Below are 115,343 nucleotides of genomic sequence, written 5' to 3' on the forward strand. Positions count from 1 at the left end.
AGGGAGGGGAGGCGTGCTTGTTACGGATGCCGGCGAGTACGGTTGCGATACCGGTCCTTGCGGTCGAGCTGTTGACCGCGTTGCGTATAGTTCCAGGTCAGCGACGACAGGCGTCGCTTGATGGTCGACACCGACTTGTTGTCCCTTGCCGATCCGAGGCCTGGCCGTGATGTAGAGGCCGACGATTTGTGGGGTCTGGCGGCTGCGGATCAATCGACTGACGCCGGCAGCCAGGCGCAAAAAGCTTCCAGTCGGCGGCATATACGTGAGGTTTCGTCAGAACCTGCTACCGCGCACACGATCCGCGTTGGGCATTCAAGCCGACCTCCGGTGAGGGAGCGGCGATCAGAGGCGCGCGATTCAATACCAAAGGTGTGCCGGCGCTCTATCTGGCGCTGACCCTTATGACGGCGATCAAGGAAGCCAACCAGGGCTTCGCGCAGCGGATCGATCCGTGCGTGCTGTGTTCTATGAGGTCGACTGCGACGACATCGCCGATCTCACAACGCAAGAGGCGAGGGAAGAGTTTTCTGTCGCGCTGGAAGACATGGCCTGCGCCTGGGCGACGGCGCCTAGCGACGGAGAGCGCCCGGCGTCCTGGTCCATCTATGACCGGCTGCGATCTCGGAATATTGCCGGCATTGTGGTCCCGAGCTTCGCGCCGGGGTCGGGATGGAGGATCGCAACCTGGTCCTTTGGGACTGGGGTCCGGCCTCCCGCACAAGGTAACTGTATTCGATCCGAGCGGTCGGCTGCCCAAGGACCAGCTCTCGTGGCAATAAGGGCTCTTGGGGTCCGAAGCGGCAGGGAGGGGTCTTTTCGCCCTACAGGCCTGATGCTTTGGTGAGATTGACACGGAAACGATCGCGCCGCCGCTGATAGCGGCGCGTCATTTCAGCCGAGGCATGGCCGAGCTGCTTTTGCACGTAGCGCTCATCAACCTCGGCCGAGGAAGCAAGGCCAGCGCGCAACGAATGGCCCGAGAATTTTGTCGCGCGATCGCCTTCGGACAGGTCGCCGCGGACACCAGCGGCGAGAGCGGTGCGCTTGACCAGCCGCGCCACTTCCTGGTCGTTGAGGCGCTCGGCGCCCACTTGCTTGCCTTGCCCTGCCACCCTGCGAAAGAGGGGGCCATGGCCGATCCTGGAAAATTTGAGCCAGGTCTGCAGCGCGACAACCGGGCAGGTGGCATCGGACGAGCCGCGGCCGATTTCGACCTCGCGCCAGCCGGTTTTGCCCCGCAGCGTCACCAGCAACCCCTCTTCCAGGATCTCGATCCAGCCCGAAGAATCCTCGGTCTGGTCACGGCCGCAGTCGAGACCGACGATTTCGGAGCGGCGCAGGCCGCCGGCGAAACCCAAGAGCAGCATGGCGCGGTCGCGCAGGCCACGCAGCGTCCCGCGGTCGAGCGTTTCCAGCATGGCGATCAGGTCCTCCGGCAGAATGGCTTCTTCTGCCGAGGAGGGGCGGCGTGGCTGTTGCGAATGCCGGCAAGCACAGTGGCGATATGCCGGTCCTTTCTGTCCAGCGGCTGGCCACGCTGAGAAAAATTCCAGGTCAGCGACGACAGACGGCGCTCGATTGTCGAGACGGCGTTCGGTCTCTTGTCCCCTGTTACCTTTCCGGATGCGCAGGCGGTGATATAGAGGCCGACGATCTGCGGATCGGGCGGCAACACATCGAGATGCTGGCGGCGCGCCCAGGCGCAAAAATGCTTCCAGTCGGCGGCGTAGGCGCGCCGGGTGTTGGCCGAGCTTGCTGCCTCGACGTAATCGCGGGCGCGCTCGGCCAGCCCTTCCAAATCAGCCGGAAGGCCAGAAATTGGCCGTGCGGTCGGTACCGCGTTCTCCCCCGGAAGATCGTCCGCCTGCTGTCCCATGGCGAGCACGACATCAACGATATCGGGGAGATCGTCGGCGACCGCCTCTGCTGGGGAATGATCGACGACGGCGGCCGTGCTGTGGGACGGTCCGGAGGTCGGGTCGACTTGTTTTTCGGGCTTCTGCTCGACGAAAATGGCCATTTCTCATATAGATCGCAAAACGACCGATAATGCAACATTATCATTCGTTTTAATATGCCGACACGCTGTGCGTTTTGCTGCGAAATTCATAGCATAAAGCGCACGAGCGCTTTACCCTCCAAAATCATGATTCGCCTTGATCCCGCGACCGCCAGCTCCTCCGCGCCGCCCTCCGTTCCAGTCTGGGCGATCACAAGCGCCAGCGCGCCGAGCGACGGCGACGCTGCCTTCCGGGCCGGCGCCGCCCTGGGTGTCCTCGACACACTCGCCCGCGCGCAGCCTGCCTGGGCCGGCGTTTGGCGGCAGCGATTGGCGCTCAATTGCGCCGCCGCCGGCATGCTGCTCGCCGGCCGCGCCGAGGACGCGGCCGCCTTGCGCGACGCCTGGTATCTGCGTCCAGCCGGGGCCGAACCCGGACCCGCCGGCACCATCTTTGGCGCCTGGCGGCAGTTGGCCGGACAGCCGCCCGTCGCTACCCCTGACCGGCTCGAAAAGATACTCGACCAGCTTGGCCTCCATTGGGATGTCGAGGCGCTGGCCGCGCTTTGTGAACACGTCAACGACCTGGCGCGCTCGGGGCGGCCAGCGCCGTTCGCCGCCGCGGCGATCGCCGCTCACGTCGTCGCCATCCGTCCCGATGCGGAGCTTTTGGCCTGGTGGCTCGCCGACCTGGTATTGGCGCAAAGCCTGCGCTGGCCGCGACCGCTGCCGCTGCTGATGGCGCAAGCGTTTGGCCCGTCCTTCCGGGCAGAGGCCGGCGGCGGCAAGCGCATCCGACCTGCGGACGGAGATTTTGAGCGCGCGGTCTGCGTGGCGTCTGTTCAAGCGGCGGCGCACGCCTGCCGGCTGGCTGACGAGTTGTTGCGCCGCGCCGCAAAACTCCTGGCGGTGGCGCCGAAATTGCGCTCCAAGGGTGCCGGCGAGGTGCTCTTCCTGCTGCTCAACGAAGACGCCGTCTCTGGATCGCTGACGACGAAGAATCTGTCGCGCTTTGCATCCCGGCGGCTGTTCGAGCGGCTGCAGCAACTGGAGGCCGTGCGCGAGCTCTCCGGCCGTCCCACCTTCCGGCTGTTTGGACTCTAGCGATGAGCGAAGCCTCAGCCCGGCACAAGACGAAGGATAAGCCGGCGCTGCTTGACACCGAGCTCGATCACCTGCCGCCAGAACTGCGTTGGCGTGAGTGGATGGGCCGGGTGGAGGCGGTGATCTTTGCGGCAAATGAACCGGTTACGCGCGAGGTGCTGGCGCGCGTCGTCAGCAAAAACTGCAATCTCGACCTGGTCATCGACGACATCCGTGCCGAGCTCGCAGGCCGCCCCTACGAGCTGGTGTCTGTTGCCGGCGGCTGGCAGCATCGGACAAAAAAGGCCTTTGGAGACATCATCCACGCCGCCTTTGGCACCGCCGGGAAAGAGACAAAAGAACTGTCGCAGTCGGAGGCGCTCGTGCTGATGTGCATTGCCTATTTCCAGCCGATCACGCGTGGCGAGCTGTCTGCCTTCTTCGGCAACGAGGTGTCGCGCGATCTGATCGGCGTGCTACGGGGACAGGAGCTTATCGCCTCGGGGCCGCGTAGCCCGAAGCCGGGGGCCCCTACACCTATGTGACGACGAAAACTTTCTTGTCGCAGTTCGGGCTCGACACGCTGCGCCAGCTGCCGGATTTCGAGGCGCTCGAGGACGCTGGGCTGCTGTCGAAAGAAAAGCTGCTGGGCGGCGGTATTCCAGCCGGACTTGCTTGCGGGGAGGACGAGGGCGATGTCGGTTGAGGAGCGGGTGCCGTGAGAGGAGCGTTGTCGCGTTGCGGAAAGCCAAGCTAAGATTGGACTCGACGATGTCGTGCAAACGCGCGGCCGTCGGTTCTTGATCGTGAACCTTGAGGCCGTTGCCGTGATACTCGCCCGCATTTTCGGTCCGGCGGCGATGAAAGGTCCGCAAGAATGCTCCTTCAGGCGTGTCGGCCAACTCTCCCTCACAAGCCTCGAAATTGCTATTCAATGCGCCGGACAAGATGTCCCGCATTCCAGATCATCCCAGCATAGGTCGAGGACTGGTTTGAGCATTCCAAGCGCGCCCCTTTCCCAGCCGACGCCGGAGCCATTGAGCCAGCCGCGGCTGCCAAGTCTCGCGCCGTTTCCATGCAAAGTGATGGCTGCCCCAAAAGAGAGGGCGGGGTTGCTAATCGCACCGGAACCTCGTTGCTTGCACCAAAGCCCTATCGCTGGATCTCCTGGAGGAAACATACCAGCATCCCGCCGTCTCGATATATTGAAGCTTGCTTTGTTCGTGAGTTGTTCCCAAATTAGAGGACAAGGGGACTCATCCAAGATGGCGCCTATGAAAGTCGAGTTTCGTGACGGCAGCGGCCGGAAGGTCAGCGTCGACAAGCTCTTCGACAACATTCGCGACAAGGCGGTCGAGCTTGCGATGACCCACCTTGAACAAAAGGCGCGCAACGCCGCGAGTGCGCTCATCGACCCGGAAACTGGAAAGCATGCTGTTGTGTTCGTGCGGCCGAAAAACGAGACCCAGATCGTCATGAGTACGCGAGGCTCGCCAGCCTTCGCGCGTGAACTGGAAAGGCGCCTCGGGGTGGAAAAGGGGGCAGTGCGGTCACTGATGGATGAACCGAAAGCTAAGGCGCCGATTGTCTACCTGGCCCACGGATCGCCGGATCACAAAACCCTCGCGCGCCCATTTGCCGAGCGCTTGATGCAGGGCGGGGTCGATGTATGGCTTGATGCCTGGGAGATCGGTTCGGGTGACAGCATCCGCCGCAAGATGGATGAAGGCCTTGGCGATTGTACCCATTTTATCGTTTTGCTGACGCCGAACTCGATCGGCCGCCCGTGGGTCGAAACCGAGATCGATGCCGGCTTTGTGCGCGCCGTCGAGGGGCATTCAAAATTCATCGGCCTGCGGACCGGTGTCAGCGTAAGCGAGCTTTCTCCTTTCTTGCAGTCGCGGCGCTGCCCGGAATTGGACCTCAACGACGCGGCTACCGTCGATGAGCTGATCGCCGAACTTCACGGAGTCTCCCGTAGGCCTGCCCTAGGCCCAGTTCCGCGCTACGTGAAATCCGTGCCCCCCGGACTGCAGTTCTGGGCGCCCGGAGCTATCGCCGTGGCCGAGCATCTGGTGCGCGCAAGCGAGCATGGCACCAAGTTCGATCCGCAAGTCCGCATGGACCAGGTGGCTGAAACGCTCGGAATGCCCGAAGCGGATGTCCGTCTCGCGGTCCTCGACCTCGCGGAAGCTGGGTTGGTGGAAAGGTCGGCCGAGCAGCGGTCGCAAGCTTTCTGGCCGACGCCGGGCCTCTTCGTTGAGTTCGACCGCTACTTTCTCGATTTTGATAACGAGCAAGATGCCATTGCCATCGCCAATTGGGCCGTCAGCAATGACATAAAGAGGATTGCGATCGATCACCTGTCAACGAGCTTTGCCGACTGGCCCCCGAGGCGATTGAACAGCGCGCTGAGCTTTCTCGAGGAGGGAACGCTGATCGACGCGCAGCATGTCATCGATCAGAAGCCCTGGGGGATGCGCTCCTTTGCCGTGACGGACCGCACTCGCCGCTTCGTCCGGGACCACGGCTAGTAGTCAGGCCCGCTGATTTCGCCAGTTCGGCGGGCGACCTTGCAAGACGCGCGCGACAAAGGTCAAAGGCTGAGAGCTGCCGATGGAGCTGAGCTTCATGGAAGGGCATTTTTCTTTTCGCGCGAAGCCGAATCTTTCGGGCGATTTAGTTGAAGGCACCTGCAGTTCCACCGATCGTATTCGTTGGGCTCGTGCTACCTAACGTTCATGACTGCGGGCTGATAATGCCGATCCATTGTGCAATCGCCGATGGTACCGACTGGTCCGTCTGTCTCAGATCATACAGGCACTGTTCGCCAACTTGCACACGGCAGACCGTAAAGGCTAGCCGCTCCTCGCGACTGTTGTCCACGAATACCGATGCATCGGCAATCATCGACGCTGCTCTGATGGCTCGCTGGGTTTTCGGGAACCGGCGGACCAGCCGCTCCGTCTCAACGTCATGCCCATTTTCCGCGACACGCGTTTGAACGCGTAGGATAGAGAGCTCGACATTAGCGAGCCCGACGAAAAGCAGCAGAACAAAATACCCTGCAGCTTGCATGTCGCGAATGAGATCCAGCTTGGAATGGACGGTGCCATCGGGCAATTCCTCCCAGTAGGAAAAGACGGTCTCCATTGCAAATGGAACTTTGGACTGCATCGCATGGCCAACGAAAGCCTGAACACCGTCCTGCGCCACTTTCATCCAACTTTGATCGGTATCCCTGAGAGATTGCGCCCATGGAACAAGAGCTCCATCACCCCCCGCCTCAGGCAGGATAGAGAGCATCATTCGGTCGGCGTTGATAAGTGGAATCTGTAGACGGTCCGACAGGACCTTCCGCCACATCGTGGACTTTCCCGAACCGTTATGTCCTGCGAGCACGATCGCGAGCGGCTTTTTTGTTTTCCTCTGGGCCTGAAGGATCTGATCGATTGCTTCGCTCAGGCGCCTCAATCAATGACCTCGAAAACGCCATTGACCAAACGACCACGCTCGGTGCGACCGTCCAAGCGGCGGATGAACACTCCAGTTTCGTTCTCCGAAACTGAAAAGCGGGGGACGCCCTTCTTAGGGCGAAGTGAGACCCCTGGCTTGGCCAGCTTGGCCGTTACCCGCTCGAGGGCTTCAGTGCTTCGTTCGACGTTAGCCTGCACAAGTTTGGCGTTAGGTCTCGCACCGCTAATAACGACGCTGCCAAACTTCACCTTGCCAGGACGCGAGCTCCTGGTGGTGTAAATTGTGACTTTCGATGAGGACGCGATGGCGCGGCCCTTGGTCGTCTTCTTTGCCATACAGGGGAAGATAGCGATTCTTTGGCCGCATCGCCACCCTGGAATCTGGGGGAGTTTCTCGCCTCACGTCATCGTACCGACACGACTGACAGTCATATCCCGTAGTTCGGAGACTAAGTCCAATGCGTCCTCTTTCCAGCGACCAAAGTCAGCTCTCGTTCGATCACTCTTCTCGTAGGCTTCGTTGGCCCTGGCAAGTCTGAGTAGTACTCGCACGAAATTTGCTAAATCCAGCTCACCCTGCTCGTCGATCACTCCAAGGTACGCACCCAGGCGCTTTAGCCCTTCGATAGGGACCGGCAGTCCATCGGCGTTGTATTCTTTCGTTGCCGCTTCGAGATCGGTTAGCGTGCGGAACCAGCCACGAACTGCATCGCGTTGTCGACCCTCCCGAACATTGCAATGTGCAAGGGAATTGCCGAGCAGATAGATCCGTTCCGGTGACTGATCCAGCCAGCGATCAATGATTGGCATCGCGACCTGTGTGGGCGACCGCGAATGGGTGCGAGCGTCGCCCGCGATTGTTGTAATTCGGCCAGGCAGGAAGCCAAGGGAACTGCATATCTCTTGTTGGAGAAGTCGCATCTCCGCAACGTTGATAGGCCACCACCGGGCGAATTCCTGTGCTCGATAGAAAGCGATGCCATCGATAAATCGCTGAGAACTGCTTACGTCACGTCGTTTGAATTCCACGAGGCAGAACGAGGCGAATTCTTCGTTCTGGCCATCTTCCGTAAAGTCGCGAAAAGGATCCACGAGAACCGCCAGCGCGCGTGTGCTTGGCTTCTCCTTCAGCAGCTTGATGATCCGATCGATTTGATTGATCTTGCCGCCATAGCGTCGCAGGCGGCTTCCATGGACGAAGGGCATCCGATGTTCGAGCCCTGATCGCTCCAACTGCCACCACGCCACCAGCTCATTGAGCCATATTCGCCGGTCGGCATCTTCCATCGGCTCGGGCAAAGGGTAGGAACTCGGCAAAGGCAGGTCCTCGCCGGGTAGATTCGGCAAGTCAAGGTGAACGATAAGTATGCCGTTCGCCGCCTCGGCGCCTGCGGCCTCGCACGCCCTCTCATAAACTTCGTCAATATCTGTGCCTTGAATGAGGATTGGGCTGCCGGGCATTGACGAGCCAGACCACAGGCGACGAATAATCGGTGCACACTCTTTGGCTTCCACCCCGCCCCTGGTGACCGAAAGCGGCTCGATCGCAACCGAAGGACTGCTCGGCAAACCGGCGACTGCGATAAGACGCAGCGAGTCCGTCTCCTTACCGGGCTCGAATGTGGATCCTGAAATGACCAGCGTGCGATGGTCACCGTGGCCATTCTGATCATAGATGTGATCAAATTGAACGGCATGCTCATGCTTGTGCCCATGGAGTGCGATTGTAATCTGGCGGTCGCGCAGGAAGGAGCGCAACTGCTCGAGATTGGAGACATCCGCGAACGGTTTCACTTCTTCGCGCAAGCTAGGCGCTCTGAGATGATGATGAAGGACCGCAATCCGAAGTGGCATGCCCCCAACCGGTCGCGGCGATGTCTCGATTAAGCTACGCAAAGCCTCCAGCTGCTGACTTGACACTCTTGCCATGTCGTAGCGGGCCAACTCGTTTAGCTGGTGGCGAAGCCGCGCCTCTTCTCGGTATCCCCGAAAGCCATTGCTCCCGGGATCTTATCCCATACGCTCTGAAGAGGCTCGGGCAGGGTAGCGTTGACCTGTGACCAGTTGCTTGTGTTGATCGGGTAGACAGCCCATTTCCCGTCGGGCGCCACCAACCGATGTTCGCCTCCATCCGAGAGACTGCGGTCTACCCCGTCGAGCCAAGGGGTCACGCAGCCTGCCTTGCGCCACGCGGCGAGAAAATCGGCATAGCGTTCGGGCGAGCCCGGCTGGCTTCCGCGCAGGACGTCGTGATTGCCCGGCACTGCGACAATGTTGGCCGCGGTTGCGCCAACGTTGGCGAGAGTTTCGAGCAACATATCCAGAAGCAGCTGATGCCCACCCGGCTGGCCCTTGTCTTGCGCGTCCCCTGAAAACAGAATGCCGCTCAGCAGACGCCCTTCTTTCGCTAGCCGTTCTGACAGCCGCTGCAGCATCAGACGCAACGCGCCTTCGCGCGTGTCCTGTTGAATGCCGGCAATTTGGACCTTGTGATCGTCTCGCTCAAAAGGCGTGCCGGCGGAAGTCAGGTGTGCGTCCGTTACGTGCAGAAACAGAGCCGAGTTCGGCATGGTGATTTCCTGAGAATGACCGCAAAAAGTGGATGCTAATTGCATGCTTTCATGAAAACATGATAGAATGTTTTCATGAAACATCCAGCCCCGACGGGCGATCCGGACGAACATCTCCAAGTGCAGGTGCCTTCCCTAACGAAGCGCCACCTCGACGTTCGCGCGGCGGAAACCCGGGAACCCATTCGGGTGATAGTTTTGAAGGCACTCGAAGCCTACGGCATCCCCGTTCCAGAAGGAGCGATCTCCGATCGACGAAGGAACCGGATACGATGAGCGATTCTTTTTCCCCTCTCTCGATAGAGGCCTACGCGACTGAGGCGTTGAAGTCGGACCGTCGCGCTGGCGACGGAACGATGACGTTTCCCTTGCTGGGGCTATTCGGTGAAACGGGAAGTCTGCTGAGTGAGGTCAAGAAAAAGCAGCGAGACCGGGTCTCATTTGTCGGATATGCAGCGGCTGTCGTTGAGGAATTCGGCGACGTGCTGTGGTACCTGACAGCCGTCGCCTCAAGGTCCGGAATCGCCCTTGATGACATCGTCCCAACCGGTGGGATTGCAAAAGCCATCGGGCCCACTTTCTTGTCGTCGCTTCAGCCCGAAATCATGCCTCAGCGAGGAGAGCCGACGGCTGCGTTCGAGCGAACGCTGCTGAAGCTCGCCGGCTCCATCGGAATTTTGGTCGCTGACTTCGAAGAGGGACGTTTCAATAAGGATAAGGCAGCGTTGCAGCAGCGCTTAGCAACCATCATGGCGGGCCTTATTCAAGCGGCGAATGAGGCCGGGGTCACGCTGGAGGCCGCGGCGGTAAAGAACCTGGCCAAGATCAGGGATCGATGGCCTTCGACGCCAGCCTATCCTGAGTTGTTTGACGTCGGAGCGTTGCCAGAAGAGCAGCTCCCGCGAGACCTTCGTGTCGAGATTTTTGAGCGCCAGGTAGGCGGCCGCACCTACGTCTTCCAACGATGCAATGGTCTCAACATTGGCGACCGACTCACCGACAACGCCATGACCGCCGACGACTATCGCTTCCACGACGTTTTTCATTACGCCTATGTAGCTGTGCTGGGATGGTCGCCGGTGATCCGCGCCTTATTTCGCTTGAAGCGAAAGAGCGCGGCGAAAGTCGACGAAGCGCAGGACGGCGCCCGCGCGATCCTGATCGAAGAGGGGATAACGACCTGGCTATTTGGCCAGGCCGTGAACCTCGACCTTTTTGCCGCTATGAAAAGAGGCGACTTGCCGTTCGATCTGTTGAAGCACATACGTCAATTCGTCGCCGGTTACGAACCAGAGCAGGCTCCGCTGTGGCTCTGGGAGGAAGCCATTCTTCAGGGGTATGAGGCGTTCCGCTACCTCCGCAAGCACCGCCGGGGGATCCTTCACATCGACGCCGCTCAGCGGCGGCTCAGCATCGAGGCACTTCCTTGAAAACACCGCGCGAATTCGTTGCTGCCCTGGCGGAACTAGATTTGCCAGATGTGTTCAATCCATATCGTGACTGTTGCCCTGTCCATGATCGTTTCGATGCATCGCGCCTCAGGCAGTCGAATTTCGTCCAATGCCTCGACGCCGCATTGGAGGCGCGCGTTGACACGATCTGGATCGCCCGCGACCTTGGTTACAGGGGGGGGCGCCGCACGGGCGTGCCGCTAACCGACGAGGTCCATCTGAGAGATGCCGGGGAGTTGCTCGGGGGAGTTTCGCTGCGGAGGGCCACGCGCGGGCCTGTCGTTGCCGAAAGAACAGCGGCCATCGTCTGGCGTATGCTGACGCGGATTTCCGAACCGGTCGTCTTGTGGAACGTGTTCCCACTCCACCCGCATGAGTGTGGCGATCCGTTTTCGAACCGTTGTCATACTCGCAAGGAGCGCGAGATCGCTTGGCCGTTCCTTATCGCGCTCATTGAAATGATCCGCCCGCGCCGCGTGGTTGCCATAGGCCGTGACGCCGGCACTGCCCTGGCGGATTTTGACATACCAGTCATGACCGTCCGTCATCCGAGCTACGGCGGCCAGGCAGAATTTGTCTTAGGTTTGCAGGCAATCTATGGGCTTAGTGGAAGCGCCAACGAAGACCGCACCCTTGAGTTGCCATTTTGACGGCGTCCAGTTTTACGCCTGATCGAAGTTGGCGAGCAGATAGTCGATGTCCGACCGTTTGCTTTGCCCCGGTTGGTCGATTTCAGCGTGCGTGGATATGACAGTTAGGTTTCCGACGGTGACCCCGGTCTCGCGCGCAACGAAGTTCATCAATCGGCCGAGGCCAACGAGGTTTCCGAGCAGCTTCTCGATATAGAAGTGGTTCCGGTACATCACGGTAAGCGACAACACTTTTGGCGTCGAGGGCATGAGCTTGAAACTCAAGAAGCTCAGGCATTGACCGCCATATGGCGATGCATCGACGTCCCGAAGCGGATCAAAGATCGCGAGTTCGAACTTGTTCAGCGCCTTGACGTTCGGATCGCGGATCCTCTGCACCACATCCCACAAGGGATTTGGAAGGTTATCGCTTGCTCCCGGCAGTTGGATCATTCGCTCGAAGTAGTAGCCGGACCAGCGTTCGTTGCGCCGGACTTTCCCAAGTACCTTATCTTTGAAAACATCGAAGAATTCCGGTGCGCCGTACCGGAAGTAGAGGCTCTGGGGGAAAATTGTGTTGGCGACCGTTTCCACAGATTTGCCGATGTTGGACAAAAAGCTCTCTATAACCGCAATTTTGGGATTCTGCCGGTCGGCTCCGACCACCGGATTGGCGATATCAATCACCACATTGTAGGCGCTGTGGCCTGGTCGTGCATCGACTGCCCGCACGGCTTCCCGCCAGGCACTAGCGCAATCAGGCTGTTGCTGGATCGCCAAGTACATGCACATCCTCCAAGAGTTCCGCTGACCCGAAAAGCCGGGGTGCAAGATACGCCTCGGTCAGCCATGCGTGTCCATCCAATCCCCACCGCGATCCCCAGCTGTTGCGGATGAGGATCGCACGCTGGTTGCCTATCGACCCGTGCCCGACCGCGATCACGGCATGGCGCCTACGGTGATCAGGCTGCTCACCTTGTCCAGGGTTTACCAAGCCATTGGGGGAAGGTCGGTAGAATGCCGCCGACAGCATCATCACCATGAGAGCAGGACGGCCCTCATCGAGTAGCCGGATGATCTCGTCGACAGCAGGTTGGAAAGACTTTCCATTGCGAGCGAACAGAAACCCGATATCGGCCGGTGCTGACCACTCGGGCCCGGGCATGGCTTTCAGGTACGGCCATTCAGCTTCCTCTGGCTGGCCAGGATCGCGAAGCGCATCCAGCACCGCCGATAACAACGCACCGCTTTCGGACGGTAGATTTGACCGTTTCTGTGCGTGATAAAGAGGTACTCGCAAGAAAGCGGCTTCCACGCCCCGCGGACCGCGGCGTGGGCGTCGCTCGCTGCGAAGGCCAGACACGTTGGTCTGGCACCCTGGTCGCGTGCCGGGCCGAACACGGCGCGCAAATCCTTGAGGGGAATAACGACCGTCATGCCGCCTCAAGCAGAATCCGTCGTTCGGCTCGCGAAAGACCTTCTTCCTCAGGCCCCGTGAGATCGAACTCGACCTCCAAACTGCTAAGAGGAGCTTCGTCCGGCTCCCATGGACGCCGATGGTTCAGCGCCATCTGACCGCGATAGGATTTGTATGGCTGCGCCGTGACCCGCCGGATGACAGGACCGCCGACAGTGGCCTCGTCCATGGCCTCGACCTCATCGCGCACGACCGCGAATCCGCTGGCCTTCAGCTCGTCGACGTCCCACAGATAGCCGCCACCGCTATGTTCCTTCAGCCGCAGGACAAACAGATCATTGCGGCTACCATCGATACGCGTACCGGCATCGTGTTCGGTAAGCAGCCACACGTCACCACGGTAGTTTTCCGGTCGATATGTCGTAAGGAGCGCGGCCTTCAACTCACGCGGTTGGCTCAGAAGAAGCTCACGCGCCTGCCTGGGGTCTATCAACTGATTGCCAGCGAGCGTCCAGCATGTTGCCTCGTAGCTTGCCCCAATGCGCAGTGCGAGCTGATAGACGGAACTTGGTCTTCGAAAGCTGTCGACGGTCCAGCCCTGCCGGGAAGCGTGCCAACCAATTAGCCAACGGGGGAGCATGAACGCGCTCGCGAACGCATCCGCCTCGACTTCCTGCAGGTCTCCGGCAGGCGCCGATGATGCCGGCATGCGCCTAAGGATGCTTTCATCGTCAAGGCTCGGCTCGTGGCGCAGAACGAAATGGCCCAATTCGTGAGCCGCGGTAAACCGTTGAATGCTCATCGGGCGTTGGGTGGTGACGAGCACGCCCGGCGTCGGCTGGTTAAGGTATGCGCCGAGGAGCCCTTGCAGTGGCCTTAGCAGCAGGGGCAGGTCAATCGCCTGGATTGCTGCGAAAACGTCAACGTTTCCGCCGCGCGCCTCGACGGCTTCGCGAAAATGGAGGTCGCGGTGCAGGCGTGCCGCGGCCATCGTACCCGCCCGCACGGCATTGGCAAAAGGCGTCGCCATCGATCAGCCTCGACCGGCTTTGGAGCGAGCACGCAGATATTCGGCGAACCGGCCAAGTTCGACCCGGTCCTGCTCGGACAAATCTGCGGCACGTCGCGCCAGGTGCGCAACGTCCACGGGGAGCTCAGCTATGGTCTGATCCTCTCCGGTGAAATATCCAGTCGGCTGCCGATAGAGCTTTGCCAGGCGCGTGAGCTCGATCGCCTCCACCTTGCGCTGGCCGTTCTCGATGTCTGTCAGAGCGGTGCGCGGAATGCCAAGATACTGGGCCACCTCGTCTTGCTTCAATCCGAGATATTTGCGGGATTCCCGAAGTCGCTCACCGAGGCGCCGCCGCTCTTCATCACCGGAGTCGTGCTTGTTGGCCGAGTTGCTCATGGGCTTACCCCGTTCTTCTTTTTCCACTTGGCTTCAATGCGAGGAACAAGGTCCGCGAGAGCCGCGTCCACCGAAGCGTATCCGCCAGTTCGCACGACGCTGTCGGGCAACGTAAAGCCGATGATTGCCTCCACGACCGTCAATATGCTCACCGCCACAAGCGAGTCTATCGGCACCGGCGCTTTGCAGATTCCAGGCTCGTCAGGCGGCAAGGCAATGCCCTTCATCGCCGCTTCTGTTTTGACGGTTTCGATCAATTCCTCCCGCAGCGCCGCTTCGACCTGCATCACCGGAAAGGTCGCTACGCCAGCCGGTGGTATCAGGACATTTGTGCTCACCGAAAAGCCTCTGCGCTGTTTGGGGACATACCAGTAACATAATGTCTGAAAATCAGACTTTCAAGATAGCTGGGTGAAAAGCAGTGTCGGCCGGGCACCGACGACAGGATTCAGCTTTGTTCGGCATCGCTTGCCGGGTCGATCGGCAGGTAGGAAATATTCAGCGCCGGCAGGGGAGCGCCGATTGCGTCCGCGTATTCCTGGTCAGGGAAATGAACGAGAAATGGCGCTGCATCAGTGGCGTTGATCGGGAAGCCGGGCTTTAGATTAGGAATTGTGAATGCCGGCGTACCGACTTGCCCGTCACGCACGACCACGGCGCCAAATCCCGTAAAATATGTGGCGTTGACGTGCGCGGCCCCATAATGATCGAACAAGGCATAGGATAGGATAGCGGCTCTTCGGCGTACATGCGGAAGCATCAGGTCAGCCGCTTCGATACCATGGTCCTGGATGGCAATGAATGCCGGTCGTTGCGCCGAGAATTGATCCGCAGCCTTGCGCATCGCTTCCAGCATTGGCTTGGATGTATCGTCCTCGCGCTCGCTTCGCATCACAACTAGGCAGCCGCCGTCCTTGGTAAGAGCTCCCGATACGTGAATGTTTGGGCCGAACTCCGCGCAGCACGCGGCATATAGCGCTTTCTGATCATTGAATGGAGCGCTGCCCAGAAATTCGGCGGAGGGCCGGCGTTGCAGCCTGAAATCGGAACCCACGACGATTGAAGGAGACTTGTCTTGTAGGATGGACGCGGTTGCTTGGAGAAGCTCTGCCTGTTGGGTTATATTCGAAGGCAATCGCGACGCCAGCGAAATGATCAGCACCTCCGGCCGCTTCAAATCCGCATGCTTGGTCAGTACCGGCGCGATATTGCCCATGAAGCGGTAGAAATCTTTGCGATGAATCTGCCTACCGGCATCGGCCGAAAGACTCTTGCATTCAACTTCGGCGACAAAGGCCCCGCGGCTGAAGATGAGGTCGAACCGGGCTTGCCCTTCTAAGTCCGGAAATTGGACGTCGTAACCGTGGTCCATCAGACGCTGGGCGAGGTCAAGTTCAAGATAAAGCGACGCGAAGCCAGTCTCTGCCTTGATGGCGTCACGCAGGCGCCCGTCCAGAACCAGTTTGCCGGCAGGGGTGAGTCGCGAGTGGACTTCTACTGCGACGGCAGCGAAATTGAGAGCGGCCAGGATGAGTCGGTCCGTAAGTTCCGGCAGCAAACGGCCTTCCTTTTCAAGAACATCGGCCTGAAATCCGATCGCCATTTCTAGCCAATGGTAGTCAGCTACGATCTTCCAGCTAAAAAAGGACCTTCGCTGATCAGCGTCGAGTTGATCGAGGCGTTTGAACCAACGGTCGCGGCCAACCAAGTCAATGAACCGGTTGAGATAACCACTGAGGTCATTCAGCGTGGATGGCAATTTCACGAGCATGGCGAAGCACTCCGGGCATGAAAGACTTTCCTATTCGACGATCTTGTCCATGCGTTTGGAGTACCGCGAGCTGCTCTTCATAAACTGATATGGATCGCCAATAACCGTGTTGTGCCGTCCCTTGTATTGGTCCTGTATCCAGTCGAGCAATGGCCTGGCCTCGGCCTCGCTAAATTTTCGATGTCCCCGCCCATTGTTGTATTGCAGCTGATCGAGAATACCTTGCGGGACCGATGGCGCGGCATCACCGAAATAGAAAAAGTTGCGCGAGATCAAGACCCGGTCTGTCTGCGTGTCGTTCTTGATGTTGGACGGCTCCGGGCTGCCGTCGACCTGGCTGTGATGCGAATCTTCCTGAACCCACGCGGTCGTCCCCGCCGGCCGGTGATAGATATTGTCGCCCATGATTGTCAGGCGACTGCCGTTCCGAACCGGCCGTTTGCAGCGATAGTCTGGATGATTCCAGTATGCATCAAAGGTGAGCGTCTCGGTCACCTGCATGAGATAGATACAGCGCCCGACCGCTTTCAGTTTCGCCCCGCCCATACCCACGATCCAGTCGCCGACATTGGCTTTGCGGCGGATCGTCGGCTTGCACGTGGCCAAGGTACACACGCTGTGGAACGGGTTCGGAGCGAAGCCAAAATCTCTTGCGACCACATACACATAGACGTTAGACATGGAGCTGTCAGCACCGCGACGGTGGCGCAGCGTGGACCGGGTCACGCGGGTTGCTGCTGCCGGGATCCTCGAACGGATCGTCACTACCTTCGATGGCGTCGATGATGCCGTCCGAGTTCCAATTCTTGAGTTGGCCGCCGTATTTTTCGAAGGCAGGCGGGATGTCTGCCTTGGTCCCTCCATGCGTATAAACGCCGACAATCCGCTTTCCCAATTCCTTTGCTGTGCGAATTTCCCAATCGACCCAAGGGCGCTTGTGAGTCTCCTTGCCGATCAGGACAACCACCACGCCCGCCCATGACATCTTCATCCGCAGCAGCCTTTTCAGCGTGCGTTCTGGGATTTTTCCCGCGTCGAGGCGCGCCTGGTTCGATGGCTTGGCTCGGATCGAACTGTTACGGATCTCGAAACCGTTGCGGCCGAGCAATTCGGTCAACTTGGTGACGTGGTCATCGTCGGCATGGTGATGGCTGATAAAAACGTGCCTGCGCTTCGACATTTTCAACGGTCCCGCAGAGCTCAGCGAGCTCGGTTAAATTGTGTCACATTGTCCGATGAGTCGGGTAAAAGGCTAGCAATCGGTCGGGCAACAACAGACGCCCTGATACCGACGAATAGATGGGATCGACAGCTTTGGCAGGCAAGAGCGCACAAACATGGGAAAAGAAAATCCGCCCGTTGCTTTCCCCGGGCGGTGCGTTCGATGAGAGGTTCTTTGAAGACCACGGTGAACGTCCATGGGCGCCGAGCGAGCTGGACCGGCGCGCCGCCCTGGCGCTGCATATCGAACTTGTCTCCACGGTCGCCACACAACGTCTCGACTACAGCCATGGGGTTGAGGAAAGTGCGCTGAAGAGCATTTTCGGGCTGTTTGCCAAGACCAGGGGTTTTTGTTCGGAGAACCTCGGCTGCGACACCTTCGAAATATTTGCCTGGCATGCGCTGAACGCAAGCGTCCGCCCCTTTACCGCCCGCTGGCACCCCATCAGCCAGGCAGGCGGGCTGCGCGCGCTCGACACCAGCGATGAATTTCGCTCGGAATTAGAACTCGTGCAGCAAGCCCTGCTCGATTTGGATACGGCATTGCAGCTCATTGCCGACTACAAGGGCTACGCCGCCACGCAAGCGTCAAATTCTTCGCACGCAGCCATCGACGAGGAGATGCTGTCATTTCCTGCCTGGCGCCCGATGGGAATTCGTGATGGCACCGACAAGCTGGCGGCGCGCGAGCGAGATCTGGTACTTGTTCGACGACGGCACTATCAAGTCGACGCCGAGCGCGGTTGGGCGTCGGGGGTGGCGCTTTCTGGCGGCGGCATCAGAAGCGCAACATTTGCAATCGGCGTGCTCGCGGCCTTGGCCCGCAGGAATCTTCTGTGGCAGTTCGACTACATCTCTAGCGTCTCCGGCGGCGGATACGCCGCCGGATTCTTGACGCAGCTGCTATCAGGAAAAGACGTCGACCCGGACTTCGGATTGGAAGCGAACAAGCAGCCCTTTGTGCGCGATGAGGGCGAGTCCCGCATCCTCAGAAAGGTGCGCAATGGGGCCAGCTACTTGGCGGGCTCATTTGTCGAGCGCGCGGCGCTCGCGGCGATCCAGGCGCACGGCATGTTTATGAACCTGCTTGTCGTCACCCTGTTGACGGCAGTATTTGCCTACCTTGAATTCGCCGCCCGCTACGCCACGCCGTGGACCATGACGGATGCCTTCTCATTGTTTCTGCCCATCGTTGCGATCGGCGGCATCGTGATTACGCGGCTGGCACGGAAAACATTTTACCACGACGACAAGCCGTCCTATCTGATGACGTTTTTTGGCGGTCTTTTTCTTGTGCTCCCTGCCATGTTCGTCCTTCATTTTTTTCACGTCGGCGTGCGGTCGCTCGCGGACCTTGTGCTTGGCGTGAAGACGAGCCCTGCCACTCCAATCACCTTGATTGCCATTCTGGCATGGCTTGCATTGACCATTTCTGGTTTCGTCGCCGCCGGCGCGATCGTGTCGCAGTTCAATCGCTTGCGCCCGGCCTTGCTGACGACGATATCGGCGGTCTTTCTGCTCGTGGCGCAGTCGCTGTTCTATAATTTCTTCGCAGATGTCGGTCCAACGGCCTCGACGGCGTGGGCAACGGCGGCGACCTTCACACTTTTTATCCTGTGGCTGGTTGTCGATATCAACGTCGCCTCACTGCATCACTACTATCGTTTCAAGCTATCGAAGGCATTCTTGCTTAAGCCATCCTGCGATCCGGCAGAGCCCATGAACTTGAGCACGTTCGACGCCCGCCGGGGTTTGTTTCCCATTATCAACTGCGCGCTAAATGTACCGAACTCCAGCGATCCGGTGATGCGCGGAAGGCTCTCGGACGTTTTCGCGATCACGCCTGTGGCGGCCGGCGCGCGCGTTCTCGGCTATTTTGAAACCGACAGCTGGGAGCGATCCAACACCAACCTTGATCTAGGATCCACCATCGCTTTGTCGGGCGCCGCCGTCTCGCCGCAGATGGGCTTGCGAACAAAGCGCTACGCAAGCTTCTGGTTGACCGTCCTCAATCTTCGGCTGGGCATCTGGTTGCGAAGGCCTGGCAAATCTCCGGCTGCGCCAGGCTTGTGGTACCTGCTAAAGGAAATGACTGCCACGGCTGACGAGCGTGGATCATTCCTCAACATCTCCGACGGAGGTCATATCGAGAACCTCGGAGTCTATGAGCTTATGAAACGGCGCTGTCGTTTCATCGTGGCTATCGACGGTGAAAACGATCCATCGATGACGTTCCACGCGCTGACAAACCTTCAGCGGCTCGCCTACATCGATTTCGGCATTACTCTTGATGTCAATCTCGATGATCTGCGAGTTGGAAAGGCTGGTTACAGTCGGTCGCACTTTCAGCTCTGCCGCATCCTTTATCCGCAAGGGTCAGACGATTCGCCGAGCAAGGTCGGCTATCTTCTATACATGAAGCTCTCACTGACCGGTAATGAGGGTGAATATCTGAGGCGCTTCAAGCTCGACGAACCTGCCTTTCCCCACCATTCGACTGCCGATCAATTTTTCTCCGAGACCCAATTTGAGGCGTACCGCTCTCTTGGAGAACACATAGGGGAAAAGATGTTTCTGCCCGCCATCACAGGTCCGCTAGACCAAACCGATGTTCAATTGGAGGAGTGGTTCCGTTGCCTAGGTCACAGCATGTTGCGGCCAGACTTTACTAACGTAACGTGGCCAACAGACGGGGAAATAGTAAACTGATAGAGCGTCGGAATCGCGTTAGCTATGAACTCAGGCGCCTTGCGGGCGCGTCAAATGCACCGCGCAAGTGTTCGTTGCCGAGACCGAGTTGGCTATCACCTGAGGATTGGGAAGCGCACGCGTTGGTGCTTCACGAGCCACGCAGCCATTTCCCAAGTTGGGTCGCGGTGTTTGTGGCCTGGTTCCACACCATCCACACTGGATCGTCATAGCCCTCAAGCCTTCCCCATACGATCCGCCGGTAAAGCCCCAGATATTCCCAAGAGGCCCATTCCATGTCTGTCGCGTCATCAGCCGATGGAAAGATCGCGATCTCGTTCATCCCCTTGTAGCCGTCTGCGACGCCAAGCTCCCATGGCACCCACCGGCTCTCCTTGCTGTTCTTACTGGTCAAAAGCACGAAACGATAAGTTTGCCGAATGCGCGACTTGAGCAATTTGGCCGTCTCGTTCGAAGTGTACGGTGGCATCTCCGGATCAACCTTGTCGGTGTAGACTCTGCCACCGTGGTTTTCGAGCACTATCGTGGCGCCAACTACCAAATCATCATCTTTGCTCGAATGGGACAGGAACGTCGATCCTTCCAGTGGGCGTGTCGACGCGGTCTTGCGAACCGCTGCCTGCTCGGTCAAGGTCTTCTTTGCAGCGAAGCTACGCAACTCGGCGCGGGTTATAAACGTCGGCATCCTAGTCCTGTCTCAGCGAACCGCCTACCGTCACCAGGTGTTACCCCGAACAGAACCGTTACTTCGGGGAAGCCTTTGTGTCACGAAACATGGACGACTCGACTGTGGATCGTATCCAAGACGCGACTGCCGGATGACATGGTAGGACTTATGTTCACGATCTGTGCTTCGAAAGTCGCATAAATGGCAGTGAGGTGTGACGTTGTGACGTCCGGAATTATTTGGCATTTCACGGGGTTTACCAGTCCGGAATTATGGGTCGCTTGTGGGTGGCCTATGCGATTGAAAACAGGAGTGTTTTCTGGCTGAGGGTAGGGGTTTCCGATCCAAAGATCGAGTTTACCAATGGCCTCAATGACAGTTAATTCTGGATTGGCATTAAGTGATTGGATTTACGTAGAATATAGCCGCCCTTATTGGTGTGACGTCCGGAATTATTTGGCATTTCACGGGGTTTACCAGTCCGGAATTATGGGTCGCTTGTGGGTGGCCTATGCGATTGAAAACAGGAGTGTTTTCTGGCTGAGGGTAGGGGTTTCCGATCCAAAGATCGAGTTTACCAATGGCCTCAATGACAGTTAATTCTGGATTGGCATTAAGTGATTGGATTTACGTAGAATATAGCCGCCCTTATTGGTAAACCCGCTCACGGTCGCCAACGGATTGGTCAACCCAAGACGACCGGATTGGTAAACCGGAGCAGCCCTTTCGACCAAGGTCCAGCTGTGCGCCTTCAGTCGCGCCTTCGCAGGCTGCGTGGCGATGCAAGGTGTGATTGTCACGACAGATATAACTCCAGCTGTTACTCGGTGGTTCTGTTCTGCCGCTAGGGACTAGCGCACGATGTCGAGGAAAGAGTTCGTGCCACTCAACCTGCTCGCCAAGTTGGCAGGAATCTCTCGGCAGGCAATTTGGAAGGCCTGCCTGCGTGGCAACTGGCGAGGGCACTCCCTGGAGGTGCGCGTCATTCAGGGTAAGGGCGGCAACGCGGGCAACCAGTATCTTGTTAGTTTGACTTCCCTCCCACCGGAGTTGCAACTCCGGTTAAGGCCCATTCAAACGCCGGTCCAAAACCCTTCGAAGCAGATCGCAAGCCGAGGCCGGCACGGCCGAGCGGACAAAGGCAAGAAACGTGTTGTCATCAGTCGGCAGTGGGATGCTCTGGTACCGTTCGACGTTCTCACCAAGGCCAAGATTGCAGAGGATCTAAAACAGGAAATCCGAGGCCTTCTTGCGGCCGGCGCAGCTTGGGGACACGTCAAGGTCTTGGCCCGCAACTTCCTGGTAGAGACCTCCAGGTCATGGGGATTCCGCCCCAGCGATCCAGCGAGTTTTGAGCAAGCCTGTTCGATCCCGTGGACGCTCGTTTCGGAAGAGCTTCATTATCGGAAGGTCCACCAGTTTCGAGCGAACCGCAAAGCCTACGAGGACAGCCGCCCGCGAGGGCGGCGCTCCATCGAAGGAATGCGCCCGATGGAATTGGTCGTGGGAGACGTGCACCCGGTAGACATCCACCTGACGCGGGCGGACGGCTCGATTTGTACTGCGAAGCTGATCGGGTTCCTTGATTGGGCAACTGGCCGCGTCTGGTGTGACTTGATCGCATTCGACACGCGCGGCGGCGTCAACAACCGCGATGTGATCGAAGTATTTGCGGCCATGGTAGAGCACCCCGCCTTTGGCCTGCCTGAGGCCCTCTACATCGATAACGGCAAGGAATATGGGTTCGCGACGTACCTGGACGACAACACTCTTACGGTGCCCGGGTTCCATGGGCCGGGTCGCTCGATGCGAGTTATAAACGCCTTGCCCTACAACGCCCCAGCAAAGCCAATCGAACGCTGGTTCGGCGACTTCGAGTCTCGCTATCTGAGCACGCTGCCGGGCTGGATTGCCGGTAATCGTATGAACAAGCGCCAGGGGGCGATCGGCCGCACGGTTGCGCCATACGGCACCTTCGACGATTTCGTTCCGGCGTTCTTCGGTCTTTTGAAGGCCTATCACAGCGTACCTATGGGAAAGCAGAGCGGCCTCAAGGGGCTTTCGCCCAATACCACTTTTCAAAAGCACGTGGCTGGCGGTTGGTCTGCGATCACCATGAGCCGGGACGAGGTCCGGGCGGCTGTAGCACGCCGTGTCGAGCGCACCGTGATCCAAGGCGCGATCAAACTCCGTGGACGTCGCTGGACCTGCGAAGAGCTGTGGCAGTACGCGCATGAAAAGGTGCTGGTCTGCGAGCCTGTCTATCATACGCCGGCCGAGCTGCTGTTGCTGGACATGAAGGGCAAAAGGCTCGGGATCGCAACCCCCGATGTCGCACTTCATCCACTTGATCATCGTGGCACCCAAAGCACGGCAGCACGAGCAAAGGCGCATCGCGATGCGATCGTAGACATGGCTCGCTCGGTCCCGAAAATCGACGTTGCAGCTCGCCTGATAACGCTTGGTCGGGATCAACCTGTCGTCATCCCCAACCAGCCGACGGGCAAAATGTTGCTCGACCCGTCTGAGCGGGGTCGGAACAAGAGCAGTGCGAAATCGTACGCGGCCTTTATCAACCAAAGACAGCTACGGCTGATTTGATGACGATGCCGCCATGCGGGCTTCGGCGCATCTGACGACCCGTGGCGGTGCGAAAAACATTCGTCAATTGCAGCGCAGGCGGCACGCGCGACCACAAGGTTCGCACGCTCTCCCGGCCATGCCGGGTTTTGCGAATGACGTTTCCTGTGACGACGCGCTGCGACCATCGGAAGCCGATCTCGTGGAAATACAGGTCGGCATGCTGCGGGCTGATATGATGAAAGACGCCGGCGATGGTGCGGCGGACGCGGGAGTTGAAGCCCTCCACCGAATTGACGTGGACGGCGTCGCGAACATACTCACCGCTGGAATGCTTCACGGTCTCGTGCTTGGCAAAGCTCTCACCAATGGCCATGAATGCCTTCCACTCGTCGCTCATCAAATGAGCTCCCGATTCGATCTGCGCTTCAATGACGCGTTCGCTTGCTCGCGCCGAGAGACTGGTCACGACCGCGGCACGCGCGTCACCGGACGGAGCGCCGGGCGTGACGTCGGTCGGCCGCTGCACCATGGCCATGACCGGCGCCTTCTCCGTATTCGCCTGACCTTTCCGGCCCCGTCCCGGAGGTGGGTCATCCGGCCGCTTTCTGGGCCTTCCACCGAGATGGAAATGGTCGATCTCCACCGTGCCGGCGAGCATGTTCTCCCGCGCCACCATGAGACGCAGCGCATGTCCCATCCGCCAGGCCGTTGGCTGGCTCACCCCGAGCGCCTCGGCCAGGCGCACCGACGACAAGCCCTTGTCGGATTGCAGTAACAGCCACATGGCCTTCAGCCAAACACGCAAGGGAAGCTTCGTGGAGTGCAGAGGCGTGTGTGTCGTCACCGTGAACTGGAACCGGCAATCGCCGCTGGAACATTGATAAAGACCTGGTCGGGCGCGCCGCTTGCCGGTATCGCGGCCGGCAATCGCAATCGAACGTTTGTATCCGCAGGCGGGGCAGATCCGGCCATCCGGCCACACCATGCTTTCCAGCAACCGACGGCAATGCTGCTCATCCCGGAAGGCCGCGATCATTTCTTCAACAGTCCGAATGTTGGAAAGCGCTGCAAGCATTTCAGGCATTCTCACCTCCTTCAGATAGCCCGAAGAATCGCATGAAAGGCCATAGGTCACAAGGATATTGCTGTCTTTGGTTGATAAAGGCCTCGTACGCTAAGGTCGAACGGAGCAGGAACGTTATGCGGCACGCCGTAGCCCAGCCGGGAGGCGAAGCGACCTGAAGCCTTCCGGGAGATGTTGCTCGCTGTCCCAGGTGTAGATGCCCGTCAGGTTGATGTGCTCCCAACTCAGCGGCGAGATATGCTTCAACAGCGTATCTGGGATGTTCCTTCCCGCCCGTTTGAGCTCTGTGACCGCGCGGTCGAGATAGACAGTGTTCCAGTGGACGATCGCGCTGACGACAAGATTGAGGCCCGATGCGCGGAATGCCTGACTTTCGAACGACCGGTCGCGGAGTTCGCCACGCTCATGAAAGAAGACTGCGCGTTTGAGTTTGTGCGCTGCCTCGCCCTTGTTGAGGCCGGCTTGGCAGCGCCGGCGCAGTGTCGAGCTCGAGTACCATTCGATCATGAAAAGCGACCGCTCGATGCGTCCGTTCGATCGTGTCGATTGCCGGCAGAAGAGATCCGCGTTCACGAAACATGGAGACAGTAGCACTCGCTATCGCGCCACCGTCGTCGGAGATCGCGGCCGCCTGAATTGCAGCCAACAGCGCAGCTCTACGGTCTTGCCCCGTCGCGCTCCGCGCGGCCAGATAAACCATCAAGCGAGCAATGTGATCGCGACGCGTTTCTTCACGGCGTGCATAGAGCGCAAACTTTCCAGCGTCGGCGCCAATCTGCTCAGCAACGTACTTTAGCATTGCGCGAGGCGGCGTTTCATCGGTCGCCAACACCCTGCCTGGATATCGCATCAAGCAGAGCTGAACGGCAAATCCGAGCTGATTGTGTTCTCGTCTGCGAAGTCCAATTTCAAGCCTGTCAGCCGACGACAACGAATAGTGTCGGATGAGGCCGTCCTCATCGGTTGGTATATCGAAAAGTCTCTGTCGATCCTGAACCTTGAGAAGCCTCCGTTTACCCATCGCCCAACTCCATCCACGACTAATCTGCCGGGAGCGTTGTCGAGTCGGAGGGGCGAAGAAATCAAAATTGGTGCCCTGCGATGGCAATCCACAGGGATCGGATGCTGCACAGCCGGACTACAGCAGAGTTCACGATCCGTTCGCCCTTAGCGTACGAGGCCTTTATCAACCAAAGACAGCTACGGCTGATTTGATGACGATGCCGCCATGCGGGCTTCGGCGCATCTGACGACCCGTGGCGGTGCGAAAAACATTCGTCAATTGCAGCGCAGGCGGCACGCGCGACCACAAGGTTCGCACGCTTTCCCGGCCATGCCGGGTTTTACGAATGACGTTTCCTGTGACGACGCGCTGCGACCATCGGAAGCCGATCTCGTGGAAATACAGGTCGGCATGCTGCGGGCTGATATGATGAAAGACGCCGGCGATGGTACGGCGGACGCGGGAGTTGAAGCCCTCCACCGAATTGACGTGGACGGCGTCCCGGACATACTCACCGCTGGAATGCTTCACGGTCTCGTGCTTGGCAAAGCTCTCACCAATGGCCATGAATGCCTTCCACTCGTCGCTCATCAAATGAGCTCCCGATTCGATCTGCGCTTCAATGACGCGTTCGCTTGCTCGCGCCGAGAGACTGGTCACGACCGCGGCACGCGCGTCACCGGACGGAGCGCCGGGCGTGACGTCGGTCGGCCGCTGCACCATGGCCATGACCGGCGCCTTCTCCGTATTCGCCTGACCTTTCCGGCCCCGTCCCGGAGGTGGGTCATCCGGCCGCTTTCTGGGCCTTCCACCGAGATGGAAATGGTCGATCTCCACCGTGCCGGCGAGCATGTTCTCCCGCGCCACCATGAGACGCAGCGCATGTCCCATCCGCCAGGCCGTTGGCTGGCTCACCCCGAGCGCCTCGGCCAGGCGCACCGACGACAAGCCCTTGTCGGATTGCAGTAACAGCCACATGGCCTTCAGCCAAACACGCAAGGGAAGCTTCGTGGAGTGCAGAGGCGTGTGTGTCGTCACCGTGAACTGGAACCGGCAATCGCCGCTGGAACATTGATAAAGACCTGGTCGGGCGCGCCGCTTGCCGGTATCGCGGCCGGCAATCGCAATCGAACGTTTGTATCCGCAGGCGGGGCAGATCCGGCCATCCGGCCACACCATGCTTTCCAGCAACCGACGGCAATGCTGCTCATCCCGGAAGGCCGCGATCATTTCTTCAACAGTCCGAATGTTGGAAAGCGCTGCAAGCATTTCAGGCATTCTCACCTCCTTCAGATAGCCCGAAGAATCGCATGAAAGGCCATAGGTCACAAGGATATTGCTGTCTTTGGTTGATAAAGGCCGCGTACGATTTCGCACTGCTCTTGTTCCGACCCCAACTTCAGACCAGACGCCGTCAGCTAACCGCTTACAAGCAAAGTGGGAGCGCATCGTCAATCCAATTGGTCGCTTTGATCTCTCGAGTGACCAGCGGCAGGCCTGCCGGGCCGCGCCCTCGCGCCTGCTTTCTATGCACCGCTACCCGATGCCCCCACCTTTATCACAAAACGAGTTGTATATCGTCGATATCCATGCACATATACCAACGATATATCAAATGGGAGGTGCATAGTGCTGGTTGGGAGTGATATCGGCGGAACGTTTACGGACGTGATCGGTCTTGCCGATGATGGTCGCGTATCAATCGACAAGGTGCCGTCGACACCGGAGGATTTTTCGGAAGCACTGCTTGAGGGGACGATGCAGGTCGCTCGCAACCTCGACCGCGAACCTGGTGCCATTGCCCACATGCGCCATGCATGCACGGTCGCTACCAATGCGATCCTGGAGGGGCGTGGCGCGAAAGTTGCGCTCATCACGACCAAGGGCTTTCGTGACGTTCTCGATCTGAGGCGTATTCGCATGCCGCGTCTTTACGATCCCCTGTATCACAAGCCGGCACCCTTGGTGCCGCGCCGCCGCCGTTTCGAAATAGACGAGCGGGTCGCCCACAATGGGGAGGTGCTGCAGCCGCTTCGCGATGCGGAGATCGACCGAGTTATCGATCTCATTGGCGAGGCCGGTGCGGAGGCGATTGCCGTCTGCTTGCTGCATTCCTACGCCAACGAGGCGCATGAGCGTCGTCTAGGAACTGCGATTGCGAGGCGATTTCCGGAAGTCTACTGCTCGCTTTCCGTCGACGTACTACCGGAAATGCGCGAATACGAGCGCACCAGCACGACCGTCGTGAATTCGTATGTCGGCCCGGTGGTCGCCGACTATCTCGACAGTACCGTTCGCAGATTTGCATCGGTCGGCGTAGCTGCAGGCTTCGAGCTGATGCAGTCCAGCGGGGGTACGGCCCCGCTTTCGGAAGTCAGGCGACTGCCCGCGCAGATCATTGAATGCGGCCCGGCTGCAGGCGTGGTGGGGGTCCAGAAACTCGGCGATGCAATCGGCGAGAAGAACATCATCGTCTTCGACATGGGCGGCACAACGGCGAAAGCCTCACTGATCGAGGATGGCCGCTTTTTCGTATCCGAGACTTTCGAGGTCGGCAGCGAACTCTCCGCAGCCAGCGCCATGGGAGGAGGCGCCGGGTATTCGGTCAAGCTTCCTGTCATCGATATTGCGGAAGTGGGCGCAGGCGGCGGCAGCCTGGTCTCGATCGATGCGGCCGGAGGCGTCGTTGTCGGACCGCGCAGCGCGGGCGCGGATCCCGGACCGGCGTGCTATGGGCGCGGCAACGAACAGGCGACGGTCACGGATGCCAATGTCGCGCTCGGCTATATCGATCCGTCCAACTTCGCCGGCGGCAGCATTGCGATCGATCCCGAGCTCGCAGTCCGCGCGATCCGCGACACGCTTGCCATCCGCACGGGATCGACGATGGAGGAGGCGGCTTTCGGGATACGCAGCATTGCGAATGCCCATATGGCCCGGGCGATTAAGGCGGTAAGTACCTACAAGGGCCGCGATCCGCGGGACTTCATCATGGTCGCTTGCGGCGGCAATGGCGGAATACACGGTCCCGACCTCGCCGCTTCTCTGGGGGTCGGCACGGTGCTTGTGCCACCGGCGGCCGGGGTCTTCAGCGCGCTCGGCCTTTTGTGCGCCAATGTCGAGGTGATGGCGTCAGTCCCCCTGAATATCATGCTGGACACTGCCGACTGGCTGGATGTGACAGGCCGCCTCAATGATGCGAGAGGCCTGCATGGGGCTCGATTGGGCTCCACGAGCGTCAACAGTGCCGAGCTCTCGTTTCTCATGCGCTATTCGGGCCAAGCTTTCGAGCTGGAGGTGCCGATCGAGCCTGCGATGCTTATTGCCAACGATGTCTCGGCGCTGGTTCGTCGGGTCTTCGAGGCGGTATATCGGCAAACCTATGGCTACTGCGCTGCCGAAACGCAGCACGTCGAGCTCGTTTCCGCTCGCCTACGGCTGAGCGCTCTTGCGTCACGCTCGATGAGCGAACTCCTGAAAGGACTGCCACGCGGCGAAGAGCACAGATCCAGTCGCAAATGCTATTTCGGTGCCCGCCACGGTTTCCTGGACACGCTCGTCCTCAGCCGTGCTGCGGTGCCCATAGACGAGGCGATCACAGGGCCGGCAATCATTGCCGAGGCCGAAGGCACCACCGTCGTGCCACCGGGCGCAACTGTCCAACGCGACCGTCACAACATCCTTCGCGTCAGGCTTCCCTTGCGAGAGGTCCCATGAAGCGCTTCGACCCCTATCTTCAGGAGGTTCTTCGATCGGCATATGACGCGATCGCGGAAAACCTCGCTATCATTGTCATGCGTGCGGCCTATTCGGAGATCGTGCGGGAATCGCTCGACTATTCGACCGCGCTTTGCGACCGGAACGGCCTGACACTGGCGCAGGGCGTAACGACGCCCATGCATCTCGGCAGCTTCCACGACGCCATCAAGAACCTCATCGCAACGGTTGGCGAATCCGCTGCGGACGGCGACGTCTTCATCTTCAACGACCCGTTCCTGGCGGCCGGGCAGCACCTGCCGGACATCTACGTCGTCAAGCCGCTGTTCCACCAGGGACAGATCGAAGGCTGGGCGACCACATTGGCCCATCACTCCGATGTCGGGGGCATCGTTCCAGGCAGCAACGCGCTCGGAGCACGGGAGGTGTTTCAGGAGGGGCTTCGGCTTCCGGTTCTGCCATTGATGCGTCGTGGCGAGAGAGTTTCAGAGGTGTGGGCGATCATCGAAGCCAATGTGCGTACCCCGGAACTGGTGCGCGGCGACCTCGAAGCCCAGCTTGCCGCCTGCAACAATTGCGAGCGCGAATTTGCAGAGCTCGTCGAACGCTACGGCATCGAGACAATACGTGCGAGTTCGGACGAGCTTCACAACCATGCCGATCGTCTGACCAGGGCCGAGTTCGCCGCCCTTCCCGATGGCGTCTACACCTTCGAAGACCATCTCGACGGCCTGGGCGACGAGCCAAGCCCGATCCTGCTCACGGTCAAGCTGACCGTGGCGGGCGATGAAGTCACCGTTGACTGGACGGGTTCGTCCCCTCAAGTCGAAGGAGGCGTCAATACGACCTTCCCGTTCACCAAAGCCTGTTCCTATGCGGCGCTGCGCTCGATCCTGACGGTCGATGTGCCGAACTGCCAGGGCTTCACGCGTCCGATTAAGGTGATCGCACCGGCGGGAAGCGTCCTGAATGCGAACTTTCCCGCCCCGACCGGAGCGCGCGGGGTCACGGGCTACCGAATGATCGATTGCATCTTCGGCGCCTTGGCACAGGTCGTGCCTGATCGGGTCGCGGCGGATAGCAGCGGCGGGTCTTCGCTTCCAACCTTCTCGGGTTTCTACGACGGTTCGCATTTCGTGTTCTGCGAAACCTTGATGGGTACTTCCGGCGCTACGCTGGCGCATGACGGACAGGAAGGCGTCGCCCATATCGGCTCTAACCAGGCTAACGTGCCGATCGAGCTCGTCGAGGCGCGCTATCCGCTGAGAATAGAGGAATATTCGCTCGTGGCCGACAGCGGCGGTGCAGGCAAGACCCGCGGCGGTCTCGCACTGCGTCGAAGCTATCGGGTGCTGAAGCAGGGCATGTCCCTCAACATCCGTTCCGACAAGCGCACCTTTCCTCCGCACGGCCTTTTCGGCGGATCTGAAGGCGGCGCCTCCCACACAGTCATCCGTTCAGGTGAGCGGGAGATCGTCGTGCCGCAAATGCCGCTGTCGCCATTGCCGCTGGCTGAGGGCGATCTGGTCGTCCACACGATGGCCGGCGGCGGCGGCTGGGGGAACCCGTTCGAACGCGCGCCCGAGGAGGTACTCGAGGATGTTATCGACGCTCGCGTTAGCGTCGATGCCGCCAGACACGAATATGGGGTCGTCGTCGATTCCGATGTGCTCGACACTGCTGCCACTGAGGATCTGCGAAGGGCGCAGAAGAAGGGCAGCGCATGACACACGCCGCCTGGCTCGCAGACTTCGCAGTCGGTTTTTCCGGCGGCACGCTTCCGGCACAGCTTGCTTCGGCGGTAAACCGCTACGTACTCGACATTGCGAGGGCCGCGGCGGCCGGATCGACGACACGCACCGCGCGGCGGGCACGACTGGCCGCACCTACACTGTTCGGTCGGGCGAGATGCCGATGTGGTTCGACGGGGCGTCGGTAACCGCGAAGTCGGCGGTGTTCGCCAACGCAACCGCTGCCTCGATACTCGATCTCGACGACGGCCACCGCGCCGCGCTCGGTCATCCGGGGGCGGGGATCCTCCCGGCGGTTCTTGCCGAGGCGCCTGCCAACACAAGATGGAACGATGTGGTCAGTGCCATCGCGATTGGCTACGAGGTTGCGCTGCGAGTCGGGTCCGGCCGGCCGGCCATCCCGTTGACGGCCGTTTCGACCGGCCGGTGGGTCGGTGTCGGCGTCGCCGCCGCTGTGGCGCATCTACGCGGCCTCAGTGCGACTCAGACCGCACATGCCATCGCCATTGCCGCCACCACGGCGCCGGACCTCGTCGCCTTCGGCTACGTCCGCGAGACCGGCAATGCCGTGAAGGAAGATATCGGCTGGGCTTCCGCGACCGGCCTAGCCGCGGCGGACTTGGCGGAAGTGGATCACACCGGTCCGCGCGACATCTTCGACTACGCCTCATACTATGTAGGCGAACGAATGATCGCCGGCCTCGGCGACGATTGGATGGCCGAACGCGCTTGTCCGAAACGATATTCCTGCCGCTGGATTCGCTCACTGATTGACGGCATCTACGAACTCCGCGCTCAGCATGCGCGTCCGGTCGAGAATATCGCAGCAATCGAGGTCGAGAGCTTCCGGCATGCGTTGGGCCTCGCGAATGAGGTGGAACCGACAACCATCGAAGGCGCTCAGTACAGCATTCCCTACTGCACAGCGCTTGCATGCGCGTCGCAGCCAGAGGTCTTCCTGTCGCTGACCGAAGCGCACCTTCACGCCAAGCTCGTGACGATGACCGTCGCGGCCGACCTGCAGGAACTGTTTCCTGTCAGGGCTCCGGGTCGTATTCGCATCATCACCGGATCCACCACGTTTGAACGAACTGTTTTGCACCCCCTCAGCGATCCGGCAAACCCGCTGAGTGACGAGGCCGTCTTGGAAAAGTGCCGTCAGCTTTGTGCCTCTGCAGGACGTGCGCAACTCGCTGACACGATAAGCCGGAATCCTGCTGGAGCCCGTCGAGGACGCTCTGGCTCGAATCAACGCAGCCCTCGCGGAGATCCCCGCCATCCGGTGAAGGAGCACGTTTGATGGTCCACGTGGAAGATCACAAAGGATCGCGTATCGCCGGCGAAAGCATGGCCGACCTGGCAACGCGCCTGATACGCGACCGGATACTGGATCTTACCCTGAAGCCTGGCGCGCGAATCCAGGAACAGGAACTCATCGCGATGTTGGGCCTCGGCCGCACGCCGATCCGCGAGGCCATAAATCGGATATCCGCCGAAGGGCTTATCGATACCGAACTCAACCAGACCCCATCAGTCAGGCAGATGGACCTTGAGGAGGCGCTGAACCTTTTCGAAGCATATCGCGCGATCAGCCAGCTGACGGCGGCCTATATCGACTTTTCGGATGCCGGGTTGGCGCAGGACATCGTCGAAATGCAGAAGAAGCATCGGGAGGCTATCGGCGCCAAGTTGCCGCTGGACGTCAGCCACTGGAACTATTCCATCCATCTTCGCCTCATACGCTCTTCGCGCAATCAACATCTCATCACAGCCTGCCAGCGGATCCACAATCAGGCACGCCGACTCAACACCCTCGTCTACACGCTCGAGGTCCAGCAGACGGAACGCCCCTCCTATTCGCTCTCGATCGCCGAGCGCCAGCATGTGAGCTTCCTGTCCGCCCTGGAGAGCAAGAGCCGGTCTCAGGTGTCTGCGGTGCTCGACGACCAGGCGCTCACCTTTCGCGCGCGTTTTGTCCACGCTGTCGAGCGCGGCAGGGATGAGAGCGCGGACAGCCTGCGCCGCGCACTTGCCGGCCTGGCTCGATCCACATTGGTGGGGGGCGGTCAAAGCTACTCGACATAAGTCGGCGGGATAGATAGTGCAGAGCGTTTTTGGCTTGGCGTCGCCGTATCGACATTGAGGAGCGGACCCAGGTTGATAGAGCGTAATCGCCCGATTGTCACCGCCTGCCGGCTATCGTCGTGATGGCGTAAGACACGTGTTTAACGACGTCGTTTGCGACGTGTCTTAGGCGAGGTTTGCGATGCGTGTGGAAATTCTTGGCAGGAACGGCGGCGTCGATGGGGTGAGGAACAGAAACTCGACATTGTGATGTCGGTTGGGTCTGGAGCTACGGTAACGGAGGTGGCTCATCGGCACGTGACGCGGCAGCAGATTTACACCTGACGCAGTCAGCTGAAGAAGAAGGGACTTGTTGTCGCCGTCTGCGAGTGCGGTGTTTGTTCCCGTGGACATGAATGCCGTGCAGACCGAGCGCTGTGGAGACCGTCAGGACCCGTCTGGGATGGATCGAGTTGAGATTGACCTGCGGTCGCAGCCTGTTCTTCGACGGCGGCGTGAATGCCGCCACCCTGACGCGGCTAATCCGGGCGGTGGAGTCGGCATGATCGGACCGGGAACTGGCGTTCGAGTATACCTTGCCTGCGGGACAACGGCCACGCGAAATAATGTGGAGCGCCGGACTATGCGGTGTCCGCAGCATGCAGGCCGATTTACTCCATCTATTCTAGTCGGTTATAGTACTCAATCGGCTTTCTCGCTCCGCACATATTGCCTTAGGCGTCTTCGACCGCCTCGGCTCCTGGTTTGGTTGCGGCGCGGCAATCAGCCTGGGAACAGCGTCAGGATGGGAGCGTCGCCAGGGACGTCACGGAGGTTACCATTTCGTGGCTCAATCCCAGATTGCTGTGTACGCTTCGCCGTGCGCCTGGACGAGGCCCATCGGCTGCTCGAGGAAAGCATCGAGTCCATTGCCTCGATCGCGCTGCGCTGTGGCCTCGTCTCCGCCTCGCATCTTGGTAGCGCGTACCGCAAAGCCTTCGGCCGTAGCCCTGGTGAAGAACGGCGAAATCCAAGCTCCGTTAGTACAACGTAAGCGCTCATTTCCATGCGCGTTGACGCGGCCCGTTTGACGGGGTCGCTGTCAGACGGCTGCATCGGATCATGCAGCGGCGGTTTTGGCGAAGTTGAAGGGCAGCAGGTCGGTGATGTCGGCGTCTGTGGCGCGCTGCGGCAATTCGCTGAGGACGTGGCGCAAGTAGGCCAAGGGCTCGATGCCGCAAGCTCGGCATGTCAGCATGAGGCTGTAGACGACGGCACTGGCCCTGGCTCCGTCCACAGTGTCGCTGAACAGCCAACTTTTTCTTCCAGTGGCAAAAATCCTGATGTCGCGCTCAAGCAGGTTGTTGTCGATCGGCATCCTGCCGTCTTCGGTGTAGCGCGTCAGGTACTCCCACTGGTTCAGGGTGTAGGACACGGCGTCGCCGATCTTGCTGTCGGGCAGGACCTTCGGGGCTATGTCGTCGAGCCATGCCTTGAGAGCATTGAGGATGGGAACGCTGTGTTGCTGGCGGAAACGGCGGATGCATTGATGTCGCGTTTCGCCCTTGTCCGGCTTTTCGTTGCGCGTCTGGCTTTCAATCCGGTAGAGCTGTTCGAAGAACTTCAGCGCCTGCTCCGGCGGGCCGCCGCCTTTCTTTCTGGTCTTCAGTGCATCGACGAAGCGACGTCTGGCATGGGCCATGCACCCCAGATGGGTCGCTCCTGCCAGCGTGCGCCAGGCGGTATAGCCATCGCTCATCAGGATGCCGCGGTAATCACCGAGGAAGGCCTGCGGATAGATCTGGCCGCGGCCGGGCTGATAGTCGAGCAGCACGATCGGTTCGTCGCTGTCCTCTCCACTCCGATACGCCCACATGAAGGATGTGCTGGTGGCTTCCCTGTCCTTTTCCTTCAGGACCTGGACCGTCGTCTCGTCACCATGGATGAGCGGTTGTGACCGAAGCCGTAGCTTCAGGGCATCATAGATGCGGGAGAGATGCCTCTCGCTCGATCCGATCACCCAATGGCCCAGAGCGCCGCGGCTGACGGGAACGCCGGCACGCTCGAAGGCCTGGGCCAGACGGTAGAGCGGCGTGCCATCGACATATTTGTGGACGAGCGCAAAGGCCAGCGTCGAGGCCGTGGCGATGCTGCCCGGCAAGGGCTGCGCGGGCATCGGGGCAATGACAACAGGCGTATTGATGCCGGTCCGGTCGCAATGGCGGCATGCATACTTGAACCGCACATTCTGCAGGACCTTCGCCTTCACCTCGATATGGAGCTGCTCGGTGACGGCCTCACCCATGCGATGCATCTGGTGGCGGCAGCAAGGACAGGCCTTCTGACCGTCGGCAAGGTCATACTCGACGCGCTCGCGCGGCAGGTGTTCCGGCAGAGGCTTGCGGCCACGCTTCTTTCCCTCCGGCTTTTCGGTGGACGGAAAGCCGGTGTCCGGCAGGTCGACGACATTGCCATCTTCGCTGCCGGCGTCGTCTTCATCGGCAATCTGTTCGGCTTCATTGAAGAGGCGATCAACGTGCTTTTCGCTCTTCGGCGCAAAACGATGCAGCCGCGCTAGCGCCAACTCTTCCTCGAGCTTGGCCACGCGTTCTGCGAGCTGGCGGTTCTGCGCCTGCAGCGCAGCAATGCGCGCCATCAACTCCTCAACAGTCGGTTCACCAGGTCGATTCATCGTAGTTTTGAATCTGAACCGCACCGACGCGTCAACCGCACAATTCGGGAGCCGTCAGCCCGCAACCTGATATTGCCGCACCGGATGGCGCACCATTGCGTCGATGTCGATGCCGTCGAGAATCCAATGGAGCTGCTCGGTCGTCAGCGTAACCACCGCCGTCTCCCGGCGCGGCCACCGGAACTTGTCCTCGGTCAGCCGCTTTAGAACCAGCACGAAGCCGGACCGGTCAAAGAACAAGAGTTTCATCCGGTCGCGACGGCGATTGCAAAATGCAAAGACCGCAGGCGCAAATGGGTCAAGCTCCATCACCTCCTGAACCAGGACCGCAAGGCTGTTGATGCCGGCCCTAAAATCGATCGGCTCGCGGTGCAGGTAGACGTTGAGATCAGCGCCCAGTCTGAACATGGCCCAGAGCTCCAATGATCGCCGTCAACGCGTCTACATCACCGCATTCCAGCACCAGCTTCACGCCGTTCGGTAAAGACGCGCTCACCTTGGCTGCGAGTGGCGATGAGCCCATGCTTTCCTGCTTCGACAGCCGCTCTTCACCACGCGCAGCAGGCCTGTCCACCGAATTGCTCTGCATAGGCAGGCTGTGGTCCGCAGCGGTGACTTGAACTGGAATGAACACAGACGGTGCAGGTGGCGGCAAAGCACCGGCGTCTTTGGTCGTCTTTATCCATTTCCGAAGAAGGTTGGCATTGATCCCATGTTCAAGCGCAAGTCGCGATACCGACACGCCAGGCTCAAGGCAGGCCGCAACTAGCCGCTCTTTCGACGCCGGGTCGTACCGCCTGCGGCCGTTGCGCAAAATCCGCCTCACCAGCAGTTTCTGTTCATCGTCCTCAATCACTTGGTGTCCACCTCCGTTAAGTGGACACTTCATGCCAAAACACGCTCAATGGAAAAAGGTGCGGAGAAATTCGCGCTTACAGTACAACAAACAGGATAGCCCGTGACGAGAGGTTTCAGACGATGCAGAAGATCGACACAAAAATCGGTGATGTGGCTACGGACCCTGTTGCGTTCGCTTCCGTCGCATGGGGGCATTGTGCATTGTCTGGAGGCGGATGACTCGCGCGCGGCAGACAAAAAGGAATCCCGATCCGGACTCTTATGTCAGGCAGAAACCACTGGGGTGCTAGAGTGCGAATGCTGCATTGCTTCGCCTAAGCAGGGAGGGAGATGTGACGATAGCACGAGATTCCGTGTTTGATGTTGAGGAGAGACCCCAAGTCTTTGTCTTCCTTCTATTGCCCGGTCTATCTCTAATGAGCCTGGCCTCGGCAATTGAGCCGCTGCGCAGCCTTAACCGATTGATACAACGGCCCGCTTTCCTATGGAGATTCGCTAGCCCAACTGGCGCCGATATAGAGGCTTCTATGGGCATTCCGCTGCCGACGCTGGAGTACAACGCGGCGCTCCGCGGTGCAGACTACCTCTTCGTCTGCGCTGGTTTGCATACTGAGTTGAACGATGAAAGACGCTATCTCCAAATTCTTAGGGAGGCGGGGCGTCGTAGACTTACGATTGGATCGATATCAACAGGCACGCGACTGCTGGCTCGGGCTGGTCTGCTGTCAGAGTATCGCTGCACGATACACTGGGAGAGCCGTTCTGCTTTTCAAGAAGAGTTCCCCAATCTTGACTGTACGAACCGGCTTTACGAAATCGACCGCGACCGCTTGACCTGTTCGGGTGGGACTGCGGCGATGGACATGATGTTGCATCTGATTTCGCTACAGTTCGGCAGAGATCGTGCTCGGAGCGTTGCCGATCAATTCCACCATGAGCATATCCGAAATGAGAACGAGGATCAATTCGGTGGACGCCTCGAACATCTAGCGCATCTGCCAGAAAACATGCGATGCGCGATCGATCTAATGCAGCGTCATGTTGAGGAGCCGATACCAGTCCCACATATCGCCCAACGGGCAGGGCTGTCTGTGCGTCAGCTCGAGCGCCGATTCAAAATGCACGCCGGCGTAACGCCTCAGCGGTACTACATGCAACTCCGTGTACAGCGTGGGCGCGAGCTTCTCATCTACTCTAGCCTATCTGTCATCAACGTAGCTCTATCTTGCGGTTTCGATTCAGCTTCCCATTTTTCCGCATGGTACAAACGAATCTTCGGAAAGAGCCCATCTGAATCGCGGAGACAAGAACGGACGAAAAGCGGTCGGCTCTGAACGCTTGACACGAATTTGTTGCAGCAAGCCGAGCGGCCCGTTCGCTTGAAGCCGCGTAGCGGTCGAACTATTTTGGAGAGCCTTTCCAGGTGCGGTCTGCGCCGGGCAGGGAGCCGAAACGCTGGCGATAAGCGCGCGAAAAGTGGGATGTCGAGTTAAACCCGCAACGAATAGCGATTCCGAGGACCGACATTGAGGTATTGCGCAGCAGCCGTCGTCCTTCATCGAGGCGTATCCGAACATAATGCTGCGCCGGCGAGCATCGCAGGTGGCGCGCGAAAAGCCGCTCCAGCTGCCTGCAGGAAACGCCGGTACGGCTGGCGATTTTCGGAAGTCGAAGCGGCGTTTCTATGAATTGTTCCATCAACGCCACTGCGCCGATTACGGTCGGGTGGGCGACGTCCAGCCGGTGACGTAGCGCCATGCGTTGGTGATCTTCCGGCCGCCTGGTCGATCCGTAGATGAAATTCTCCGCAACCATGCTGGAAAAAGCGTTGCCTTGCCGGTACCGGATGATGTCCAGCATGGCATCCATCGCTGCCAGGCCTCCCGCGCAGGTGAAGATGCGTCCATCGACCACGTAAAGCTCATCGCTCACTTCAGCCCTAGAGCATGAGGCCCGCAGGGCATCGATATAGCCCCAATGCGTAGTGCAGTGCCTGCCGTCGAGAAGCCCTGCATCGGCCAGCACAAAACTGCCCGTACTGACGCTGCCAAGGCGAATTTTTCGTCGATCCATGCGACGCAGATATTCCCTCAGTTTTCTATTGCCATACGTCTCGTCGGAATGGCCGCCGCACACGACCACTATGTCGAATTCACCGCCGCCATCCAAGGGAATGGTGGGGACCGCGAGCCCGGTGCTCGATTGGATGGAACCGCCATCGACGCTGACATTCGTCCAGCGGTAACACTGCTCGCCGGCCATCCTGTTGGCGCCGCGCAGGGGCTCCGTGAGAGAGGAGAACGACATCAGCGAGAAGTCCGGTATCAGGATGACGCCGACGTGCAGCGGTTTTATCCCGTTAACAGATGCGTCCACCCGAGCCTCCTCTCTTTGGTCTCCGCATTGTCCCCTGAAAGACGTGCAGAATGCAATCAATAGTGTCGTATTGTTACGTAATCTCGTCGAAAAATGTGACCCCACGCCTAACGACCTAACTCATACTGGCCTTCCTTGGAGAGGCAAGCGGGCATGGCACCTTCATCTGCATACCAGTTCATTGCTGGCACCATTTACCAGGAGCTTCCTGCCGCTGTGCAGGACATGGTGAAACGGTGCCTTCTCGACCTGGTAGGCACGGCAATCGCTGGCACGCAGACCCCCCTGTCGCGAATAATCCGGAACCATGCAATTCGTGCCTTCGGGGCAGGTGCCGGCGCTCCTTCGGCACGATTGATGTTCGATGGCCGCAGGGCCAGCCCAGTTGGGGCGGCATTGGCCGGCGGCATGACGATTGACAGTTTCGATGCGCATGACGGTCATGTGCTTACCAAAGGCCACGCCGGCTGTGCCATCCTGCCGGCGTTGCTGGCCGTCGCCGAAACGAGGGACATGAGCGGTGCGGAGTTTCTCGCTTCGCTTGCCGCCGGCTACGAGATCGCCATCCGTGCTGGCATCTCCCAGCATGCTACCGCGCCGGATTATCACACCTCCGGGTCGTGGAATGCGCTGGGCGCGGCGGCCATAGCGGCGCACCTTTGGGGGCTCGACGAGACCCGGTTCCGGCATGCGATCGGCATTGCGGAGTTCCATGGCCCCCGCAGCCAGATGATGCGCTGCATCGACTTTCCCACGATGCTCAAGGACGGTTCGGGTTGGGGCGCCATGGCGGGCATCAGCGCGGCTTACCTGGCCGAAGACGGCTTTACAGGGGCGCCTGCGATTGTCGTGGAAGGCGATAATGTCAAATCCTTCTGGAACGATCTCGGCAAGGAATGGCGGTTCTTGGGAATGTATTTCAAGCCGTATCCTGTCTGCCGCTGGGCGCAGCCATCCGTCGAGGCCGCGCTTATACTTAGACGTAAGCACAATATCCTGCCTGAAACGATCGATCATGTTGAGATCGACACATTCGACGCAGGAGTCAGGCTCAATCAACGCAGGCCGGAAACCACCGAGGAAGCCCAGTATAGCCTGCCGTTCCCTGTTGCCGCGGCACTCGTGCGTGGGCAATTGCTTCCAACTGATATTGCCGGCGCATCGCTCGTCGACGCCGAGATATTGTCGATGAACGACCGCATCAAGCCGATCACCGTACCCGAAATCGACAAGCTGTTTCCTGCCGAAAGAATGGCGCGGGCGCGGATCTACCTCAAAGATGGTACCGTCTTCGAAAGCGAATTGACGACTGCGCGCGGCGACGCCGAAAGGCCGTTGTCGGATGCCGAAATTGCAGCGAAATATCACTCGGTCGCCGACGATATTATCGGGAGCGAAGGTGCGGCCGTGCTTCGCTCCTCGATCGAAACGCTGGATAGCGCACGTTCCGTGCGCGGACTGCTGGACCTCGTGCTTGCCCCGGCCGATGCACAGCGCAAAGCGGTGGCAGCTTGAGTGACGAATACACGCCCCAGGAATGGGCCGACGCGGTCGAAGTCTGGCTGTCCTCGCAGTATTGGTGCGACGGAAATGTCGGCATGATGGGCATCTCGCGGAACGGCTTCAACTCGCTGCAGCTCGCCTCGCTCGCTCCCCGGGCCCTGAAGGCGATCATTACGTTTCCTGCAGAACGATTTGCCCGCGCCATTCTGCGCATGCGATATGGTCGCGAATTCGAGCCCGCCGATCTTCCAGCTGTTGGTGATCCGTATAACCCTTTGTCTGATCAGGACATCAGCGAAAAGTTCACGGTCAATGCTGTGAAGCGGGGCACGGCGAGGCGAAAAACTTCGCACGTTGCTGGTTCGAGGCCTGACAGCGAATAGTGAGCTCGCCGTGCGCTCGAAAGGATTCGAGCGCGCGGCGAGGCTCTGCACATCCAACTATTGAATAAACAGGAGACATCATGGTTTATACTTCGAACGGTGAACGGGAAACAGCTCAAGCGGCCCGACAGGTGCTTGCCGACTCGTTCATTTGGGATATGCATCCGATGATGAACGGCCTCACGTTCAGCAAATGCTGACTGACTGTCTGACGCGAGCCCGCCCGGCTATGTCGCCCATCGTGAGACTGATCGTCCAGCGCATTGCGTTGGGCGTTCTGCTCCTCTTCCTTGTCTCGATCCTAATCTTCGCCGGCACGCAAATCCTGCCTGGTGACGTGGCGCAAGCGATTCTCGGCCAGCAAGCGACTCCAGAAGCGCTCGCCAATCTGCGCGCCGAGCTTGGCCTCAACGATCCAGCCTATTTCCGCTACTTCCGCTGGCTTGGCGGCGTTCTGACCGGCGATCTCGGGACCTCGCTTACCACGGGGCAGGAAGTCACCGCGACGCTGCTGCCCCGGCTGTGGAACACGCTGTTCCTCAGCTTCTGGGCGGCGATCGTGGCGGTGCCGCTCGCCATTGTCCTCGGCCTGATTTCGGCGCGCTACCGCAACGGTTGGGTCGACAAGCTCATATCCGGCTTCGCACTCACCTCGACTTCGCTTCCTGAATTCTTCGTCGGCTATCTCCTTATCTATTTGTGCGCCGTTAAGTTGCAGTGGTTTTCGAGCATCTCAACAGTCTATGACGGCATGCCGTTTCTCGACAGGATGAAGGCGATTGCCCTGCCAGCAACGGTGCTGACGCTAGTCGTGCTCGCGCATATGATGCGCATGACCCGCGCCGCGATCCTTAACGTGATGCAGTCGGCCTATATCGAAACGGCCGAGCTCAAGGGGCTGCGGCCGATCGAGATCATCCGCCGTCACGCCTTCCCGAACGCAATCGCGCCGATCATAAATGTCGTGATGCTGAACCTCGCCTACCTGATAGTCGGGGTCGTTGTGATCGAAGTGATCTTTGTCTATCCGGGCATGGGCCAGTACTTGGTCGACCACGTTTCCAAGCGCGATGTGCCCGTGGTGCAGGCAGTGGGGCTGATCTTCGCTGCCGTTTATATCGGCCTGAACATCGTCGCCGACATCGCGGCAATAGTCGCCAATCCGCGCCTGACGCATCCGAAATGAGTGTTTCGGCAGCCCCTCTCGTCAAAGCGCGGCGTCGCATACCGATCGGCGCCGCGATTGGTCTGTTCTTCACCGGATTGTTCCTCTCCACGGCGATCTTCGCGCCGCTGATCGCGCCGCACCCACTCGGCGAGATTGTCGGCGACGTCTGGATGCCGATGTCGGCGAAATTCCCGCTCGGCACCGACAATCTCGGCCGCGACCTTCTTTCGCGCATGATCTACGGCACCCGCACCACGATCTTCATCGCGGCGGTCGCGACTGCGCTTTCCTTCACGCTGGGGTCGATCCTTGGCTTCACCGCGGCCGTCGTCGGTGGCTGGTTCGACATGACGATGTCGCGTTGCGTGGACCTCTTGATGTCAATCCCGACGCTGATCTTCGCCCTAGTCGTGCTTTCGGTGCTGCCGTCCAACTTGGTGACGCTAATCCTGCTGATGGGGACACTGGACTCCACCCGCGTCTACCGGTTGTCACGCGCGGTCGCCGCGGACATCAACGCGATGGACTTCGTGGAGGCGGCCAAGCTGCGCGGCGAGGGCCGCGCTTGGATCATCTTCCGCGAGATATTGCCGAATGCTCTATCGCCGCTGGTCTCCGAACTCGGCCTTCGCTTCATCTTTGCCGTGCTCTTCCTGTCTGCCCTGTCGTTCCTTGGCCTTGGTGTGCAGCCGCCACAAGCCGACTGGGGCGGCATGGTGAAAGACAACAAGGACGGCATCGTCTTCGGCATTTCCGCTGCCCTGATGCCGGCAGCCGCGATCGGGGCGCTGGCGATCTCCGTCAATCTGGTCGCCGATTGGATCCTCAACCGGACCACCGACCTCAAGGGAGGGCGCGGCAATGGCTGATACCTTGCTCGATATCCGCAACCTCCGCATCGAGGCGACTGTCTATCCGCCCGGCGAGCCACCCCGCACGGCAACAATCGTCGATGATGTTTCGCTGACATTGGAAAAGGGCAGGGTGCTTGGCCTGATCGGCGAATCCGGCGCCGGCAAGTCCACGATCGGCCTGTCGCCGATGGGCTATGGCCGCGGCGGTGTGCGTATCACCGGCGGCGAGGTCATCCTCAACGGCCGCAACATTCTCCAGCAGAGCAAGAACGGCATCCGCAAGCTACGAGGCCGCGAGGTCTGCTATGTCGCGCAATCGGCCGCAGCCGCGTTCAATCCAGCGCAGCGGCTGATGGACCAGGTGGTGGAATCTTCGCTCAAGCACGGCGTTGCCAACCGCGCCGAGGCTGAGAAGCGGGCCATCGCTCTCTTCAAGAAACTAAGCCTGCCCGATCCCGAGAATATCGGCCGCCGCTATCCACACCAGGTCTCGGGCGGCCAGCTTCAGCGTGTCATGACCGTCATGGCGCTTTGCCCGGAACCCGACCTGATCATCTTCGACGAGCCGACGACGGCACTCGACGTGACAACCCAGATCGATGTCCTGGCGGCGATCAAGGACGCCATCCGGGACACCGGCGTCGCGGCCCTCTACATCACTCATGATCTCGCAGTCGTAACGCAGGTCGCCGACGACATCATGGTGCTGCGCCACGGCAAGATGGTCGAAAAAGGCACGACGTTCGAGATCATCAAGCAGCCGAAGCAGCCCTATACCCAAGCGCTGGTCTCGGTACACCATATCGAGCACGAAGAGAAGCAGCCGACACCGAAGCCGATCCTCTCGGTGAAGAAAGTCACCGCCGCCTATGGCAATGGTATCGTCAAGGTGCTTAAAGACGTCACCGTCGATGTCCATCCGAGTCAGACGCTTGCCGTTGTCGGCGAATCCGGTTCCGGCAAATCGACGCTCGCCCGCGCCATCACCGGCCTTCTTCCGCCGCAGCAGGGCGAGATCATTTTCGAAGGCCGCAAGCTCTCCAGCCGGCTGGCGGACCGCAGCAAGGACGATCTGCGCCAGCTTCAGATGATATACCAGATGGCCGATGTGGCGATGAACCCGCGCCATAGCGTCGGCACGATCATCGGCCGGCCGCTCACCTTCTATTTTGGCCTGAGGGGTGCCGAACGGGACAAGCGGGTCAAGCAGCTTCTTGAGGAAATCGAGATGGGTGCGGGCTTCATTCACCGTTATCCGGCCGAGCTTTCCGGCGGGCAGAAGCAGCGCGTCTGCATCGCCCGCGCGCTGGCCGCCAAGCCGAAGCTCATCATCTGCGACGAGGTCACCTCGGCGCTCGATCCGCTGGTGGCGAACGGCATCTTGAAGCTGCTCCTCAATCTGCAGAAGATCGAGCAGGTCGCCTATCTCTTCATCACCCACGACCTCGCGACCGTAAAATCGATCGCTGACTCCATTGCCGTCATGTATCGCGGCGAGTTGGTGCGCTATGGCGCGAAGAGCCAAGTGCTCACGCCGCCCTTCGACGATTATACCGATCTGCTGCTGTCTTCGGTGCCCGAGATGGAAATCGGCTGGCTGGAGACAGCCATCGCAGGCCGGAAGATGGCGAGTGCGGGGAATTGATATTCATAGCAAGCTCGAGAAGAGCTATCGCACCATGTCGGTAATTTCCAGGGAATGTTTAGGTCTAACGACCAAAAACGGCCAGTTCTCCATGTTCGGCCATTTTCCCCGATAACAACTTACCGGCCAGCATACCTTCACCTCGTGGACTGCATACCGGAACTACCTGCGGTCGGGTCTCGAATGCCGCCAGCCGCCACCACAACTACCCTCACAAGTCTGGTAGTTCCGACTCACGGCCGCGAGCTGGTCCGCCGCTCACTCTCTTCAGCACCTCGCACGCGCCGACGACTTAAGCCCTTCACCCCATCCGCTCGGAAGCATGTGCGCCGGGCGATGGCGGGAAAACCACGGTCCGGTGGCCGTTCAGGAAGGTGCGGTGCTGGATATGCGCATGGATGCTGCGGGCCAGTACCTGCGCTTCCACGTCACGTCCGATAGACACATAGTCGGCTGAGCTCTGCGCATGGGTAATGCGCGCCACATCCTGCTCGATGATCGGACCTTCATCCAAGTCAGCCGTCACATAGTGGGCGGTGGCGCCGATCAGCTTTATCCCGCGCTCGAAGGCCTGCTTGTAGGGGTTGGCCCCTTTGAACGAGGGCAGAAATGAGTGGTGGATGTTGATGATGCGACCCGACATCTTCTGGCACATCGCATCCGATAAGACCTGCATGTAGCGCGCGAGCACGATGAGCTCGGCGCGCGTCTCCTCTACAATCTCCATGATTCGGGCTTCGGCCTGCGGCTTGTTGGCTTTTGTGACGGGCACGTGGTGGAAAGGCAGGTCGTGGTTGATGATCACCTTCTGGTAGTCGAGGTGGTTGGAGATGACGGCAACGATGTCGATGGGCAGGGCGCCGATGCGCCAGCGGTAGAGCAGGTCATTCAGGCAGTGGCCGAAGCGCGACACCATCAGGACGACCTTCATCTTCGCTTGGGCGTCGTGAATGTTGAAGCTCATGGCGAAGTCATTTGCCACCTCGGCAAGGCCTTCTCGCAGTTCTTGCAGGCCACGCCCCTCCTCGCTGATGAAGCTCATCCGCATGAAGAAGCGATCGGTTTCGGGATCGTCGTATTGTGCGCTGTCATTGATGTTGCAGCCGTTCTTGGCGAGAAAGCCCGCCAAGGCGGCGACGATGCCGCGCCGGCTGGTGCATGTCACGGTCAGAATATACTTGCTCATGGGTCCATCCAGAAAGAAATAGGTCCGGCCATCGCGGACGAGAGAAATGCGAGAGCAATCATGAAAGGACACGCCGTTTCGATCAGGCAGTGAGTCCTTCGGGGTCTTCCAGCCCGCTGATGCGGCAGCAGGCGGTCAGGGTGTTCGCAAGAAGACAAGCGATCGTCATCGGTCCGACGCCACCCGGCACGGGCGTGAGAGCGCCAGCGATCCGTGCGGCGTGGCCGCGCTGCACATCGCCCACGAGCCGTACCCGGTCTTCCCGCTCGATCTGGTTGATGCCGACATCGATTACCACCGCACCCGGCTTGATGAAATCGCCGGTGATCATCTCTGCCCGCCCCACTGCGGCAACCAGAATGTCGGCCCGACGGCAGATCGCGGCAAGGTTTTCGGTCCGGCTATGGGCGATCGTCACGGTGCAGCTTTCGCGCAGCAGAAGCTGGGCCATCGGCTTGCCGACGACATTGGAGCGCCCGACAACCACGGCGTTGCGGCCGGCGAGATTGCCGAAATGCTCGCGCAGAAGTATCAAGCAGCCGAGCGGCGTGCAAGGGATCATCGAGCGCTGGCCGGTTGCCAGAAGGCCGACATTCGTGACGTGGAAGCCGTCGACATCCTTGGCGGGATTGATCGCATTGATGACCGCATTGGCATCAATATGCGGGGGCAGCGGCAGCTGCACCAGAACGCCGTGAACCGCCGGGTCGGCATTCAGCTGCGCAATCAGCGCCAGTAGCTCCACTTCGGCCGTTTCAGCCGGCAGCTTGTGCTCGAAACTCGCCATGCCGGTTGCAACGGTCTGAACGCCCTTGTTGCGGACATAAACCGCGCTGGCCGGATCGTTTCCCACCAGCACCACTGCCAGTCCTGGCACGATGCCCTGTTCCGCCTTCAGTATGGCAACGGAAGCGGTAACCTTCTCGCGCAGGCGGGCGGCAACGGCCTTTCCGTCGATCAGATGCGCGCTCATGGTTTTCTGTCATCAATGCGCAGGATGTGCTTTTCAAGCGCATGCCAGATCGAGCCGGCCGCCGAGCGCATGCCCAGGATCGCGATATGATGGGCTGCGCGCCGGATCACGAACACGCTTATATGTTCCAGGCCGGTGCGCGTCGCCGAGCTGGACGGGAAACGGATCGGGTCGATGTTCACGAGCTTGGCCATCAACTGGAGAATCGGCGTTTCGCCAGCGGATGAGCGGATTTCGAAGGCTGCGAAGCCATCGGTCTGTTGGGTGACGGAGCAGCCTGGACACAGAGCGGCAACCTCGGACGCAAAGTCGCTATCCGCTCCGTTTTGCCCCTCGACCATCCACTGATCCGGGCCCGTCCAGAACGCGGCGATCTCGTCGGATTGGGCCCACGCGCCGGGCCCGGGCAAGTCTATGCCGCAGAGCGTGGGTTGCGTTGCGCCGCGGCGCAGGGCCAGCGAGGCGAGCGCCAGTTCGGTGTTCTCTTCGAGTTCGAGAGCACCATGGTGGAGGCGGCGCGCCGTGTCGCCGCCAAGCGCGGTGATGGGCTTGAGGTCAGGCACGCAGACGCTCTCCTTCCGGATCGACGAAGTGGGCGGAAACGACGCGCAGGCGAACGCTCTGATTCTGAAGCGGATTAGCCGCGACGATCACCTCGCCCTGGCGCGCCGCGCCATCCGCGAGGAAGCCCAGGCCGATGCTCGAGCCGACATGCGGGGAGAAGCACGACGAGGTGATCCAGCCCTGATCGGTTGCAGTTTCTTGCGTCGCCCCTTCCGCGAAGAGGTGCGAGCCGGCCACGACGGGCTCGGACGGGTGCACCGGCTGGAGTCCTACCAACACGCGCGTGTCGGCAAGCAGGCCTTCGCGCCGCGACATCACCGCGCCGACGGAATCCTTCTGGCCGAGACCATGCGGCCCATGCCTAGCATCTGCGCCGTGGTCTGGCCGTTCAGCTCGTTGCCGGCGGCGTGGCCCTTTTCGATGCGAAGCACGCCGAGCGCCTCCGTGCCGTAAGGGGTCGCGCCCAGATCCTGTCCCAGTTCCACGAGACGGGCCATCAAGGCGTTTCCGTAGCGCGCGGGCACCGCGATCTCGTAAGCCAGTTCGCCGGAGAACGAGATGCGGAAAAGCCGCGCGCGCAAGCCCCCGCAAACCGACAGGTTCGCGCAGGCCATGAATGGGAAGGCCTCGTTCGAGAGATCGAACCCATCCACCATGCGTTCGAGTAGCTTGCGCGCATTGGGTCCGGCCACCGAAAACTGCGCCCAGGCATCGGTGGTGGAGATCAGCTGCACGTCGAGTTCCGGCCATAGGCATTGCCGTGCAAACTCCATGTGGCGGTAGACCGCGCCGGCATTGGCAGTGGTGGTCGTCACCACATAATGGGTTTCGCCTAGGCGCGCGCAGGTGCCATCGTCCCAGGCCTGCCCGTCCTCGCGCAGCATGAGGCCATAGCGGACCATGCCGGTCTTCAGGCTCTTCATGGCGTTGCAGTAGAGACGGTCGAGGAATTCGGCCGCGTCCGCGCCCTGCACATCGACCTTGCCGAGGGTGGTCACGTCGCAGATGCCGACGCCCTTGCGCGTCGCCACCACCTCGCGGTCGACCGACTGCCGCCAGTGGGTCTCGCCGGGCCGCACGAAATATTGCGCGCGCATCCACTGGCCGACCTCGACGAAAACGGCGCCTTGGGACGTTGCCCATTGGTAGCTGGGCGTCAGCCGGCGCGGGCGGAAATGCGCTTCCGTGTTGCCACCGCCGAGAACCGAGATCGAGACCGGCGTGTAAGGCGGGCGGAAGATGGTGGTGCCGGTTTCGGCGATCCCCTTGCCGGTCATTTCGGCCATCACGGCGAGGGCGGTGACATTGGCCGTCTTGCCTTGGTCGGTCGCCATGCCGAGCGTGGTCCAGCGCTTGAGATGCTCGACCGAGCGCATATTCTCCTGGTGCGAAAGCTTGACGTCCTTGACCGTCACATCGTTCTGGAAGTCAATCCAGGCACGGTGCTTGCCCGGCACATGCCAGAGCGGGCGCAGGTTTGCAGGCGCGTCTTCCGCAGCGGGCAGTTCGGGCAGCGTGGAAGCGATGCCAATTTCGTTCAGGGCACGGACAGCAGCTTCCGCGCCTGACACCAGTGCCGCATGAGTCGTGCCCCGGCCCGCTGCCGCACCGGCAACGATCATACCGCCGGGCAGCTCGGCAGGCGGCACGAAGGTCTGCTGTGCCTCGTTCCAGACAGGACGGCCGCGCTGATGCGAGGCGAGGTGCACGTTCGGGTTCCAGCCGCCCGACACGCCGAGCGCGCCGCACGCGATCCATTCCGTGCTGCCGCCGCGCGTGACTTCGATCGAGCGCAGGCCCAGCCGCCCCTTGGAGCCGCTGACCATGGCATCGCTGATGACGCGATACTGTCCCTTCCCTTCGACTCCGGCCCGCGAGTCCACGACTGCCGCGATCTCGACGCCGCGTGCGAGTAGGTCGAGCGCTGTGCGGTGGCCGTCATCACTGTTGGTGAAGATCGCAACGCGCTTGGCGGGGCTGACCGCCCAGCGATTGGCATAGGCGCGCAAGGCACCGCCCAGCATGATGCCGGGTCGGTCATTGTCCTTGAATGGAATGTGCCGCTCGGTGGCGCCTGCCGCCAACATGGTGCGCTTGGCCGTGATGCGCCAAAGCGTCTGGCGCGGGCAGGTGCCGGGGTTGGCACGGTGATCGGAAACGCGCTCGACCGCACCATAGACGCCATGGTCGAACGCGCCGAACACCGTGGTGCGAGGAAGAATGCGCAAATTTGGCAGGCACGCGAACTCGGCTACGACCGTTGCGATCCATTCGGTGGCGGGCCGGTCGTCCAGCGAATGGCTCTCGGCCAGCAGCCGCCCGCCCAGGCGATGGTCCTCGTCCACAAGGATGACCTGCGTTCCGGCACGCGCGGCGGTCAGTGCGGCTGCAAGGCCTGCCGCGCCCGCGCCGACCACAAGCAGGTCACAATGCAGGAATCCTTTGTCGTAAGGGTCGGGATCGGCTTCCATCGAGAGCCTACCCAAACCCGCCGCGCTGCGGATCGCCGGCTCGTAGAGCTTTTCCCAGAAGGCGCGCGGCCACATGAAGGTCTTGTAGTAGAAGCCTGCCGTGAGGAAGTTGGCGAAAAGGTCGTTGACCGCCATCGCGTCGAAGCGGAGCGAAGGCCAGCGATTCTGGCTCTGCGCTTCGAGCCCGTCGAACAGCTCGGCCATCGTGGCGCGCGTGTTGGGCTCGCGCCGCGCGCCGCTGCGCAACTCCACCAGCGCGTTGGGCTCCTCGGAGCCCGCCGCGATCAGCCCGCGCGGACGGTGATATTTGAACGAGCGGCCCATCAGCCGCACATCGTTGGCGAGCAATGCCGAAGCGAGCGTGTCACCGGGATGGCCGGGGTAGCTCTTACCATCGAAGGTGAAGCGCAGCGTACGGCTGCGGTCGATCAGGCCGCCTGAGTGTCTCATGCCGAGTCTCCCCCGTCGCGCGGGGTTCGGTTGCGTGAGACCACATCGCGGGCGAGTTCCGCGCCGAGAATCTCATGCGTCACCGTGTTGCGCGTTACCACGAGCCAGGAGCGGTCGCCCTGTTCGTGAAACCACAATTCGCGGTGCACCCCCCGCCGGGTTCTCACGCAGATAGACGTAAGAGAAGAACGCGTTCGCCGCGTTTTCCACCATGCCGTCGGGGCGGTCGAGGAGCGAGGCGTCGCCGAGATAGGAAAACTCCTGCGCATCGCGCAGGCCGAGCAAGGGATGGGGGATCAGCATAAGACTGGCCTCAATGCAGGTTCGGCTGGGCACCTGCGCCCTTTTCGTCGATCACATAACCCCGCGCGAAGCGATCCAGCCGGTAGGCGGCAGCCGTTTCGTGGGGGCGGTCGGTGGCGAGCAGCTGGGCGAAGGCGTAGCCGGAAGCGGGCGTCGCCTTGAAGCCGCCATAGCACCAACCGGCATTGAGATAGAGCCCCTCGATCGGTGTGCGGTCGATGATCGGCGAGCCGTCCATCGACATGTCCATGATGCCGCCCCACAGGCGTAAGAGTCGCGCGCGCCCGATCATCGGCATCAGCGCCATGCCGCCTTCGGCTACATCCTCGATTGTCGGCAGATTGCCACGCTGAGCATAGGAATTGTAGCCGTCGATGTCGCCGCCGAAGACGAGGCCGCCTTTGTCGGACTGGCTAATATAGAAGTGGCCTGCTCCAAAGGTGATGACGCCCGGAATGGTCGGCTTCAGCCCCTCGGACACGAAAGCCTGCAGCACATGGCTCTCGATCGGCAGCTGCCCCATCCCCGCCTGCGCCATCACGCGGCTGGTGGAACCCGCCACGGCCACGCCGACCTTGTTCGCGCCAATATATCCGCGCGAGGTCTCGACGCCCTTCAGGTGTCCGTTCTCGATATGGAACCCCGTGACTTCGCAGTTCTGGATGAGATCGACGCCGGCCCGGTCGGCGCCCCGAGCATAGCCCCAGGCGACGCCGTCATGGCGCGCGGTGCCGCCACGGCGTTGCAGAAGACCGCCTTTCACGGGAAAGCGCGCATTGTCGAAATTCAGGAACGGGACCATCGCGCGCAACGCGTCACGTTCCAGAAGCTCGGCATCTGCACCTGCCAGGATCGCTGCATTGCCGCGCCGGCGATAAGCATCGCGTTGGCCGTCCGTGTGGAACAGGTTGACGATGCCGCGCTGGCTGACCATCGCGTTGAAGTTGAACTCCTGCTCCAGATTCTCCCAGAGCTTCATCGAGAATTCGTAGAAAGGCTCGTTGCCGGGCAGCAGGTAGTTCGAGCGGATGATGGTGGTGTTGCGCCCGATATTGCCTGAGCCGAGCCAGCCTTTTTCGAGCACGGCGATGCGCGACTGCTTGAACGTGTTCGCAAGGTAATAGGCCGTCGCCAGACCGTGCCCGCCACCGCCGACGATCACATAATCATATGAGGCCTGCGGCTCGGGATTGCGCCAGAGCGGACGCCAGCCCTTATGGCCGGTGAGGGTTTCCCTGATAACACGAAGCGCTGAGAAACGCATAAGAACACTTTCGGCAACATCATTGCGTTCGTCTCAATCGCATGAACGTTCAAATCGCGCGTATCCAAATTAGACACATAGTGTACTATTCAGGACATGAGATCGTCTCACCACCCCCGTCGCTTCGGTTTCTTTCTGTGCGACGGCTATGCATTGATGTCGGCTGCCGCCGCCGTCGAACCCTTGCGCGCGGCCAACCTGCTGGCCGGGCGAACGCTATACGAATTGCTTCTGTTTTCCGATCTAGGCGGCAAGGCTCGGTCTTCGGTCGGCAGCTGGTTCGATACCGCACCGATCGGTGAATCCGCGCCGGAGCTCGACATCCTGTTCGTGGTCGCGGGGGGCGATCCGCTCAACGTCGATGCCGAACGACTGTCAGGCTTTCTGCGGAGGCTCTCCGTGCAGGGCGTGGCACTCGGCGGAATTTCGGGTGGGGCCGCGATCCTGCATAAAGCAGGACTCTTAGAGAGGCGCCGTTTTACCATCCACTGGAAGCATTATGATGCGCTTCGCGCCAGCGCGCCCGATGCCTTGATGGAACGGCGGCTGTTCGTGATCGACCGCGACCGTTTCACCTGCGCAGGCGGCTCGGCACCTTTAGACATGATGCACGCTTTGATTGCCGCCCATCACGGCGCGAGCCTGGCGCGCGAAGTGAGCGACTGGTTCATCCATACCAGTCTGCGCCCGGCTGAAGACCCTCAGCGCCTGGATGCAATGTCGAAATATGGCGTACACCATCCAGCACTTATCGCCATGATCGCCTTGATGGAAGATCACATCGCCGATCCCATGAGTCTGCCCCAACTCGCCACACTGTCGGGTATCGGCGAGCGACAGCTGGAACGGCTGTGCAAGACGCAGCTCGATCAGTCCGTCATGCAATTCTACCGGGGATTGCGACTGTCCAAAGCGGTCGATCTTCTGCGCCAGACCACGCTTTCGGTCACCGAGGTGGCTTTGGCGACCGGCTTTTCCAACAATGCCCATTTCGCCCGCGCTTATCGGCAGCATTATGGGACTTCGCCAACGCAGGAGAGGCGCCCGACTGTGAAACGCGAGCCGACGATGCCGTTAGCCAGCATGTCACAGAACGGGTCGCGGATCTGCGACTGACGGAGTGCGCCGCTTTTGCTATACCAGAAATAAGCCCGAACGATCGCAGCCCCTGACCCCTGCCGCCACCACCACCAACGAAACTGGCCTACGGTCGCTCACCCAACTAACCGCTACGGGTCGCCGCCGCCGATCTCTTCGCACCGTTTCGCAACGTAGGCGTCGAGTTCCTCGGCAATCGCGGGATCAAGTTTCGGTTCTTCGTATTCGGCAAGTGCCCGCTGCCACAGCGCCGTTGCGCGGTCGAGCTCATCATGCGCTCCCGCTTCGAGCCAAGCGCCATGATTGCTCCAGTCGGAAAGCATTGGGCGGTAGAAGGCGCTCTCATAACGCGCCATCGTGTGCTCCGCCCCAAAAAATGCCCGCCCGATGGCACGCTCGCCATCACCGCAAAACCCAATGCCTCTTCCGAGCAATCGAGCGGCTGCAGGATCTCCACCATGTTCTGCAGTATCTCGACGTCGAGGATGAGCTTCTCATAGGACGCCGTCAGCCCGCCTTCGAGCCAGCCTGCGGCACGATAGATGAGATTCGCACCCCCAGGATGGCGCCCCATGTGGCGTTGACTGTCTCGTAGGCCGCCTGCAGGTCCACTGCGTTCGAGGCATTGCTGTTGGAGCTCCGGTCCGGCAGCCCATAGCGCCGCGCTAGTTGCCCAGAGATCAGATTGGCCCGCGTGCTTTCCGGCCTCCCGAAGGCGGGAGCGCCCGAGCGCATGTCGACGTTCGAGGTGCGCGAGTGCGGCGGCGAGCGTCACCGGCGTCATCGCGCCCATCAGGGTAAACGGAGTGATGGTGACCGGCTGCCCCAGCTCGCACACGGCAATCAGCCCGTCGCCCATAGCTTCATCGAAGAGCCCCGGCGAATTCACCGAGATGATGGTAGTCACGCCCGGCTCGCGTTTCATCTCGTCAAGCGACACGCCGCGCGCGATGGCCATCATCTTTATGCCCTCAAGTGCACGGCCCCGTCCAATGGCTGTGCAGTGATAGCTTCGATCGCTGTAAGTGAGGTTGGCGCGGTAGCAATCGAGATGCCGGGAATTAGCCGGAAGCTCCTGCGGTGCGGCCACCTGGTTGCCTATCATGCGGATGGCGTTGAAGTGATGCGCCAGCCGGATGAAATTCTCGTAGTCGCGCAAGTTTCCAGAGCGCCGCCCATTCACCCGATCATGCACATTGGGCGGCCCCCCACGAGACCGAACACCACATTGCTATCGCCGAACATCAGTTTCCGCGCCGGGTTGCGCGAGGTGAGTGTGAAGCGTCGAGGCGCCGTCTTCAATGCCGCGCTGACTATGCTCTCGTCAATGCGGATGATCTTTTCGGACCGGTCCACCTTCGCCCCAGCCCTTTCAAACAGTGTCACGATATTCTCTGCCATGACACGTATGCCAAGCTCCGACAGCACTCGCATCGAACAAATATGGATCGCCTCGATTTGCTCAGGCGTCGCAGCATTCACTGGATCGAAAGGGTTCTCGACGACCCGCCAAGAAAGCTGCGAAATTTTTCCTCCGCTGCGTTCTGACCTACCCCGTCTGCCCCTGTCCTCCGTTCACTTACTTCATCGCAGATCCCTTCCTCGAGGAGACGAAAGTAATTCACAAAAATAACAAATTATAACTCAATAGAGATTGCTGCTGCTAAAGAGGAAGAATTTCTCACAACGCTTCGACAAGAAGGTGCATTCGCATGTGATAAGTGGTAATACTTGCCATTTAGTGTTTAAGCGCATGTAAGCGCGTGGCTGCAAAATCGCCGGCTTGACGAATGCTTTTAGGCTTTTGTTTGACCTCTCGGGCTTCGTTCATCGTATGCTTTGTGCCCCCTTTTCGCGGCGGCCGTCTTTCTCAAAGCGCGCGGCATCGCGCTGACGTTCACCCGATGGGGAATGCCCGAACTGTTCCCTATAGCACGCGCAGAAGTAGGAGCTGGTACAGAAGCCCGTCGCGATCGCGATATCCACATTGGCCAGGCTGGTATGCAGAAGCAGATCCCTCGCTTGTTCTAGCCGCAGGGTCTTGTAGTACCGTGCGGGAGTCTGGCCCGTATGGCGCTGAAACATTCTTTCGAGATTGCGTACGCTCAACCCGACCTTTCGCGCGATCTCGGTGCTGCTTAGCGGGTTTTCGAAGTTCTGCATCATCAGACCCGCGGCTTGACCGAGCTGCGGCGGCAGTGTGTCCAGGCGCACCGAGCTGCCCGAGCGCTGTTCGACGCTTCCGGTTCGGATCCGATCAACTTGAAACTGATTGGCGACGGAGCGGGCAAGGAGATCGCCGTGATCCTGGGCGATGATGTGAAGCATCAAATCGAGCCCCGCCGTTCCGCCCGCGCAGGTGTAACGGTTCTTGTCGATGACGTAGAGCTCGTTGCTGAGCTGAATGTAGGGAAACTCCTCGCGAAAAGCCGGCTGCCCCTCCCAGTGAAGCGTGCACCGCGCATCGCTTAGCAAATTGGCTCGAGCAAGAAAGACAGCCCCCATTGACAGCGCCCCCATCCGGCATCCTTCGCGTGAGCGCCGGTTCAGAATGACGTTGAGGCGCGTCTGATCTTTCGCGACAAGGGTCATGCCGGCGCAGACAAAAAGATAGGCGGGCTGCTTCGATTGGCCCAAGCGCTGATCGACATTAACAGAAATGCCATTTGACGCATTGGCCGCCGCGCCGTCTTCCGACGAGAAACTCCAGCGATAAGCCTCAAAGCTAAGCAACCGGTTCGCCGCTCGTAGCGGCTCGATGGCGCTGCTCACGGACATCATGGAGAAGCCGTCGAGCAACATGAACTCGACGTGCTGAGGACGTTCTTCCGTGCCCTTATCGGTGATCGGCATCATCTTCCCGCTCGAGGTTTGGATGATCTGATAACACAGAGAAGCTCGGAGTTCTTTACCCGTCCATGCCGACTGCGGAGCGGCTGGAAAGGGTGGAAATGCGATCGCGCGTCCGCACCGTCGATATAAGCATCCCGATCGGCCATCCGCCCGAAGACGGGTAGCAAAGAAAGCCGGGCACAAGGCCTGGCTTTCGAGTATTCGGCTTTGGCTGAGTGCGGGTCAGCTCCATGGATAGGGGCTGTTCGAGACAGGGTGCAGTTCGCCCGCCGCGTAGCGGCCCAGGCGGAACGGCTTGAGCAGCGAGGATTCGTTTCCGATCACCTCTTCCGCGACCAGCGCGCCGACGCCGATCATCTTGTAGCCGTGATTGGAGTCTGCGATCATGTAGACGTTCTCACGAAACGCTTCGAAGACCGGGAAGCTGTCCGGCGTGAAGCAACCGATGCCTCCCGAAGGCTCCTGGTGATATTGAGGCATTGTGCCTTCAAAGCGCTTGTGGCAGTGCGCCAGCGCCGACACCCACATATGCGCGAATTCAGGGCTCGAAACGAATTCAGGCGAGGCTGGGCCGTAAGGATCGATCTGGACCTGATCGACTGGAGTGTCGACCTTATAGGGCATCGCACCGCCCTGGATGCCGCCGAAATTGAAATCGGGCTTGTAGTAGATGCCCCACATGCTCTCAGTGATGATGCTGCCATCGACGGTGGAATAGAGTGGGGCGTCAGTATCGACATGCATCACCGGCGGCATCTTGCCGTCGTTGGTTTTGAACGCATCCGGTTCGACACCGAGCACGCCTTCCTCGAGCTGCCAGAAGCGCCACATCGGAATGCCGTCATGCAGCTCGCCATCCTTGCTCTTGATTGTCACAGTATCGGGCAATTCGGCCATCTTCCAGAAATCGCGGACCCAGGGGCCAGCGCCGACCACGAGATAGTCGCAGGCGATATGTCCGCGATCGGTGTCGACGCCGGTCACGGCCGAACTGGCTCCAGTGGCGAAGGTCATGCCTTTGACTGTGACGCCGCTGATGATCCGCACGCCTTCGTTCTCGGCCTTCTTCGCCAGCGCATAGATGGCGGCAGCGTTGTGAGCGTAGCCACCCTTCTTCTCGTGCAGCACCGAGGTAATATTCTTCGCCTGCCAGTCGGAGAACAGGCCCTTCATATAGGCATCGGACTCTTTGGCGCCTTCCACAAAGACCGATTCATAACCGATCGCTTTCTGCTGCTCATAGATCGAACGCACGTCATCGCGCATCGAATCCGAGCTGATCTGCATGTAGCCGACGGCGTTATACTGGTAAGCATTCGCATCGCTTTCCCAGACACTAACCGAATGGGCCATCAGCCCGCGCATTGCGGGCTGGAAATAGTTGTTGCGAACGACACCGCAGGCAATACCCGATGCGCCGGCGGCGACTCCGCTCTTGTCGATGACAAGGACGTCGCTTCCGCTTCCCTTCCGGGTGCGCTTCAACGCCAGTGCAAGGTGGTAGGCCGTCGAAAGGCCGTGAATGCCGGCGCCGATAACGAGGTACGGGGCCGCCGTAGGGAATGCCATGGTCGATCATCTCCAGTTTGTCAGCCGGCTGCTCTTCGCCTGCCTGTCAATGTTTGACATAATCATCCAGCTTTTCACGCAGAATGTCGGATAAACGGCAGTCCGCGCCAAAAACCGGCAGCTGGGGATATGAATTGAAATTTCTACAAACCGCATTGCTCCTCGGTCTTTGCCGTGCGCGTCTTTAAGTCCGGGGCGAAGCTGCGATCGGCTGATGCTTTTCCGACAGCGCTGCGTCCAAAATCGCTGACTGGATGGATGTGTTTCCGTCTCGAGATAGCTCGATGAGCTATCCAAAAGTCGGCGGCATGAAATGAAGGTCAGGGAAGCCCTGAACCGGTGTACTGACGGCTATTTTCTGCGGCAGGAGTTCTACAGTGATCCCGATATATGCCGTGAGGATGTCGAGGCGTTTTCTTCGAGGACTGGCTGTTCGTTGCGCCTGAATGCGAGATTCTCCATCAGGATTTGATCATTATGCAGATCGACACCACAGCCGTCATGTCGACAAGCTGCCGCAGCGCAGTCGGAAGAAAGAGGCATGCACGTCATCGCGCTCCTGACTTCCAGTTTGTTCGACGTTGAGATCGGTGGCCGGAAAGGATCGATCCCGACATCTTCCCGGCTAGAACCAACATGACCGCTTTGGCATCGTGATCGACAGTCCGGTCGGTGCTCTTGGTGAGACGCATTTGCTGCAGAGGACGCGGCGCTAGACCGTAACGTCACGGCCGAGTGGCCGCGTTGAGCGACCCGATTTTTGCATTTCTGGCCTCGACAGGCGCACTGGGTACAACCCGATAAACTGGCTGTTGGCGACGAGTGCCGCCGATGCTCGCCACCACACTCGAGCGCGTGGAGGGCGGCCAGTTCCCCCTGCACGCAAAGGCGCTGCCCGGCAGTCCTTACGACGGCGAGGATGCGCTATATCTGGTTGCCGATGGTCGTCTCCATCGCCGGGATGAACGTTTCGAACGTGGGGCCTTCCGTAGCATATCGCGGCCACAACGTCCCGCTCGGCCACAGGTTCAGGGTCTCTACCGCCGGTCAGAAACCGTCGTGTCACCCCGGCCATCACGCGCCAGATGCGCCGGCGTTCCGCCATCGAGCCTGTGATCGGCCAGGTCAAGACCGAGCATCGAATGGGCCGCAACGACCTTGCCGGCGATCACGGCGACGCCGTCAACGCTGACCACCTCGAGCCATTCAGTATTACGCGAAGTTGCGATCGGCTGACGTTTTTCCAACATCGCTTCGTTTCGAAATCGGCGACTGGAATGAATGTCTTTCCGTTGCGAGGTAGCCCGATGAGCAATCTACATGGCGCCGGCCATGAACAGAAGACCCGCCAAGCGATGGCGCGCTGTGCTGACGGCTATTCGTTACCTCAGGAGTTCTACAGCGATCCCGATATCTACCGGGCAGATGTCGAGGCGGTTTTCTTCAAGCAGTGGCTGTTCGTCGCGCCCGAATGCGAGATCCCCGATCCGGGAGATTTTGTCACCGTGCAGATCGACACCACACCCGTCATCGTCCTCAGGGATCATGAGGGCGAGTTGCGTGCCTTCCACAATTCCTGCCGTCATCGTGGCTCACGCCTTTGCAGCGAGCATCGCGGCAACAAGGCACGCCTGGTTTGCCCCTATCACCAGTGGACTTACGATCTAGACGGCAAGCTGCTTGCGACACGCTATATGAGCGACGATTTCGATCCGTCCAAATTTCCCCTCAAGTCGATCCACGTCCAGACGCTGGAAGGGCTGGTCTATATTTGCTTGGCCGAAGAGGCGCCAGACTTCGAATCCTTCAGGAAAGCCGTCTCGCCGTACATCGCGCCGCATGAGCCGCGCCGCACCAAGATCGCGTACGAATCGGTGATCGTAGAGGAAGCGAACTGGAAGCTCGTGATCGAAAATAACCGCGAATGCTATCATTGCGGCGGTGCGCATCCCGAACTGCTGGTTTCCCTAGTCGAAATGGCATTGCCGGACGATGCGCGCTTCGGCGAAGAGTTCGAGGTCATGCAGCAGAAGGCGCGCGACTGGGATGCGCTCGGCCTGCCTCACGCACCGGTCGATGGCGGTCTCGAGTTTCGCTGCATCCGCCTGCCCTTTCGTAAGGGGGCCATTTCTATGACTATGGATGGTAAACTTGCCTGCCGCAAGCTGCTAGGCGAACTGACAGATCCCGATCTTGGGTCAGTGCGCATGTTCCATGTTCCCAACAACTGGAACCATTTCCTGTCCGATCATATCATTGTTTTCCGCGTTCTACCGCTCGGGCCCGATCGCACCGAGGTGCGGACGGTATGGCTGGTGCACGAAGACGCGGTGGAAGGGTGGGACTACGAGCCCGAGGAGCTTTCAGAAGTATGGCGGGTCACCAACGACCAGGATCGCGTGCTCGCCGAAGAGAATCACAAGGGCATCAAGGCCGCTGGCTACGAGCCCGGTCGCTATTCCGAAGTGGCCGAGTTCATGGTGCTGAACTTCATCAAGTGGTACTGCCAACAGTTATCTAACCAGTTCGACGGGCAGCACTGTCTGATGGTGGCGGAGTAAACCATCTATGGAGCATCACGCGAGCCTTGCGCCGCGGGCCTTCCCGAAGCCCGGCGTGCCCGTTTTCGAACCGGACGATCTGCGTCTTGTGCTTGTTGATCGGCGCGCGGAAACGGCTAACGTCACAACTTACGTCTTTGAAGCGATCCGCCAAGATGGGCAGATATTCCGTCATCATCCGGGCCAGTCCCTGTCACTTACTCTGCCTTCAGGAAGCAATCTATTCCAGCGCAGCTTCACAATCGCGTCAGGCGGCACGGGCGGCAACTGCATCGAACTGACCATCAAGACCGGTGCGGAGGCGCAAGCGACGCTCTGGATGCACAAATATCTGCGTATCGGCGATACGCTCGCTGCACGTGGCCCATTTGGACGTTTCAGTCTTGTGCATGCGCCAAAGGCGCCACTGTTGCTGGTGGGCGCGGGCAGCGGTATGACGCCGATAATGTCGATACTGCGCTGGCTTCGGGTGCGTGCAGACACGCTCGATACTACATTGGTGCAGCTGGCGTGCTCACGCGCTGATGAGCTTTTCGGCGACGAGATCGGTGCCATGGCGGACGCCATGCCCAACCTCTCTGTTCATCTCTGTTTGTCTCGGCCGGATAAAACATGGACGGGTTTGTCGGGCCGGATCACCCGCCCCATGTTGCGCGGAATCGTGCCGACATGGCGCGGCGCGTTGCTTTCTGCTGCGGCCCCGAACCCGTGATGAAGGCGACGCGAGCGATCTATCTTGCAGAGGGCGGCGTCGAAAACGCGTTCGTCACAGAGGCCTTTGGCGGCGCGGAGCATGATGCTGCATCGCGTCGACGACAGATTGCCATGCATCCCGCTGTTCGTCCTGAGGAAACACTCTCCCAAGTCAATCTGTCTGTTCCCACACCTATCGACAAAGGGGCATGGTGCCCGGCACCGCACATGCACGAGAGGTCAGAACCTGCATCAGCGCCGGTTCCTTCCTGCGAAGATTTGATGATCGGTTTTAGGGGCAAGAATTTTCCCGCCAAGCCAGGGCAGTCGGTCGTTGCCGCCGCAGCCGCGAGTGGGCTGCGTATTCCGACCGGCTGTGGCGAAGGTTCTTGCGGCACCTGCCGAGTCCGTCTCATGAGCGGCCAAGTCGAAATGCGCGACAAAGGCGGTATTAGCCGGCGCGACAAGGCGGTTGGCTATATCCTCGCTTGTTGCTCCTATCCATTGAGTGACCTTGAACTCATGAATGACCTCGCGGGTTTAGATCAGGCCGGTGTCGTGGCTCTTCCGTCAGCGTCCTCAAAATACTCGGGGATCGAGAGAGAGAGGGTCCCCGTATTGGGATGATCCGACCGCTGACGCGCGACGCGCAAGCACGCCAGGTTGCCCGCGCTAAAACAACAGCACCACGGAGAAGGCCGAACAGGGAGGTTCGAGTGTTGAGAACCTGGTTCCAGAAGCTGTCCGACATTTCGTCCCTGGTAAGATCGGAGGCGATGTTGGAGGACGCGCTCACCGATGCCGTCCCTGCGCTCAGCTTCGACTGTCATGCCTATCTGAACATCCAACCGGTGTGGACGTACTCGGTATCTAACTGCGTGAAATGAGTGGCAGCAGCGCTATTTCGAACGCAGTTACAAGAATACCAATCCAGTCGTCAGAACTGCACGGGCAAAGATGGAGGCGTTCGCGTGGGCACCCGAGCGCCCGAAAAGCTATCCTCCCGAGGTCGCGCCTTTATATGCTGAGGCAGGTGACTTCGGCATCCGGTTGGGGATTACGATCCCAATCCGCACGGCCTTTTGCGGCGGTGACGGCCGTTTCGCTGCTCCACTCCAAGCTCCAACAACAGGAAGCCGAGCCGATGGCGAGCGCTCGAGTTGACTTTACCACGAGGCAGGCTCTTTGCCTGAAATGGTCCGCGGAAGGCAAATCGATGAAGGTAATCGCAGCGATCGAGGGCATGTCCTTCGCGACGGTGAACTTTCACCTGAATAACGCTCGCACGAGGAGGTTTCAATCGTCGCCTTCGTCCGCACCGTGCGATTGCGAAGGGTGGCAAAGACGCGCTCGATGGGGTTCGATGTCCGCAGATGATCCCAATGCTCGGCCGTCAAAACGCCGCGCAGGTAAAGAACGGGAAGCAGCGCGTCCAGTCTTCGCGTCCGGCGCCCATTTCGGCAGGATCGACGAGGAAAAACGGATGCGCTCCGCTTCACTGTTCGCGCCGCGGTCCCGGATCTTCACCCGGCTGACGGGCACCGCCCCGATCCCCGTCTGGATGCTCGCTCAACGATCCTGACCAATCGCACGATCGACATGTGCGCGATCTCGGTCTACCCCCGGAGAAATTACCGGTGTCCATCTGTAGTGGTTCACTTTCACCAAATCTGTCTATTCAATATCAATGGAGTGAGCTTACCAATATGACTATTCGGATGGGTTCCGTCTCGCTTTCGCATAGGGAGGGAAAATGGCTAAGCATGTGGTGGGCAAGGCAGAGGATGTCGGTCCGGGCATGCGCAAGGTCTTCGAGGTGCGGGGCCGTCCCATCGTCATCTTCAATCTCGACGGCGACTACTTCGCCCTCCTCAACCGTTGCCCTCACCAGAGCGCAGAACTGTCGATGGGCTTTATCTCAGGGATTGCAACGGCAGATGAGCCCGGACATGTCAAGTGTTCGCGTCGGGGGGAGTTCATTCGCTGCCCTTGGCACGGCTGGGAATTTGATATTCGCACTGGCCAGTCATGGTGTGATCCAGGTCGAATATCCGTGAGACAATACCCGGTGACGATAACTCCGGGAACCGAATTGGCCGAGGGTCCGTATAAAGCGGAAACTTTCCCTGTGAGTGTCGAAGACTCCTATCTGGTCGTCGATCTGTGAGCGATCGACCCCGTGGAGATGGCAGAGTTTCTTGAAAGCTGAGGCATTTATGCTGCACAACCCGACATCGGTAATCGATTGCGATATTCATCCCGGAGTGCCAGGAAACAATGCTCTGATCCCTTATATGGACGAGTATTGGCAGGATCAATTCATCAGCCGCGCGATCGGCGAAATGGATCTGGCTAGCTATCCGCCGAGCGCGCCGCTGTCATGCCGCTCGGACTGGCGGAAAGATGGGGAAAAGCCGGGCGTCAGCCTCGATCGCTGCCGGGAACAGGCGCTTGATAAATTCAACTGCGAGATCGCAATCTGTAATCCGCTCTATGGAGGCCAAGTCGCGGCAAGCGGTTTGATGGGAGCAGAGGTATGCATGGCGACCAACAAATGGTTGGCTCGGGAGTGGCTGGATGCTGAGCCGCGTTTGCGCGGCTCGATCGTCGTGGCCTCGCAGCTTCCCGATCGGGCGGCAGAGGAAATCCACAGATGTGCATCCGACAAAAGGTTCGTTCAGGTCCTGCTGCTGGCCGGCAACGAGATGCTCCTTGGCCGGAGTCATTTTTGGCCGATCTATGAAGCGGCCCAAAAGCATGGGTTGCCTGTCGGCATACACGCCGGGACGATGTATCGCTATCCCACGAGCAGCGGTATGGGATGGCCGTCGACCTACCTCCAGGACTATGCCAGCGGAACTCACCTTTTCGCGGCACAGCTCCAGAGCCTGATCATGGAAGGTGTATTTGCCAAGTTTCCGGATCTCACCTTCGTGATGATCGAGGCGGGCATCGGTTGGGTGCCCAGTTTTATCTGGCGGAGTACCAAGTACTGGCGTGGTACCCGCGGCGAGGTTCCGTGGGTGAAGCGCTCTCCCGCGGCGGAAATCCGGGATCGTGTCCGGTTTACAATCCAGCCATTCGATACGTCGAAGGATCCGGTGCACGTCGAGAAGCTGATAGAGCACCTCGGCAGCGAAGACATGCTGCTCTTCTCTTCAGACTACCCGCATTGGCAGTTCGACGGAGACGATCCGATGCCGCCCGGTTTTCCAGCGCGGCTTCGGCAGAAAATCGCGCAGGAGAACCCTCTGCGGACATACCCACGGCTGATGGAGACGCTGTCATGAACGATACGACAGCCAGCCCGAGGCAGTCGGTGCGTTCCACATCTTTGGTAGGTATCGCCGATTCCGATATCCACCCCGCACTTAAAGACCGGTTTGGCCTCCATCCGTATCTCTCCAAGCGATGGAGGGATCATCTCGATCAGTATGGCGAATTGGGATTCGAGGTGTTTGCCGACAGCATCACCTATAACGGGTACACTTATAACGGATACCGTCACGATGCCTTGCCGCCAGATGGCGCGCCGTATGGCTCGGACTTGGCCTTCCTGAGGAAGCAGCACCTCGATCCGAACAATGTCGTCTTCGGCGTGCTCCAACCCCTGGTAGCGCAGGGCAATGGTGGTCGCAATCTCGATCTCAGCAACGCGTTGGCCGTTGCGATCAACGATTGGCAGATCGCCGAGTTCGTCGAGCCGGAGGATCGGCTGAAGGCGTCCGTTCTCGTCGTTCCGGACGATGCCGTTTGCGCAGTCGCGGAAATCGAAAAGCGTGCGCTGGACGCGCGATTTGTCCAGGTGCAGATCCCAATCGGGACAACGGAGCTGTTGGGTCACCGGCGCTACAGGCCTATCCTGGAAGCCGCGGCTCGTCACGGCTTTCCGATCGGCATGCATGTCGGAGGCCGAGCCGGCGCACACACTGCCAGCGGTTGGCCGTCCTATTACTGTGAGAGCCATTTGGACTACACCTTGCCTGCTCAGTCGCAGGTTATGAGTCTCATTCTTGATGGCGTGTTCGACCAGTTGCCATCTCTCAAGGTGATCATCGTCGAGTGTGGCTGTGCCTGGTCGATCGGACTTGGACACCGGCTCGACATGTTGTGGCGGCGTATGGGCTCGGAAGTCGCAAGCTTGAAACACCCGCCTTCCCACTATCTGCGGGAGCATTTCTACTTTTCCACACAGCCGATGGAGGAGCCGGACAATCCCGAGGATCTCAACTATCTGTTTGAGCAAATCGGCTGGAACAGGCTGCTGTATGCCAGCGATTATCCTCACTGGGACTTCGACGATCCGCGCTATGCCTTCAAGGCTCGAATATCCGAGGAGCATAGGGCGCTGCTGTTTCGGGAGAATGCCAGAGAAGTTTACCGGATCCTGTAACGCGAACAGCGGGAAATCAGCCGCCGCTTAAAGGATGCGCTTTCCGCTGAACGTATTGAAGGCAGAATGCTCTATCACGACAGCCCAGCTTTCTCGCGGGGCGCACGCGGCGGCGGATAGAATATGGGTGTCAACTACGTGCGCGAGTACATGCCCTCAAACGCTCGGATGTACTATGCCATCAATGCAAATTAGATAATAACAATGTAAATAGGGAGAACTTGAATGACCGTCGAACTCGAATACCTTGCCGCCCGCGCAGCGCGTGGTCTAATGAGCCGCCGCGCCTTCATGGGCCGCGCCGCCGCGCTCGGCGTGGGCGCCACTATGGCAAACACAGTGCTTGGTACGGCTGTACGGGCCGCAGGACCGAAGAATGGCGGCGCGCTGAAGATGGGCGTCAATGGGGGCGCCAGCACGAACTCGCTCGACCCGGCGCTGCAAAGCGGCCAAGTTCCGTTTATGTACATATCCACACTGGGGGACAAGCTCACGACCATCTCTTCCGACGGAGACGTGCTGCCGTCCTTAGCCGAGAGCTGGGACAGCTCACCCGATGCCGTGACTTGGATCTTCAAACTCCGGAAGGGTGTACAATTCCACAACGGAAAGACGGTGACGGTGGACGACGTGGTGAAGACGATTCAGCGTCACTCCGACAAGAAGTCCAGCTCAGGCGCTTACGGCCTCGTCCAGGGCATCAAGGAGACGAAGGCGGACGGCGACAACCTCGTTGTGACCCTGAAGTCCGCCAACGCCGACCTGCCATATTTGATGGCCCACTGGGCGCTCGTTATCCAGCCAAATGGGGGCTTCGACAAGCCCGATGCGGGCATCTTCACCGGCGCTTACAAGCTGAAGACCTTCGAGCCTGGCATTCGGGTGGCGATGGAGAAGTTTAAGAACTACTGGGATCCGAGCGTCGGCCATTTCGACACCGTAGACATCACGGTAATCAACGATTGGACAGCGCGGAGCGCGGCGCTGCAATCCGGCGAGGTGGACATGGTGAACATGGTTGAGCCGCGTGTCGCCGGGCTTATGAGTCGGGTGCCGAGTGTCGTCATCGCAGCCACCCCCGGTCATGGCTTCAACTGCTTCAACATGCTCTGCAACACGAAGCCGTTCGACGACAATAACTTGCGCATGGCATTGAAGCTAGCTATCAATCGCGAAGAACTGGTGCAGAAGATCCTCGCCGGTTATGGATCGGTCGGCAATGATATGCCGGTCAACGAGGCTTATCCGCTGTTCGACGAACGCATCCCGCAGCGACAGTACGATCCCGAACAAGCCAAATTTTACATGAAGAAATCAGGCTATACTGGGGAGATCTTGCTGATAACGGCGGAGGTCGCCTTCCCGGGCGCGGTGGATGCGGCCTCGCTCTTCCAGCAATCGGCCGAGAAGGCAGGGATCAACATCACCATCAGGCGCGAGCCGAGCGACGGCTACTGGGATTCGGTCTGGAACAAGCAGCCGCTTTCCGCCTGCTCCTGGCATGGCCAGCCAACTCAGGGCTTGGTGTATTCCCAAGCTTATATCTCGTCGTCTGATATGAACGACACGCGGTTCAAAAACCCGAAATTCGACGCGCTGATCTCGGACGCACAAGGCGAACTCGACAAGGCCAAACGCAAGGCCCTTTACAGCGAAGCTGGCAAGCTAATCCGCGATGAGGGCGGGCTTATAAATCCGATGTTCAACAACTATATTGACGCTTACAGAGAGGACAGAGTGGCTGGCTGGATCCCCAACCCGTCCTCGGAGATGATGAACGGCAGGGCGGCCGTCCTTTGCTGGCAGGCCTAAGGAGATGAAGCGGTCGGGCAGCTGCAGCGGGTAATGGCGGCGATGGCGCTGTTGCCCGAAGCCGGGATCTACCGATTGGCTACGCCGGAGCGCCAGTCGATCTGGACCGTTTCCGATAGAACGCCCTTTATGGAGAAGCTGCATGCGATCGTACTGCCGGCAATCGCTCCGGTGCTTGTTGTCTTGGCGCACATGATGCGTATGACGCGTGCTTGAATGTGGTGCAGGAGGCAGTTCTTGAACCGTGGGAACGAGAAGCAGCTTCGTACTCAATTGCCAATCTCAGTAGCCAGAATAACCAATAAACGCACCAGAGCACGCCAATGGGTAGGTTAAATCTCGCCTGCGCACAAATGTCGTGTATGCCTGGCAATATTGGAAGTAATCTCGACAAGCACCTGCGCTTCATCATGGAAGCGCGTCTAAAAGCAGTCGATATTCTCGTTTTTCCAGAGCTTTCCCTCACCGACTATCTCTCGGCACCGGACTTAATATCATTGGAGCGCTCGATCGATTCAACTGAGATTGCTGCCGTAGTGAACGCGGCGGGATCAATGGCTGTTTCCTTCGGGTTCATTGAAGCCGGCGAAGATGGTGTAAGCTACAACGCACAGGCTTTGGTATATAATGGCAAGGTGATACATGTGCATCGGAAGCTTAACCTTCCCACCTATGGCAATTTACGGGAAGGGCTGTGTTATGCAGCCGGAACCCGCGTCGAACTCGCACTGGTGGAAACCACGCGAGCCGCTACTCTAATCTGCGCTGACAGCTATAATCCTGCGCTAACCTGGCTTGCCGCCCTCCAAGGGGCCGATCTCCTGTTGCACCCTATTGCATCGGCTCGCAGTGCTGTCGGAGGCGATTTTGACAATCCGGGGAGTTGGGAAACGAATTTGCGCTACATCGCAATGATTTACGGCCTTCCTATAGTGATGACCAACCATTGCGGCACTCGCGGCGCCCTTGATTTTTGGGGCGGATCCCGGATTCTCGACGCTTATGGACATGAACTAGTTCGGGCAGGCGAGGGCGAAGAACTCGTACACGCAACTATTGAAACGGGGGATGCAATGCTGGCGAGACAGCTTTTGCCCACGGTTCGCGATTCGGCCCCTCGTCTCGTGGCAACAGAACTCGGACGTGTCCTTTCCGGTCTGAAGGAGGCTTGACTATTTGGGTTTGCAGCTAATTTCGTGCCTTCGGGGCATGGGATGGGTCAAGTGCAATGAGCGAAGACGCGGAGGCAATCGTCGCATGGGCGCAACGCCTTAAATGCGGTTTGCAGCACCACCGAAGATTACGGGCCATCTGACGGAAGGTGCAATAGGGCGCTGGCAAGGAGTTAACTGTGGAAAACAATGTTCAGCAAGCTACGCAGGTAGCCTCCTTTATTCACGACTTGAATTTTGCCGATGTGGCGGCTGATGTGCGTCATCAAGCACGACGCTGCCTTATTGACACTTTGGGAGTCGCGATCGCCGGAACGCGCCTACCAATCGCCAAAATCGTAAATCGCTTCGTAGCTCGGCACCTTGGCACTTCGGATGCGGACGGTGCAAGGCTCCTTCTTGACGGTCGCCGAGTTAGCGTTCCGGGAGCAGCGATGGCCGGTGCCGCTATTATCGACGGGTTTGATGCCCACGATGGGCACGTTCTCTGTAAAGGACATGTCGGCGTGACAGCATTGCCCGCCGCATTTGCCTTTTCTGATAGCCTGAAGCTTGATGACCTTGATGAGTTTCTAAACCTCCTTCTGATTGGCTATGAGGTCAGCACAAGAGCAGGAATAGCGCTTCACGCGACATCTCCAGTTTTCCACTCGTCGGGTGCATGGAACTGTTTTGGACCTGCTGCGATTGGAGCTAGGATGTTGCAACTTTCGGCACTAGAAACGTGCCACGCTCTTGGCATTGCGGAGTACTATGGCCCACGCTCACCACTCATGCGCGTTGTCACCTACCCAACTATGCTGAAGGATGGCTCCACGATGGGAGCCTTCGCAGGCGCCTCGGCAGCATACTTAGCTGCGGAGGGTTTTACCGGGGCACCTGTAGAGACAATAGATCTTGAGTCGGAGACTAAAGACTTGTGGTCTGATCTTGGTCAACGTTGGCGAATCCTGGAACAATATGTAAAGCCAGTACCAGTGTGCAGGTGGACTCAGCCCGCCGTGCAAGCAGTGCTTTCTCTAAGAAACCGCCATCCAGAGTTGACCCACGAGCATGTTCGGTCCGTTGCGATAGAAACCTTCCATGAAGCCGTTTCGTTGAGCTGCAGGGAGCCATCCGAGACGGACGCAGCACAGTACAGCCTACCATTCGCTGTGGCGGCAGCCTTAGTCCATGGTCGTCTAACCCCATCAGAGATCGCTGGTATTGGGCTTCTCGACCCAGACGTGCTTTCAGTCAGCCGTAACGCTCAACTGATCGAAGTGGATACGTACAACGCGCTCTTTCCAGCTGAACGATGGGCAAATGTCCGATTGATTCTAAAGGATGGCACTGTACTCGACAGTGGAGCACACACCACCATTGGCGATGCAGCCCAGCCTTTGAGTGACGACGCCCTTATGAGCAAATTTTCCGAAAACTGCCGCGGTACGCTCGGCCGCGACAGAGCAAACCGAATTGCAGAGATTGTTCTGGGTGGTTCACCCAATAGTAGCCTACGCGAGCTTTGTGACCTTGTGACGGCGCCGAACGAGACAACCATATCCGACTGTCAGTGACTTCGACGAAGTACGACCCCGGATCGGTATCAGCCAAAACCAGTGTAGAATGTCGTCCGCAAATCTCGTGTGACCGAAATAAATAAGTGAGCGCGCCGCAAACAGATCTACATCCGGAGAAACCGGGATGAGCGATACGGTCTCTGGAGACTTCAATTTGGGTGGCGAGAACTTCTTTCGCCACCCGTATATCTGTTGCGGAAGAACGTCGTGCTGGCGCGCTACATCGCAAACGCTCCCATCCGCGCTGGACGCTTCTTGCAATATCGAAAGCTTCAGTTCTGTCGACCATGACATTGCCGCTCGGCACCCGTCAGGATCTCAACTTTCGCCATTCATACCCTGTTACGTCACAAATGAATCATCTGCGTCGTAACTTGCGCTAATTCGCTAATTCCGCACCGAACCAAAACCGGCTCACCGGACGCTCACGATCATTATCTCAAGTGAAGAGTATTTGAACACTCAAGACCCTTGACCGGTCAAGTGGGCTGCAAAAACCTTTCCAGGAATGCCACGCCGCTCAGAGTGGCGACACTGCTTAACTCGGCGGATTGATACGTCACTTACGATGCACATCAATACCAGGAGCTCGGACCAGGTCGGCCGCACACTCACGACATCTCAAACCGTAAGAGCGGGGCTTTAAGGCGCCTTCGCACGCAAATTACTAGGCGTGACGTCCAAAGGTATTGGGCAGAGATATGCCCCCCCCGCGGTTTGTTGCTTCAACTCCGCCTTTGCACGAGTGATGATTGCTGGATTGCGTATGCAATCCGCCGCCGTAGAAGCCATGACCTTGGCAGCCAATATCATTCCCTTGTGGGCCGCAGGCAGGTTGCCTTGCGTGACGAGCTGCCAACTGTGAAAGGGCGTGCCAATGGCGAAGCAGGCTGTCCAACACTGTGCAGTTGGCACGATCCAGCTCACGTCGCCCACGTCTGTCGAGCCCATCTGGAATTGGTCTGCCCCCAACGGGAGGAGGCTATCGTGGAGGATCTTGTCCTTCAACGAAACATCGCTCCCCACGACGCTGGCCAGCACATCATCGTCCGACAGCGCCGTCTTGCGAAGGTCCTTGGCGAACTCATAGTCAGCTGTGTCAAAACGGGGCGGGCCGATACGGCGCATGTTCTCGTACATAACATCATACAGCGCTTTGTTAAGCAAAACGTTGGAGTAGCCGCCAGTGATTTGCACCTTTACAGATGTTTCGGTCATAAGTGCCGCACCTTCTGCAATCTTTTTCACGCGCGCAAACACCCGCTCAGCATCTTGCAAGGTCGGAGAACGGATAGAATAAGATGACTCGGCATAGGCCTGCACTACGTTAGGGAACTCACCGCCAGCGTTGATAATGGAATAATGAACGCGAGCGTCTGAGGGCATGTGCTCGCGCATGTAGTTAGCGCCGACATTCATTAACTCGACCGCGTCGAGCGCGCTACGCCCCAAATGCGGATCCGCCGCCGCGTGCGCTGCGCGACCGGTAAACGAGAAACGAGCCCACTTTGCAGCGTTCGAAGATTTCGTTAACACTTCGTTAACCACTGCTGGATGCCAGCAGAAGGCTGCATCCAGATCGTTGAAAGCGCCGGCTCGGGCCATAAAGGCCTTACCCCCTCCGGCTTCCTCTGCCGGGCAGCCGTAAAAGCGTACCGTACCTTCAATACCTTCAGCTGCGAGCGCATCCTTTAATGCAACTGCCGCAAGCGCCGAGCCAGCGCCGAGAAGATTGTGACCGCAGCCATGACCTGGTCCGCCCTCGGTCGAACTGGGTTGAGTTGCGCTCGAGACTTGAGCCAGATCGGGAAGGGCGTCGTATTCGCCGAGGATGCCAATGATGGGGCTGCCCTGGCCGAATTCGGCGATGAAGGCGGTCGCCATGCCGCCGACATTCGTGGTGATACGAAAACCTTCGCGATCGAGCAGAGCGATGTGCTCGGCAACCGAGCGATGCTCCTCAAACGCTAATTCTGGCATTGCCCAGATGCGGTCGCTTAAGGCGCAGTAGTCGGCAGCTTTCGCATCCACGCGGCGGACGATTTCATCGAGGCTGAGAGGGTCATTTTCCATAGTTACTGACATCCTTAAGATGATGGCTAACTGATCAGACCGTAGTTCCGGCAGGCGAGCTCACTGCTGAATAGGATCTAAGCTAGACATGCCGAATGTGCTGCTTATCCCAGTCATTGAATTTCGTCCCTACTCGACATGCTTTCACTGTTGATTTTAACGGGATACTTAAGGTCTTCACCGGGTGGTGATTGCGGCCTTGCTGCAGTTAAGTTGAGCACGGAGCCTGGGGCACGTGGGTGAATTTCAGAGCCGGCACCGTGACACGGCAATGCTCCGAACAACGATATATTACCCCTTGATTCGTCCAAGCCGACCTGTGGATGCGTTGTCTCTCGGTGTCTCTCTCCACGAAGGAAAGTAACCATCAGGCTCCGCCTTGCTAGATGCAGATGACAGCAAATTGCATCAGCACAACGCCACCATCTGGTGCCTGACAAGGGCAGCCTTTATTCATGATGCGGGAGACACACCAGGACCTGACCGTCTTCCACCTTCGTCTTAAAGACGGTGATTGGACACTCTGCCGGGCCTTGAACCACTTCCCCGGTGGTGATTTCAAATTGAGCACCATGCAGAGGGCACTCGATAAGAGTCCCTTCCAGCCAGCCGTCGGAAAGAAGAGCGAACGCGTGCGAACAAACGTTATCGGTCGCGTGTACTTTGCCGCCGATGAAGTATATTGCGATTCGGTTATCGCCGATTTCGAACGGCGTTACGGTATCGTCTTGGAGATCGGAAACGGGGCAAAGGATTATCCATCCGTATTTCTGCTGCGCTTTATCTATGTTCTTTTCCACTGTTATCACAGTTCACTCCGATTCCGACAATTAGCCAGTTGCGAGGTATATATCGGACGGATCGACTTCCTCGGCTCGGCTCATAATATCCGGCGATACAGGCTTGCCAGCCTTGGCGTCTCGCCGGATCTGCATCATGTCGCGACCGGGGTTGACTCCCACGGCACTGACAAAACGTCCCTGGTCATCGGCGCCAATCTCCAGCCACCGTTCGCTCGCGACGTCTCCGATGCGATACAGGCGCGTCGCGAGGGCTGGCAGCCCGAGTGACTGGATGGTTACGCCGCACTGATCGGACCAGAACCACGGTAGGTCCTGATACTGTGCATCCAGGCCACACATAACTTTTGCGGCCACGACGGCCTGATCGCCGGCCACAGTCCAGCTCTCACTGCGTAGCCGCCGGCCAAGCGCGGGCAAAGGATAGTTCGTCACTTCTCCGGCAGCGTATATTCCCGGAACCGACGTTTCGCAGCGTGCGTTCACAACGATCCCATCGGCGGTGTCGATGCCGGCGTCAGCGGCAATTCCCGCATTAGGCCCAATCCCGATGCCAATAAGGACCATGTCAGCAACGACCGCCCCTCCATTCCAGGTCAGAACGACCTCGCCCTTTGAATTATTTGACATACGCAGATTCGCACAGTTCAAACGGAACTCACCACCTTCGCTCGTGTGACGCGTCGCGACCCATTCCGACAAAGATAGGGACGCGCTGCGCGGCAGCAGTCGCGGCGCTAGCTCAATGACCGTTGTTTGACAGCCCAAGCGGCGAGCCATCCCCGATACCTCCAGCCCTATAAAACCACCGCCTACAACTGCCAGCCGCCGGCCAGGCGCAAGACCCGCGCGTAATCGCAAAGCGTCTGATTCAGTGCGCAAATAATGAATTTGTGCCGGGTCCACACTGGAGTGCTCGAAGTGCCGTGCTCGAGATCCCGTTGCGATCAACAGCTTGTCGTAGTGTTCCGGTTCACCGATATCAGTATGGACGATGCGTCGAAGAGGGTCGATTAGGGTGGCCTTCGTTCCATCCCGCAAAACGACGCGGTCTGCATACAGCTCAGACCCTTTCAGAGTCGGCCTCTTGCCCCCCAAGAGAAAGTCCTTGGATAGCGGCGGCCTGTCATAGGGTGTCCCGCTTTCGCCATGAATCAGGACCGTGCGCTGCTCAGGACGCAGATCGGCGAGCGTTGCGGCAGCACGATGCCCTGCTATTCCTCCTCCGATGATAACGACCGTTTCCATAAACAATCCTCAGCGCCTGGCAACTCTGAACGTTACCAACATGACAAACAGAAACAAAAGTATGGAGATTCGCCAGTGTCAAATTCCGGCGAATTCGTTCAGCACAGACGGCCCAGTTTCGAAACCTCGAAACGCCTGCTCACCACAAACTGTGCTCCGCGGAATTGGTGGCTTTTGTGCATTTTACCGGTCAGAAAGGATCAATATTGTTGGGTCGGCGGCGCTGCAGAAGGCTCAAGCACTGCAACTATCTGACTGCGAACCATTATTCGTCTAAGGTGGAACGGCGTTCTTGTGCAGACACAGCAGGTGCCAATTGCGATCGGAACTCGAATCTTATGACCCATGGTCCCCAGACGTCGGCCATGCGCCGCTACGAAATTGTCGTTGACCTTATCAAGCGCCGCATTCGCACAGGGACTCTGAGGGTCGGTGATCGCCTGCCGTCCGTCCGGCAGTTAAGCGAAGATACCGGTTATAGTCCGATGACAGTGCATCATGCATACGAGCTCCTGGAGGCTGAGGGTGTTTGCGACGCCCGGCCCCGGTCGGGCTTTTATGTCGTCGGTTTTCAGGCGCCAGTGACGGGCTCAGGGGGCCACGATGACGATGGAGAGACCGTTCAAAATCTGCCTGAAGCTTTGCTCCATATTTGTTATTCAAATGAGCTTGGCGCATTCGGCAGCTTCTACCCAAGTCCGGACCTATTCGACCGCAGCGACATAGACCGGCTGTTGCGCCAACTCTTGCGTCAAGGGGAAACCCGGCTTGTTGGGTGCGATTCACCACAAGGTGACGTGCAGTTGCGACATGAAATTTCGCGGCACGTCTCAAAGCGAGGATGCGTCGTGGCGCAGGGGGAAATAATTGTCGGCAACACGGGTATGTCGTGTTTCGACATGTGCCTCAATGCATTTACTAAGCCAGGAGACGTCGTTCTTGTCGAAAGTCCTTCTTATCTTCCAATGCTGGCCGGATTGAACCGCAAAAGCCTCTCCGTAGTGGAAATTTATTCCCACCCGCGCTCTGGCATCAATCCCGAACAATTCCTGCATCTTGTCCGCTCGAATTCCATTCGCGTGGCATTGCTGATGGGCTCCCACCACTATCCCACAGGCGTGACCTATTCCGAGCAAACGATGCGCCGTGTTGTGGAAATTGCTCGCCAACACCAGGTGCTTATCCTCGAGAATGACATGTTCAGCGACCTGAACTACAATGGCAGCAGACAGCCTTCATTCAAACAACACGATCCGTCCGATATCGTGGTGCAATTCGGGAGTTTCATGGCCTCGCTCCCGCCAGCGTATGGATTTGGTTGGATCATTGCTGGCACCCACACACGACGTTTGATGATCCATCAGTATACACATGGACTGAACAGCGGTGATGGTATCGTCCAGCGCGCGATCGCCACGTTTCTGGCTGTCCGTAGTCAGGAGAGACATTTGAGGCAGTTGCGCGGCACACTCGCCGCGAGGATGCAACGGGGCCTTGACCTAATCGAAAAATATTTCCCCAGTGAATGTGTTGTATCGCCTCCCGCCGGTGGGTTTATGTGCTGGGTGCGAGGGCCAGTCGGCTTCGATGCTACAGACGCTTTGCTTCAGGCAATAGAATCCGACTTCAGTTTTCTTCCAGGTCCTATCTTCTCAATCGAAGCCTCCTTCCGAAATTTCGTAGCGCTCAACTTCTCGTTCCCATGGACCGCTCAGAACGAAACTTTTCTGGCGAAATTGGGTGAGATGATGCACCGGTCAGCCGGACGGTGATGATCATCAGATCTTAGGCTCGACTGCGCAGTCGGCTGCGGATCAGCGCCGCTACGGTGGCGCCTGTTGCGGAACCGATCCGGACCGCATGCCCCGTTCGTACCCCTCTACGCGGATGGTCGCCGGAGCGTTTTCGGTGCTCGGCTCGTTCGATCGGTCCACAGACCGAGGGCACGTCATCGCCATCCTCGCCAGCCGGCCGCATCCGGAATATGGATTCAGAACATGCCTCGGCGTTCTCAAAGGCGATCGACATGGCGTAGGCCGAAGCCGTTTCGGCCCGTGCTCTCGAGATCCGCGGCCGTGATCAGGCGCTGATCCCCCTCGAAATCGTGCCAGCTCAGGTAACCCTCGTGATGATCGGTGAGCAAGAACCTCCCCGTCGCGCCTGATCCCGCGCAAGATCCGTTTGCGCCCGGCCCCGATAGTGACTTCGCTGCCCGGGCGCCCCAATACATAGGGGCCGGCGTAGAGATCGGGTTGGTGAGAATGTGGTGAAGCGTGTAGTAGACGCGTAACTTCCAGACAATCGTCCACTTCGCCGCGCGCACGTAATTTTCGGCCGGGAGCAGATGGTTTCGCGACGCAGCCACAGGTGCACTAGCCGGATGCTCAGCAGTTCATTGAAACGCCGGAATACGAGATCAATCGTCTCGCGCACCCGCAGATCAGGGTCTTTCTCGATCCGGCTCCGAACCGACTTTGTGTAACCGCAAGCAGAAAAAGTTCGCCCCGCCGCGCCTTCCTTAGGTGACCACCGCCTTCTACAAGGCAACCATGATCTTCTTGCCATCGTCGATCGACAGGCCGAGATCGCCATCAGGCAGCCTCTCGTCGCTCTTATGGATGCGGACTCCTTTCGACAAAGGTCATCACCGAAATCGTTCTTCCCTTCGATCGAGATCGTCCATTCCATCGCTCTCAACGCCTCCTCGAACAAAGCGACGGTGATGGCCAATCGGCGCTAACAAATCATATCCGCACCGGTGTCCATCTGTAGCGGTTCACTTTCACCAAATCTGTCTATTCAAATATCAATGGAGCGAGCTTATTCAAGCCAATATGGCTACTCGGATGGGTTCCGTCTCGCTTTCGCATAGGGAGGGAAAATGGCTAAGCATGTGGTGGGCAAGGCAGAGGATGTCGGTCCGGGCATGCGCAAGGTCTTCGAGGTGCGGGGCCGTCCCATCGTCATCTTCAATCTCGACGGCGACTACTTCGCCCTCCTCAACCGTTGCCCTCACCAGAGCGCAGAACTGTCGATGGGCTTTATCTCAGGGATTGCAACGGCAGATGAGCCCGGACATGTCAAGTGTTCGCGTCGGGGGGAGTTCATTCGCTGCCCTTGGCACGGCTGGGAATTTGATATTCGCACTGGCCAGTCATGGTGTGATCCAGGTCGAATATCCGTGAGACAATACCCGGTGACGATAACTCCGGGAACCGAATTGGCCGAGGGTCCGTATAAAGCGGAAACTTTCCCTGTGAGTGTCGAAGACTCCTATCTGGTCGTCGATCTGTGAGCGATCGACCCCGTGGAGATGGCAGAGTTTCTTGAAAGCTGAGGCATTTATGCTGCACAACCCGACATCGGTAATCGATTGCGATATTCATCCCGGAGTGCCAGGAAACAATGCTCTGATCCCTTATATGGACGAGTATTGGCAGGATCAATTCATCAGCCGCGCGATCGGCGAAATGGATCTGGCTAGCTATCCGCCGAGCGCGCCGCTGTCATGCCGCTCGGACTGGCGGAAAGATGGGGAAAAGCCGGGCGTCAGCCTCGATCGCTGCCGGGAACAGGCGCTTGATAAATTCAACTGCGAGATCGCAATCTGTAATCCGCTCTATGGAGGCCAAGTCGCGGCAAGCGGTTTGATGGGAGCAGAGGTATGCATGGCGACCAACAAATGGTTGGCTCGGGAGTGGCTGGATGCTGAGCCGCGTTTGCGCGGCTCGATCGTCGTGGCCTCGCAGCTTCCCGATCGGGCGGCAGAGGAAATCCACAGATGTGCATCCGACAAAAGGTTCGTTCAGGTCCTGCTGCTGGCCGGCAACGAGATGCTCCTTGGCCGGAGTCATTTTTGGCCGATCTATGAAGCGGCCCAAAAGCATGGGTTGCCTGTCGGCATACACGCCGGGACGATGTATCGCTATCCCACGAGCAGCGGTATGGGATGGCCGTCGACCTACCTCCAGGACTATGCCAGCGGAACTCACCTTTTCGCGGCACAGCTCCAGAGCCTGATCATGGAAGGTGTATTTGCCAAGTTTCCGGATCTCACCTTCGTGATGATCGAGGCGGGCATCGGTTGGGTGCCCAGTTTTATCTGGCGGAGTACCAAGTACTGGCGTGGTACCCGCGGCGAGGTTCCGTGGGTGAAGCGCTCTCCCGCGGCGGAAATCCGGGATCGTGTCCGGTTTACAATCCAGCCATTCGATACGTCGAAGGATCCGGTGCACGTCGAGAAGCTGATAGAGCACCTCGGCAGCGAAGACATGCTGCTCTTCTCTTCAGACTACCCGCATTGGCAGTTCGACGGAGACGATCCGATGCCGCCCGGTTTTCCAGCGCGGCTTCGGCAGAAAATCGCGCAGGAGAACCCTCTGCGGACATACCCACGGCTGATGGAGACGGTGTCATGAACGATACGACAGCCAGCCCGAGGCAGTCGGTGCGTTCCACATCTTTGGTAGGTATCGCCGATAGCGATATCCACCCGGCACTTAAAGACCGGTTTGGCCTCCATCCGTATCTCTCCAAGCGATGGAGGGATCATCTCGATCAGTATGGCGAATTGGGATTCGAGGCGCTTGCCAGCGGCTACAGCATTGACAGCTACATCCCATTGTCGTGCCGTCGTGATGCCTGGCCGAGTGACGGGCCGCCCGGTTCGGACCTGGCGGTCCTGAGGAAGCAGCACCTCGATCCGAACAATGTCGTCTTCGGCGTGCTCGAGCCGATGGTGGGGCTGGGCAACGGCGGTCGCAATCTCGATCTCAGCAACGCGTTGTCCACGGCGCTGAACGATTGGCAGATCGCCGAGTTCGTCGAGCCGGAGGATCGGCTGAAGGCGTCCGTTCTGGTCGTTCCGGACGATGCCGTTTCCGCGGTCGCAGAGATTGAAAAGCGTGCGCTGGACGCGCGATTTGTCCAGGTGCAGATTTTCATAGGGACAACCGAGCCATTGGGCCACCGGCGCTACAGGCCTATCCTGGAAGCAGCGGCTCATCACGGCTTTCCGATCGGCATGCATGTCGGCGGCCGAGCCGGCGCACGGACCGCTAGCGGCTGGCCGTCCTACTACTGTGAAAACCATTTGGATCTCACCTTCGCTGCGCAGTCGCAGGTTATGAGTCTCATTCTTGATGGCGTGTTCGATCAGTTGCCATCTCTCAAGGTGATCATCATCGAGTGTGGCTGTGCCTGGTCGATCGGACTTGGACACCGGCTCGACATGTTGTGGCGGCGTATGGGCTCGGAAGTCGCAAGCCTGAAACACCCGCCTTCCCACTATCTGCACGAGCATTTCTACTTTTCCACACAGCCGATGGAAGAGCCGGACAATCCCGAGGATCTCAACTATCTGTTTGAGCAAATCGGCTGGAACAGGCTGCTGTATGCCAGCGATTATCCTCACTGGGACTTCGACGATCCGCGCTATGCCTTCAAGGCTCGAATATCCGAGGAGCATAGGGCGCTGCTGTTTCGGGAGAATGCCAGAGAAGTTTACCGGATCCTGTAACGCGAACAGCCGAAAAGAGAACCCTCGGGTCTTCAGCGAGAATCGGTCGTAAGTTTTGGGGTGATTTCGTGGTTTCCGACGTGATAGATTTGTACAAGCCTGAGCCAAGCCTTCTAGACGTGCGCAAGCACGAGATGGCCCCTACGGTCCTATCAGTTTCGAAGTTGGTGACCTCGTTCCGTGTCGGAGGGCGCTGGGCGCCCGTCGTTGACGGCATATCGTTTGAGATCGGCGAGAGAGAGACAGTCGCCATCGTCGGCGAATCCGGCTCGGGAAAGAGCGTGACGGCGCTCTCGATCATGCGGCTCAACTCGCCTGCTTCGAGCAAGGTCGAGGGGTCAATCAAGCTCGAGGGCAAGGAACTGCTCACCCTGCGGGATGCCGAGATGCGCCGTATCCGCGGCAATGAAATTGCCATGATCTTCCAGGAACCGATGACTTCACTGAACCCGGTGTTGACCATTGGCTTTCAGGTCGCCGAAGCGCTGATCCTACATCGTGGTCTATCACGGTCCGAGGCTGAGGCGGAGACGATCCGACTTTTGGACAAGGTGCGCATCCCCGCCGCGACGTCGCGCTTCCACGAATATCCACACCACTTCTCGGGCGGCATGCGCCAACGCGTGATGATCGCGATGGCGCTGGCCGGCAAGCCAAAGCTGCTGATTGCTGACGAGCCGACGACGGCGCTGGACGTCACGATTCAGGCGCAAATCCTGGAGCTGATCAAGGAGTTGCAGAAAGAGGAGGGCATGTCCGTCCTCTTCATCACCCACGACATGGGTGTCGTCGCCGAGATCGCCGACCGTACGGTGGTTATGTATAACGGCCAGGTGGTCGAGGCTGCGTCGACCGAGGACATCTTCGAACGCCCCGAACACCCCTACACGCGATCGCTGCTTTCCGCCGTTCCAAAACTCGGCTCCATGAAAGGCCGTAGGCGGCCGATGCGCTTCCCGGTTGTAGACCGTGCTACTGGCCAATCCGACGTGCCGGCCGAGGTACCCGATACCGTCAAGGAGGCGGGGCGCCCGGTGCTGGAAGTTGCGGGCTTGACGAAGCGCTTCGAAATCCGTTCGAGTATGTTTTCTTCGGTCAAGGGCCGGGTCTACGCGGTCGAGAATGTTTCCTTCAGCGTCAAGAGCGGCGAAACCTTGGCACTGGTCGGCGAGTCAGGCTGTGGTAAGTCGACGACCGGCCGCACAGTGATGCGATTGACTGAGCCCCTCTCGGGCTCGATTTTGCTCGACGGCGTTGACCTTCTCAAGCTTAGCCGTCCTGAGTTACGCAAGCAGCGTAGTCGCATGCAGATGATCTTCCAAGATCCGTTTGCATCGCTCAATCCGCGCATGAATGTCGGCACAGCGATCATCGAACCGCTGTTGATCAATGCTCGCGCCAGCCGCTCGGAAGCACGCGACAAGGTGGCCGACCTCCTGCAGCGGGTAGGCCTGACGCCTGACATGGTCAATAGGTTTCCGCACGAATTCTCGGGTGGCCAGCGCCAGCGCATCTGTATTGCGCGTGCGCTAGCGCTTGAGCCGCGGCTCATCGTGGCGGACGAAGCCGTCTCGGCGCTGGACGTTTCTGTTAAGGCGCAAGTCGTCAACCTTATGCTGGATCTTCAGGCCCGTATGGGCCTAGCCTATCTCTTCATTTCGCACGACATGGCAGTGGTCGAGCGCGTTAGCCACCGCGTGGCCGTGATGTATCTCGGCGAGATCGTCGAGATCGGCCCGCGCGAGTCGATTTTTCAGAATCCGCAGCATCCGTATACCAAACGGCTGCTCGCGGCAGTGCCGATCGCCGATCCGGCACGGCGCCTGCAGAAACGCCTGGTCTCAAACGACGAAATTATGAGCCCAGTCCGGCCTGCAGATTACGTCCCACCTGTGCGTCAGTACAGAGATGTCTCGCCCGGACATGCAGTGATGATCTGGGGCGAGGAATGGGAGAGGAAGAACCTTACTGGGTCTTTAAACAACTAGAGGGAACGAAAATGAAGAACAAACTTATAGAATGGACGTCTAGAACAGCTGCCGCATCGTGGCTGCTGACAGCGGTAATTGCCAGCGGTCTATCCGTCGGCGCGGCTGAGGCGGACACGCTGCGCGTAATAGGATTATCTCTAAAGACTATTGATCCAATTGTTACAACATCGGGAGACACACAGGTCCACGGATATCTGATTTACGATAAATTGTTCGAATTCGACAGCAGCGGCACACCACGGCCCCAAATGGCCGACAAAGTTGATGTGAGCTCGGACAAGAAGACTTACACAATCACGCTCCGCAACGGCCTGAAATTCTCAGACGGAACTCCAATCACCACTGACGACGTGATTCAGTCTCTGAGGCGCTGGGAGTCTCGGGATGTGACCGGTGGACTGCTTGGATCCCGGACCAAGGAAATGGTGAAGGTCGACGATCTGACGTTTCGGATCGAGCTGAACGAGCGGTTCGACGTTCCCTCGGCGCTTGCCAATACTGAGGGGAACGTCCCTTTCATAATGCCCAAACGGGTCGCCTCCCTGCCGCCCACCGTTCAACTCACCGATACAACCGGCTCTGGTCCTTATAAGTTCGATTACTCCACCTGGAAGCCGGGGCAAACGCAGGTTTATACCAAGAACTCCTTCTACACTTCGCGGAACGACCCTCCGAGCTATTATTGGGGGAAGAAAGAGGCAACGTTCGATAAGATTGAAATATCTGACGTACCAGACTCAAACACCGCGATGGCGGAGATGCAGACCGGGAAAAAAGATATTTGGATATGGCCTGCACTGGATAACGCCTTGGCGCTGCGAAAGGATCCGAAGCTCGTGGTCTCGAAAGGATATTTCGTGCAGAGCCTCTTCGTGGTGAATCACGAGGTGCCACCGTTCAACAACATCAAGGCGACTGAGGCTCTCACTTATCTGATCGACCAAAAAGAGCTCATGCAGATTTCTGTGGGTGACCCGCAATTCTGGCATACCTGCTATGCATATCTCACCTGCGAGGGGAAGTATGGCGATGAGTCCGCCTATAGCGGTCACCGGGGCGCCGCGGACTATGAGAAGGCTAAAGAGCTCCTAAAAGAAGCCGGTTACGATGGAAAGCCGATCGTTATTTTCGATCAAACTGATTCACCCCAGATGCACGCGAGAGCGTTGTACTTGGCGCAGCAATTGAGAAAGATCGGCGCCCAAGTAGACCTTCAAGCGATGGATTGGGGTACCATAACGTCGCGCCGCACGTCTAAGGCGCCTGCTTCGGAAGGCGGGTGGAACCTGTTCGGTACGTATATGGAAGTGGAACCTGCAAGTTCCCCGTTCACGCATCTGATGCTGGCTGCGAACTGCGACAAGGCTTGGTTTGGTTGGCCCTGCGATGAAAAACTCGAACAACTGAGAGCTTCCTTTGCCAGCGCAGTCGACGAGAAGGAGAAAAAGAAAGTTACTTATGAACTCCAAGCTCGCGCATCAGCGTATTTGCCGTTTATTATGACAGGAGAATACGCCATTCCGACCGTTTATGGGGCCGACCTCGAGGGATTTCATCCCGAGGCAGCTTATAACTATTTCTGGAACATTCGGCGGAAGAGCAAGTAGCGCGAAATCGCGTCTGCGTTTGTGAGGTAAGCAATGATCAGGTATCTCATTACTAGGGTGCTTTCCGTCATTCCGGTGGTGGGGGTCGTGACCGTCGTAGTTTTCGGTCTGACTTATCTGAGTCCTGGAGATGCGGCGGCTGTTCTGGCGGGCGAGTACGCAACGCCGGCACAGATCGCCGCAATTCGGGAGAGTCTTCATCTCGATGATCCCTTGGTTGTCCAGTATCTTCACTGGTTGGGGAACGTCGTCCAGGGGGATCTGGGAAACTCGATCTTTTCCAGACAGCCAGTATTCAGTTTGATTCTATCGCGAGTAGACCCGACGATTATTCTCGCAATCGCAGCGACTGTGGTTCAACTTACTGTTGCGCTGCCGTTGGGATTGTTGGCAGCACAAAAAGGGGAGGCATCTCTGATCGCTTAGTATCGCTCTTCGGGGTGGCAGGCACAGCGATACCTCCCTTTCTGATCGGGTATGTCCTTATATTCACGTTCGGTGTCTACTTTGGGTCAATGCCGGTCTCCGGGTTCCCAGGGTTTGACAGCGGTATATGGGAAGTCTTACGGCATGTGCTCCTTCCCGCGACCATGTTGGGATTTGCGCAAACGGCGCTGATCACTCGAATCACTAGAGCGAGTGCCATCGAAGTCCTGAACCAGGACTTTATCCGTGTCGCGCGAGCGAAAGGTCTCGACGAGTTCACGATTCTGGTTCGGCACTGTCTTAAGCTGATCGCCATACCTTTGGCCACCGTAGTTGGAATGTCGTTCGCCGGTATGCTTGGCGGCGTGGTAATAACTGAGACGGTGTTCGCGATACCCGGGATTGGCAGCCTGCTCGTTGAAGCCATCCAGCACAGGGATGTTCCGGTCATTCAGGGGGTCCTACTGATAAGTGCATGCGTGTACGTTATGGTAAATCTGTTGGTGGACCTGTCATACTTATTCATTGACCCGCGAATAAAGTACACCTGAGGAGGAGGATATGACGTTTCCTATATTGTGGCCAGATACGACGCGCCTGCCGGCGCCCGCGCGTGTCGCCGTGATTTTCATGCTATTGGTTGTGCTAGTGTCGTATCTGGGTCCTGGGATAGCCAATCTTAATCCCTTGTCGATAAGCCCGGAGTTGAGACTTAATCCGCCCAGTAACGCCCACTTGCTGGGCACCGATATGTTCGGGCGGGACATTTTCACGCGTGTGCTTTACGGCGGGCGGATCTCGCTCGCGATTGGACTGGCCACCGCAGTTCTGACGACGACTGTTGGAACAATCTTGGGTCTTTTCGCAGGAGCGTGGCAGGCATTAGACAGTATCTTGATGAGGGTGATGGACGGGATCATGGCGATACCGGGGATGCTGCTCGCCATTGCTTTGGCAACCATCTTCGGTGGCGGAATCTTGACCGTAATCCTCGCTTTGGCGATACCGGAAGTGCCGGGTGTTGCAAGATTGGTTAGAAGCTTAACGCTGACGCTCCGGGAGCAAGTCTTCATAGAAGCGGCTCGGTCCTACGGCGCTAGTCCTCTGCGGCTGCTGTTCAGGTATATCTTACCGAACGCGTTGGCCCCCATTGTCGTGCAGGCAACATATATCTGCGGCCTGGCTATTCTTTATGAGGCTTTCCTTAGCTTTGTGGGCGTTGGCGTTCCGCCTGAGCACCCAAGCTGGGGCAATATCGTCGCCGAAGGGCGGTCGTTTGCTCTGATAGCTCCGTACCTGATATTGTACCCAAGCCTCGTAATCGGAGCTGTCGTGTTAGCTGTCAATCTGATTGGTGATGGCCTGCGTGACATGCTCGACCCTCGCTTCGCGCTACCCGACTAGGTCGTTCCCTTAATCCCCGACCGCCATCTCTGGCAATACGGTACTCTTCTCCAATTCAACTCAATCACGGAACGGCCTTCTTTTACAATCCAGGTTTGATCAAATGCAGTAGCGATGAATGGTCCAGCGCATGAAATTCTAGATCAATGGCGTATGGAATGAGCCCACGCCGTCGAAGCGAATAGCCGAAGTCAACCCTGCATCGCGGGCCCGTCCAAAGGTCGCCCAGCCGGAACGCGTCGATTACAGTTCGGCGACTGAGACCGCGCTTAATAGCGGAGCGAAGTTACGCATTTCAGGTCATTCTTAGTAACCCGACGATCTCGACAGTCCTCCTCTGGATCTCACTCGAGAATCGCTTGGGTTCTCTCTCGCCGATACTCCGACTCTCTCGGTGGAAGGTAACGATATGACCATGTTACAGTTTGATACGGATATCCAATCCATCTCACTGAGCCCACTTGCCCGTTAACCAGAATAGGAGACCTGAATGACTGATTACCGTATCAATCCCATGCCGGAACCTTTGCCACCCTCACTTGTCGAGAAGCTGCAAAAGGTCCAGACAGCGACCGTCGGCCATCTTCGCCAGTGGGGCTTTATGGATCGACGGATCCGGCCGCTTCTTCGCGGTAAACGCGTTGCTGGCGTTGCAGTTACAGTGGCAATTCCCGGACCGGATTCGACACTACTTGGTCATGCGCTGGGACTTCTTCGTCCCGGGGATTTTGTCGTAGTGGATCGGCTAGGCGATGATAGGTATGCCTGTTGGGGCGGCGGCGTCACTGCTTCGGCTAAGGCAGCCGGCGCAGTGGGCGCCATTGTTAATGGTCCATGCACGGACCTGCTGGAAATCGAAGAAGCAGATTTCCCGATGTGGTGCCGCGGACTTTCTTCGATCACCGCCGGGTGGTACAATCTCGGTGGGATGATGAACTACCCCATTGCTTGCGGGGATGTTCCGGTTCTAGCCGGCGACGTCATTTTGGCGGACGAGGAGGGAGTGGTCGTACTGCCTCGGCAAGAAGCCGAGAAGATCGCCGATGCAGCTATCGCCCTCCAGGAGTTGGAAAAAGCCACTCGACTAGAGATGCCGGTTGGGGAACCATCGGAAGCGACTAAAATGGTGCTCGAAGCAATTCACCAGCAATCCTGAAAAGCGATGCGGGGCGATGGGTTCCAGCCGATCTCATCGCCTTTGGTCCCCCAAGTCGGACACCGGGCGCGCTCTGGGTTTACGGTCATCCCCGTCCTCCGCGAACTCCAATACGTCACCCGCTTATGATAACCCGGAGTGTTCGCCGGCATGCCGACTAGCGGCTGACCTGTCATAGACGCATCAGGCAACTTCGGGAAAGGCGACGCAACGCATACGATCAAGCGGACGCTGGGCAAAATAAGGTATCTGGCTATGGAGTGCCCACGGAGGGTGGAAGCGAGCACGCCCGCGGCTCGCCGCTATCGACGGATGCGGGCCGACGGCGGATGAACCGCTCCTGGACGGTTGAGCAAAACCCGACTTGAACAGTTGGAGGTGAACGGATGGCGAACGCTGTCCGTTAAGCTATTGAATTCACTCGCCTTGAGTTTTCGGCGCGAAAATGTGTGGTAACAACATTTGATCTGCTAGCCGTATGTTGTATGGATTTTATGGCATTTATTCGCTAACAACGCTGGCATGTTTGTCGTTGAGAGAGTCGCGCGCGGCCACCGCTATCTTTACCTCGTGGAAAGTGTCCGCGACGGCAAAACCGTTCGCCAGCGCACGATAAAGGCGCTGGGCCGCAAGGATGCGCTGGTTGCCAGCGGCGAACTTGACAGATTGGCGGCCTCGATTGCGCGCCATGGCGAACGCAGCCTCATCCTGTCCGACATTGACGCGGGGCGAATTGCCTCTCGCCGCATCGGCGGTCCGCTGTTGTTCGGGCGGCTGTGGGAGCGGCTCGGGATCGGCGAGGTGCTGGAAGAGGTGCTGGAAGGGCGCCAGTTCGGCTTTGCGGTGGAACGGGCGGTGTTCGTTGGCACGCTGCATCGGCTGTTCGTCTCGGGCTCGGACCGCGACTGCGCGAACTGGATGGCCGATTATGGTATCGAGGGCGCCGAGGGTCTGGCGCTCCATCACTTTTACCGGGCAATGGCGTGGCTGGGCGAGGAACTCGGCGAAAAGGCGCAAGGCGCGCTGGTGGCGCGCTGCGTGAAAGACGCGATCGAGGAAAAGCTCTTCGCGCGCCGGCAGGACCTGTTCACCGACCTCAGCCTTGTGTTCATGGACACCACCTCGTTGTCCTTCTACGGCGCGGGCGGCGAGACGCTGGGCAAGCGCGGGCATTCCAAGGACTTCCGCCCCGATCTGGCGCAAATGATCCTGGCGCTGGTCGTTGATGCCGAGGGCCGGCCGATCTGCACCGAGATGGTGCCCGGCAACACCGCTGACGTGACCGTCCTGTTGCCGGTGGTCGATCGGCTGCGAACGCGCTTCGGCGTCACACGCGCCTGCGTTGTCGCCGATCGCGGCATGATCAGCGCCGATACCATCGCCGCGCTCGAAAAGCTGGGCATGGAATACATTCTGGGGGCCCGCGAACGCTCGAGCAGCGTGATCCACAACGTCGTGCTCAATGACGCGGCACCGATGGTTCCGCTCGTTCTCGAGCGCCAGCGCGGTGAAACTCAGTTGTGGGTCAAAGAGGTCAAGGTCGGTAAAGACCGCTATATTGTCAGCCGCAATGACGCCGAGGCCGAGAAGGACAAGGCCGACCGCCAGGCGATCATCGCCGGCCTCGAGGCACAGCTCAAGAAGGGCGACAAGGCACTGGTCGGCAACTCGGCCTACCGGCGTTACCTCAAGGCCAGCGGCAAGAACTTCAAGATCGATGTCGGCAAGCTTGCCGAGGAAGCCCGGTACGACGGCATCACCGTGGTGCGGACCAACGCGAAGGTGACCCCGCTCCAGGCCGTGCTGCGGTATCGCGATTTGCTCGAGGTCGAGAGCCTGTTCCGCGCCGCCAAGGCAACCTTCAATACCCGGCCGATCTTCCACCAATCCGATGCCGCCATCCGCGGGCATGTGTTTTGCTCGTTCCTGGGGCTCGTACTCAGCAAGGAACTGTACCGCCTCTGCCGGGCCAAAGGCCTGACGCCCGAATGGCAGCCGCTTCTACGCGATCTCGACCGCCTCCAGGAAGCCACCATCGAAAAGGATGGTCGCATCGTCACCACAAGAACCCACGTTACGGGCCAAGTGGGCAACGTCTTCAAGGCAGCTGGCATCGCTCTGCCACACAACCTCGACGAACAACTCGCCTGAGATCATCCCCAAAATGTAGTGGTAACACGCGCCGGCGCGCGCCTAACGTGCTGATATAATAACATATTCTTACAGGCGGTGTTGAAGTGGGGCAAAAGCTGGCGATCGGGGGTGAGGTGCAGGAGTCCGGTGATCCGGTAGCGGTTGTAGCGCGGCGTCACGACACCAATGCGAACCACTTGCAGATCTGGATGAAGCAAGTCCGGGAACGAAGACTGGGTGGCCGGTGCGAGACCCAACCGATTGCCTTCCAACCACTTCCCGGACCGTTCCACCTTAGACGAATAATGGTTCGCAGTCAGATAGTTGCAGTGCTTGAGCCTTCTGCAGCGCCGCCGACCCAACAATATTGATCCTTTCTGACCGGTAAAATGCACAAAAGCCACCAATTCCGCGGAGCACAGTTTGTGGTGAGCAGGCGTTTCGAGGTTTCGAAACTGGGCCGTCTGTGCTGAACGAATTCGCCGGAATTTGACACTGGCGAATCTCCATACTTTTGTTTCTGTTTGTCATGTTGGTAACGTTCAGAGTTGCCAGGCGCTGAGGATTGTTTATGGAAACGGTCGTTATCATCGGAGGAGGAATAGCAGGGCATCGTGCTGCCGCAACGCTCGCCGATCTGCGTCCTGAGCAGCGCACGGTCCTGATTCATGGCGAAAGCGGGACACCCTATGACAGGCCGCCGCTATCCAAGGACTTTCTCTTGGGGGGCAAGAGGCCGACTCTGAAAGGGTCTGAGCTGTATGCAGACCGCGTCGTTTTGCGGGATGGAACGAAGGCCACCCTAATCGACCCTCTTCGACGCATCGTCCATACTGATATCGGTGAACCGGAACACTACGACAAGCTGTTGATCGCAACGGGATCTCGAGCACGGCACTTCGAGCACTCCAGTGTGGACCCGGCACAAATTCATTATTTGCGCACTGAATCAGACGCTTTGCGATTACGCGCGGGTCTTGCGCCTGGCCGGCGGCTGGCAGTTGTAGGCGGTGGTTTTATAGGGCTGGAGGTATCGGGGATGGCTCGCCGCTTGGGCTGTCAAACAACGGTCATTGAGCTAGCGCCGCGACTGCTGCCGCGCAGCGCGTCCCTATCTTTGTCGGAATGGGTCGCGACGCGTCACACGAGCGAAGGTGGTGAGTTCCGTTTGAACTGTGCGAATCTGCGTATGTCAAATAATTCAAAGGGCGAGGTCGTTCTGACCTGGAATGGAGGGGCGGTCGTTGCTGACATGGTCCTTATTGGCATCGGGATTGGGCCTAATGCGGGAATTGCCGCTGACGCCGGCATCGACACCGCCGATGGGATCGTTGTGAACGCACGCTGCGAAACGTCGGTTCCGGGAATATACGCTGCCGGAGAAGTGACGAACTATCCTTTGCCCGCGCTTGGCCGGCGGCTACGCAGTGAGAGCTGGACTGTGGCCGGCGATCAGGCCGTCGTGGCCGCAAAAGTTATGTGTGGCCTGGATGCACAGTATCAGGACCTACCGTGGTTCTGGTCCGATCAGTGCGGCGTAACCATCCAGTCACTCGGGCTGCCAGCCCTCGCGACGCGCCTGTATCGCATCGGAGACGTCGCGAGCGAACGGTGGCTGGAGATTGGCGCCGATGACCAGGGACGTTTTGTCAGTGCCGTGGGAGTCAACCCCGGTCGCGACATGATGCAGATCCGGCGAGACGCCAAGGCTGGCAAGCCTGTATCGCCGGATATTATGAGCCGAGCCGAGGAAGTCGATCCGTCCGATATATACCTCGCAACTGGCTAATTGTCGGAATCGGAGTGAACTGTGATAACAGTGGAAAAGAACATAGATAAAGCGCAGCAGAAATACGGATGGATAATCCTTTGCCCCGTTTCCGATCTCCAAGACGATACCGTAACGCCGTTCGAAATCGGCGATAACCGAATCGCAATATACTTCATCGGCGGCAAAGTACACGCGACCGATAACGTTTGTTCGCACGCGTTCGCTCTTCTTTCCGACGGCTGGCTGGAAGGGACTCTTATCGAGTGCCCTCTGCATGGTGCTCAATTTGAAATCACCACCGGGGAAGTGGTTCAAGGCCCGGCAGAGTGTCCAATCACCGTCTTTAAGACGAAGGTGGAAGACGGTCAGGTCCTGGTGTGTCTCCCGCATCATGAATAAAGGCTGCCCTTGTCAGGCACCAGATGGTGGCGTTGTGCTGATGCAATTTGCTGTCATCTGCATCTAGCAAGGCGGAGCCTGATGGTTACTTTCCTTCGTGGAGAGAGACACCGAGAGACAACGCATCCACAGGTCGGCTTGGACGAATCAAGGGGTAATATATCGTTGTTCGGAGCATTGCCGTGTCACGGTGCCGGCTCTGAAATTCACCCACGTGCCCCAGGCTCCGTGCTCAACTTAACTGCAGCAAGGCCGCAATCACCACCCGGTGAAGACCTTAAGTATCCCGTTAAAATCAACAGTGAAAGCATGTCGAGTAGGGACGAAATTCAATGACTGGGATAAGCAGCAAGTGTGCAAGCAACGAGAGTGATAGCCGTATGACGGAGTCAAGACGCTTTTACTCACTCGTCAACGGCTCTCTTGTCAGTGACGGCTCGAAATTGAAGGTCATAAACCCGGCGACGCAGGGCACTGCCGGAGTTGCAATAGTGCCCGGAGCGAACGTTCTGGAGCAGGCGATCGACGCTGCAGACCGGGCTTTTGCGACTTGGCAGGCCGAACAGTGGGCGGTGCGCAGTAGTCTCCTCCTTGCTCTGGCCGACGTTTTGCGGAAGAGCGTTGAAGAACTTGCACGCCTTCTGACCCTTGAGCAGGGAAAACCGCTTCAGCAAGCTCGAAACGAAACCATCTCGTGCGCCGAATTTCTTGAGCACTGTTCAGGCCTGGAGTTGCGTCCTATCGTACTGAATAATAGGCCGGAGGCTTACGCGGAGCAATTTTTTGTACCGTATGGCGTCGTTGCAGGAATAGTGCCGTGGAATTTTCCACTTGAGGCCGCGATATCTAAGATCGGCCCTGCAATCATCACGGGAAATGCTATAATCATTAAGCCTGCGCCGACCACCCCCTTGGCAACCCTACGCTTTGGCGAACTCATTAAGGATGCTGTTCCGCCAGGTCTTATTCAGATCATCGCGGACGATGGATCACTTGGTCCAGAACTCGTCAGCCACCCCCGTATTGCAAAAATTTCTTTTACGGGATCCACCGGATCCGGCAAAGCAGTCATGACGTCTGCTGCTCAAGGACTAAAGCGCCTCACTTTGGAACTAGGCGGCAATGATCCGGCAATCGTGTTTGACGACGTCGACGTCGAGCTTGTGACGCAAGCCATTTTCAACGCGGCATTCCTCAATAGCGGACAGGTCTGTACTGCAATCAAGCGGGTCTATGTTCATGTGGCCATTGCTGATCGCTTCTGCGAATGCCTTGCCGATCTGGCGCGAAATGCAGTTGTGGGCGATGGCCTGGAAGACAATGTCACTGTTGGCCCCCTGCAGAACAAGGCCCAATTTGATAAAGTCCTTCAATACTTGGACGAGGCGGAGAAAGTAGGTCGCATTGTGGTGGGAGGTAAAACAACAGCTCTTGCCGGCTATTTCATCAACCCTACCATCGTGACTGATATATCGGATGAAGCCTCTCTGGTCAAAGACGAGCAGTTCGGTCCGATTCTTCCGATCCTGACATTTACGGATGTTTGTGACGTAGTGCGCCGGGCCAACAGCACGCCTTATGGTCTCACTGCTTCTGTCTGGTCGACCGACACAGATCGAGCGGCACAGATCGCTCGGCGGTTGGATTTCGGAATGATATGGGTGAACAAGCATTTAGAGTTCAATTTAAACTATCCCTTCAGTCCTAGTAAGGAATCCGGCTTTGGTACCGAGGGGGGGAATAGAGGGATTGAAGGAGTATGCTCAGTCCCGCCTGCTGAGCTAACATCTTGGTTTTGGGTAGTGAGCAAAAGACCACAGTTCTGGTCTAAACTGGCAAAGGTCTTAACCCGTTCAGAGCCCCAAATCTCTTGGCCGATGCTGCTCACAACACCATCTATGCTGTGTCTAGAAGTTAGCTCTATTCACGTAGCTCGCCATGTTAACGTGCACGCTGCTTTGCGTCGTATTCCAAGGTTCAGTTCCCGCTCAGTGCCGGCCCGCGCGGAGCCGAGACAACTGCCGCAAGTCAAGAAGAGGTCCGTCCGATGAAAGAGATCCGTGTGGTCACCGATTTTCCGCGCAAGGTCCGTGAGATCGAGAACCTGTGGATTCCAATGCCAGATGGCGTGAAGCTTGCGGCCCGCGTCTGGGTCCCTGAAGACGCCGAGGCCGATCCGGTCCCTGCCATCCTCGAATACCTGCCATACCGCAAACGCGATGGAACGGTAGAGCGGACGCACTCACCCATCCCTACTTCGCCGGGCACGGATATGCCGGCGTCCGGGTGGATATGCGTGGCACCGGCGACAGTGAAGGCATTTGCAAGGGTGAATATTTGACGCAGGAACAGGACGACTGCCTGGCGGTAATAGAATGGCTGGCGAAGCAGCCCTGGTGTTCCGGCGCGGTGGGCATGATCGGCATCAGTTGGGGCGGTTTCAATGGACTCCAGGTCGCCGCGCGCCGTCCACCGGCACTCAAAACCGTCATTTCATTGTGCTCTACAGACGATCGCTATAATGACGACGTCCACTATCTCGGCGGCGCACAGATGATCGACAATCTGGACTGGGGCGCCACCGCCTGGGCGGTCGCCATGGCGCCGCCCGACCCACTCATCGTCGGCGATCGTTGGCGCGAGCTTTGGGAAGGCCGCCTAAACGGCAATGGCATGTGGATGCTTGATTGGTTCCAGCATCAGCGTCGTGATGAATTCTACATGCATGGTTCGATCTGCGAGGATTACTCCAGTGTGGAGATCCCGGTCTACTTGGTTGGCGGCTGGGCTGACAGTTACCCCAATCCGATCTTCCGCATGATCGAAAGACTGCCTGGCATTCGGAAGGGCCTAATCGGCCCGTGGGCTCACAAATATCCGCATTTCGCCGTACCCGGCCCGCGCATCGGGTTTCTAAAGGAATGTTTGCGCTGGTGGGATCAGTATCTCAAGGGCATCGACACCGGTATCGCCAACGAACCTAGGCTACGGGCTTGGATGCAAGACCCGTATCCCCCGGCCGCCATCTATGATGAGCGCCCAGGCCGCTGGGTTGCCGAGCCGTCGTGGCCGGGGCCCGGCGTCGGCGAACGCTCGCTGGCCCTTTCGCCTGGCCTCCTTGCTGACGGGCCTCCGGGCGACGACGTACTGACGATCTGTTCGCCTTCGACGGCGGGCCTCTCGTCTGGGAGCTGGACTGTCTTCGGCGTCTTTCCGCTCTTCCCGACAGATCAGCGAATGGAAGCTGGCAATGCGCTGGTCTTCGAAACGAAGCCTTTGGAAGAAGCCGTGGAGATTCTCGGCTTCCCGGAATTCGAGGTAAAGCTCGCCTCAGACAAGCCTGTTGCGCTAATCTCGGCAACGCTCTCGCTTGTGCTGACGGACGGCGCAGCAACGCGTATTAGCTACGGCGTTCTCAACCTCACGCATCGGCATGACGATCTGGAGCTCCAGCCAATGCAGCCGGGCAATCCCGAGACAGTGCGCTTCAAGTTGCGTTGCTGTGGCCAGCGCTTCGAAAAGGGTCAGCGCATCCGCCTTGCCGTCGCCACGGGGCATTGGCCCATCGTCTTCCCAAGCCCCGAGAAGGCGACGCTCTCCATCCACTGCGCCGGAAGCAGGCTGATACTTCCGGTGCGCAACCCGCAGCCAACGGATGCAGACCTTAAAGAGTTTGAAGGAGCGGAGAGCGCAACGCCGATGTTGCAGGAAGTAATCAATGCAGGCGAGCCTTTCCGGCGCGACGTGATGACCAATCAGGTTACCGGGGAAACCACTTACACTGTCGTCAACGATGGCGGAACTGTTCGTCATCCGCATACCGGAATTACTTTGTCGGCAAGGCAGACAAGCGTTTTCATCATCCAGCCGGACGATCCGAATTCGGCACGGGCAACCGTGACCTGGGAAAAGTCCTACGTCCGCAGCGACTGGGACGCCCGAGTTATGGTTTCGGCGACGGTACGCGCGCTACGTGACGTATGGCGAATTGACACTCAACTCGTTGCGCGTGCTGGGGACGAGGTCGTCGTTAATCGGGAAGACGTCAAGGAATTTCCACGCGATCTGAATTGAGAAGAGGAAGCGCGGTAGCGCTCGCCGCAGATTTAACTCTGCAGCGCGAACTCCGATGATACGTTGTGAGACAGGCCAGGACGGATTACCGAAATGCGGTACCAATCCCATAAGGGATGATTGGGAAATCTGATTCGTCAGGTTTTGTGCATGGCACCCTCCGACATGAGGCTTGGGTCAGATACCCTACAAAAACGATCGGCTCGTCATCCAGCGAGCGGGCATTCCAGGCGGGCGGCCGAGAAACCGGGGTAACAGCGCCGACGAGCGAAGGGAGATCGACGCTCAGTGCGACAGCGTGGTCTATACAACCCTTCGCTGGAAGGACCCGTTTCAACGGCGAACATTGCTTGGTGTGATACCCCACTTCTGGACAAACTGTATATTTTGATAAGCCGAGAAACCTGCCAATCGTTGCACAGTAGGAATTTGCTCGGTCATGAAGCGTCCCGATTGAGCGGGATGCTGCTGACTAATGCAATTATGGCTCAAAATTCGCAAAGGATCATGAAAATGGCGATAAATCCGTTGGCCGATACGATCAGGTCGGGAAAACCGCTAATCGGCGCTTGGATGACTATTCCACATGTGATGGTGGCAGAAACGCTGGCGCAGACCGACCTAGATTTTCTTTGGTCGACGGCGAGCATGCCCCAATCCCACCCAATTGCCTGCTGGATATTCTGCCTGCAACCGAGCGGTACGGGATGCCTGTACTTTATAGAGTTGCTTGGAACAGGATTGAACTCATAAAAGCGGCACTAGATCACGGCGCAGACGGCATCATGGTGCCAATGGTAAATTCTGGTCTTGAAGCCATCGAAGCTGTCTCGTCCGCAAAATATCCACCTGCCGGCAAGCGCGGAGCCGGATCGTGGAGAGCGTCTAACTATTACCAAAATGAGAGCGAGTATCGAAAGAACGCGAACTCTAGTCTGGGCGTCGTAGTCCAGATTGAGACAAGAGAGGCTCTCAACAATCTGGACGACATAGCCTCGACGCCTGGCGTAGACGCACTCTTCATCGGCCCAGGAGATCTTGCACTTTCCTTGGGAATGGAAATGGGAAAGCTCACTCCAGGGCTATTGGATGCCTGCCAGGCAGTCACCAATGCAGCTAAGAAATACAATAAGACTTCTGGTATAGATATGGCATCCATAGACCATCTTCCGCCGCTTCAAAAGATGGGTATCAGCTTGTTCACCTATGGAGGCGACTCAGGTTTCGTCTTATCTGGCGGTCACGCGGTAGCGAAAGACTACCACGACGCGTTTCTCGCTAAGTAGACTGCGCGACCCATTGCACGATTTACTGGGAAGACAACCACCTAAAAACGGCAATGATGCTGATGGGCAACATGTCCAGGGTGGTATACTCAGGCTCGTGGCTTCGGTTCGCCTGTCGCAAGACACCGGTAATTTCTCTGGGGTCAGTGTGACACGACTTGTTAGCGCCAAGAAGGCCGCATCAATACGAGCGAGGAGCGTCTGGGTGAAGGCGATCTCCAGGGCCTGTCGATCGACGATGGCACGAAGATCGTGGTCACCTTGCACAAGGCTGTCGTCACCCAGAAGGCGGAGACTCCGGCCTTGTTTCGCAGGGTATGTCCGCACTGCATACCTTTCAGCTAGTCAAGGACTATACGTCACGCCGAATTCGAACGGCGTTTGGCACGGTGGAGGTTTGCAATCCATGGTGGATGCTCGGGATTGCCATCCGGAATGGACGGCGCATTCGCTAACCTTGCGCACAGCGGCGTGCGTCTTAGTCGGCTCGATAGGCAGATTGCGTCCTTGTCAATCTCCGGGAGCGCGTCGACGGCCTCTGCTGGGATCGAGCCATGTAATCGGCGAGCTGCTGCATGGGCTTGATCTTCATGGTAGTTTGGAACCATTTGAATGCGGGCCGTCGGCGTCGACATGGCGCGGTCAGCCGCTTGAGAATTTCAGCACCGTCCGAAATTACTGTCACATCGCTGAAGCGCGATGTATGGTGAAAAAGCAAATGCAGGTGCGAACCCCCGGAAAGAATGGTCAACTTCGCGATCGAATATCGAATTCGCGTGAGATTTCGACGGTCAGAGCCGCAGGTGCCGTCACTGTTCAAGCCCAAACCGCATCTACTTCGAGCAGCTGACCCCAGAGAGATTACATGTCTCTTGCCACGGCTGCGTTTATTTCGACGCAGCAGACAGCTTTCAAACTCCGGGCAAGGAGCATGTGGGCATGCCGGGTAACCACGCAGCGCTTGCAGCCGAGGCTTCCTTGCATCCAGCGAAGACGGCAAGTAGAGGCCCTCCGGTGTCCATCAACGCGCTGACTGCCCACGACTTCAGCGTGCTTTTGTTACCTGGCTTCTCCCAGCTCTGCCTGTCCTCACTCATCGACCCGCTGCGTCTGGCTAATTCTCTTTCCGGCCACAGTCTGTTCCGCTGTAAGCGGTGCGCCAAGGCACCTTGCAAGAGGCCGATGAACATGGAGGTTTCGGGCCATGACATTGGAACATGCAAGGGGCGATATGGTCGCCGAGTTAAGCGGCGCCGCGGCGGCCGAAGATCTTACAACGGTGCCCGGGCGCGTGCGGCAACGAAGGCTGTGGAGTTGCACCGAGAAGCGCGCGTTGGTCGACCTAGCGAGCGCGGCGGGGTCGTCGGTGACCGAGGTCGCGCAAGCGTTTGGCGTAGCTCCGTCACAGCTCTATGCCTGGCGCAAGCAGATAGCCGGCGGTGAGCTCGATGCCGATCAGGCGATGGCGACCTTCGCACGGATCGACGTGAGCGATCTGCCCGAGGTCGAACGCCCCGTCTCCGATTGTCCGGAGCCGGTCGGCAGGATCGTCGTGGCCTTTCCGAGCGGCACGCGATTGCGGATTGACGGGACCGTCGATCCGACAGCACTGAGCATCGTTCTGGCGGAGTTGACCAGGTGATCACGATTGTGCCGACCGACCGGATTTACCTGTGCTGCGGCGCGACCGACATGCGTCGCGGGATCAATAGCCTGGCGCGGATGGTGCAGCAGGTGCTCGCGCTCAACCCGCACACCGGCGCGATCTTCTGCTTCCGTGGACGCAAGGGTGATATCATCAAGATTCTGGCGCATGACGACCAGGGGTTCTGTCTGTTCACCAAGCGGCTGACCGATGGTTGTTTTGCCTGGCCAACCACCAAGGATCAGGTCGCCGTGTCGCTCACCAAGGCGCAGCTTTCGCTGCTTTTGGACGGGATCGATTGGCGCCGGCCGAGCAAGATTTATCGACCGCGTTTGGCTGGCTGATTTTGATGTTTCTTATTGATTTTGTGTTGATTCTTCTTCCGTGACGAGGGTCTTTCGGGTATAGGTTTTGGGTGTCGGAACAAGCTCCCTCAACCGCTGATTTCTTCGCTCGGATCGCCCTTCTGGAGGCGGCCGTTTCTGCCCGTGACACCACCATCGCCGAACGCGATGAGCAACTGCGAAGAGAGCGCGCCGAGGCCGCACTTCGCATCCAGCGCCTGCAGCTGCGGATCGATCGCTTCAACCGCAAGGCCTTCGGCCGCTCCTCCGAGAAGCTGGGCCAGATGCGGCTCGAACTCGAAGATCTCGAGACCGATTTCGCCGCCAGCGTGCCCGATCTCGAGCTGCCCATCGTTGCTGACACCGACAAGGTCCGGGTGTTGCCGGTGCGTAAGCTCAATCCCAACCTGCCGCGCAAGCGGGCCGTTCGCGAGCCGTCTTGCGCATGTTGCCCGGGCTGCGGCGGCGACCTGCGCGCCATGGGCGAAGATAGCGACGAGATGCTCGATCTGGTCGCCCAGGCGTGGCAGGTGATCGAGACCGTTCGACCCAAGTACAGCTGCCGGACCTGCGATAAAATCATCCAGGCGCCCGTACCAGCTAAGGCCATTGCACGCGGCAAGCTCAGCTATGCCGCGCTCGCCCATATCATGATGGCCAAGTGGGGTTATCATCTGCCCTTCTACCGTCAGGCACAGATGATGGCCGCCAAGGGCGTCGATATCGAGCGATCCACCCTTGCGCGCAGCGCCGGCTACGCCGCCGCCTTGCTCGATCCGATCTACAACCGCATCCGTGAGATCGGCCGTACCCGCACCAAGATCCACACCGACGACACGCGGCTTCCGATCCTGGCGCCCGGCAACGGCAAGACACACAAGGGCGCGCTCTGGGTTTACGTCGCCGACGACCGCAACTCGGGTTCGCAGGAGCCGCCGATCGCCTGGTATCGCGCCACCATGGGCCGCGCCGGCGAGAGCGTAATGACCGAGCTCGCCGGATTTTCCGGCACGCTCCAGGCCGACGGTTTCAGCGGCTACAACCAGATCTACAAGGGCGGTGCCATTCGAGAAGCTGCCTGCCTGGCCCATCTGCGTCGCAAGATATTCGACGTTCACGACAGCCAGCCGACCGCGCTCAGCACGACGGCGATGGCCGGTATCCAGGCGATCTACCGGATCGAGGAAGAGATACGGGGGCTCCCGCCCGCCGAGCGATTGGCCGCACGACGAACGCGGACCCGACCACTGGTCCGCGCGCTGCGACGACAGCTCATGCGCCAGGGCAAGGGTTTGTCGCGCCATGCCGATATCGCGAAGGCCTTCGCCTACGGCACCAACCGATGGCGCGCGTTCAATCGCTTCCTCTACGATGGCCAGCTCGAGCCCGACAACCTGATCGCGGAGCGGGCCATTCGTGGATTTACGGTCGGAAGGCGCAATTGGCTTTTCTCGGGCAACTTCGCCGCGGCAGAGCGGTCAGCGGTCGTGCTCAGCATCATCGAGACCTGCAAGCTTTGCGGCGTCGATGCCGAAGCCTACATGGCCGACGTCACCGAGCGCATCCAGAACGACTGGCCAGCCTCGCGCTGGGACGAGCTAATGCCGTGGCACTGGGGGCGCCGCCAAGAGATGCCGCTCCCGTTGGCAGCATGAGCGCGATCGATGACATGGCGCTGTCGGACGAGGCGCTGGAGGCCTGGATGGCTGCCAAGACCAACCGCCGCCCGCTGGTGCGGACCATGTCGGCGCTGGATGGCTTCGTAACGGCGGCGGTCACCGGCCGCGGTTCCCGGACCCGCAATACTGGATGTGCCCGCTCATGGGGTTGCCGCGCGACGTCTTGGCCAAAGGGTCTGCAACCGATCACGCCGTGTTTGCCAGCGTTGCCAGGATCCACAACGGGATCAACGAGACGCTCTTCGACAGACCGCAGGATTATGCGCCCCGATTCGCAACCAAGCCCAGCGGCGGCATCGACCCCCGGCCGTGGTGCCAGGGGTTCTACGCGGCCATGAATCTCAACATCAAAAGCTGGAGACGGCTACTCGACCTCGACAACCCCAACCACGGCCTGCTGCTGCCGATCCTGATCTACTGCGTCGACAAAAGGGGAGGCCCGTCCTCGGCAAGCCCAGGCCGGGGCCCGAGACCGCGCATTTCATCGAGCATGAGGCCTACAAAGACATCGCCCTCGTCATCCCCGCCCTGCGCGAACTCCACTACGTCACCCGTTATGACGATCCGGAGTGATCGTCGGCGTCGCGCGGACCAACGGCTGACCCAGCATAGACGCACTATTTCGAGAAAGGTGCCTTGGCGCACCGCTTACGTTCCGCTGGAAGCTCGTGAGCATTGACGGCGCGTCAGTTGAGAGCGCCAGCGGCATCTCTGTCGAGGTTTCTGGACCCTTGGCCGCGCAGCAGAAGTTGCTGGCGCAAAATCGGCGCGGCGCCTTGGTGATCTGTGCCGGCGAGGGCGTGGAACGATACACTACGCATAAGTTGCGGGCTTTCCTGCGCAGTTGCGCACGTGGCAGTGACGATCTATGCGCTCGGCACCGCGACCTGGCTGCTTGCCGGCGCCTCGCTGCTGGGTGAAGTACTCGCTTCTCATCACCGCAAATCAGCCCTTCGGTGAATGGGACAAGGTCTTTCCCGACAAAGCCATGACGTTGGCCGCCATCGACAGACTGGTTCATCACGCGACGATCTTCGAAATGAATGTCGAGAGCTACAGGCGCAAAACCGCAATATCCCGTTTGACGGAAAACAGCGATGGCCCGCCGGCAACGCTGGCCTCGGCCCTCGTTGCTTGACGCGCCGCGACAAACAAACGTTAGCATAGATTGTCACGCAAATGAAGGCCGGCCTCCCGCTTCAAACCGAGGCCGGCTTTTTTGGTGGGTCCACAGCGGCCCGCGACAAACATCTCTCATCCTGATTGACGCTGCGCGACAATCTAAGCCGGCCTCATTGACGCGCCGCGACAATGACGAAAATACCCATTGCAACTTGCAACTCACTGATCCACAGTCCATCTTCACCAAATCGCGACCACCTGACTCAGAGCTGGCTCGGTTTGTTTGAACAGGATTTCCCGATTTATAAGTGGAATCCTGCCTGTGTTTAAGCCGCTTCGGGAAGCGTCATTGGGGTGAAGTAGGCCTCATCGGGCGTTCTGTCGTCAAGGCTCGAATGAGGTCGTCTCTGGTTATAAAAAGTCAGGAATTTACCGATGGAAGCACGTGCCTGGCTGACGCTTTCATAGGCATGGAGATAGACCTCGTTGTATTTGACGGTTCGCCATAGGCGCTCGACGAAGACGTTGTCGCGCCAGGCGCCCTTACCATCCATGCTGATCTGGATTTTCTGATCGAGCAGGATCTTGGTGAACTCGATGCTGGTGAACTGGCTGCCCTGGTCGGAGTTGAAGATTTCCGGCTTGCCATATCGGGCGAGCGCCTCCTCGAGTGCTTCAATGCAGAACGCCGTGTCCATCGTGATGGAGAGCCGCCAGGACAGAACCTTGCGCGTAAACCAGTCGACGATGGCGACCAAATAACAAAACCCACGTGCCATCGGGATATAGGTCAGGTCTGTCGCCCAGACCTGATTGGGCCGGGTGACCGGCAGTTTGCGCAACAAATAGGGATAGATTTTGTGCCCATCCCCGGGCTTGCTGGTGCGCGGTTTGCGATAAAGCGCCTCTATGCCCATGCGCTTCATCAAGGTTCGCACGTGTAAGCGGCCCGTTCCATAGCCCTCCCGCTTCAGGAGTTTTTGCATCAGCCGGCTGCCGGCGAACGGATAATCCATGTGCAATTCGTCGCCCCGTGGGTCGGTCAAAATCCCCCGGGTATGGTCACTTGAAACTCCCCCACCTGATGGTCACCGGCAGCGCTACTGAACAGCGGTAGCCGGGTAAGGCAGGACGTTTATTTTCATCCCCTTTCATACAGCGAGGGGACCGGGAGTTGTACGTCTTGAAGGCACATCTGCAAAGCACCGTACTAACATTACTTGATCGCAACACCAGCCAGCGCGAGATTCAAAGGCTGACGGGTGTCGATCGCAAGACGATTCGGCGGTACCGAGCGCAACGGGCTGCTACGGAGGCAAATTCCCCCGGGGAAGTGACCACCGGCTCGGCAAGCGCGGAGGACCAAATTTCTCCACCCCGACCACCGGCTTCTGGGGTGTCGGGAGCGACGGTCACCAGCAGCCTGGCCCGCTCGGCCTGCGAAGTGCATCGGGCGTGGATCGAAGAACAGGTCCGCCTGAAGCGAAATGCACAGGCGATTTACCAGGACCTGGTCGATCAGTTTGGCTTTCCGTCCAGCTATCAAAGCGTCAAGCGGTTTGTGCGCACGTTGCGAGAAAGCGATCCCAAGCAGTTTGATCGTCTTGAGTTCCTCCCCGGCGAGGAGGCTCAGGTCGACTATGGCGAGGGCGCGCTGACGATCGATCCCAAGAGCGGCCGGTACCGTCGCCCCCGCCTGTTCGTGATGACGCTGCGCTATTCGCGGCGCAGCTTCCGGCGGGTGGTCTGGCAATCCAGCCAGCAAGTTTGGGCTCAGCTACACGAAGAAGCGTTTCGGTATTTTGGCGGGGTGGTCAGCTATGTGGTGCTCGACAACCTTAAGGAAGGCGTCCTCAAGCCCGATCTATACGAGCCCGAGCTCAATCCGATCTACAGTGCGATGCTGGCTCATTACGGCGTCGTCGCCGATCCGGCCCGCGTGGCGGACCCAAATGTCAAGCGAAGTGAGGATTTGACCCCTTTGGCGAAGTGAGGAACTGACCCCCTTCACTGGTTTGCTGTTTCGTTGGGTTCAAGCGTCGGTCCGGTCTTCTGCAGAAGGCCGGACCGACGCTTTTCGCGGAGACGGTAGCTGTCGCCGCGGATGGTGATCACCGTGGAGTGGTGAAGCAGGCGGTCCAGGATCGCCGTGGCCACAACGGGGTCGCCAAAAACACTTCCCCATTCGCCCACGGAGCGGTTGGAGGTGATCAGGATCGAACCCTTCTCGTAGCGCCGTGACACGAGTTGGAAGAACAGGTGGGCGGCATTGGCCTCGAAGGGCAGATAGCCCAGTTCGTCGATGATGAGCAGTTTCGGCCGCGACAGGATCGCCAACTGCTTGTCGAGCGAGCCGTCGCTGTGGGCCTTGGCCAGCGTCGCCACCAACGTAGCAGCCGTGATGAACTGCACGTTGTAATTCTGGCGGATCGCCTCGCGGCCGAGGGCCACGGCCAGATGGGTCTTGCCCGTGCCGGGTGGGCCGAGGAACAAAAGTGTGTCGCCGTGCGCAATCCAGCGGCAGGTGGCGAGTTCCCTGATCTGCCCCTGATCGAGCGATGGCTGGGCGTCGAAGTCGAAGCCGTCCAGCTCGCGCACGAAGGGGAACTGGGCGATCTTGCTCGACATGGCGATGCGCCGCTCGTCGCGCCGGGCGATCTCGCGCGACACCAGGAAGCCCAGGGCCTCGCGTAACGTCATCTTCGAGCGGGCAGCTTCGTCCAGCAACGTGTCGAGCTGGTCGCGGATCGCCGTCAGCTTCAGCCGATCGAGCGTTGCGATGAGCATGTCATGATCCACGTTCGTCATCACCAGCCCCCTCCGACAGCCGCCTCGTATTCCGCAAGCGGCCGCAGCAAGGCGGCTGGAGCGATCTCGATGGGATCCGCGCGCACCGGCCCTTCAAAGCCGGCGACGCCGACAAAATGCGCCCGGTCCACTATCCGTTGTCGTCGCCCCCGGCACAGGGCATGATCGCCTACCACCTGGCCTGCATGACGGATGATCACACGGCCAGCCAACACCACGACCTGGACGCTCTCGCCGATCAGGCGCCAGGGCACCGAGTAGCTGTTCGTATCCAGATCGATCGCACAGTCGGCCTGGACCTTGCGGATCAGGTCCCGCAGTTGCCCGAACGGCGCCCTGCCGGAAAGCGGGCGGAGCGCTTGAGCTTCAGCGGCAAAACGTTCCACGGGCGCAACGCCGGTGGTGCCGTGTTCACGCCGGTCGGCAACCTCGCGCGTCCACCGATCCAGATGCGCCTCGAACGCCGCCCAGCTCTCGAACCGGCGGCCGGCGATCGCGTTCTTCTTGACGTAGCCGACTCCGCGTTCGTCTTTCCCCTTCGTCCTGGCCCGATAAGGGGCACAGGCCCGCGGTGTGAAGCCCCAATATCGGGCAAAAGCGTGCAGCCGGGCGTTGAACCTCACCTCGCGCGTCACTGCGTCGTGATGCTCAACCAGCGCCTTTGCATTATCGATCAGAACTTCCGCCGGCACGCCCCCAAACCGCAGGAAAGCGCCTTCCATCCCTTCGAACCAGTCGGTCTGGCGCTGCCTCGGCGAGGCCCGGATGTGCATCCGGCGCGAATAGCCAAGCGTCCCGACAAACTGCGTATTTCAGTCGATCGTGAGCACGGATTTCACCGCATCGTGAGCACGCATTTCGCGGATCGTGAGCAGCGATTTCAGACGATCGTGAGCAGCCTCCTCGCAGGTTGTGGACGCTTCGGCCGACATCTCAACCGGGCTACAGGTTGCCTCGTCAATGCAACGAGGAAGCCTGATGCCAACCCAGAGATTGTCGATGCGCCGGATCAGAGAAGTTTTACGTCTAAGGCATGTCCAGGGCCTGACCGAACGCGTCATCGCGCGCACGCTCGGGGTGAGCAATGGCGTCGTGCATGGCTACCTGCGGCGTGCCCGTCTTGCGGGGCTGAGCTGGCCGCTGCCTGAAGGGATGGATGACGAAGGCCTTGAGCTGCTTCTCTTTCCGGCACCGAAGGCGGCGTCGCAAAGCCCTCGGCGGTCCGTTCCCGACTGGAACTATGTGGAGAAGGAGTTGCGCCGCCGCAGCGTCACGCGGGTGCTGCTGTGGGAAGAGTATCGTGCCGCCAATCCAGACGGCTTTGGCTATACCTGGTTTTGCACGACCTTCGAGGCCTGGAAAGGGCGCGCGCGCCCGACGATGCGCCAGACGCACCTGGGCGGCGAGAAGGTGTTTGTCGATTTCGCTGGCGATACCATCGACATCTTCGACCCCATCACCGGCGAAGCGCGTCCCATGAAGCTGTTCGTCGCAGCGATGGGCGCCTCGAACTATACCTACGCCGAGGCGTGCCCGAGCGAGAGCCTGCCCGACTGGATCGGCCTTCACACCAACCTGTTCCGGTTTCTAGATGGCGTGCCGAAGTTCGTGGTCTGCGATAATCTCAGGGCCGCCGTCACCAACCCCGACCGCTACGACCCCGGTCTCAACCGGACCTATGCGGAGATGGCGAGCCATTACGGCACCGCAGTTCTCGCAGCCAGGCCGAGACGCCCGAAGGACAAGGCAAAAGTCGAGGTCGCCGTCCAAATTGCCCAGCGCTGGGTCCTGGCGCGGCTGCGCAACCAGCGCTTCTTTTCCCTGGCGGAGCTGAACGCCGCCATCCGCCTGCTCGTCGCCGAACTCAATGCCCGCCAGATGCGCGGCTTCGGCTCCAGCCGCGCCGAGCTCTTCGCCGAGATCGACAGGCCGAAGCTGGGAGAACTGCCGGACCAGCCATACGTCTTTGCGCGCTGGAAGCGTTGCCGCGTCGCGCCCGACTATCACGTCGAGGTCGACGGGCACTGGTATTCCACGCCCTACCGCCTCATCCGCGAACTCGTCGATGTGCGCATCGCCGACAACACCGTCGAGATATTCCACAAGGGGCAGCGCATCGCCAGCCACGCCCGTGCGCCCAACCGGCGCGGCCACACCACCGTTGCCGATCACATGCCGAGCGCGCATCGCCGCTACGGCAAGTGGACGCCGGGGGACTGATCGCGGCCGGCGAGAAGATCGGTCCCGCCACCGCCGCCTTCTTCCAGGCTGTCATCGCTGACCGGCCGCATCCCGAACAGGGCTTTCGCACCTGTCTCGGCATTCTGGCGCTGACCAAGAGCTACGGCAACACGCGCGTCGATGCAGCCTGCCAACGCGGCATCCTAATCAAGGCACGCTCCGTCGCCTCGATCCGTTCGATCCTCAAGAACGGCCTTGATCGGGCCTTCCTCGACGAGACGCCCGACCACCTACCCCTGCGCCACGGCAACATCCGCGGTCAGGGCTATTTCCACTGAACCATGGAGTTCTCAATGCTCGCCCATCCCACCCATGAACGGCTGATCGCACTCGGCTTGACCGGAATGGCCAAGGCCTTCGAGGAGCAGCGACGATCACCGGATCTCGATGCCCTGTCGTTCGAGGAGCGCATCGGGCTTCTTGTCGATCGCGAAGCCGCCGAGCGCGACACCAAACGGCTCACCACACGCCTCAAATTCGCCGCGCTGCGCCAGAGCGCGAGCGTGGAAGATGTCGATTTGCGCACCCCGCGCGGCATCGACCGCGCCGTCTTCGCCCGGCTCGTCGCCGGCGACTGGATCGATCGCCATGAGAATCTGCTGGTCACGGGCGCAACCGGCTTGGGAAAGAGTTGGATTGCCTGCGCGCTCGGCCACAAAGCCTGCCGCGACAATCGATCGGTGCTCTATCATCGCGTCCCGCGCCTCTTCGAGGCGCTCGCGCTGGCTCGAGGTGACGGACGCTATGGACGCCTGCTCAAGACGCTCGGGCGCGTTCAACTCCTCCTTCTCGACGACTGGGGCCTGTCTGTTCTCAACGCGTCCGAACGGCGCGACCTCCTGGAGATCCTCGACGATCGCCACGGCCGAGCATCGACCATCGTCACGAGCCAAATTCCCGTGGAACTCTGGCACGACGTCATAGGCGATCCCACCCTCGGTGACGCGATTCTGGATCGCCTCGTTCACAACGCTCACCGCCTTCAACTCACCGGAGAAAGCATGCGAAAACACAGTGCCCGCGCCCGCCCTCTTGACGGCGCCTCAAACACCTGAATCAATGAACACGTCGGTCGAAACGGCCACTCACGATCGCGCGAAATACCTGCTCACGATCAAATGAAACGAGCGCTCACCATCGCCTGAAACGGCTGCTCACAATCAGCGAAATGCGCAGACAAACACATGGATCCGCACCCGCTCGCCGCCGATCCATACCCGCGTGTCGCCGAAGTCGATCTGCATCTGATGACCAGGCGACGTCTCGAAGCGCACCGTCGCCCGCTTCTGCGCTTTCAACTCGCGCCGCCATTGTCGAACCCGAAGTTCTACCGAGCGCAACCCGATGACGATGCCATGCTCGCTCTCCAACTCCTGGCGAATGACGTCCGCGTTCCCGTCGTGGCGAAGAAACGCTCCCGAAGCCAATCGTCCAGACCATCAAATGCTGTCCGACGCACGGGCTGGCGATACGCAACAACGCCACCTTCACGAAGATATCGCCGAACCGTGTTGCGCGCGCATCCAAACTCCTGCGCAATTCGTTTCGCTCCCCAGCCTCGTTCGTGAAGGCCTACCATAGCCAAAACTTCTTCCCCGATCGCATTTCCTCAACCCGCATCGTTCCAGACAATGCAAGTTGCGATGAAAACTCTCTCGTCATCGATTCTTCCTCTCAAAAGAGAGGGGTCAGTTCTTCGTTTCGTTCGGGGGTCAATTTCTCATTTCGCCCGACACTAAATCGAAAGGGGAGCGTCGAGAATGCGATTCAACATACCCAGGGGACCGCGCTGGCCGGACGGCGCTTCGAGACGCTGGAAGCCCAGAACGAGTTCTTGAGGCACTGGGAGGAGAACTGGGCTTCCAAGCGCATCCACGGCAGCACTCGCCGTCAGGTCGAGGCCATGTTCCAGGAAGAGAAGCCGCACCTGCGGCCGCTGCCTGTCGCACCCTTCCGCATCTTCACTGAAGTCGTTCGGACCGTCTGCGACGACACCACCGTACGCGTCGACAGCAGCTATTACGCCGCGCGGCCCGCGGCCATCGGCAGTCTGGTCGTCGTGCGCATCTACACTTCCACGATCGAGATCCGTGATCGCCACACCCATGCGCTGCTGCGGATTCATCCCCGGATGACGCACCCCGGTTCTGTCGTCCTGCCGATCAACGAACGGCCGTTCAATCCGTCGCGGCAAACCGCCGTGCTGCTGGCGAATGCCGGTCGCATCGGCCCACAAACCAAGGCCCTGTGTCAACACATGTTCGATGCCGAGGGACGCCCCGGACAGCGCGCGATGTGGGGCATTGTCGGGCTGAGCCGGAAGTATCCGACACGGCTGGTCGAGCAGGCCTGTGCTCATGCCATCAGCAACGGCATCTACCGTTACAAGCACGTACGCGCGAGTGTCGAGCGGCTGTTTGAGCAGGCGCTGCAACAGGTTGAAGAAGTCCCACAGCCGGCATCGCAGCTCACCCAGGATCATCCACTGATCCGCGCCCCCGCCGAATATGGCGACCTCTTCAGCCGTGCTGTGCGACACGATGCCGGCAACAATGGCCGGCAGGCCGGGGCTGACGACGACCGCGCCTCTCCACCCCGCACTCGTGGCGCCTGCGCAACCCCGACCAGCTTCGCCGCCACGAGCGCTCCCGCTACCCCTTCTCACCTCAAACTGGAGACCCAACCCCATGATGACCATACCCGAAATTGAACGCTGCCTGCGACAGCTGCGCCTGTCGGGCGTCCGCGACACGCTGCAGACGCGCGTGCTGCAGGCGCAGGGCGCAAACCAACCCTTCCTCGAGACCTTCTCCCTGATCCTGCAGGACGAACTGGATCGTCGCCAATCCCGCCTTATCGAGCGGCGATATCAGCAATCCGGGCTCGATGAAAAACTGACGCTCGCCGAATTCGACTGGTCCTTCAATCCCAAATTGCCGCGCCAAACTTGCTTCCAGCTCCACACCTTGGCGTTCGTCGCCGCCGGCGAGAACGCGATGCTGGTTGGCAAACCGGGCACCGGGAAATCCCACATCGCCAAGGCGATTGCCTATCAGGCGATCCTGCACAGCCACAAGGTCCAGTATCTCGAGACCGATGACTTCTTCCACCGCCACGCTCTGAACGCCCCCGCGCAACGCGAGGCCCGGATGCGAACAATCATCGACTGCGATCTCCTCGTGCTCGACGATCTGTTCCTCGCACGCGCCATCCCCGACGACGCCGGCGCATGGCTGCAGACCCTGATCCATCAGCGCTACAAACTGCGCCGCAGCGTCATCGTCACCTCCAATCGGGTCGTGCAGGACTGGGGGACATATCTGCGAGACAACACCATGAGCACGACGATACTCGATCGGCTGATGCATCATTGCCATCTGCTTGAGTTCGATGGACGCAGCTATCGCCTCAAAGAGGCCGCTGAAGCCCTTGCTCGGGAAACAAAGTCAAACTAACAAGTCCACTTCTGTCCTGTCTTGCGGGTGGGGGATTTTGACTGACCCTACCCGGGGGAATTTGAAGTGACCCGCGGGGGTCGATCCGGCGCATCAGCTTCAGATCGGCGGCTGACACGGGCCGAGGCAAGGCGTAGACGCTGCCCCGGCTGATCCCCAATTCGGCAGCCTGCTTTGTAATCGGCAAGTCATGGTCGCGATCAATCATCGTTTTACGCTCGCCAACAGCCCGGCCTTGTCGAGCGCCGAGCCTAAAAAATCATTGGCCAGCGTCAATTCGCCGATCTTGGCATGAAGAACCTTCACATCGACCGCTGGTGCCGCTTTCTCCCCACCGTTAAACACGCTCGCGGCTCCCTCAAGAAGCTGTTTCTTCCAATCCGCGATCTGGTTGGGATGCACATCGTATTGCTGCGCCAATTCCGATAGCGTCTTTTCCCCTTTCAGGGCCGCAAGCGCCACTTTGGCTTTAAAACCAGCAGCATGGTTACGGCGAATTCGTTTCGGCATTTCAGCTCCTGTTCGTGAGCCACTCTGGCTCAGCTCAGGCAGAAATTCCACTTAAACCCCTGTTCAATTTTGCCGAGCCAGCTCTCTCTTCATCCTGATCGTCGCGCTTCCCGTCCAAATTGTCGCGCCACAGTTGCGTGAGGTCAGGCGGCCTGTTGATTGGCGGGCTTGTCGGCTTCGCGCAGGCGCTTCCAGTGCCAGGGCAGTAGTTCGTGCAAACGCGAGGCGGGAAGATCGGCAATGCGGGCCAAGACATCTGCGAGCCAGGCTTTCGGGTCGACGTCGTTGAGGCGTGCCGTGGTGATGAGGGTAAGCATGACGGCGGCGCGGTCGGCGCCGCGCTGGGAACCGGCGAATGTCCAATTGCGCCTTCCCAGAGCCATCGCAGGGTCATTCTGCCCATGTCGGGCAGATGGTAGAGTTTCATTATCGCTGGCATCCATATTACGGCGGTCGTTTTCGGCATGAAGGTCGCGAGGACCGGGCCAATGGCGCGATCATCCGGGTAGAGATCAGGCCGGGTGAGATCATCCAGGTGGCGGAGTGGATGCTGGATCGGGCGTTTTGCGCCGACATGGAGATGGGCGAACCGCGCGTTGCGGTGGTTGGGCTTGCAGAGCTTCATAGACTGCTTACCGAGCGCGGTTTCAGGCAGACTTCGACGGATGGACTCACGGCCATCCAGGAGGCGCGCCATGAAGGCACTACCACGACCCTCGTCGCTACCGCTGCTGACCCAGCAGCTGAGCATGCCGCTCGATACGCCGCAGATGCGAGGCCTGAGCGACGCGGAACGAAGCGTTGTTGTCGCCAGGCTGGCGACCCTCCTGATGGCCGCGGCCGGCGTCGCGACGAAGGAGACGAGCGATGATGGGCAATGATCTCCTTCCAGCCACGGTGCTGAAGCGCAAAGCTGTGGTCTACGTTCGACAGTCGACCCCCGGTCAGGTCCAGAACAACCTGGAGAGTCAGCGGCGACAATATGAACTTGTCGATGTCGCGCGCCGCTGGGGTTTCCGTGACGTCGATGTGATCGACGATGACCTTGGTCGTACCGCCAGCGGTGCTGTAGACCGCCCTGGTTTCGAACGACTGGTCAGCGGCCTGTGCACGGGCAAAATTGGCGCAGTGCTCTGTCTCGACGCATCGCGCCTTTCTCGCAATGGTCGGGATTGGCACCATCTCCTGGAACTGTGCGGCCTGGTTGAAGCGCGCGTCATAGATCTCGACGGGGTGTACGATCCCTGTCGGCCGAACGATCGATTGTTGTTGGGCATGAAGGGCAGTATCAGCGAGTTTGAGCTCGGCATTTTGCGAACGCGCATGCTTGACGCGGCTCGCGCCAAAGCGCGGCGGGGGGAACTGCGCCTCAGTGTTCCGATCGGCTATATCTGGCATCGTGAATACGGTCTGGGGCTTGATCCTGATCTTCGGGTACAGCAGGCGATCCGCCTCATCTTTTCGCGCTTCCGCGAGCTTGGCAGCGCCCGTCAGGTGCTGATTTCGCTGACGGCTGATAATTTCCATTTTCCCCGTCCTTCTGACGGGCGCAAAACGGTGTCCTTCGACTGGGTGCCGGTTCGCTATCGAAGTGTTATTTCGATCCTGAAGAACCCATTCTACGCCGGGGTCTACGTCTATGGTAAAAGCGAGAAGCGAACGGAGATTGTCGATGGCAGGGCTCGCAAAAGCTACGGCCACGACAAGCCCTTTGGAACGTGGGAAGTGCTGCTCCAGGATCATCATGAAGGCTATATCGATTGGAGTGAGTTTGAGAGGAACCAGAGCCATATCGCCGTCAATGCCTTTGGACAGAAAGGCGGCATCAAGTCGGGTCGTGGCGGCCGGGCGCTGCTTGCGGGCCTGCTCACGTGCGGCCGATGTGGAAGGCGGTTGGGCGTTGTCTATTCGGGCCGGCCTCCGGGTCATCCCTATTACCGCTGCGAACGTATCAACCAGATGCTGGCCAAGCCACGATGCATGACTTTTGGCGCATCTCGCATCGACCCTGCCATCGGCAAAGAGATATTGAGGGCCGTGACGCCAATGGCGATCGAGGCCGCAATGGAAGCTGACCGTGCGCATCGGGATAATCTGGAAGAACGACACCGTATGGTGGAGCTGGACTTGCAGCAAGCCCGATACGAGGCATCTCTCGCTGAACGTCGCTATGCCGCTTGCGACCCCGACAACCGGCTGATCGCTGCCCAACTTGAGAAGAGCTGGGAGGCAACGCTCAGGCGCGTGGAAGCCTGTGAAGCGGGTTTGGCCCAAGCGCGACAAATCGATCTTGTCACCCCAGTTCCCGATTTTGCTGGCATTGCCACCGACCTGGAGGCTGCCTGGCGCGCACCTGACGTCGATATGCGTTGTCGTCAGCAGCTCCTTCGCACCCTCGTGTCTGATATCATCGCTGACGTCGATGAAGAACAACGTGAAGTCATTTTGACGATCCACTGGAGGGGTGGGCAACACTCCCAGCTGCGTATTCGCAAACCCAAAGCGGGCGAACATGGCCAGAGTACTCCGGAGGCAGCCCTTGCCGTCATGCGGTCTATGGCTACCCGCTGGTCCGACGCAAACATTGCCGCCACTCTCAACCGGATGGGAATGCAGACCGGACAAGGCAAAACCTGGACGGCGCGCCGTGTCGGGGCACTGCGCACGGTCCATAAAATCCACGGCTACCGATCCGCCGAAAAGAATGGCGAATGGCTCACGCTGACCGAAGCTGCCAAAAAGCTTGGAGTTACAGCCCATCGTGTCCGTCGACTGATCAAGGAGGGCGTGCTCCCTACCGAGCAGGTTGTTCCGGATGCGCCGCACCAAATACGAGCCACTGACCTGGAAAAGGATCAAGTAACCCAGTTTCCGCGTCACAGGGGCCCGTGTCGCATCAAAATGGAAAACCAAAAGTCCCTGTTTCCAGACGTTTGAGGAGGAGGTGCAGTATGAATCGGTCGTTGTAATGCCACGCAGCGCTCTTTCGGCCGCGTTGTTGCTGAGGCAGATTCTGCCGTCGTCGATGAAGATCTTGGCGCGCCTCTCACGAGGGATGATGCCGTTGCGGGCGCCGTCCATTCGCGAGAGCCGAGCGAGCAAGATCGCGTTGATAACCTGGAGGTCTTCACCCAATCGGTCGAACTCGCGCAGATGCCGATCGATCGCAAGGCGCTCGTCTTCCGGCACGATCTGCCCGCTCAACCACGATCGGCCCTCGGCGCCGGACAGGTCGGCATGCGGGCAGGATGGGATCAAGTGGCCATGAAGAATCGATGTATGACGTTCTTCAATCGCGATCTCTGCTGGACCATCTGACGCTGCGTCACCGGCGCAGGCTGGGGTCGGCTCATCCGGAATCCAACCTTCTGGCAAGCAGCCGCTGGCGTAGAGCTGCGCCAGCACGCTGGCATTATCTTGGCATGTGCGATGATGCGCACCTGCTTGGGGTTTGCGATCACCACTTTCTTCACATGCGGCGCGACAACCGCGGCGGCCGAGGACGCGTTGCACGGCGCCTCGCGATGCGGATTGGCGTGCAAAAAACTAGGTAAAGAGATACATCCATCGTCTGCGGACTCTGCTGTACGTCTGATCCATAATGCCTGCCCAAGGGATCGCTTGCGCCGGTTGAACCGCTCCATCCTCCAGGTCGCGAAGGCAAAGATCGTAGGCAAGGGTACCAGCGCACAGTAAGGATGACAGATTGATCGAAATGACGGCCTTTCAAGACGGGCTCAGAAACTGAAGTGCCGTCATGGCTGAATTTGCTTGTCGAATAGTTCGCGACTGAACCGGTGATCCACATGATGCGCAAACGACAGGCGAGGTACGCCTACAATTCGCGGCCCACCTTAGAGTTTGCAACAGAGCCGAAAAAAGGGCGCCCGGGAACAGGCGCCCTTCTCATCGACGAAATGCTCGGATTGGAGGTCCTTGATCAAGCAATCCGCCGACAACCTCTTCAAGCCTCACAGCCGCAAAATTGAAGGCTCGTAGTCGCCGCCGCGAGCGGCCGGGACCCGGTCCTTCAATCCTCAGAACGAGCGCTGGAAGCGGAGGAGGCCACCGACGCTGTTCTTCTTGTCGGCAGCGGTCCAGTTGCCGAACGGGGTGCCGTCGTTGAAGTGACCGAAGTGATCGTAGTCAACTTCAGCCGTGATCGTGAAGCCCGGAACGGCAGTGTAGGCAACGTTCGCCGCCACGCCATAGTTCTTGTCCTGGTCACCCGACACCTGGAGGTTGAACGCGGTCTTCTCGTTGAACTTATAGGTGCCGCCAGCCCAGAACGCCCAATGGCCGCCCCACTGCTTGTAGAAGGAGCGGCCGCTGGCGACTGCAAGCGAGTTGTTGTCGGTGCCGTAGCCGAACATGGCGAACAGTGACAGCTCGCTGGTCACATTGAAGTCAGCACGAACCTTGCCGGCCCACTCTTCGTAGTTGCTGTCATAGGCGACGACGCCGGTGATGGCGCCCCAGCCCTGCGTGTACTTCACGCCGCCGACGACATGCGGAATATAGCTGTCGATCGTGCCAACGTAAAAGACATTGTTGCCGTCAACCGAACCTTCTTCGAGCGAGACAATGGCCGAGAAGCCGTTGCCGGCGTCGAAGTTGTACTGGATGACGTTGGTGGAGAAATCGCCGTACGGAACGATGGTGTCGTTGAGAACGTTGCCGGCATATCCGATGAACGTATCAAATGCCGAATCGTCCAAACCGACGCGGAGTCCACCAAGCTGGATCCAGGCAAAACTCAGCGTAGCGCCCTTGTTGTGGGCGGGATTGCCGTCGTTGCCAGCGTAATAGGCGCTATTACCGAAATTGAATTTGGTCTCGGTGTATGTCTTCAAAGTGCCGAGTTCGGTTTCCTGGCCAGTCCAAGTCCTTAGGTCAAAGCGGGCATTCTTGTGCCACGTGCCCTGGTCCTTGCCGTTGAGAACGTCTGTCGAGCGTGCGCCATCGAAGCTGCCGACATCGCCAGCGCTGATGTCGTAGCGGACGTAGCCGCCGATGCGCAGGCAGGTTTCGGTGCCTGGGATGTAGAAGTAGCCGGCGCCGTAGACGTCGCAGATCTTGACGTATTCAGCCGGTTCCGGCTCGGCGACGACGACGGCGTCGGCGGCGCGCGCACCGGAAACTGCGATCAGGGCCGCAGCGGAGCCGAGAAGAAGGCTCTTGATGTTCATATTTGATCTCCATTCATTGATTTGAAAAGGGCGAGGACGTCGATGGACGAACCGCTCCCTGTCCCCACGATCGAAAAAGATGCGCATCGCGATGCATCCTTCCCTGCTCGAACGCTATTCACCGGGCGAATTAGTGCAAGTTCAAATTTTGTTTGCCAGCCACATAACGAAGTATCAGTTGCATTTTTACCACTAAATCGTCGGTATTACTTGCACAAATTGGACAACTATACATCTGCACAAATCGCACAATTGGTACATCGGCTGCTTGCGCGCGTATAAAATGTACGCAAGCAGCCACCAGCGTCCGGAAAATCGTCAGATAGATCCAATCAGAGAAATAGCCTGGGCGGCCGATGCGACAACTTCTGTGTCCATACCTTCTCTGAGCAATTCGAGAGGAACGCGGCCCTTGAGAAGAGGCGAGGGGCTGATCAGCCACAGCCAAGCCAATCTGGGATCGGAGATCGTGGAAAGGACCTGCCTGATTCCGGGCATAGGCCTGCCGTCGATAAACTGAGCCAGGGGAAATACATGCTTGCGGGAGCCTCTCCGAAAGGCAACCACATCATTGTGCCGCTGCCACCAATGCAGCGTGGACCGCGGTATTCCAAAACGTCTCTCGAGATGCGTCGACCCCGCAACTGGACCGGCCCACTCTGCAATGCGCGCGCCTTCTCCCGGGCAATCTTTCGGAATCGGATGCCCGAGTGGATGGTCGGTTGGCCGGGGTCGCGAAGCGATCTCACACGCCTGGGCATTTAGACGTCGCGCTGCTTCTGCCTCGAGCCTACCAAGAAATTCGGCGGCCACGGCAGTCAAATCGTTGGAAGGAGAACCCGAAGGCGCAACAGCACTCTTTTCACCCTGCCTCGCCTCATCGCACTGGGCAAGAATGCGCTGCACCTCCTTCATGACAAAGCTTGAAAGCTCGGCCTGGCGCTTTTCATCACCAAGATCACTCGACCCGGACATATGTGGCTTTCCCCATAGCATTCCCTCAGCAAGCCACCGAAACGCCGCTTTAGACTCGGCACGGAAGCTACCCTAGCCGCGACGCCACGCTGTCACCGCGTTGGCAGCGCGAGCACCGGAAAACTGCGATCAAGGACGCAACTGCATTCGTCAGCAGCATGCCGCCTCCATCGGAACGCCTCCATTCCAGGCGGGGTAGGGAGCTAGAGTTGGAGGGAGCCATCAGTAACCCTGCTGCGCACCCCTAGTGACTTGTTCTCGGGGGGACGATGGCAGGTATCTCGGCTTACTAAAATATACAGTTTGTCTAGAAGTTGGTTATCACACCAATTGATATTCGCCCTTGATACAAGGGGCCGCTCTGGCGAAGGGGGGGCATAGACCAACGACTGTAGCGCTGAGCGTCGGTGTCGGATCGCTTGTCGCGCGGTAAGCCCCGGACGGTTTCGCGGACGCCGTAGGCCGCAAGTTGTGCACTCC

General features: G+C 59.1%; 85 protein-coding genes and 27 pseudogenes (1 of these 112 only partly in view). 62 read left to right on the forward strand and 50 right to left on the reverse strand.

What is annotated here, in order from left to right; translation table 11 throughout:
• A pseudogene (locus AC0V8S_RS39670) lies at positions 1-262 on the reverse strand (site-specific integrase) (its annotated part extends 600 nt beyond the left edge of the window); the annotation flags it as partial.
• A 79-nt stretch (positions 263-341) separates the two neighbouring features.
• Here AC0V8S_RS39670 and AC0V8S_RS39675 point away from each other — a divergent pair.
• Positions 342-847: pseudogene (locus tag AC0V8S_RS39675) on the forward strand (RES family NAD+ phosphorylase); the annotation flags it as partial.
• Here the strand turns inward: AC0V8S_RS39675 and AC0V8S_RS39680 are convergent.
• Positions 825-1,879: pseudogene (locus AC0V8S_RS39680) on the reverse strand (site-specific integrase). The pseudogenes AC0V8S_RS39675 and AC0V8S_RS39680 overlap by 23 nt on opposite strands.
• Before the next feature lie 270 nt (positions 1,880-2,149).
• On the opposite strand from AC0V8S_RS39680, the gene AC0V8S_RS39685 reads away from it, so the two are divergent.
• The 3 genes and pseudogenes from AC0V8S_RS39685 to AC0V8S_RS39695 all read left to right on the forward strand — a co-directional run bounded on the left by AC0V8S_RS39685 (position 2,150) and on the right by AC0V8S_RS39695 (position 5,619).
• A complete protein-coding gene (locus AC0V8S_RS39685; RefSeq protein WP_475439409.1) occupies positions 2,150-3,106 on the forward strand; it encodes a DUF1403 family protein in 957 nt (318 codons plus the stop codon).
• A gap of 2 nt (positions 3,107-3,108) precedes the next feature.
• Positions 3,109-3,791 (forward strand): annotated as a pseudogene (scpB, locus tag AC0V8S_RS39690) (SMC-Scp complex subunit ScpB).
• Positions 3,792-4,359: 568 nt separating this feature from the next.
• On the forward strand, positions 4,360-5,619 hold the full coding sequence (locus AC0V8S_RS39695; RefSeq protein WP_475439410.1) for a toll/interleukin-1 receptor domain-containing protein: 1,260 nt from the start codon (positions 4,360-4,362) through the stop codon (positions 5,617-5,619).
• Between the two features lie 205 nt (positions 5,620-5,824).
• On the opposite strand, the gene AC0V8S_RS39700 is transcribed toward AC0V8S_RS39695, so the two are convergent.
• The 4 genes from AC0V8S_RS39700 to AC0V8S_RS39715 form a co-directional block, all read right to left on the reverse strand.
• Positions 5,825-6,559 carry a zeta toxin family protein gene (locus tag AC0V8S_RS39700; protein WP_475439411.1) on the reverse strand — a complete coding sequence of 245 codons (735 nt, stop codon included), beginning with the start codon at positions 6,557-6,559 and terminating at the stop codon, positions 5,825-5,827.
• Positions 6,556-6,897 (reverse strand): hypothetical protein, encoded by a 342-nt coding sequence (locus tag AC0V8S_RS39705; RefSeq protein ID WP_475439412.1) that lies wholly within the window; start codon positions 6,895-6,897, stop codon positions 6,556-6,558. The genes AC0V8S_RS39700 and AC0V8S_RS39705 overlap by 4 nt, the downstream gene beginning before the upstream one ends.
• A 63-nt stretch (positions 6,898-6,960) precedes the next feature.
• Positions 6,961-8,367, reverse strand: a complete 1,407-nt coding sequence (locus tag AC0V8S_RS39710; protein WP_475439413.1) for a thymidylate synthase family protein — start codon at positions 8,365-8,367, stop codon at positions 6,961-6,963.
• Between the two features lie 143 nt (positions 8,368-8,510).
• Positions 8,511-9,245 carry a metallophosphoesterase gene (locus AC0V8S_RS39715; RefSeq protein WP_475439500.1) on the reverse strand — a complete coding sequence of 245 codons (735 nt, stop codon included), beginning with the start codon at positions 9,243-9,245 and terminating at the stop codon, positions 8,511-8,513.
• 158 nt (positions 9,246-9,403) lie between these two features.
• Here AC0V8S_RS39715 and AC0V8S_RS39720 point away from each other — a divergent pair, with 158 nt between their 5' ends.
• Both AC0V8S_RS39720 and AC0V8S_RS39725 read left to right on the forward strand, forming a co-directional pair.
• Complete coding sequence (locus AC0V8S_RS39720; protein ID WP_475439414.1) at positions 9,404-10,561, forward strand: pyrophosphatase; 1,158 nt, start codon at positions 9,404-9,406, stop codon at positions 10,559-10,561.
• Positions 10,558-11,232: a uracil-DNA glycosylase gene (locus AC0V8S_RS39725; RefSeq protein ID WP_475439415.1), complete on the forward strand. Its 675-nt coding sequence runs from the start codon at positions 10,558-10,560 to the stop codon at positions 11,230-11,232. The genes AC0V8S_RS39720 and AC0V8S_RS39725 overlap by 4 nt, the downstream gene beginning before the upstream one ends.
• 12 nt (positions 11,233-11,244) lie before the next feature.
• On the opposite strand, the gene AC0V8S_RS39730 is transcribed toward AC0V8S_RS39725, so the two are convergent.
• The 8 genes from AC0V8S_RS39730 to AC0V8S_RS39765 form a co-directional block, all read right to left on the reverse strand.
• Positions 11,245-11,997 carry a thymidylate synthase family protein gene (locus AC0V8S_RS39730; RefSeq protein ID WP_475439416.1) on the reverse strand — a complete coding sequence of 251 codons (753 nt, stop codon included), beginning with the start codon at positions 11,995-11,997 and terminating at the stop codon, positions 11,245-11,247.
• Positions 11,969-12,511 (reverse strand): C1 family peptidase, encoded by a 543-nt coding sequence (locus tag AC0V8S_RS39735; protein ID WP_475439417.1) that lies wholly within the window; start codon positions 12,509-12,511, stop codon positions 11,969-11,971. Before AC0V8S_RS39735 ends, AC0V8S_RS39730 begins: the two co-directional genes overlap by 29 nt.
• Before the next feature lie 133 nt (positions 12,512-12,644).
• Positions 12,645-13,658, reverse strand: a complete 1,014-nt coding sequence (locus AC0V8S_RS39740) for an ImmA/IrrE family metallo-endopeptidase (protein ID WP_475439418.1) — start codon at positions 13,656-13,658, stop codon at positions 12,645-12,647.
• A gap of 3 nt (positions 13,659-13,661) precedes the next feature.
• Positions 13,662-14,036, reverse strand: a complete 375-nt coding sequence (locus AC0V8S_RS39745) for a helix-turn-helix domain-containing protein (RefSeq protein ID WP_475439419.1) — start codon at positions 14,034-14,036, stop codon at positions 13,662-13,664.
• On the reverse strand, positions 14,033-14,374 hold the full coding sequence (locus AC0V8S_RS39750; RefSeq protein ID WP_475439420.1) for a hypothetical protein: 342 nt from the start codon (positions 14,372-14,374) through the stop codon (positions 14,033-14,035). The genes AC0V8S_RS39745 and AC0V8S_RS39750 overlap by 4 nt, the downstream gene beginning before the upstream one ends.
• Positions 14,375-14,484: 110 nt before the next feature.
• The gene (locus tag AC0V8S_RS39755) at positions 14,485-15,807 is read right to left on the reverse strand and encodes a PDDEXK-like family protein (protein ID WP_475439421.1); all 1,323 of its coding nucleotides are present in this window, start codon (positions 15,805-15,807) and stop codon (positions 14,485-14,487) included.
• Between the two features lie 30 nt (positions 15,808-15,837).
• Positions 15,838-16,488 carry an Nmad2 family putative nucleotide modification protein gene (locus AC0V8S_RS39760; RefSeq protein WP_475439422.1) on the reverse strand — a complete coding sequence of 217 codons (651 nt, stop codon included), beginning with the start codon at positions 16,486-16,488 and terminating at the stop codon, positions 15,838-15,840.
• Positions 16,489-16,495: 7 nt separating this feature from the next.
• Complete coding sequence (locus AC0V8S_RS39765; RefSeq protein WP_475439423.1) at positions 16,496-16,987, reverse strand: TIR domain-containing protein; 492 nt, start codon at positions 16,985-16,987, stop codon at positions 16,496-16,498.
• Between the two features lie 134 nt (positions 16,988-17,121).
• Between AC0V8S_RS39765 and AC0V8S_RS39770 the strand changes: the two genes are divergently transcribed.
• Positions 17,122-19,737 (forward strand): patatin-like phospholipase family protein, encoded by a 2,616-nt coding sequence (locus AC0V8S_RS39770; RefSeq protein WP_475439424.1) that lies wholly within the window; start codon positions 17,122-17,124, stop codon positions 19,735-19,737.
• A gap of 130 nt (positions 19,738-19,867) precedes the next feature.
• Here AC0V8S_RS39770 and AC0V8S_RS39775 read toward each other — a convergent pair whose 3' ends face one another.
• Positions 19,868-20,422, reverse strand: coding sequence for a toll/interleukin-1 receptor domain-containing protein (locus AC0V8S_RS39775; protein ID WP_475439425.1), 555 nt, complete (start codon positions 20,420-20,422; stop codon positions 19,868-19,870).
• Positions 20,423-21,283: 861 nt separating this feature from the next.
• On the opposite strand from AC0V8S_RS39775, the gene AC0V8S_RS39780 reads away from it, so the two are divergent.
• Positions 21,284-23,005 carry a hypothetical protein gene (locus tag AC0V8S_RS39780; protein WP_475439426.1) on the forward strand — a complete coding sequence of 574 codons (1,722 nt, stop codon included), beginning with the start codon at positions 21,284-21,286 and terminating at the stop codon, positions 23,003-23,005.
• On the opposite strand, the gene AC0V8S_RS39785 is transcribed toward AC0V8S_RS39780, so the two are convergent.
• From AC0V8S_RS39785 to AC0V8S_RS39800, 4 genes and pseudogenes are all read right to left on the reverse strand, one after another.
• Positions 22,977-24,071: an IS1595 family transposase gene (locus AC0V8S_RS39785; protein ID WP_475438872.1), complete on the reverse strand. Its 1,095-nt coding sequence runs from the start codon at positions 24,069-24,071 to the stop codon at positions 22,977-22,979. The two genes, AC0V8S_RS39780 and AC0V8S_RS39785, sit on opposite strands and share 29 nt — an antisense overlap.
• A 114-nt stretch (positions 24,072-24,185) precedes the next feature.
• Positions 24,186-24,611 (reverse strand): annotated as a pseudogene (locus AC0V8S_RS39790) (Tn3 family transposase); the annotation flags it as partial.
• A gap of 46 nt (positions 24,612-24,657) precedes the next feature.
• Positions 24,658-25,092 (reverse strand): annotated as a pseudogene (locus AC0V8S_RS39795) (DUF4158 domain-containing protein); the annotation flags it as partial.
• 165 nt (positions 25,093-25,257) lie between these two features.
• Positions 25,258-26,352, reverse strand: coding sequence for an IS1595 family transposase (locus tag AC0V8S_RS39800; RefSeq protein WP_475438872.1), 1,095 nt, complete (start codon positions 26,350-26,352; stop codon positions 25,258-25,260).
• Between the two features lie 390 nt (positions 26,353-26,742).
• Here AC0V8S_RS39800 and AC0V8S_RS39805 point away from each other — a divergent pair.
• The 7 genes and pseudogenes from AC0V8S_RS39805 to AC0V8S_RS39835 form a co-directional block, all read left to right on the forward strand.
• Positions 26,743-27,174: pseudogene (locus AC0V8S_RS39805) on the forward strand (hydantoinase/oxoprolinase N-terminal domain-containing protein); the annotation flags it as partial.
• A gap of 111 nt (positions 27,175-27,285) precedes the next feature.
• Positions 27,286-28,791 (forward strand): hydantoinase/oxoprolinase family protein, encoded by a 1,506-nt coding sequence (locus AC0V8S_RS39810; RefSeq protein ID WP_475439501.1) that lies wholly within the window; start codon positions 27,286-27,288, stop codon positions 28,789-28,791.
• Positions 28,788-30,518 (forward strand): hydantoinase B/oxoprolinase family protein, encoded by a 1,731-nt coding sequence (locus AC0V8S_RS39815; protein ID WP_475439427.1) that lies wholly within the window; start codon positions 28,788-28,790, stop codon positions 30,516-30,518. Before AC0V8S_RS39810 ends, AC0V8S_RS39815 begins: the two co-directional genes overlap by 4 nt.
• Before the next feature lie 187 nt (positions 30,519-30,705).
• A complete protein-coding gene (locus AC0V8S_RS39820; protein WP_475439428.1) occupies positions 30,706-31,842 on the forward strand; it encodes an MmgE/PrpD family protein in 1,137 nt (378 codons plus the stop codon).
• A gap of 47 nt (positions 31,843-31,889) precedes the next feature.
• Complete coding sequence (locus AC0V8S_RS39825) at positions 31,890-32,627, forward strand: GntR family transcriptional regulator (protein WP_475439429.1); 738 nt, start codon at positions 31,890-31,892, stop codon at positions 32,625-32,627.
• 246 nt (positions 32,628-32,873) lie between these two features.
• On the forward strand, positions 32,874-32,951 hold the full coding sequence (locus AC0V8S_RS39830) for a hypothetical protein (protein ID WP_475439502.1): 78 nt from the start codon (positions 32,874-32,876) through the stop codon (positions 32,949-32,951).
• A gap of 460 nt (positions 32,952-33,411) precedes the next feature.
• Entirely contained in the window at positions 33,412-33,660 is a 249-nt protein-coding gene (locus tag AC0V8S_RS39835) for a helix-turn-helix domain-containing protein (protein ID WP_475439430.1), read from the forward strand.
• A gap of 66 nt (positions 33,661-33,726) precedes the next feature.
• Here the strand turns inward: AC0V8S_RS39835 and tnpC (AC0V8S_RS39840) are convergent, their stop codons facing one another.
• From tnpC (AC0V8S_RS39840) to tnpA (AC0V8S_RS39850), 3 genes are read right to left on the reverse strand one after another with little or no spacing between them, the layout of a single operon-like run.
• Positions 33,727-35,298: an IS66 family transposase gene (gene tnpC, locus AC0V8S_RS39840; protein WP_475439065.1), complete on the reverse strand. Its 1,572-nt coding sequence runs from the start codon at positions 35,296-35,298 to the stop codon at positions 33,727-33,729.
• Between the two features lie 54 nt (positions 35,299-35,352).
• Positions 35,353-35,721, reverse strand: coding sequence for an IS66 family insertion sequence element accessory protein TnpB (gene tnpB / locus AC0V8S_RS39845; protein WP_475439064.1), 369 nt, complete (start codon positions 35,719-35,721; stop codon positions 35,353-35,355).
• A complete protein-coding gene (tnpA, locus tag AC0V8S_RS39850) occupies positions 35,687-36,151 on the reverse strand; it encodes an IS66-like element accessory protein TnpA (protein ID WP_475439162.1) in 465 nt (154 codons plus the stop codon). Before tnpA (AC0V8S_RS39850) ends, tnpB (AC0V8S_RS39845) begins: the two co-directional genes overlap by 35 nt.
• Positions 36,152-36,509: 358 nt before the next feature.
• Between tnpA (AC0V8S_RS39850) and AC0V8S_RS39855 the strand changes: the two genes are divergently transcribed.
• Complete coding sequence (locus AC0V8S_RS39855; RefSeq protein ID WP_475439431.1) at positions 36,510-37,490, forward strand: GlxA family transcriptional regulator; 981 nt, start codon at positions 36,510-36,512, stop codon at positions 37,488-37,490.
• 67 nt (positions 37,491-37,557) lie between these two features.
• Here AC0V8S_RS39855 and AC0V8S_RS39860 read toward each other — a convergent pair whose 3' ends face one another.
• On the reverse strand, positions 37,558-38,532 hold the full coding sequence (locus tag AC0V8S_RS39860; RefSeq protein WP_475439432.1) for a GlxA family transcriptional regulator: 975 nt from the start codon (positions 38,530-38,532) through the stop codon (positions 37,558-37,560).
• 153 nt (positions 38,533-38,685) lie between these two features.
• Between AC0V8S_RS39860 and AC0V8S_RS39865 the strand changes: the two genes are divergently transcribed.
• The 5 genes from AC0V8S_RS39865 to AC0V8S_RS39885 all read left to right on the forward strand — a co-directional run bounded on the left by AC0V8S_RS39865 (position 38,686) and on the right by AC0V8S_RS39885 (position 44,085).
• Entirely contained in the window at positions 38,686-40,047 is a 1,362-nt protein-coding gene (locus AC0V8S_RS39865) for an MmgE/PrpD family protein (RefSeq protein WP_475439433.1), read from the forward strand.
• Positions 40,044-40,418, forward strand: coding sequence for a CocE/NonD family hydrolase (locus AC0V8S_RS39870; protein WP_475439434.1), 375 nt, complete (start codon positions 40,044-40,046; stop codon positions 40,416-40,418). The genes AC0V8S_RS39865 and AC0V8S_RS39870 overlap by 4 nt, the downstream gene beginning before the upstream one ends.
• 229 nt (positions 40,419-40,647) lie before the next feature.
• Positions 40,648-41,604, forward strand: coding sequence for an ABC transporter permease (locus tag AC0V8S_RS39875; protein ID WP_475439435.1), 957 nt, complete (start codon positions 40,648-40,650; stop codon positions 41,602-41,604).
• Positions 41,601-42,455 (forward strand): ABC transporter permease, encoded by an 855-nt coding sequence (locus tag AC0V8S_RS39880; RefSeq protein WP_475439436.1) that lies wholly within the window; start codon positions 41,601-41,603, stop codon positions 42,453-42,455. Before AC0V8S_RS39875 ends, AC0V8S_RS39880 begins: the two co-directional genes overlap by 4 nt.
• Complete coding sequence (locus AC0V8S_RS39885) at positions 42,448-44,085, forward strand: ABC transporter ATP-binding protein (protein WP_475439437.1); 1,638 nt, start codon at positions 42,448-42,450, stop codon at positions 44,083-44,085. The genes AC0V8S_RS39880 and AC0V8S_RS39885 overlap by 8 nt, the downstream gene beginning before the upstream one ends.
• Before the next feature lie 301 nt (positions 44,086-44,386).
• Here the strand turns inward: AC0V8S_RS39885 and purU are convergent, their stop codons facing one another.
• From purU to AC0V8S_RS39915, 6 genes and pseudogenes are all read right to left on the reverse strand, one after another.
• Positions 44,387-45,271: a formyltetrahydrofolate deformylase gene (gene purU / locus AC0V8S_RS39890; RefSeq protein ID WP_475439438.1), complete on the reverse strand. Its 885-nt coding sequence runs from the start codon at positions 45,269-45,271 to the stop codon at positions 44,387-44,389.
• A gap of 82 nt (positions 45,272-45,353) precedes the next feature.
• Positions 45,354-46,244: a bifunctional methylenetetrahydrofolate dehydrogenase/methenyltetrahydrofolate cyclohydrolase FolD gene (folD, locus tag AC0V8S_RS39895; RefSeq protein WP_475439439.1), complete on the reverse strand. Its 891-nt coding sequence runs from the start codon at positions 46,242-46,244 to the stop codon at positions 45,354-45,356.
• Complete coding sequence (locus tag AC0V8S_RS39900) at positions 46,241-46,807, reverse strand: sarcosine oxidase subunit gamma (RefSeq protein WP_475439440.1); 567 nt, start codon at positions 46,805-46,807, stop codon at positions 46,241-46,243. Before AC0V8S_RS39900 ends, folD begins: the two co-directional genes overlap by 4 nt.
• Positions 46,800-49,729: pseudogene (locus tag AC0V8S_RS39905) on the reverse strand (sarcosine oxidase subunit alpha family protein). The gene AC0V8S_RS39900 and the pseudogene AC0V8S_RS39905 overlap by 8 nt, the downstream one beginning before the upstream one ends.
• Positions 49,726-50,032 (reverse strand): annotated as a pseudogene (locus tag AC0V8S_RS39910) (sarcosine oxidase subunit delta). Before AC0V8S_RS39910 ends, AC0V8S_RS39905 begins: the two co-directional pseudogenes overlap by 4 nt.
• 10 nt (positions 50,033-50,042) lie before the next feature.
• On the reverse strand, positions 50,043-51,296 hold the full coding sequence (locus AC0V8S_RS39915) for a sarcosine oxidase subunit beta family protein (RefSeq protein WP_475439441.1): 1,254 nt from the start codon (positions 51,294-51,296) through the stop codon (positions 50,043-50,045).
• 156 nt (positions 51,297-51,452) lie between these two features.
• Here AC0V8S_RS39915 and AC0V8S_RS39920 point away from each other — a divergent pair, with 156 nt between their 5' ends.
• On the forward strand, positions 51,453-52,412 hold the full coding sequence (locus AC0V8S_RS39920; RefSeq protein WP_475439442.1) for a GlxA family transcriptional regulator: 960 nt from the start codon (positions 51,453-51,455) through the stop codon (positions 52,410-52,412).
• A gap of 113 nt (positions 52,413-52,525) precedes the next feature.
• Here the strand turns inward: AC0V8S_RS39920 and AC0V8S_RS39925 are convergent.
• The 3 genes and pseudogenes from AC0V8S_RS39925 to AC0V8S_RS39935 all read right to left on the reverse strand — a co-directional run bounded on the left by AC0V8S_RS39925 (position 52,526) and on the right by AC0V8S_RS39935 (position 56,816).
• Positions 52,526-53,921 (reverse strand): annotated as a pseudogene (locus tag AC0V8S_RS39925) (trimethylamine methyltransferase family protein).
• Positions 53,922-54,221: 300 nt separating this feature from the next.
• Positions 54,222-55,250, reverse strand: coding sequence for a GlxA family transcriptional regulator (locus AC0V8S_RS39930; RefSeq protein WP_475439443.1), 1,029 nt, complete (start codon positions 55,248-55,250; stop codon positions 54,222-54,224).
• Positions 55,251-55,469: 219 nt separating this feature from the next.
• The gene (locus AC0V8S_RS39935; protein WP_475439444.1) at positions 55,470-56,816 is read right to left on the reverse strand and encodes an NAD(P)/FAD-dependent oxidoreductase; all 1,347 of its coding nucleotides are present in this window, start codon (positions 56,814-56,816) and stop codon (positions 55,470-55,472) included.
• Positions 56,817-57,807: 991 nt separating this feature from the next.
• Here AC0V8S_RS39935 and AC0V8S_RS39940 point away from each other — a divergent pair.
• The 5 genes and pseudogenes from AC0V8S_RS39940 to AC0V8S_RS39960 all read left to right on the forward strand — a co-directional run.
• A pseudogene (locus tag AC0V8S_RS39940) lies at positions 57,808-58,006 on the forward strand (IS5/IS1182 family transposase); the annotation flags it as partial.
• Between the two features lie 87 nt (positions 58,007-58,093).
• The gene (locus tag AC0V8S_RS39945; protein WP_475439503.1) at positions 58,094-59,377 is read left to right on the forward strand and encodes an aromatic ring-hydroxylating oxygenase subunit alpha; all 1,284 of its coding nucleotides are present in this window, start codon (positions 58,094-58,096) and stop codon (positions 59,375-59,377) included.
• A 7-nt stretch (positions 59,378-59,384) separates the two neighbouring features.
• Positions 59,385-60,089 (forward strand): FAD-binding oxidoreductase, encoded by a 705-nt coding sequence (locus tag AC0V8S_RS39950; RefSeq protein ID WP_475439445.1) that lies wholly within the window; start codon positions 59,385-59,387, stop codon positions 60,087-60,089.
• Positions 60,047-60,697: a 2Fe-2S iron-sulfur cluster-binding protein gene (locus tag AC0V8S_RS39955; protein ID WP_475439446.1), complete on the forward strand. Its 651-nt coding sequence runs from the start codon at positions 60,047-60,049 to the stop codon at positions 60,695-60,697. The genes AC0V8S_RS39950 and AC0V8S_RS39955 overlap by 43 nt, the downstream gene beginning before the upstream one ends.
• Before the next feature lie 318 nt (positions 60,698-61,015).
• Positions 61,016-61,234 (forward strand): annotated as a pseudogene (locus tag AC0V8S_RS39960) (hypothetical protein); the annotation flags it as partial.
• A gap of 206 nt (positions 61,235-61,440) precedes the next feature.
• Here the strand turns inward: AC0V8S_RS39960 and AC0V8S_RS39965 are convergent.
• A pseudogene (locus AC0V8S_RS39965) lies at positions 61,441-61,636 on the reverse strand (IS256 family transposase); the annotation flags it as partial.
• A 187-nt stretch (positions 61,637-61,823) separates the two neighbouring features.
• On the opposite strand from AC0V8S_RS39965, the gene AC0V8S_RS39970 reads away from it, so the two are divergent.
• The 7 genes and pseudogenes from AC0V8S_RS39970 to AC0V8S_RS40000 all read left to right on the forward strand — a co-directional run bounded on the left by AC0V8S_RS39970 (position 61,824) and on the right by AC0V8S_RS40000 (position 69,006).
• Positions 61,824-62,237 (forward strand): Rieske (2Fe-2S) protein, encoded by a 414-nt coding sequence (locus AC0V8S_RS39970; protein ID WP_475439447.1) that lies wholly within the window; start codon positions 61,824-61,826, stop codon positions 62,235-62,237.
• A 31-nt stretch (positions 62,238-62,268) separates the two neighbouring features.
• Positions 62,269-63,360, forward strand: coding sequence for an amidohydrolase family protein (locus AC0V8S_RS39975; RefSeq protein WP_475439448.1), 1,092 nt, complete (start codon positions 62,269-62,271; stop codon positions 63,358-63,360).
• Positions 63,357-64,463 (forward strand): amidohydrolase family protein, encoded by a 1,107-nt coding sequence (locus tag AC0V8S_RS39980; RefSeq protein ID WP_475439449.1) that lies wholly within the window; start codon positions 63,357-63,359, stop codon positions 64,461-64,463. The genes AC0V8S_RS39975 and AC0V8S_RS39980 overlap by 4 nt, the downstream gene beginning before the upstream one ends.
• Before the next feature lie 225 nt (positions 64,464-64,688).
• A complete protein-coding gene (locus AC0V8S_RS39985; RefSeq protein WP_475439450.1) occupies positions 64,689-66,275 on the forward strand; it encodes an ABC transporter substrate-binding protein in 1,587 nt (528 codons plus the stop codon).
• Positions 66,276-66,380: 105 nt separating this feature from the next.
• Positions 66,381-66,488, forward strand: a pseudogene (locus AC0V8S_RS39990) (ABC transporter permease); the annotation flags it as partial.
• 149 nt (positions 66,489-66,637) lie between these two features.
• Positions 66,638-67,447 carry a nitrilase-related carbon-nitrogen hydrolase gene (locus AC0V8S_RS39995; protein ID WP_475439451.1) on the forward strand — a complete coding sequence of 270 codons (810 nt, stop codon included), beginning with the start codon at positions 66,638-66,640 and terminating at the stop codon, positions 67,445-67,447.
• 179 nt (positions 67,448-67,626) lie between these two features.
• Complete coding sequence (locus AC0V8S_RS40000) at positions 67,627-69,006, forward strand: MmgE/PrpD family protein (RefSeq protein ID WP_475439452.1); 1,380 nt, start codon at positions 67,627-67,629, stop codon at positions 69,004-69,006.
• On the opposite strand, the gene AC0V8S_RS40005 is transcribed toward AC0V8S_RS40000, so the two are convergent.
• From AC0V8S_RS40005 to AC0V8S_RS40020, 4 genes are all read right to left on the reverse strand, one after another.
• Positions 68,944-69,303: a transposase gene (locus AC0V8S_RS40005; protein ID WP_475439453.1), complete on the reverse strand. Its 360-nt coding sequence runs from the start codon at positions 69,301-69,303 to the stop codon at positions 68,944-68,946. The genes AC0V8S_RS40000 and AC0V8S_RS40005 overlap by 63 nt on opposite strands.
• Before the next feature lie 348 nt (positions 69,304-69,651).
• Positions 69,652-71,082, reverse strand: coding sequence for a M20 family metallopeptidase (locus AC0V8S_RS40010; protein WP_475439454.1), 1,431 nt, complete (start codon positions 71,080-71,082; stop codon positions 69,652-69,654).
• Positions 71,083-71,531: 449 nt separating this feature from the next.
• Positions 71,532-71,882 (reverse strand): non-heme iron oxygenase ferredoxin subunit, encoded by a 351-nt coding sequence (locus tag AC0V8S_RS40015; protein ID WP_475439455.1) that lies wholly within the window; start codon positions 71,880-71,882, stop codon positions 71,532-71,534.
• Positions 71,883-71,912: 30 nt separating this feature from the next.
• Entirely contained in the window at positions 71,913-73,130 is a 1,218-nt protein-coding gene (locus AC0V8S_RS40020) for an NAD(P)/FAD-dependent oxidoreductase (RefSeq protein ID WP_475439456.1), read from the reverse strand.
• A gap of 365 nt (positions 73,131-73,495) precedes the next feature.
• Here AC0V8S_RS40020 and AC0V8S_RS40025 point away from each other — a divergent pair, with 365 nt between their 5' ends.
• The gene (locus AC0V8S_RS40025) at positions 73,496-74,902 is read left to right on the forward strand and encodes an aminotransferase-like domain-containing protein (protein ID WP_475439457.1); all 1,407 of its coding nucleotides are present in this window, start codon (positions 73,496-73,498) and stop codon (positions 74,900-74,902) included.
• 239 nt (positions 74,903-75,141) lie between these two features.
• Here the strand turns inward: AC0V8S_RS40025 and AC0V8S_RS40030 are convergent, their stop codons facing one another.
• On the reverse strand, positions 75,142-75,273 hold the full coding sequence (locus AC0V8S_RS40030; protein ID WP_475439458.1) for a hypothetical protein: 132 nt from the start codon (positions 75,271-75,273) through the stop codon (positions 75,142-75,144).
• Positions 75,274-76,011: 738 nt separating this feature from the next.
• Here AC0V8S_RS40030 and AC0V8S_RS40035 point away from each other — a divergent pair.
• The 14 genes and pseudogenes from AC0V8S_RS40035 to AC0V8S_RS40100 all read left to right on the forward strand — a co-directional run bounded on the left by AC0V8S_RS40035 (position 76,012) and on the right by AC0V8S_RS40100 (position 93,609).
• On the forward strand, positions 76,012-76,425 hold the full coding sequence (locus AC0V8S_RS40035; protein ID WP_475439447.1) for a Rieske (2Fe-2S) protein: 414 nt from the start codon (positions 76,012-76,014) through the stop codon (positions 76,423-76,425).
• Between the two features lie 31 nt (positions 76,426-76,456).
• Positions 76,457-77,548, forward strand: coding sequence for an amidohydrolase family protein (locus AC0V8S_RS40040; protein WP_475439459.1), 1,092 nt, complete (start codon positions 76,457-76,459; stop codon positions 77,546-77,548).
• Positions 77,545-78,648, forward strand: coding sequence for an amidohydrolase family protein (locus AC0V8S_RS40045; RefSeq protein WP_475439460.1), 1,104 nt, complete (start codon positions 77,545-77,547; stop codon positions 78,646-78,648). The genes AC0V8S_RS40040 and AC0V8S_RS40045 overlap by 4 nt, the downstream gene beginning before the upstream one ends.
• A gap of 134 nt (positions 78,649-78,782) precedes the next feature.
• Positions 78,783-80,636, forward strand: a complete 1,854-nt coding sequence (locus AC0V8S_RS40050) for an ABC transporter ATP-binding protein (protein WP_475439504.1) — start codon at positions 78,783-78,785, stop codon at positions 80,634-80,636.
• 11 nt (positions 80,637-80,647) lie between these two features.
• On the forward strand, positions 80,648-82,246 hold the full coding sequence (locus AC0V8S_RS40055) for an ABC transporter substrate-binding protein (RefSeq protein ID WP_475439461.1): 1,599 nt from the start codon (positions 80,648-80,650) through the stop codon (positions 82,244-82,246).
• 33 nt (positions 82,247-82,279) lie between these two features.
• Positions 82,280-82,672 (forward strand): ABC transporter permease family protein, encoded by a 393-nt coding sequence (locus AC0V8S_RS40060; RefSeq protein WP_475439462.1) that lies wholly within the window; start codon positions 82,280-82,282, stop codon positions 82,670-82,672.
• 14 nt (positions 82,673-82,686) lie between these two features.
• Positions 82,687-83,223, forward strand: a complete 537-nt coding sequence (locus AC0V8S_RS40065; RefSeq protein WP_475439463.1) for an ABC transporter permease — start codon at positions 82,687-82,689, stop codon at positions 83,221-83,223.
• Positions 83,224-83,233: 10 nt separating this feature from the next.
• Positions 83,234-84,076 carry an ABC transporter permease gene (locus AC0V8S_RS40070; protein WP_475439464.1) on the forward strand — a complete coding sequence of 281 codons (843 nt, stop codon included), beginning with the start codon at positions 83,234-83,236 and terminating at the stop codon, positions 84,074-84,076.
• A gap of 490 nt (positions 84,077-84,566) precedes the next feature.
• A complete protein-coding gene (locus tag AC0V8S_RS40075) occupies positions 84,567-85,232 on the forward strand; it encodes an RraA family protein (RefSeq protein ID WP_475439465.1) in 666 nt (221 codons plus the stop codon).
• A gap of 522 nt (positions 85,233-85,754) precedes the next feature.
• Positions 85,755-87,383, forward strand: a complete 1,629-nt coding sequence (locus AC0V8S_RS40080) for an IS1634 family transposase (RefSeq protein ID WP_475439466.1) — start codon at positions 85,755-85,757, stop codon at positions 87,381-87,383.
• Positions 87,384-87,936: 553 nt separating this feature from the next.
• Positions 87,937-89,154 carry an NAD(P)/FAD-dependent oxidoreductase gene (locus AC0V8S_RS40085; RefSeq protein WP_475439456.1) on the forward strand — a complete coding sequence of 406 codons (1,218 nt, stop codon included), beginning with the start codon at positions 87,937-87,939 and terminating at the stop codon, positions 89,152-89,154.
• 30 nt (positions 89,155-89,184) lie between these two features.
• Positions 89,185-89,535 (forward strand): non-heme iron oxygenase ferredoxin subunit, encoded by a 351-nt coding sequence (locus AC0V8S_RS40090; protein WP_475439455.1) that lies wholly within the window; start codon positions 89,185-89,187, stop codon positions 89,533-89,535.
• A 380-nt stretch (positions 89,536-89,915) separates the two neighbouring features.
• Complete coding sequence (locus tag AC0V8S_RS40095; RefSeq protein WP_475439467.1) at positions 89,916-91,586, forward strand: aldehyde dehydrogenase family protein; 1,671 nt, start codon at positions 89,916-89,918, stop codon at positions 91,584-91,586.
• Between the two features lie 65 nt (positions 91,587-91,651).
• Positions 91,652-93,609: pseudogene (locus tag AC0V8S_RS40100) on the forward strand (CocE/NonD family hydrolase).
• A gap of 488 nt (positions 93,610-94,097) precedes the next feature.
• Here AC0V8S_RS40100 and AC0V8S_RS40105 read toward each other — a convergent pair.
• On the reverse strand, positions 94,098-94,259 hold the full coding sequence (locus AC0V8S_RS40105) for a hypothetical protein (RefSeq protein ID WP_475439468.1): 162 nt from the start codon (positions 94,257-94,259) through the stop codon (positions 94,098-94,100).
• Here AC0V8S_RS40105 and AC0V8S_RS40110 point away from each other — a divergent pair.
• The 6 genes and pseudogenes from AC0V8S_RS40110 to AC0V8S_RS40135 all read left to right on the forward strand — a co-directional run.
• Positions 94,242-94,895 carry an HpcH/HpaI aldolase family protein gene (locus AC0V8S_RS40110; RefSeq protein ID WP_475439469.1) on the forward strand — a complete coding sequence of 218 codons (654 nt, stop codon included), beginning with the start codon at positions 94,242-94,244 and terminating at the stop codon, positions 94,893-94,895. The two genes, AC0V8S_RS40105 and AC0V8S_RS40110, sit on opposite strands and share 18 nt — an antisense overlap.
• Positions 94,896-96,099: 1,204 nt before the next feature.
• A complete protein-coding gene (gene tnpA, locus AC0V8S_RS40115; RefSeq protein WP_475439291.1) occupies positions 96,100-96,537 on the forward strand; it encodes an IS66-like element accessory protein TnpA in 438 nt (145 codons plus the stop codon).
• Complete coding sequence (gene tnpB / locus AC0V8S_RS40120) at positions 96,534-96,884, forward strand: IS66 family insertion sequence element accessory protein TnpB (RefSeq protein ID WP_475439290.1); 351 nt, start codon at positions 96,534-96,536, stop codon at positions 96,882-96,884. The genes tnpA (AC0V8S_RS40115) and tnpB (AC0V8S_RS40120) overlap by 4 nt, the downstream gene beginning before the upstream one ends.
• Before the next feature lie 71 nt (positions 96,885-96,955).
• Positions 96,956-98,539 (forward strand): IS66 family transposase, encoded by a 1,584-nt coding sequence (gene tnpC, locus AC0V8S_RS40125; RefSeq protein ID WP_475439289.1) that lies wholly within the window; start codon positions 96,956-96,958, stop codon positions 98,537-98,539.
• A gap of 166 nt (positions 98,540-98,705) precedes the next feature.
• A complete protein-coding gene (locus AC0V8S_RS40130) occupies positions 98,706-99,242 on the forward strand; it encodes a YecA/YgfB family protein (protein WP_475439470.1) in 537 nt (178 codons plus the stop codon).
• Positions 99,243-99,488: 246 nt separating this feature from the next.
• A pseudogene (locus AC0V8S_RS40135) lies at positions 99,489-99,701 on the forward strand (ATP-binding protein); the annotation flags it as partial.
• Positions 99,702-100,011: 310 nt separating this feature from the next.
• On the opposite strand, the pseudogene AC0V8S_RS40140 reads toward AC0V8S_RS40135, so the two are convergent.
• Positions 100,012-100,719, reverse strand: a pseudogene (locus AC0V8S_RS40140) (IS3 family transposase); the annotation flags it as partial.
• Between the two features lie 140 nt (positions 100,720-100,859).
• Here AC0V8S_RS40140 and istA (AC0V8S_RS40145) point away from each other — a divergent pair.
• Positions 100,860-101,645 (forward strand): annotated as a pseudogene (gene istA, locus AC0V8S_RS40145) (IS21 family transposase); the annotation flags it as partial.
• A 47-nt stretch (positions 101,646-101,692) separates the two neighbouring features.
• Here istA (AC0V8S_RS40145) and istB (AC0V8S_RS40150) read toward each other — a convergent pair.
• Both istB (AC0V8S_RS40150) and istA (AC0V8S_RS40155) read right to left on the reverse strand, forming a co-directional pair.
• Complete coding sequence (gene istB / locus AC0V8S_RS40150) at positions 101,693-102,493, reverse strand: IS21-like element ISSme2 family helper ATPase IstB (protein WP_258598293.1); 801 nt, start codon at positions 102,491-102,493, stop codon at positions 101,693-101,695.
• A pseudogene (istA, locus tag AC0V8S_RS40155) lies at positions 102,493-103,296 on the reverse strand (IS21 family transposase); the annotation flags it as partial. The pseudogene istA (AC0V8S_RS40155) and the gene istB (AC0V8S_RS40150), both read right to left, overlap by 1 nt.
• A 175-nt stretch (positions 103,297-103,471) precedes the next feature.
• On the opposite strand from istA (AC0V8S_RS40155), the pseudogene istA (AC0V8S_RS40160) reads away from it, so the two are divergent.
• Positions 103,472-105,012 (forward strand): annotated as a pseudogene (istA, locus tag AC0V8S_RS40160) (IS21 family transposase).
• A gap of 15 nt (positions 105,013-105,027) precedes the next feature.
• Complete coding sequence (gene istB / locus AC0V8S_RS40165; RefSeq protein WP_475439471.1) at positions 105,028-105,789, forward strand: IS21-like element helper ATPase IstB; 762 nt, start codon at positions 105,028-105,030, stop codon at positions 105,787-105,789.
• Between the two features lie 120 nt (positions 105,790-105,909).
• Here the strand turns inward: istB (AC0V8S_RS40165) and AC0V8S_RS40170 are convergent.
• A pseudogene (locus AC0V8S_RS40170) lies at positions 105,910-106,396 on the reverse strand (helix-turn-helix domain-containing protein); the annotation flags it as partial.
• Positions 106,397-106,472: 76 nt separating this feature from the next.
• Here AC0V8S_RS40170 and AC0V8S_RS40175 point away from each other — a divergent pair.
• Both AC0V8S_RS40175 and istB (AC0V8S_RS40180) read left to right on the forward strand, forming a co-directional pair.
• Positions 106,473-107,444 (forward strand): annotated as a pseudogene (locus AC0V8S_RS40175) (Mu transposase domain-containing protein); the annotation flags it as partial.
• The gene (istB, locus tag AC0V8S_RS40180; RefSeq protein ID WP_183455162.1) at positions 107,422-108,189 is read left to right on the forward strand and encodes an IS21-like element helper ATPase IstB; all 768 of its coding nucleotides are present in this window, start codon (positions 107,422-107,424) and stop codon (positions 108,187-108,189) included. The pseudogene AC0V8S_RS40175 and the gene istB (AC0V8S_RS40180), both read left to right, overlap by 23 nt.
• Before the next feature lie 79 nt (positions 108,190-108,268).
• On the opposite strand, the pseudogene AC0V8S_RS40185 reads toward istB (AC0V8S_RS40180), so the two are convergent.
• Positions 108,269-108,699 (reverse strand): annotated as a pseudogene (locus AC0V8S_RS40185) (transposase); the annotation flags it as partial.
• 143 nt (positions 108,700-108,842) lie between these two features.
• Positions 108,843-109,082: pseudogene (locus AC0V8S_RS40190) on the reverse strand (transposase domain-containing protein); the annotation flags it as partial.
• Positions 109,083-109,394: 312 nt separating this feature from the next.
• Between AC0V8S_RS40190 and AC0V8S_RS40195 the strand changes: the two are divergent.
• Entirely contained in the window at positions 109,395-109,580 is a 186-nt protein-coding gene (locus AC0V8S_RS40195; protein ID WP_475438859.1) for a hypothetical protein, read from the forward strand.
• Entirely contained in the window at positions 109,567-111,636 is a 2,070-nt protein-coding gene (locus AC0V8S_RS40200; protein WP_475438858.1) for a recombinase family protein, read from the forward strand. The genes AC0V8S_RS40195 and AC0V8S_RS40200 overlap by 14 nt, the downstream gene beginning before the upstream one ends.
• Before the next feature lie 30 nt (positions 111,637-111,666).
• Here AC0V8S_RS40200 and AC0V8S_RS40205 read toward each other — a convergent pair.
• From AC0V8S_RS40205 to AC0V8S_RS40225, 5 genes and pseudogenes are all read right to left on the reverse strand, one after another.
• Positions 111,667-111,795, reverse strand: a pseudogene (locus AC0V8S_RS40205) (IS66 family transposase); the annotation flags it as partial.
• Positions 111,775-112,220, reverse strand: a pseudogene (locus tag AC0V8S_RS40210) (IS110 family RNA-guided transposase); the annotation flags it as partial. The pseudogenes AC0V8S_RS40210 and AC0V8S_RS40205, both read right to left, overlap by 21 nt.
• Positions 112,221-112,251: 31 nt before the next feature.
• Positions 112,252-112,429 (reverse strand): annotated as a pseudogene (locus AC0V8S_RS40215) (IS6 family transposase); the annotation flags it as partial.
• A 307-nt stretch (positions 112,430-112,736) separates the two neighbouring features.
• Complete coding sequence (locus AC0V8S_RS40220) at positions 112,737-113,888, reverse strand: porin (RefSeq protein WP_475439472.1); 1,152 nt, start codon at positions 113,886-113,888, stop codon at positions 112,737-112,739.
• A gap of 318 nt (positions 113,889-114,206) precedes the next feature.
• The gene (locus AC0V8S_RS40225) at positions 114,207-114,863 is read right to left on the reverse strand and encodes an antitoxin Xre/MbcA/ParS-like domain-containing protein (RefSeq protein ID WP_475439473.1); all 657 of its coding nucleotides are present in this window, start codon (positions 114,861-114,863) and stop codon (positions 114,207-114,209) included.
• Between the last annotated feature and the right edge of the window lie 480 nt (positions 114,864-115,343).

The organism is Mesorhizobium oxytropidicola (assembly GCF_056174625.1).

Bases quoted from the DNA above. Each gene is read 5' to 3' on its own strand.
- AC0V8S_RS39985 (WP_475439450.1), top strand. From the start codon at position 64,689: ATGACCGTCGAACTCGAATACCTTGCCGCCCGCGCAGCGCGTGGTCTA.
- AC0V8S_RS40060 (WP_475439462.1), top strand. From the start codon at position 82,280: ATGATCAGGTATCTCATTACTAGGGTGCTTTCCGTCATTCCGGTGGTG.
- AC0V8S_RS39740 (WP_475439418.1), bottom strand. From the start codon at position 13,658: ATGGCGACGCCTTTTGCCAATGCCGTGCGGGCGGGTACGATGGCCGCG.
- AC0V8S_RS39970 (WP_475439447.1), top strand. From the start codon at position 61,824: ATGGCTAAGCATGTGGTGGGCAAGGCAGAGGATGTCGGTCCGGGCATG.
- AC0V8S_RS39685 (WP_475439409.1), top strand. From the start codon at position 2,150: ATGATTCGCCTTGATCCCGCGACCGCCAGCTCCTCCGCGCCGCCCTCC.
- AC0V8S_RS39935 (WP_475439444.1), bottom strand. From the start codon at position 56,816: ATGGCATTCCCTACGGCGGCCCCGTACCTCGTTATCGGCGCCGGCATT.
- AC0V8S_RS40010 (WP_475439454.1), bottom strand. From the start codon at position 71,082: ATGGAAAATGACCCTCTCAGCCTCGATGAAATCGTCCGCCGCGTGGAT.
- AC0V8S_RS39885 (WP_475439437.1), top strand. From the start codon at position 42,448: ATGGCTGATACCTTGCTCGATATCCGCAACCTCCGCATCGAGGCGACT.
- folD (WP_475439439.1), bottom strand. From the start codon at position 46,244: ATGAGCGCGCATCTGATCGACGGAAAGGCCGTTGCCGCCCGCCTGCGC.
- tnpA (WP_475439291.1), top strand. From the start codon at position 96,100: ATGACATTGGAACATGCAAGGGGCGATATGGTCGCCGAGTTAAGCGGC.
- AC0V8S_RS39800 (WP_475438872.1), bottom strand. From the start codon at position 26,352: ATGCCTGAAATGCTTGCAGCGCTTTCCAACATTCGGACTGTTGAAGAA.
- tnpC (WP_475439065.1), bottom strand. From the start codon at position 35,298: ATGAATCGACCTGGTGAACCGACTGTTGAGGAGTTGATGGCGCGCATT.
- AC0V8S_RS40200 (WP_475438858.1), top strand. From the start codon at position 109,567: ATGATGGGCAATGATCTCCTTCCAGCCACGGTGCTGAAGCGCAAAGCT.
- AC0V8S_RS40085 (WP_475439456.1), top strand. From the start codon at position 87,937: ATGGAAACGGTCGTTATCATCGGAGGAGGAATAGCAGGGCATCGTGCT.
- AC0V8S_RS39835 (WP_475439430.1), top strand. From the start codon at position 33,412: ATGGGAGCGTCGCCAGGGACGTCACGGAGGTTACCATTTCGTGGCTCA.
- istB (WP_475439471.1), top strand. From the start codon at position 105,028: ATGCTCGCCCATCCCACCCATGAACGGCTGATCGCACTCGGCTTGACC.
- AC0V8S_RS39995 (WP_475439451.1), top strand. From the start codon at position 66,638: ATGCCTGGCAATATTGGAAGTAATCTCGACAAGCACCTGCGCTTCATC.
- AC0V8S_RS39720 (WP_475439414.1), top strand. From the start codon at position 9,404: ATGAGCGATTCTTTTTCCCCTCTCTCGATAGAGGCCTACGCGACTGAG.
- AC0V8S_RS39810 (WP_475439501.1), top strand. From the start codon at position 27,286: ATGCGCGAATACGAGCGCACCAGCACGACCGTCGTGAATTCGTATGTC.
- AC0V8S_RS39705 (WP_475439412.1), bottom strand. From the start codon at position 6,897: ATGGCAAAGAAGACGACCAAGGGCCGCGCCATCGCGTCCTCATCGAAA.
- AC0V8S_RS40005 (WP_475439453.1), bottom strand. From the start codon at position 69,303: ATGTCATGGTCGACAGAACTGAAGCTTTCGATATTGCAAGAAGCGTCC.
- AC0V8S_RS39745 (WP_475439419.1), bottom strand. From the start codon at position 14,036: ATGAGCAACTCGGCCAACAAGCACGACTCCGGTGATGAAGAGCGGCGG.
- AC0V8S_RS39815 (WP_475439427.1), top strand. From the start codon at position 28,788: ATGAAGCGCTTCGACCCCTATCTTCAGGAGGTTCTTCGATCGGCATAT.
- AC0V8S_RS40050 (WP_475439504.1), top strand. From the start codon at position 78,783: ATGGCCCCTACGGTCCTATCAGTTTCGAAGTTGGTGACCTCGTTCCGT.
- AC0V8S_RS39955 (WP_475439446.1), top strand. From the start codon at position 60,047: ATGGCGCGGCGCGTTGCTTTCTGCTGCGGCCCCGAACCCGTGATGAAG.
- AC0V8S_RS40025 (WP_475439457.1), top strand. From the start codon at position 73,496: ATGCGCCGCTACGAAATTGTCGTTGACCTTATCAAGCGCCGCATTCGC.
- AC0V8S_RS40225 (WP_475439473.1), bottom strand. From the start codon at position 114,863: ATGTCCGGGTCGAGTGATCTTGGTGATGAAAAGCGCCAGGCCGAGCTT.
- AC0V8S_RS39760 (WP_475439422.1), bottom strand. From the start codon at position 16,488: ATGTCTAACGTCTATGTGTATGTGGTCGCAAGAGATTTTGGCTTCGCT.
- AC0V8S_RS39775 (WP_475439425.1), bottom strand. From the start codon at position 20,422: ATGCCGACGTTTATAACCCGCGCCGAGTTGCGTAGCTTCGCTGCAAAG.
- AC0V8S_RS39920 (WP_475439442.1), top strand. From the start codon at position 51,453: ATGTCGGCTGCCGCCGCCGTCGAACCCTTGCGCGCGGCCAACCTGCTG.
- AC0V8S_RS39715 (WP_475439500.1), bottom strand. From the start codon at position 9,245: ATGTTCGTCCGGATCGCCCGTCGGGGCTGGATGTTTCATGAAAACATT.
- AC0V8S_RS39980 (WP_475439449.1), top strand. From the start codon at position 63,357: ATGAACGATACGACAGCCAGCCCGAGGCAGTCGGTGCGTTCCACATCT.
- AC0V8S_RS39865 (WP_475439433.1), top strand. From the start codon at position 38,686: ATGGCACCTTCATCTGCATACCAGTTCATTGCTGGCACCATTTACCAG.
- AC0V8S_RS39785 (WP_475438872.1), bottom strand. From the start codon at position 24,071: ATGCCTGAAATGCTTGCAGCGCTTTCCAACATTCGGACTGTTGAAGAA.
- AC0V8S_RS40195 (WP_475438859.1), top strand. From the start codon at position 109,395: ATGAAGGCACTACCACGACCCTCGTCGCTACCGCTGCTGACCCAGCAG.
- AC0V8S_RS39915 (WP_475439441.1), bottom strand. From the start codon at position 51,296: ATGCGTTTCTCAGCGCTTCGTGTTATCAGGGAAACCCTCACCGGCCAT.
- AC0V8S_RS40035 (WP_475439447.1), top strand. From the start codon at position 76,012: ATGGCTAAGCATGTGGTGGGCAAGGCAGAGGATGTCGGTCCGGGCATG.
- AC0V8S_RS39875 (WP_475439435.1), top strand. From the start codon at position 40,648: ATGTCGCCCATCGTGAGACTGATCGTCCAGCGCATTGCGTTGGGCGTT.
- AC0V8S_RS40070 (WP_475439464.1), top strand. From the start codon at position 83,234: ATGACGTTTCCTATATTGTGGCCAGATACGACGCGCCTGCCGGCGCCC.
- AC0V8S_RS39880 (WP_475439436.1), top strand. From the start codon at position 41,601: ATGAGTGTTTCGGCAGCCCCTCTCGTCAAAGCGCGGCGTCGCATACCG.
- AC0V8S_RS40080 (WP_475439466.1), top strand. From the start codon at position 85,755: ATGTTTGTCGTTGAGAGAGTCGCGCGCGGCCACCGCTATCTTTACCTC.
- AC0V8S_RS39755 (WP_475439421.1), bottom strand. From the start codon at position 15,807: ATGCTCGTGAAATTGCCATCCACGCTGAATGACCTCAGTGGTTATCTC.
- AC0V8S_RS39825 (WP_475439429.1), top strand. From the start codon at position 31,890: ATGGCCGACCTGGCAACGCGCCTGATACGCGACCGGATACTGGATCTT.
- istB (WP_183455162.1), top strand. From the start codon at position 107,422: ATGATGACCATACCCGAAATTGAACGCTGCCTGCGACAGCTGCGCCTG.
- AC0V8S_RS40055 (WP_475439461.1), top strand. From the start codon at position 80,648: ATGAAGAACAAACTTATAGAATGGACGTCTAGAACAGCTGCCGCATCG.
- AC0V8S_RS39730 (WP_475439416.1), bottom strand. From the start codon at position 11,997: ATGTACTTGGCGATCCAGCAACAGCCTGATTGCGCTAGTGCCTGGCGG.
- AC0V8S_RS40105 (WP_475439468.1), bottom strand. From the start codon at position 94,259: ATGCTCGCCGTCGACCAAAGAAAATCTAGGTCGGTCTGCGCCAGCGTT.
- AC0V8S_RS40130 (WP_475439470.1), top strand. From the start codon at position 98,706: ATGGGGTTGCCGCGCGACGTCTTGGCCAAAGGGTCTGCAACCGATCAC.
- AC0V8S_RS39765 (WP_475439423.1), bottom strand. From the start codon at position 16,987: ATGTCGAAGCGCAGGCACGTTTTTATCAGCCATCACCATGCCGACGAT.
- purU (WP_475439438.1), bottom strand. From the start codon at position 45,271: ATGAGCAAGTATATTCTGACCGTGACATGCACCAGCCGGCGCGGCATC.
- AC0V8S_RS40095 (WP_475439467.1), top strand. From the start codon at position 89,916: ATGACGGAGTCAAGACGCTTTTACTCACTCGTCAACGGCTCTCTTGTC.
- istB (WP_258598293.1), bottom strand. From the start codon at position 102,493: ATGACGAACGTGGATCATGACATGCTCATCGCAACGCTCGATCGGCTG.
- AC0V8S_RS39950 (WP_475439445.1), top strand. From the start codon at position 59,385: ATGGAGCATCACGCGAGCCTTGCGCCGCGGGCCTTCCCGAAGCCCGGC.
- AC0V8S_RS39820 (WP_475439428.1), top strand. From the start codon at position 30,706: ATGTGGTTCGACGGGGCGTCGGTAACCGCGAAGTCGGCGGTGTTCGCC.
- AC0V8S_RS39945 (WP_475439503.1), top strand. From the start codon at position 58,094: ATGAATGTCTTTCCGTTGCGAGGTAGCCCGATGAGCAATCTACATGGC.
- AC0V8S_RS40220 (WP_475439472.1), bottom strand. From the start codon at position 113,888: ATGAACATCAAGAGCCTTCTTCTCGGCTCCGCTGCGGCCCTGATCGCA.
- AC0V8S_RS40045 (WP_475439460.1), top strand. From the start codon at position 77,545: ATGAACGATACGACAGCCAGCCCGAGGCAGTCGGTGCGTTCCACATCT.
- AC0V8S_RS39695 (WP_475439410.1), top strand. From the start codon at position 4,360: ATGAAAGTCGAGTTTCGTGACGGCAGCGGCCGGAAGGTCAGCGTCGAC.
- AC0V8S_RS40075 (WP_475439465.1), top strand. From the start codon at position 84,567: ATGACTGATTACCGTATCAATCCCATGCCGGAACCTTTGCCACCCTCA.
- AC0V8S_RS40020 (WP_475439456.1), bottom strand. From the start codon at position 73,130: ATGGAAACGGTCGTTATCATCGGAGGAGGAATAGCAGGGCATCGTGCT.
- AC0V8S_RS39930 (WP_475439443.1), bottom strand. From the start codon at position 55,250: ATGATGCCGATCACCGATAAGGGCACGGAAGAACGTCCTCAGCACGTC.